Annotated in this window: 109 protein-coding genes, 2 tRNA genes and 1 pseudogene (2 of these 112 cut by a window edge); 57 read left to right on the top strand and 55 right to left on the bottom strand. The window is 60.6% G+C overall.

Annotation, left to right across the window (positions count from 1 at the left end):
* Positions 1 to 154, top strand: partial view of an MFS transporter gene (locus A6U86_RS33060; protein WP_083197067.1) — the final stretch only. Its footprint begins 1121 nt before the window's first position; 154 of the gene's 1275 nt are visible here — the last part of the coding sequence; its start codon lies off the left edge, out of view; the stop codon is at positions 152 to 154.
* 44 nt (positions 155 to 198) lie between these two features.
* Here A6U86_RS33060 and A6U86_RS33055 read toward each other — a convergent pair whose 3' ends face one another.
* Complete coding sequence (locus A6U86_RS33055; RefSeq protein WP_244510149.1) at positions 199 to 1077, bottom strand: LysR family transcriptional regulator; 879 nt, start codon at positions 1075 to 1077, stop codon at positions 199 to 201.
* 135 nt (positions 1078 to 1212) lie between these two features.
* On the opposite strand from A6U86_RS33055, the gene attM reads away from it, so the two are divergent.
* Positions 1213 to 2004, top strand: coding sequence for an N-acyl homoserine lactonase AttM (gene attM, locus A6U86_RS33050; protein ID WP_083197066.1), 792 nt, complete (start codon positions 1213 to 1215; stop codon positions 2002 to 2004).
* An 81-nt stretch (positions 2005 to 2085) separates the two neighbouring features.
* Here the strand turns inward: attM and A6U86_RS33045 are convergent, their stop codons facing one another.
* The 3 genes from A6U86_RS33045 to A6U86_RS33035 form a co-directional block, all read right to left on the bottom strand.
* Positions 2086 to 3006, bottom strand: coding sequence for an SDR family oxidoreductase (locus A6U86_RS33045; RefSeq protein ID WP_068400935.1), 921 nt, complete (start codon positions 3004 to 3006; stop codon positions 2086 to 2088).
* A 254-nt stretch (positions 3007 to 3260) separates the two neighbouring features.
* Complete coding sequence (locus tag A6U86_RS33040; protein WP_068400933.1) at positions 3261 to 3899, bottom strand: bifunctional 2-polyprenyl-6-hydroxyphenol methylase/3-demethylubiquinol 3-O-methyltransferase UbiG; 639 nt, start codon at positions 3897 to 3899, stop codon at positions 3261 to 3263.
* An 84-nt stretch (positions 3900 to 3983) separates the two neighbouring features.
* Positions 3984 to 4865: a helix-turn-helix transcriptional regulator gene (locus tag A6U86_RS33035; RefSeq protein ID WP_068400930.1), complete on the bottom strand. Its 882-nt coding sequence runs from the start codon at positions 4863 to 4865 to the stop codon at positions 3984 to 3986.
* 92 nt (positions 4866 to 4957) lie between these two features.
* On the opposite strand from A6U86_RS33035, the gene A6U86_RS33030 reads away from it, so the two are divergent.
* The gene (locus tag A6U86_RS33030) at positions 4958 to 5851 is read left to right on the top strand and encodes an SDR family oxidoreductase (RefSeq protein WP_068400927.1); all 894 of its coding nucleotides are present in this window, start codon (positions 4958 to 4960) and stop codon (positions 5849 to 5851) included.
* Positions 5852 to 6056: 205 nt separating this feature from the next.
* Here the strand turns inward: A6U86_RS33030 and A6U86_RS33025 are convergent, their stop codons facing one another.
* The gene (locus A6U86_RS33025) at positions 6057 to 6956 is read right to left on the bottom strand and encodes a LysR family transcriptional regulator (RefSeq protein WP_068400924.1); all 900 of its coding nucleotides are present in this window, start codon (positions 6954 to 6956) and stop codon (positions 6057 to 6059) included.
* Positions 6957 to 7071: 115 nt separating this feature from the next.
* On the opposite strand from A6U86_RS33025, the gene A6U86_RS33020 reads away from it, so the two are divergent.
* A complete protein-coding gene (locus A6U86_RS33020) occupies positions 7072 to 8109 on the top strand; it encodes a DUF1254 domain-containing protein (RefSeq protein WP_083197065.1) in 1038 nt (345 codons plus the stop codon).
* Between the two features lie 382 nt (positions 8110 to 8491).
* Here A6U86_RS33020 and A6U86_RS33015 read toward each other — a convergent pair.
* Positions 8492 to 8581, bottom strand: a tRNA-Ser gene (locus A6U86_RS33015).
* A 233-nt stretch (positions 8582 to 8814) separates the two neighbouring features.
* Between A6U86_RS33015 and A6U86_RS33010 the strand changes: the two genes are divergently transcribed.
* From A6U86_RS33010 to deoA, 9 genes are all read left to right on the top strand, one after another.
* Entirely contained in the window at positions 8815 to 9132 is a 318-nt protein-coding gene (locus A6U86_RS33010) for a hypothetical protein (protein WP_068400921.1), read from the top strand.
* Positions 9133 to 9482: 350 nt separating this feature from the next.
* Positions 9483 to 10478, top strand: coding sequence for a BMP family protein (locus tag A6U86_RS33005; RefSeq protein ID WP_068400919.1), 996 nt, complete (start codon positions 9483 to 9485; stop codon positions 10476 to 10478).
* Between the two features lie 80 nt (positions 10479 to 10558).
* The gene (locus A6U86_RS33000; RefSeq protein WP_068400916.1) at positions 10559 to 12070 is read left to right on the top strand and encodes an ABC transporter ATP-binding protein; all 1512 of its coding nucleotides are present in this window, start codon (positions 10559 to 10561) and stop codon (positions 12068 to 12070) included.
* A 7-nt stretch (positions 12071 to 12077) separates the two neighbouring features.
* Positions 12078 to 13181: an ABC transporter permease gene (locus A6U86_RS32995; RefSeq protein ID WP_068400913.1), complete on the top strand. Its 1104-nt coding sequence runs from the start codon at positions 12078 to 12080 to the stop codon at positions 13179 to 13181.
* Positions 13182 to 13188: 7 nt separating this feature from the next.
* Positions 13189 to 14163, top strand: a complete 975-nt coding sequence (locus A6U86_RS32990; RefSeq protein ID WP_068400910.1) for an ABC transporter permease — start codon at positions 13189 to 13191, stop codon at positions 14161 to 14163.
* Positions 14164 to 14166: 3 nt separating this feature from the next.
* Entirely contained in the window at positions 14167 to 14559 is a 393-nt protein-coding gene (locus tag A6U86_RS32985) for a cytidine deaminase (protein ID WP_068400908.1), read from the top strand.
* A complete protein-coding gene (locus A6U86_RS32980; RefSeq protein ID WP_068400905.1) occupies positions 14556 to 15362 on the top strand; it encodes a purine-nucleoside phosphorylase in 807 nt (268 codons plus the stop codon). The genes A6U86_RS32985 and A6U86_RS32980 overlap by 4 nt, the downstream gene beginning before the upstream one ends.
* Positions 15359 to 16132: a deoxyribose-phosphate aldolase gene (deoC, locus tag A6U86_RS32975; RefSeq protein WP_068400902.1), complete on the top strand. Its 774-nt coding sequence runs from the start codon at positions 15359 to 15361 to the stop codon at positions 16130 to 16132. The genes A6U86_RS32980 and deoC overlap by 4 nt, the downstream gene beginning before the upstream one ends.
* Before the next feature lie 4 nt (positions 16133 to 16136).
* On the top strand, positions 16137 to 17444 hold the full coding sequence (gene deoA / locus A6U86_RS32970; protein ID WP_068400899.1) for a thymidine phosphorylase: 1308 nt from the start codon (positions 16137 to 16139) through the stop codon (positions 17442 to 17444).
* 7 nt (positions 17445 to 17451) lie between these two features.
* On the opposite strand, the gene A6U86_RS32965 is transcribed toward deoA, so the two are convergent.
* The 8 genes from A6U86_RS32965 to A6U86_RS32930 all read right to left on the bottom strand — a co-directional run bounded on the left by A6U86_RS32965 (position 17452) and on the right by A6U86_RS32930 (position 23783).
* Positions 17452 to 17979 (bottom strand): TIGR02281 family clan AA aspartic protease, encoded by a 528-nt coding sequence (locus A6U86_RS32965; RefSeq protein WP_068401184.1) that lies wholly within the window; start codon positions 17977 to 17979, stop codon positions 17452 to 17454.
* 126 nt (positions 17980 to 18105) lie between these two features.
* The gene (gene upp, locus A6U86_RS32960; protein WP_068400897.1) at positions 18106 to 18735 is read right to left on the bottom strand and encodes a uracil phosphoribosyltransferase; all 630 of its coding nucleotides are present in this window, start codon (positions 18733 to 18735) and stop codon (positions 18106 to 18108) included.
* A gap of 120 nt (positions 18736 to 18855) precedes the next feature.
* On the bottom strand, positions 18856 to 19548 hold the full coding sequence (locus tag A6U86_RS32955) for a hypothetical protein (RefSeq protein ID WP_141683866.1): 693 nt from the start codon (positions 19546 to 19548) through the stop codon (positions 18856 to 18858).
* A 129-nt stretch (positions 19549 to 19677) separates the two neighbouring features.
* Positions 19678 to 20646, bottom strand: a complete 969-nt coding sequence (locus A6U86_RS32950) for an adenosine deaminase (protein WP_068400891.1) — start codon at positions 20644 to 20646, stop codon at positions 19678 to 19680.
* Entirely contained in the window at positions 20643 to 21863 is a 1221-nt protein-coding gene (locus A6U86_RS32945; protein ID WP_068400888.1) for a phosphopentomutase, read from the bottom strand. Before A6U86_RS32945 ends, A6U86_RS32950 begins: the two co-directional genes overlap by 4 nt.
* Positions 21864 to 21995: 132 nt before the next feature.
* Positions 21996 to 22583 carry a TadE/TadG family type IV pilus assembly protein gene (locus A6U86_RS32940; RefSeq protein WP_068400885.1) on the bottom strand — a complete coding sequence of 196 codons (588 nt, stop codon included), beginning with the start codon at positions 22581 to 22583 and terminating at the stop codon, positions 21996 to 21998.
* Positions 22580 to 23203 (bottom strand): TadE/TadG family type IV pilus assembly protein, encoded by a 624-nt coding sequence (locus A6U86_RS32935; RefSeq protein ID WP_068400882.1) that lies wholly within the window; start codon positions 23201 to 23203, stop codon positions 22580 to 22582. Before A6U86_RS32935 ends, A6U86_RS32940 begins: the two co-directional genes overlap by 4 nt.
* 154 nt (positions 23204 to 23357) lie before the next feature.
* Positions 23358 to 23783, bottom strand: a complete 426-nt coding sequence (locus tag A6U86_RS32930; protein WP_068400879.1) for a pilus assembly protein N-terminal domain-containing protein — start codon at positions 23781 to 23783, stop codon at positions 23358 to 23360.
* A gap of 403 nt (positions 23784 to 24186) precedes the next feature.
* Between A6U86_RS32930 and A6U86_RS32925 the strand changes: the two genes are divergently transcribed.
* The 10 genes from A6U86_RS32925 (at position 24187) to A6U86_RS32880 (ending at position 33959) form a co-directional block, all read left to right on the top strand.
* Positions 24187 to 24369 carry a Flp family type IVb pilin gene (locus A6U86_RS32925; protein ID WP_068400876.1) on the top strand — a complete coding sequence of 61 codons (183 nt, stop codon included), beginning with the start codon at positions 24187 to 24189 and terminating at the stop codon, positions 24367 to 24369.
* 97 nt (positions 24370 to 24466) lie between these two features.
* The gene (locus A6U86_RS32920) at positions 24467 to 24979 is read left to right on the top strand and encodes a prepilin peptidase (RefSeq protein ID WP_068400873.1); all 513 of its coding nucleotides are present in this window, start codon (positions 24467 to 24469) and stop codon (positions 24977 to 24979) included.
* A 163-nt stretch (positions 24980 to 25142) separates the two neighbouring features.
* Positions 25143 to 25958: a Flp pilus assembly protein CpaB gene (cpaB, locus tag A6U86_RS32915; RefSeq protein WP_068401182.1), complete on the top strand. Its 816-nt coding sequence runs from the start codon at positions 25143 to 25145 to the stop codon at positions 25956 to 25958.
* 14 nt (positions 25959 to 25972) lie between these two features.
* The gene (locus tag A6U86_RS32910; RefSeq protein ID WP_068400870.1) at positions 25973 to 27505 is read left to right on the top strand and encodes a type II and III secretion system protein family protein; all 1533 of its coding nucleotides are present in this window, start codon (positions 25973 to 25975) and stop codon (positions 27503 to 27505) included.
* Between the two features lie 13 nt (positions 27506 to 27518).
* On the top strand, positions 27519 to 28298 hold the full coding sequence (locus A6U86_RS32905) for a CpaD family pilus assembly protein (RefSeq protein ID WP_244510145.1): 780 nt from the start codon (positions 27519 to 27521) through the stop codon (positions 28296 to 28298).
* A 31-nt stretch (positions 28299 to 28329) separates the two neighbouring features.
* Positions 28330 to 29601 carry a CpaE family protein gene (locus A6U86_RS32900; protein ID WP_068400867.1) on the top strand — a complete coding sequence of 424 codons (1272 nt, stop codon included), beginning with the start codon at positions 28330 to 28332 and terminating at the stop codon, positions 29599 to 29601.
* Positions 29602 to 29680: 79 nt separating this feature from the next.
* On the top strand, positions 29681 to 31159 hold the full coding sequence (locus A6U86_RS32895) for a CpaF family protein (protein WP_068400864.1): 1479 nt from the start codon (positions 29681 to 29683) through the stop codon (positions 31157 to 31159).
* Positions 31160 to 31167: 8 nt separating this feature from the next.
* Complete coding sequence (locus A6U86_RS32890) at positions 31168 to 32175, top strand: type II secretion system F family protein (protein ID WP_068400861.1); 1008 nt, start codon at positions 31168 to 31170, stop codon at positions 32173 to 32175.
* 21 nt (positions 32176 to 32196) lie between these two features.
* Entirely contained in the window at positions 32197 to 33174 is a 978-nt protein-coding gene (locus tag A6U86_RS32885; protein WP_068400858.1) for a type II secretion system F family protein, read from the top strand.
* A gap of 140 nt (positions 33175 to 33314) precedes the next feature.
* Positions 33315 to 33959, top strand: coding sequence for a LysE family translocator (locus A6U86_RS32880; RefSeq protein ID WP_068400854.1), 645 nt, complete (start codon positions 33315 to 33317; stop codon positions 33957 to 33959).
* Positions 33960 to 34019: 60 nt separating this feature from the next.
* Here A6U86_RS32880 and A6U86_RS32875 read toward each other — a convergent pair whose 3' ends face one another.
* Positions 34020 to 34850: a tetratricopeptide repeat protein gene (locus tag A6U86_RS32875; protein WP_068400851.1), complete on the bottom strand. Its 831-nt coding sequence runs from the start codon at positions 34848 to 34850 to the stop codon at positions 34020 to 34022.
* A gap of 148 nt (positions 34851 to 34998) precedes the next feature.
* On the opposite strand from A6U86_RS32875, the gene A6U86_RS32870 reads away from it, so the two are divergent.
* The 4 genes from A6U86_RS32870 (at position 34999) to A6U86_RS32855 (ending at position 38265) form a co-directional block, all read left to right on the top strand.
* Positions 34999 to 36390 carry a M17 family metallopeptidase gene (locus A6U86_RS32870; RefSeq protein ID WP_068400848.1) on the top strand — a complete coding sequence of 464 codons (1392 nt, stop codon included), beginning with the start codon at positions 34999 to 35001 and terminating at the stop codon, positions 36388 to 36390.
* Positions 36391 to 36734: 344 nt separating this feature from the next.
* Positions 36735 to 37079 (top strand): helix-turn-helix domain-containing protein, encoded by a 345-nt coding sequence (locus A6U86_RS32865; RefSeq protein ID WP_047634989.1) that lies wholly within the window; start codon positions 36735 to 36737, stop codon positions 37077 to 37079.
* Between the two features lie 15 nt (positions 37080 to 37094).
* A complete protein-coding gene (locus A6U86_RS32860; RefSeq protein WP_068400845.1) occupies positions 37095 to 37949 on the top strand; it encodes an NlpC/P60 family protein in 855 nt (284 codons plus the stop codon).
* Positions 37950 to 38025: 76 nt separating this feature from the next.
* A complete protein-coding gene (locus A6U86_RS32855; protein WP_068400842.1) occupies positions 38026 to 38265 on the top strand; it encodes a hypothetical protein in 240 nt (79 codons plus the stop codon).
* 30 nt (positions 38266 to 38295) lie between these two features.
* On the opposite strand, the gene A6U86_RS32850 is transcribed toward A6U86_RS32855, so the two are convergent.
* Positions 38296 to 39261: a DMT family transporter gene (locus tag A6U86_RS32850; protein ID WP_068400840.1), complete on the bottom strand. Its 966-nt coding sequence runs from the start codon at positions 39259 to 39261 to the stop codon at positions 38296 to 38298.
* 124 nt (positions 39262 to 39385) lie between these two features.
* Between A6U86_RS32850 and A6U86_RS32845 the strand changes: the two genes are divergently transcribed.
* Complete coding sequence (locus tag A6U86_RS32845; protein ID WP_068400837.1) at positions 39386 to 39865, top strand: Lrp/AsnC family transcriptional regulator; 480 nt, start codon at positions 39386 to 39388, stop codon at positions 39863 to 39865.
* Between the two features lie 21 nt (positions 39866 to 39886).
* On the opposite strand, the gene A6U86_RS32840 is transcribed toward A6U86_RS32845, so the two are convergent.
* The 12 genes from A6U86_RS32840 to A6U86_RS32785 all read right to left on the bottom strand — a co-directional run bounded on the left by A6U86_RS32840 (position 39887) and on the right by A6U86_RS32785 (position 55174).
* Positions 39887 to 41278 (bottom strand): amidase, encoded by a 1392-nt coding sequence (locus A6U86_RS32840; protein ID WP_068400834.1) that lies wholly within the window; start codon positions 41276 to 41278, stop codon positions 39887 to 39889.
* Between the two features lie 23 nt (positions 41279 to 41301).
* Positions 41302 to 42165, bottom strand: coding sequence for an ABC transporter permease (locus A6U86_RS32835; RefSeq protein WP_068400833.1), 864 nt, complete (start codon positions 42163 to 42165; stop codon positions 41302 to 41304).
* Positions 42162 to 43115, bottom strand: coding sequence for an ABC transporter permease (locus A6U86_RS32830; protein WP_068400830.1), 954 nt, complete (start codon positions 43113 to 43115; stop codon positions 42162 to 42164). Before A6U86_RS32830 ends, A6U86_RS32835 begins: the two co-directional genes overlap by 4 nt.
* Positions 43116 to 43392: 277 nt before the next feature.
* Positions 43393 to 44922, bottom strand: a complete 1530-nt coding sequence (locus A6U86_RS32825; protein WP_068400828.1) for an ABC transporter substrate-binding protein — start codon at positions 44920 to 44922, stop codon at positions 43393 to 43395.
* A gap of 156 nt (positions 44923 to 45078) precedes the next feature.
* Positions 45079 to 45996 carry a LysR family transcriptional regulator gene (locus tag A6U86_RS32820; protein WP_068400826.1) on the bottom strand — a complete coding sequence of 306 codons (918 nt, stop codon included), beginning with the start codon at positions 45994 to 45996 and terminating at the stop codon, positions 45079 to 45081.
* A 15-nt stretch (positions 45997 to 46011) separates the two neighbouring features.
* Positions 46012 to 47010, bottom strand: coding sequence for a P1 family peptidase (locus tag A6U86_RS32815; RefSeq protein ID WP_068400824.1), 999 nt, complete (start codon positions 47008 to 47010; stop codon positions 46012 to 46014).
* Between the two features lie 315 nt (positions 47011 to 47325).
* Positions 47326 to 47520, bottom strand: coding sequence for a hypothetical protein (locus tag A6U86_RS32810; protein WP_034489296.1), 195 nt, complete (start codon positions 47518 to 47520; stop codon positions 47326 to 47328).
* Between the two features lie 508 nt (positions 47521 to 48028).
* Entirely contained in the window at positions 48029 to 50956 is a 2928-nt protein-coding gene (locus A6U86_RS32805) for an aminotransferase (protein WP_068401176.1), read from the bottom strand.
* Positions 50957 to 51090: 134 nt separating this feature from the next.
* Complete coding sequence (locus A6U86_RS32800) at positions 51091 to 51642, bottom strand: hypothetical protein (RefSeq protein WP_068400821.1); 552 nt, start codon at positions 51640 to 51642, stop codon at positions 51091 to 51093.
* 98 nt (positions 51643 to 51740) lie between these two features.
* Positions 51741 to 52625, bottom strand: coding sequence for a formyltetrahydrofolate deformylase (gene purU / locus A6U86_RS32795; protein WP_068400818.1), 885 nt, complete (start codon positions 52623 to 52625; stop codon positions 51741 to 51743).
* A gap of 153 nt (positions 52626 to 52778) precedes the next feature.
* Positions 52779 to 54014: a hypothetical protein gene (locus A6U86_RS32790; protein ID WP_068400815.1), complete on the bottom strand. Its 1236-nt coding sequence runs from the start codon at positions 54012 to 54014 to the stop codon at positions 52779 to 52781.
* Between the two features lie 83 nt (positions 54015 to 54097).
* Positions 54098 to 55174 carry a glycoside hydrolase family 5 protein gene (locus A6U86_RS32785; RefSeq protein WP_068400813.1) on the bottom strand — a complete coding sequence of 359 codons (1077 nt, stop codon included), beginning with the start codon at positions 55172 to 55174 and terminating at the stop codon, positions 54098 to 54100.
* A gap of 195 nt (positions 55175 to 55369) precedes the next feature.
* On the opposite strand from A6U86_RS32785, the gene A6U86_RS32780 reads away from it, so the two are divergent.
* Both A6U86_RS32780 and A6U86_RS32775 read left to right on the top strand, forming a co-directional pair.
* A complete protein-coding gene (locus tag A6U86_RS32780; RefSeq protein WP_068400810.1) occupies positions 55370 to 57058 on the top strand; it encodes a GumC family protein in 1689 nt (562 codons plus the stop codon).
* 213 nt (positions 57059 to 57271) lie between these two features.
* Positions 57272 to 59254 carry a nucleoside-diphosphate sugar epimerase/dehydratase gene (locus A6U86_RS32775; RefSeq protein WP_068400807.1) on the top strand — a complete coding sequence of 661 codons (1983 nt, stop codon included), beginning with the start codon at positions 57272 to 57274 and terminating at the stop codon, positions 59252 to 59254.
* 102 nt (positions 59255 to 59356) lie between these two features.
* Here A6U86_RS32775 and A6U86_RS32770 read toward each other — a convergent pair whose 3' ends face one another.
* Positions 59357 to 60100: a glycosyltransferase family 25 protein gene (locus A6U86_RS32770; RefSeq protein ID WP_244510148.1), complete on the bottom strand. Its 744-nt coding sequence runs from the start codon at positions 60098 to 60100 to the stop codon at positions 59357 to 59359.
* 380 nt (positions 60101 to 60480) lie between these two features.
* Here A6U86_RS32770 and A6U86_RS32760 point away from each other — a divergent pair, with 380 nt between their 5' ends.
* From A6U86_RS32760 to A6U86_RS32735, 6 genes are all read left to right on the top strand, one after another.
* On the top strand, positions 60481 to 60816 hold the full coding sequence (locus A6U86_RS32760; protein ID WP_068400798.1) for a hypothetical protein: 336 nt from the start codon (positions 60481 to 60483) through the stop codon (positions 60814 to 60816).
* A gap of 194 nt (positions 60817 to 61010) precedes the next feature.
* On the top strand, positions 61011 to 62168 hold the full coding sequence (locus A6U86_RS32755; protein ID WP_068400795.1) for a Gfo/Idh/MocA family protein: 1158 nt from the start codon (positions 61011 to 61013) through the stop codon (positions 62166 to 62168).
* A gap of 13 nt (positions 62169 to 62181) precedes the next feature.
* On the top strand, positions 62182 to 63069 hold the full coding sequence (locus A6U86_RS32750; protein ID WP_068400790.1) for a carbohydrate ABC transporter permease: 888 nt from the start codon (positions 62182 to 62184) through the stop codon (positions 63067 to 63069).
* A complete protein-coding gene (locus tag A6U86_RS32745) occupies positions 63066 to 63923 on the top strand; it encodes a carbohydrate ABC transporter permease (RefSeq protein ID WP_068400787.1) in 858 nt (285 codons plus the stop codon). The genes A6U86_RS32750 and A6U86_RS32745 overlap by 4 nt, the downstream gene beginning before the upstream one ends.
* Positions 63924 to 63959: 36 nt before the next feature.
* Entirely contained in the window at positions 63960 to 65189 is a 1230-nt protein-coding gene (locus A6U86_RS32740; protein WP_068400784.1) for an ABC transporter substrate-binding protein, read from the top strand.
* Positions 65190 to 65273: 84 nt separating this feature from the next.
* A complete protein-coding gene (locus tag A6U86_RS32735; RefSeq protein ID WP_068400781.1) occupies positions 65274 to 66407 on the top strand; it encodes an ABC transporter ATP-binding protein in 1134 nt (377 codons plus the stop codon).
* 380 nt (positions 66408 to 66787) lie between these two features.
* Here A6U86_RS32735 and A6U86_RS32730 read toward each other — a convergent pair whose 3' ends face one another.
* The 3 genes from A6U86_RS32730 to A6U86_RS32720 are packed head-to-tail and all read right to left on the bottom strand — an operon-like array spanning position 66788 to position 69865.
* Positions 66788 to 67891, bottom strand: coding sequence for a D-TA family PLP-dependent enzyme (locus A6U86_RS32730; RefSeq protein WP_068401170.1), 1104 nt, complete (start codon positions 67889 to 67891; stop codon positions 66788 to 66790).
* A 1-nt stretch (position 67892) separates the two neighbouring features.
* Positions 67893 to 69368, bottom strand: a complete 1476-nt coding sequence (locus A6U86_RS32725; RefSeq protein ID WP_068400777.1) for a M81 family metallopeptidase — start codon at positions 69366 to 69368, stop codon at positions 67893 to 67895.
* A gap of 11 nt (positions 69369 to 69379) precedes the next feature.
* A complete protein-coding gene (locus tag A6U86_RS32720; protein WP_068401173.1) occupies positions 69380 to 69865 on the bottom strand; it encodes a hypothetical protein in 486 nt (161 codons plus the stop codon).
* Positions 69866 to 70146: 281 nt separating this feature from the next.
* On the opposite strand from A6U86_RS32720, the gene A6U86_RS32715 reads away from it, so the two are divergent.
* Positions 70147 to 71010, top strand: coding sequence for a MurR/RpiR family transcriptional regulator (locus tag A6U86_RS32715; RefSeq protein WP_068400776.1), 864 nt, complete (start codon positions 70147 to 70149; stop codon positions 71008 to 71010).
* Between the two features lie 75 nt (positions 71011 to 71085).
* Entirely contained in the window at positions 71086 to 71862 is a 777-nt protein-coding gene (locus A6U86_RS32710) for an SDR family oxidoreductase (RefSeq protein WP_068400773.1), read from the top strand.
* 237 nt (positions 71863 to 72099) lie between these two features.
* On the opposite strand, the gene A6U86_RS32705 is transcribed toward A6U86_RS32710, so the two are convergent.
* On the bottom strand, positions 72100 to 72282 hold the full coding sequence (locus tag A6U86_RS32705; protein WP_068400770.1) for a hypothetical protein: 183 nt from the start codon (positions 72280 to 72282) through the stop codon (positions 72100 to 72102).
* Positions 72283 to 72652: 370 nt separating this feature from the next.
* Between A6U86_RS32705 and A6U86_RS32700 the strand changes: the two genes are divergently transcribed.
* Positions 72653 to 72919: a DUF982 domain-containing protein gene (locus A6U86_RS32700; protein WP_068400768.1), complete on the top strand. Its 267-nt coding sequence runs from the start codon at positions 72653 to 72655 to the stop codon at positions 72917 to 72919.
* A 29-nt stretch (positions 72920 to 72948) separates the two neighbouring features.
* Here the strand turns inward: A6U86_RS32700 and A6U86_RS35760 are convergent, their stop codons facing one another.
* The 3 genes from A6U86_RS35760 to A6U86_RS32690 all read right to left on the bottom strand — a co-directional run bounded on the left by A6U86_RS35760 (position 72949) and on the right by A6U86_RS32690 (position 75032).
* Complete coding sequence (locus A6U86_RS35760; protein ID WP_198929123.1) at positions 72949 to 73086, bottom strand: hypothetical protein; 138 nt, start codon at positions 73084 to 73086, stop codon at positions 72949 to 72951.
* A 345-nt stretch (positions 73087 to 73431) separates the two neighbouring features.
* Positions 73432 to 73518 (bottom strand) — tRNA-Leu (locus A6U86_RS32695).
* A gap of 92 nt (positions 73519 to 73610) precedes the next feature.
* A complete protein-coding gene (locus A6U86_RS32690; RefSeq protein WP_198929126.1) occupies positions 73611 to 75032 on the bottom strand; it encodes a phosphomannomutase in 1422 nt (473 codons plus the stop codon).
* Between the two features lie 190 nt (positions 75033 to 75222).
* On the opposite strand from A6U86_RS32690, the gene A6U86_RS32685 reads away from it, so the two are divergent.
* The gene (locus tag A6U86_RS32685; protein ID WP_068401167.1) at positions 75223 to 75654 is read left to right on the top strand and encodes a BA14K family protein; all 432 of its coding nucleotides are present in this window, start codon (positions 75223 to 75225) and stop codon (positions 75652 to 75654) included.
* A gap of 18 nt (positions 75655 to 75672) precedes the next feature.
* Here the strand turns inward: A6U86_RS32685 and A6U86_RS32680 are convergent, their stop codons facing one another.
* Complete coding sequence (locus A6U86_RS32680) at positions 75673 to 75966, bottom strand: SelT/SelW/SelH family protein (RefSeq protein ID WP_034514177.1); 294 nt, start codon at positions 75964 to 75966, stop codon at positions 75673 to 75675.
* A 173-nt stretch (positions 75967 to 76139) separates the two neighbouring features.
* Between A6U86_RS32680 and A6U86_RS32675 the strand changes: the two genes are divergently transcribed.
* Positions 76140 to 76874 (top strand): type 1 glutamine amidotransferase, encoded by a 735-nt coding sequence (locus A6U86_RS32675; protein WP_068400762.1) that lies wholly within the window; start codon positions 76140 to 76142, stop codon positions 76872 to 76874.
* Positions 76875 to 76945: 71 nt separating this feature from the next.
* Positions 76946 to 77401, top strand: coding sequence for a GFA family protein (locus tag A6U86_RS32670; protein WP_068400759.1), 456 nt, complete (start codon positions 76946 to 76948; stop codon positions 77399 to 77401).
* Positions 77402 to 77425: 24 nt separating this feature from the next.
* Here the strand turns inward: A6U86_RS32670 and A6U86_RS35070 are convergent.
* The 3 genes and pseudogenes from A6U86_RS35070 to A6U86_RS32660 all read right to left on the bottom strand — a co-directional run.
* Positions 77426 to 77584: pseudogene (locus A6U86_RS35070) on the bottom strand (type II toxin-antitoxin system CcdA family antitoxin); the annotation flags it as partial.
* 8 nt (positions 77585 to 77592) lie between these two features.
* Complete coding sequence (gene lepA, locus A6U86_RS32665; RefSeq protein ID WP_068400756.1) at positions 77593 to 79425, bottom strand: translation elongation factor 4; 1833 nt, start codon at positions 79423 to 79425, stop codon at positions 77593 to 77595.
* 107 nt (positions 79426 to 79532) lie between these two features.
* Entirely contained in the window at positions 79533 to 79823 is a 291-nt protein-coding gene (locus tag A6U86_RS32660) for a hypothetical protein (RefSeq protein WP_068400753.1), read from the bottom strand.
* A 234-nt stretch (positions 79824 to 80057) separates the two neighbouring features.
* On the opposite strand from A6U86_RS32660, the gene A6U86_RS32655 reads away from it, so the two are divergent.
* A complete protein-coding gene (locus A6U86_RS32655; protein ID WP_068400751.1) occupies positions 80058 to 80627 on the top strand; it encodes a helix-turn-helix transcriptional regulator in 570 nt (189 codons plus the stop codon).
* A gap of 21 nt (positions 80628 to 80648) precedes the next feature.
* A complete protein-coding gene (locus A6U86_RS32650; protein WP_068400748.1) occupies positions 80649 to 81224 on the top strand; it encodes a GNAT family N-acetyltransferase in 576 nt (191 codons plus the stop codon).
* On the opposite strand, the gene A6U86_RS32645 is transcribed toward A6U86_RS32650, so the two are convergent.
* Positions 81180 to 81785: an HAD-IA family hydrolase gene (locus A6U86_RS32645; protein ID WP_068400745.1), complete on the bottom strand. Its 606-nt coding sequence runs from the start codon at positions 81783 to 81785 to the stop codon at positions 81180 to 81182. The genes A6U86_RS32650 and A6U86_RS32645 overlap by 45 nt on opposite strands.
* 150 nt (positions 81786 to 81935) lie before the next feature.
* Between A6U86_RS32645 and A6U86_RS32640 the strand changes: the two genes are divergently transcribed.
* A complete protein-coding gene (locus A6U86_RS32640; protein WP_068401164.1) occupies positions 81936 to 82961 on the top strand; it encodes a histone deacetylase family protein in 1026 nt (341 codons plus the stop codon).
* Between the two features lie 97 nt (positions 82962 to 83058).
* A complete protein-coding gene (locus tag A6U86_RS32635; RefSeq protein ID WP_068401161.1) occupies positions 83059 to 83973 on the top strand; it encodes a DMT family transporter in 915 nt (304 codons plus the stop codon).
* 100 nt (positions 83974 to 84073) lie between these two features.
* Here A6U86_RS32635 and A6U86_RS32630 read toward each other — a convergent pair whose 3' ends face one another.
* Complete coding sequence (locus tag A6U86_RS32630) at positions 84074 to 84832, bottom strand: CDP-diacylglycerol diphosphatase (protein WP_068400743.1); 759 nt, start codon at positions 84830 to 84832, stop codon at positions 84074 to 84076.
* 224 nt (positions 84833 to 85056) lie between these two features.
* Positions 85057 to 85524, bottom strand: coding sequence for a group III truncated hemoglobin (locus A6U86_RS32625; protein WP_068400741.1), 468 nt, complete (start codon positions 85522 to 85524; stop codon positions 85057 to 85059).
* Between the two features lie 264 nt (positions 85525 to 85788).
* On the opposite strand from A6U86_RS32625, the gene mbfA reads away from it, so the two are divergent.
* Positions 85789 to 86772: an iron exporter MbfA gene (gene mbfA / locus A6U86_RS32620; RefSeq protein WP_068400740.1), complete on the top strand. Its 984-nt coding sequence runs from the start codon at positions 85789 to 85791 to the stop codon at positions 86770 to 86772.
* An 86-nt stretch (positions 86773 to 86858) separates the two neighbouring features.
* On the opposite strand, the gene A6U86_RS32615 is transcribed toward mbfA, so the two are convergent.
* Positions 86859 to 87458: a transglutaminase-like cysteine peptidase gene (locus A6U86_RS32615; protein ID WP_068401158.1), complete on the bottom strand. Its 600-nt coding sequence runs from the start codon at positions 87456 to 87458 to the stop codon at positions 86859 to 86861.
* A gap of 236 nt (positions 87459 to 87694) precedes the next feature.
* Positions 87695 to 88507: a carboxylesterase gene (locus A6U86_RS32610; protein WP_068400737.1), complete on the bottom strand. Its 813-nt coding sequence runs from the start codon at positions 88505 to 88507 to the stop codon at positions 87695 to 87697.
* 278 nt (positions 88508 to 88785) lie between these two features.
* On the opposite strand from A6U86_RS32610, the gene infC reads away from it, so the two are divergent.
* From infC to pheT, 6 genes are all read left to right on the top strand, one after another.
* Positions 88786 to 89322 (top strand): translation initiation factor IF-3, encoded by a 537-nt coding sequence (infC, locus tag A6U86_RS32605; RefSeq protein WP_174070236.1) that lies wholly within the window; start codon positions 88786 to 88788, stop codon positions 89320 to 89322.
* A gap of 321 nt (positions 89323 to 89643) precedes the next feature.
* Positions 89644 to 89847 carry a 50S ribosomal protein L35 gene (gene rpmI, locus A6U86_RS32600; RefSeq protein WP_003544621.1) on the top strand — a complete coding sequence of 68 codons (204 nt, stop codon included), beginning with the start codon at positions 89644 to 89646 and terminating at the stop codon, positions 89845 to 89847.
* A 37-nt stretch (positions 89848 to 89884) separates the two neighbouring features.
* Positions 89885 to 90289: a 50S ribosomal protein L20 gene (rplT, locus tag A6U86_RS32595; protein WP_068400732.1), complete on the top strand. Its 405-nt coding sequence runs from the start codon at positions 89885 to 89887 to the stop codon at positions 90287 to 90289.
* Positions 90290 to 90506: 217 nt separating this feature from the next.
* Positions 90507 to 91265, top strand: coding sequence for a serine/threonine protein phosphatase (locus tag A6U86_RS32590; RefSeq protein ID WP_141683865.1), 759 nt, complete (start codon positions 90507 to 90509; stop codon positions 91263 to 91265).
* Between the two features lie 37 nt (positions 91266 to 91302).
* On the top strand, positions 91303 to 92385 hold the full coding sequence (gene pheS / locus A6U86_RS32585; RefSeq protein WP_068400725.1) for a phenylalanine--tRNA ligase subunit alpha: 1083 nt from the start codon (positions 91303 to 91305) through the stop codon (positions 92383 to 92385).
* A 15-nt stretch (positions 92386 to 92400) separates the two neighbouring features.
* The gene (gene pheT, locus A6U86_RS32580; protein ID WP_068400723.1) at positions 92401 to 94824 is read left to right on the top strand and encodes a phenylalanine--tRNA ligase subunit beta; all 2424 of its coding nucleotides are present in this window, start codon (positions 92401 to 92403) and stop codon (positions 94822 to 94824) included.
* A gap of 255 nt (positions 94825 to 95079) precedes the next feature.
* Here pheT and A6U86_RS32575 read toward each other — a convergent pair whose 3' ends face one another.
* The 4 genes from A6U86_RS32575 to A6U86_RS32560 all read right to left on the bottom strand — a co-directional run bounded on the left by A6U86_RS32575 (position 95080) and on the right by A6U86_RS32560 (position 104397).
* Positions 95080 to 95439: a nuclear transport factor 2 family protein gene (locus tag A6U86_RS32575; protein ID WP_068401155.1), complete on the bottom strand. Its 360-nt coding sequence runs from the start codon at positions 95437 to 95439 to the stop codon at positions 95080 to 95082.
* Positions 95440 to 95531: 92 nt separating this feature from the next.
* On the bottom strand, positions 95532 to 97619 hold the full coding sequence (gene pbpC, locus A6U86_RS32570) for a penicillin-binding protein 1C (protein ID WP_068400721.1): 2088 nt from the start codon (positions 97617 to 97619) through the stop codon (positions 95532 to 95534).
* Between the two features lie 8 nt (positions 97620 to 97627).
* Positions 97628 to 103147 (bottom strand): alpha-2-macroglobulin family protein, encoded by a 5520-nt coding sequence (locus A6U86_RS32565; RefSeq protein WP_068400718.1) that lies wholly within the window; start codon positions 103145 to 103147, stop codon positions 97628 to 97630.
* A gap of 254 nt (positions 103148 to 103401) precedes the next feature.
* Positions 103402 to 104397 carry an aldo/keto reductase gene (locus tag A6U86_RS32560; protein WP_068400716.1) on the bottom strand — a complete coding sequence of 332 codons (996 nt, stop codon included), beginning with the start codon at positions 104395 to 104397 and terminating at the stop codon, positions 103402 to 103404.
* Positions 104398 to 104528: 131 nt separating this feature from the next.
* Between A6U86_RS32560 and A6U86_RS32555 the strand changes: the two genes are divergently transcribed.
* Positions 104529 to 105422 carry a LysR family transcriptional regulator gene (locus tag A6U86_RS32555; protein WP_068400714.1) on the top strand — a complete coding sequence of 298 codons (894 nt, stop codon included), beginning with the start codon at positions 104529 to 104531 and terminating at the stop codon, positions 105420 to 105422.
* Positions 105423 to 105537: 115 nt separating this feature from the next.
* Complete coding sequence (locus A6U86_RS32550; RefSeq protein WP_068401151.1) at positions 105538 to 106155, top strand: hypothetical protein; 618 nt, start codon at positions 105538 to 105540, stop codon at positions 106153 to 106155.
* On the opposite strand, the gene A6U86_RS32545 is transcribed toward A6U86_RS32550, so the two are convergent.
* The 4 genes from A6U86_RS32545 to A6U86_RS32530 all read right to left on the bottom strand — a co-directional run bounded on the left by A6U86_RS32545 (position 106145) and on the right by A6U86_RS32530 (position 109221).
* Entirely contained in the window at positions 106145 to 106588 is a 444-nt protein-coding gene (locus A6U86_RS32545; protein ID WP_068400712.1) for a GNAT family N-acetyltransferase, read from the bottom strand. The two genes, A6U86_RS32550 and A6U86_RS32545, sit on opposite strands and share 11 nt — an antisense overlap.
* Before the next feature lie 14 nt (positions 106589 to 106602).
* The gene (locus tag A6U86_RS32540) at positions 106603 to 107553 is read right to left on the bottom strand and encodes an aldo/keto reductase (RefSeq protein ID WP_068400709.1); all 951 of its coding nucleotides are present in this window, start codon (positions 107551 to 107553) and stop codon (positions 106603 to 106605) included.
* Between the two features lie 106 nt (positions 107554 to 107659).
* Positions 107660 to 108658, bottom strand: coding sequence for a GlxA family transcriptional regulator (locus A6U86_RS32535; protein WP_068400706.1), 999 nt, complete (start codon positions 108656 to 108658; stop codon positions 107660 to 107662).
* Positions 108655 to 109221, bottom strand: coding sequence for an isochorismatase family protein (locus A6U86_RS32530; protein ID WP_068400703.1), 567 nt, complete (start codon positions 109219 to 109221; stop codon positions 108655 to 108657). The genes A6U86_RS32535 and A6U86_RS32530 overlap by 4 nt, the downstream gene beginning before the upstream one ends.
* A gap of 317 nt (positions 109222 to 109538) precedes the next feature.
* Between A6U86_RS32530 and A6U86_RS32525 the strand changes: the two genes are divergently transcribed.
* Positions 109539 to 110525, top strand: coding sequence for a Gfo/Idh/MocA family protein (locus A6U86_RS32525; protein ID WP_068400700.1), 987 nt, complete (start codon positions 109539 to 109541; stop codon positions 110523 to 110525).
* Positions 110526 to 110534: 9 nt separating this feature from the next.
* Here the strand turns inward: A6U86_RS32525 and A6U86_RS32520 are convergent, their stop codons facing one another.
* Both A6U86_RS32520 and A6U86_RS32515 read right to left on the bottom strand, forming a co-directional pair.
* The gene (locus A6U86_RS32520) at positions 110535 to 110921 is read right to left on the bottom strand and encodes a GtrA family protein (protein ID WP_068400697.1); all 387 of its coding nucleotides are present in this window, start codon (positions 110919 to 110921) and stop codon (positions 110535 to 110537) included.
* A complete protein-coding gene (locus tag A6U86_RS32515) occupies positions 110918 to 111934 on the bottom strand; it encodes a glycosyltransferase (RefSeq protein WP_068400694.1) in 1017 nt (338 codons plus the stop codon). Before A6U86_RS32515 ends, A6U86_RS32520 begins: the two co-directional genes overlap by 4 nt.
* Positions 111935 to 112172: 238 nt before the next feature.
* Between A6U86_RS32515 and A6U86_RS32510 the strand changes: the two genes are divergently transcribed.
* Positions 112173 to 113020: the start of a hypothetical protein gene (locus tag A6U86_RS32510; RefSeq protein WP_068400693.1), read on the top strand. Its footprint extends 988 nt past the window's final position; the window shows 848 of its 1836 coding nt (coding positions 1-848); its start codon is at positions 112173 to 112175; the stop codon falls past the right edge of the window.

Below are 113020 nucleotides of genomic sequence, written 5' to 3'. Positions count from 1 at the left end.
CGCCATCGGCTCCTCGACATCGACGATCATCTATGCGCATGCGGGCTGGACCGGCGTCTGCATCTCCGGCGCCGGCATCAGCCTGGCAACGCTTCTCTTCTGGGCGCTGACCCTGCGGGCGACACCCCGCGAGGCGACGCAAAAGATCGGCTAGCGTGATGTCTGGCCGCCGTCGAACTCACACTCATCTTGGTGACTTCAGCCCGGCAGAATTGCAGGCAGCTGCTCTTCCAGCAGGGACAGCATCGCCCTGATCCGGGGTGGAACGGGCCTGATGGCGGGGTAGAGGGCGTGAAGATCGAAGCCCGGCACGGCAAAGCCGGGCAGCAAGCGTATCAGCCTGCCGCTGGCTAGATCATCGGCGCAGACCGGCTCCTGCAAGACGCCGATGCCCGCTCCATCCAACAGCATGGCATGCAAGGGCCGCCAGTGGCTGGTGCTCACGACGATGTCGATGGCGGCAAGTTCGGTTTGCTGATCGGGGCCGACCAATGGAAGCCGCGCATTGTTGAACAGGCCGCTGACCCGAAGAAAGGGATGGTCGGCGAGTTCGTCGGGGCTTGCCGGCGCTCCATGCCGCTCGATGTAGCCCGGTGCCGCCACCAGCACGCGGCTGACATGGCCGAGCCTTTTCGCAATGAAGCTGCCCTCGCCAAGATCGCCGAGGCGCAGCGAGATATCGACGCCTTCGGTCACCGGGTCGACGATCCGGTCGTTGAGGATCAGTTCGATTTTCAACAAGGGATGAAGCTCGCGCATCTGGCTCAGGATCGACGGCAGGATGACTTCGCCCACACCATGGGGCGCGGCGATCCGCAGCATGCCGCGCAATGATTGATCACCACTGGCCACGGTCAGGGCGTCGGCCGCATTTTCGAGAACCTGTTTGCTGCGCTCGTAGAAGGCCGCGCCGACATCGGTGACGGACAGTTTGCGGGTGTTTCGCAGGAGCAGCCGTGCGCCGATATATTGCTCCAGCCGATCAATACGCTCGCTGACGGCGGGTTGGCCCATGCCGAGATCGCGGGCGGCGGCCGACATGCTGCCCCGCTCCACCACCCTGACATAAACGCGCATCGCCACCAGCAGATCCATGCCGGCAATATATCGGCTCAGCCGATAAATGAAAGTGGGCGATGCCGCCTACCGGCCGGGCCGCCTATCGCCGAAACAAGGGATATGACATCAACGAAATACACCGGAGGCAAGGCGATGAGCGACATCAGGCTATACATGTTTCAATCGGGCACGCAGAGATGCAAGGTCCACAATATCAGGATGGGGGAGGGTAACGGTGCCGATTATGAGATACCCGTGCCGTGGTTTCTTCTCACCCATCCCAAGGGCCATGTGGTGATCGACGGCGGGCTCGCCGCCGAAGGCCTGGCCGATCCTCGGGACTATTGGGGCGATGTCGTCGACAGCTACCAGCCGGTTATGTCCGAGTCTCAGGGATGCCTCGCGCAATTGGCAAGGATTGGCGTTGCACCCGAAGACATTCGCTTCGTCGCGCTGTCCCATCTCCATTCCGATCATACGGGTGCCATCGGCCGCTTCCCCAACGCGACCCACATCGTCCAGCGTCGGGAGTATGAATATGCCTTTACGCCCGATTGGTTTGCCGCCGGCGCCTATGTCCGCCGCGATTTCGATCGTCCCGGGCTGAAATGGCAATTTCTGGAGGGCGCTGCGACGGATGGTTATGACCTTTACGGCGACGGCACGCTGCGCATGCTGTTCACGCCGGGTCATAGCGTCGGCCACCAGTCCTTTCTGGTAGGCCTGCCGAAATCAGGCGCAATCCTGCTGGCCACCGATGCCGCTTACACGCTGGATCACTGGAACGAAAAGGCTCTGCCCGGCTTCCTCGCTTCGGCCGTGGACACCGTGCGTTCGGTTCAAAAACTGCGCGCCGTGGCCGAACAGGTCGGAGCGATGATCGTTACCGGGCATGATCCGGAAGCCTGGCCATACTTCAGGCAGGCTCCCGGCTACTACGATTGAATATGCGTCACTCTGGATGGTGGCAAAGGCCCTTGGCCTCAAAAGATGCGAGGGACTTTGCTGCTATCGATGCGTCTTTATCTAGGCCTGGCCGTCACAAAACTCCGCCCTATGCTGGCGAACCCATTCCTCGATACCCGTTGGCTGGAAATCCTCCAGGCTGGGTTGCGGCTTGAACGCCCCTGACAATATCGCTTCCGCTTCCTCCCGATGCGCTGCGAAGAAGCGGAACTTGGATCCGACGCGGCGTCCCGTTCCCGACCCCATCGCGGCATCGACATCCCGCTCGAATTCATCGAGCTGCTGGTGACGATAAATGACATCGCGCCCGAGCCCCGCGCCGATCCGCAAGGCAAGTTCATCGCCACTGACGCTTTCCGGCCCGGCGATCCGATGATCGCCGGTATCGACGCCACGCTCCAGCAGGGTCACGGCCGCCCGGGCGCAATCATCCGTCGAGGTCCATGCGATCCGTTGGGACGCGGCAATGGGCGGCGCGAATATTCCATGCTCGACAATGTCAGCCCGCGCCGAGGGCTTCAGGAGATTGTCGAGATACATGGTCGGTCTCACGATGGCGAAGGGCAGGCCCGAGCGGCGGGCCACCTCCTCGATCATCGCATTAGCGACGAAACTTGGCTCCTCGCAGGGCGCGGGACGGCTGGCGCTGGCGAGCTTCAGGATGATGGAGGTGAGACCGCTGGCAAGCGACGCCGATACAGCATTCTCCGCCTGAATGCGCATGTCTTCCTGCGATCCGATCGGGATCTGCAGCACCGCGTGGGCAATGCCCGTGCTGGCGGCGCGAAGCGAGGCGGGATCGCGAAGATCGCCTTCAGCAAGCTCGACGCCGAGCGCCGCCAGTGCCGGAGCCCGCGTCCGGTCACGGACAAGCGCCCTGACCTTGAAGCCGCGTTGAAGTGCGGCGTGAACGACGGCACCACCCTGCACGCCGCTGGCGAGATAGATGAGGATGGGCTGGTATTTATCGACTGCGAACATAAAATGACTCCTTCGAATACGGTCTGCCGAAGGAGCATCGTCGGATGGCCACCGGGCAGACCCAGAACGCGCGCAAGGCGCCGGGACTGTCGGGGGATCTCACGCAGAGCGTGGGAAGAGAGCTTCTCCATTTGGGAGAAGGGCCTGGGCCTACCGAGACCAAGCCAGCCATTTTCGACGGGCAGAATTTAGAGCGGAGTCCGTGCCGGCGTCAACCGAAAGATGGGCCATGTGCCGGCATGGAAGTGCCTTCGTTACCTCTTGCGGGCCACGATGTAGGGCCGGTTGTCGTTGCCCTTCGTCGCGTGATTTTCCGTGGCGATGATATCGAAGCCAGCGGCAGATATTTGCTTGCCGAGTTCCGATGCCCGAAAGACGCCTGCGTAAGGCGCCTTTCCGATCGCCCGCATCGCGGGCAACAGGGCGAGCCGGATGAGCGGGTTCATCTCACCGACGCAGGGTGTCTTTGAGATGAACAGGCCACCTGCCGCGAGCAGGCCATGGATGTGGCGCAGCGTGCCCGGGAGATCGCGGACCAGATGCAGATAGTTGAACCCCAGGATAGCGTTGAATGGCATCGGGCCAGGCGCAAGGGCTTCCGCTGTCGTGGTGCGGAATCTGAGGTTCGCCAAGGGATTGGCGATCCGACGTTCCCTGGCAATGGCAATCATCGCTGGGGAAATATCCGTCGCAAGATAGTCTTCAACATCGCCCGCAAGCCTGAGCGCCGTCGTTCCGGTTCCGCTGCCCAGTTCCAATATCCTGTCACCTGAGTTCAACAGCGCGCGGGTGCTCTCCAGCGTGCGCTCATATCTTGCCTGATCGGCGATCGCGCCCTTGGCGTAGTTACGTGAAGCCCGGTCCCAGAAACGGGCGTCGCTTTCTATGCTCATGCAGGTCACTCTCCCCCGTTTATGCTTGCCGGCAGCCCTATATGCTCGCCGAGTTAATTGTTCCCCCAGCTGGGTCTGGGACTATCAGGATTTCAGGGCGTGCCAAACGCCCTCGGAGGCGACGGGAGCCGACGGCGAGATTGACAATAGCGAGCTGATCCGCTCGGCATCCTCAGGCGTTGCCGGATTATAGACGACCATGCTGAGGTCCGTTCGACCGTCGACGGAAAAGGCCGAATATTCGAAAGAGAGCGGGCCGAGAACCGGGTGGTGGATATGCTTGACGGCCTCGGTGTGGGTGCCGGGAACATCATTGTCCCGCCACATGGCCCGGAACTCCGGGCTGAGCCGGCACATTTCGGCAACGAAAGGTTCGATCTGGGTGACGGCGCCTGCGCGAGCGGCGTCGATGCGGAATGCACCCAGGGTGAAGCGGGCCACGCTTTCCCAATCATATTGCGCGGCACGGGCGCGCGGATCGAGAAAGATGAAGCGCAGGATATTGCGCTCGCCCGGTGGCAGAGATTCGTAATCCACCAGCATCACTCGCGACGCCTGATTCCAGGCAACGACGTCCCAGGTGGCGGTTCTGATGAGAGCGGGACATGGCTCGAGGGCATCGAGCACGCGCTGCAGCCGCGGTGTCACGCCATCATTCTTGCGGTAGTGAGCCTCGGGCGGCCGGCCAAGGCCGAGGAAGAACAGATGTTCCCGCTCGACCTCCGTCAGCATCAGCGCGCGGGCGATGCGGTCGAGCACGTCGGCAGACGGCGCACCGCCACGCCCCTGCTCAAGCCATGTGTACCATGTCGGACTGATATTGGCGCGCTGCGCCACTTCCTCGCGCCGCAGCCCCGGCGTCCGGCGCCGCTCTGAGGCGAAGCCGAGGGCAGAGGGGTCAAGCTTGCTGCGACGGTCCCTGAGATAGGTCCCGAGCGGGTTTTCCGTGTCGAGGAGATCGGCCATCCTGTTAGTTCTTTTACTATGATAAAGTCACTACTTTACCAGAATAAACGATTGGCAGAGATTTGTCTCCAGCAAATAAGGAGACTGTGTCTATGCGTGTGTTTGTTACTGGAGCCACCGGAAATATCGGCTCTTATGTTGTGAAGGAATTGATCGCGTCAGGCCATCAGGTGCTTGGCCTCAGCCGTTCGAAGGAGAAAGCGGTCGCGCTTGCTGCCGCCGGCGCGGAGGTTCTTCATGGAACGATCGAGGATGCCGAAATCCTGAAAAGCGGAGCGTCGCAAGCGGATGGTGTCATCCATCTTGCTTTCAACCACGACTTCTCGAATTTCGTCGCCAACTGCGAAGACGACCGCCGCGTCATCGCAACCTTGGCCTCAGCGCTTGCCGGTACGGCCAAGCCGCTTGTCATCACCTCGGGAACGCCCATCGCCAACACGGTGCCGGGCGAGCCCGCCCGGGAAGACAATGCCATCGCCGGCTCTGACCATCATCCCCGCGCGGCTTCGGAGGAAGCGGCAATCCTCGCCAGCGAAATCGGCGTCAACGTCTCCGTCGTGCGCCTTCCGCAAGTGCATGATCCGCTCTCGCAGGGGCTTATCACCCCCTTGATCGAGATCTTCAGGCAGAAGGGCGTCTGCGCCTATGTCGGAGAGGGGATCGAACGCTGGCCGGCCGCGCATTTCTCCGACGTCGCGCGCCTGTATCGCCTTGTCGTCGAGCGTGCCGAACCGAATGCCCGGTACCACGCGGTTGCCGAGGAAGGCGTGGCGATGCGCGATATCGCCGAGGCCATCGGCCGCCGCCTGAACCTGCCGGTCAAATCCATCAGCAGGGAAGAGACGCAGGACTATTTCGGCTGGCTCTCGCTCTTTGCCGGACGCGACATGCACGCCTCCAGCGCCAAGACGCGGCAAAAGCTCGGCTGGGAACCCACCGGCCCGAAACTGCTCGACGATCTCGCGCGGTTGCCGCTTGGGGCGTGAGGCTCGGCCTGATGATCTGATCCGCTGGCGGATTGGCGTTTAGAGAAGTGCTACATTCAGGGCCTGGCCGGCATTGTCGGCCGGGCCCTTTTGACTGCGGCATGCATCACGGTATCAATTGGAGGATTTGTAGGACGGCCAAGAACGATGATGGTGGGCACCACATCCACGCTCTGGCACCATAGCGCAGCCCAGCAGTCGGCGCTCATAGCGCGGCATCGATTTTGCAGGCTTGAACAATCTTCGGGAGATAGCTCTGGCAGAAGTCGAGATATGCCCTCACGATTGTGGATCGATGGCGCTGGGGCGGATAGATCAGATTGATCGACCACTCAGGCAACGGGTACTGCGGAAGCAATTGCACCAGGCGTTTCTCCCGAATGGGCGCGGCCGCCAGGAAGGCCGGTAACTCTGTCACGACATCGCCGCTGAGCGCGCGGCTGCACAAATGCTGATAGTCGTTCGTGGACAAAATCGCCGTGGGCTCGACTGCATGTCCGCCCAATTCCCAGCGGACGGGAACGTCGACGCGCGATGCCCACACGGCACATGGGAAACGATGAAGCGCGGCAGGCTCGTTCGGCATGCCAAAGCGCTCCACCAGCTTCGGGCTGGCGACCAGAATATTGCGGATGGACATTATCTGTCGCGCCACCATGCCTTCGTGAACGATCGTGCCAACGCGAAGGGCGATATCGATGCCGTCTTCGATCAGGTCCAGTCGACGATCGGTCGAATAGACATAAATCTGGATATCTGGATAGCGGCCCTGAAAGGCGGCCAGCAAATCCCACCAGGGCTGGACCGTCGGCGGAAAAGATAGCCGCAAGCGTCCCTTCAAGCGGCTCTGGTCGGTCATGACGGCCTGCTCAGCGTCTAACAGCGCCTCAATGCTGCGGGCGGCTTGTTCGTACAACCGAGTGCCGGCATCGGTCATCTTTGTGCCGCGCGCCGAGCGTCCCAGAAGCTGGACTCCGAGTTGTCGCTCCAGATCGCGGATTCTACGGCTTAGGGTCGGAAGCGGAATTCCGAGGCGGGTTGCCGCCGCTGAGAGGCTACCCGCCTGAACGACAGCGACAAACATGCGGGTCGCATTCAGATCCATGCGAACATGCCTACCATATTTGATAGGGTGACTGTCAATGATGTCCGTATGCTTCCGTATCTGGTTGATCTACTAGTTTCGTTGCGAGAAATCAGCGTTATTAGGACGAACCACGATGGGAAACGCCGGATTGAGGATTGTTGCGGTTATGGCGCTGGGGGTTATAGGTTCCGCTGCGTTCGCGCAGACAAGTGCTTCGCCAACAGAGCCTGTGACTTTCGAAAGCTACAACCGCGCTCAAACCGATGTTAATTTTGCCGGAGTGGTCAAGAGCGGCGGCTTCGGAAGATTTAAGCATGGCCGCGAGCTTGCCCCTCCCGCGCAGCAAGGCATTGTCCGTCCCAACCGTGACACGTTGTATTCCTTTGCGATTGTGGATCTCGATGCTGGGCCGGTGACGATTACGCTTCCAGACGCCGGCAAGCGCTTCATGGGGATGCAGATCGTCAATGAAGATCAATACACGGTGTCGACCTTTTACGGGGCGGGCACCCACACGCTGACGAAAGAGAAGATTCGCACACGCTACGCCATCGCTGTCGTTCGTTTCCTTGTCAATTTCTCGAATGAGGGAGATGTCGGGCAGGTTCATGCCTTACAGGATGCGGTGACACTGAGCCAGGAGCATCCCGGTACGTTCGAAATCCCCAATTGGGATGAGAAAAGCCTCAAAAAGGTGCAATCGGCGCTCCAACAGCTTGGGACGACGGTTTCAGACACGCGACACATGTTTGGCGGCAGCGAAAACGAGGTCGATCCAGTCAAGCATCTGATTGGAAGTGCCATGTTGTGGGGCGGGTTCCCTGAGAAGGATGCCCTCTATCTCCCAACGACACCGATCCAGAACAACGGCAACGTCATTCACAAACTGAAGGTCGCGGATGTGCCCGTGGACGGCTTCTGGTCACTGACCGTCTACAACGACAGGGGCTATCTCGTGCCAAACCCCTTTAGCGCCTATTCGGTGAACAGCGTCACCGCGAAGAGAGGGCCGGACGGTTCAGTCACCATTCAATTCGGCGGATGCGATGGCAAAATCCCGAACTGTCTGCCGATCACGGAAGGGTGGAATTATACGGTACGCCTCTTTCGCCCACGGGCGGAAATCCTTGATGGTACCTGGGTGTTTCCTTTGGCGCAGCCCGAGGGCTGAACTCAATATTTAGCGGCCCGGCATCTTTTAGATTTTAGCTGGACCGCGGCATTGACCGGAATATCGGGCGTCACCGCACTGCGGAGAGATGTCGAGGGATTGCAGTATCTGAAGGCTGCTTAGTTCACAGAGCCGTGGAGCCGGAAATCCGGCTCTGCGGCTTTCCATCGTTCAGCATTTCCACATCGCTGTTTGCGCCGATCCGGCTTTGCCGATTGCCGGCAGGCTCTGCTCAATGGTCAGCCGCGCCCGCAATCACGGCCTTACACAAATAGCGAACGACTGCGATCAGGCACATCCGTGCCGAGAGCAAACAATATAGAGAGAATACTTATTCTACGACCCAGCCACACTCTAGACGCTATGCTGCGCTGGAGCCTGATGGCGGACAAGGTGGGATTCGAACCCACGGTACGCTTTCACGCACACACGCGTTCCAGGCGTGCGCCTTAAACCACTCGGCCACCTGTCCATCTGCACCTTCGCATCCGATAAAGGAGCTATTGTGGGAACGGCGCGATATATACCGATGAATTTTCCAGGATCAACCCGAATCTGACAGTTTTTTGACTTCTGGACAAAAAACTACGCGCTTGCCCTCCATTGCGTTTGTTTCATTCTCAACTTATCTAAGTCAAAGGGCGGAAAAAGAATGCAACCGGCCAAGCGTGTACGGCCGGGATAATTGAGTATCCGGAGGGTTTTATGCGTTTCCTGTTGCGTTTTGGCAGTCTCGTCGCGCTGGTGGTTGCGGTCATCGCCGGAACCATCGATTCCATCCAGTCTGTCGCTGCCTCGGCGGTGGTCCTGACCCCGATGGGCGACGCCTGGAATGATGTCAGCCCGTCATCGCTGGCCACGGTTCGCTCGGCGATCGCCTATTACATTCATCCCCGCTTCTACGACATGGCGATGCAGTGGCTGTTGTTTCAGCCGGCTTTCGCCGTGTTCCTGGTGATCTCGCTGCTGCTGTGGATGGTCGCTTACAAGCGACCGCCGCTGATCGGTCGGTTCAGCGCCTGACGCGCCGTAAAGCGCTTCCGGGAGCTATGCTGTTCGGGGATTTCGGGCTTCCGGAAAAGGCGCTTGCGGACAGGTCTGGCCATGGACCGCAAGGAAGTAAAAACCGCCTTAATGACTATTAAAATCGCAGCTTGAAAGCAAAATTGTTTAAAAAACGGCTCCTTTGAGCGGGTTTTCAGCAATTCCCACAAAATTTTACCAACTGAAAAATTTCTCGTGAATTTTTCATGCAGCCATGCAAGGATGCTCGCTAGCTTGGCCTCGGGGGAGGCCGGCGTTTCCGCAGACATGCCCGGTCAACGGGCTTGCGGGAGGACCCAACAAAGATAGCAACAACAGGGCTGCGACTCATGAAAAAATCCCTTCTGACCCTTTTCGCCTTGGCCGCCATGTCGGCGACGGCGCTTGCGGCCGATATCAAGCCCGCGATCGTCTACGGAACCGGCGGCAAGTTCGACAAGTCGTTCAACGAATCTGCCTATAACGGCGCTGAAAAGTTCAAGAAGGAAACCGGCATCGCTTATCGCGATTTCGAGCCGACCGGCGACACTCAGGGCGAACAGGCGCTGCGCAACTTCGCCAGCAAGGGCTTCAACCCGGTCATCGCCGTCTCCTTTGCCTGGACCTCGGCTCTCCAGAAGGTTGCTGCCGAATATCCGAAGACCGAATTCGTGCTGATCGACGACAGCCTTGATCTGCCGAACGTCCGCTCCGTCAAGTTCAAGGAAAACGAAGGCTCCTACCTCGCAGGCGTCATGGCTGCTCTGTCCTCGAAGTCCGGCAAGGTCGGCTTCGTCGGCGGCATGGACATTCCGCTGATCCGCAAGTTCGAATGTGGCTACGAGCAGGGCGCCCGCGCCACCAATCCGAAGATCGAAGTCTTCCAGAACATGACCGGCACGACCGGCGCTGCCTGGAACGACCCGGTTCGCGGCGGCGAGCTCACCAAGAACCAGATCGACCAGGGCGCCGACGTTGTTTACGCGGCTGCCGGCGCGACCGGCCTCGGCGTGCTGCAGACGGCTGCCGACAACAAGAAGCTTTCGATCGGCGTCGACAGCAACCAGAACTACCTGCATCCGGGCTCGGTTCTGACCTCGGTCGTCAAGCGCGTCGACCTGGCCGTCTACAACGCCTTCTCCGATGCCAAGAACGGCAAGTTCACGCCCGGCACCCAGGAGCTCGGCCTGAAGGAAGACGGCGTCACCGTTGCTATCGACGACAATAACAAGCCACTCGTCACCGCGGCTATCCAGGCTGCTGTCGACAAGGCTCGTGCCGATATCGTCGCCGGTACCGTCAAGGTCCACGACTATACGGTCGACAACGCCTGCCCGAAGAGCTGATATGAAACAAGGGCGTATGACGGATCAAAACGTCATACGCCCTTTTCTTATCCTGAATCCGGTTTCGGGAGCCTATTATTGTGAGCCAGACCTCTGCCATTGAGCTCGTGGGCATCGACAAGAAGTTCGGTGCAGTCCACGCCAACAAAGATATCAACCTGACCGTCGCCAAAGGTTCGATCCACGGGATCATCGGTGAGAACGGTGCCGGGAAATCGACGCTGATGTCGATCATCTACGGATTCTATCAGGCCGACAGCGGCGAGATCCGCGTCAACGGCAATGCCATCACCATCCGTGACAGCCAGGCGGCGATATCAGCCGGCATCGGCATGGTGCACCAGCACTTCATGCTGGTCGAGAATTTTACCGTCCTTGAAAACGTGATGCTGGGCGCCGAAGGCGGCGCGCTGCTTGCCAAGGGCGTCGCCGCCGCGCGCGCCGAACTTGGCCGGCTGGAAAAGGATTACGGCCTGGACGTCGATCCGGATGCGGTGATCGAAGAGCTTCCCGTCGGCCAGCAGCAGCGCGTCGAAATCCTGAAGGCCATGTATCGCGGCGCCGAGATCCTCATCCTCGATGAGCCAACCGGCGTTCTGACACCGGCCGAGGCCGACAATCTGTTCCGCATTCTTCGGGTGCTGCGCGATCAGGGCAAGACGATCCTTCTCATCACCCACAAGCTGCGCGAAATCATGGCGATCACCGATACGGTGTCGGTCATGCGCCGCGGCGAGATGGTCGCCACCCGCAAGACGGCGGAAACCACGGTGGAAGAACTGGCCGAACTGATGGTCGGCCGTCGCGTGCTGTTGCGCGTCGAGAAGGGCGCCGCCAATCCCGGCGATGTCCTGCTTTCGGTGCGCAACCTCACCGTCAAGGATGGCCGTGGTGTTACCATGGTCGACAATGTCTCCTTCGATGTCCGCGCCGGCGAGATCGTTGGCATTGCCGGCGTTGCCGGAAACGGTCAGTCCGAGCTGTTGGAGGCGATTGCCGGTATCCGCAAGCCGGCCTCGGGCGAAATCCTCCTGCATGGCAAGCCGATAGGCAACGCCGATCCCGCGGTGCTTCGCGACCTTGGCCTTGCCCATATTCCGGAAGATCGCCACCACATGGGCCTCGTCCTCAAGTTCGAGGAATATGAAAATTCCATGCTCGGCTATCACCGTGACCGCAAATACGGGCGCGGCGGCATGCTCGATCTCGACGCCATGCGCAAGGACGCGATCGAGAAGATCGAGAAATACGATATTCGTCCGCCGAATGCGCGGCTGAAGACCGCCAACTTCTCCGGCGGCAACCAGCAGAAGATCGTCGTCGCCCGCGAAATCGAGCGCGATCCGAAGGCTCTCCTGATCGGCCAGCCGACACGCGGCGTCGATATCGGTGCGATCGAGTTTATCCATCGCCGCATCATCGAGATGCGCGATGCCGGCAAGGCGATCCTGCTGGTCTCGGTGGAACTGGATGAGATCCGCGCATTGTCGGACCGCATCCTTGTCATGTTCGCCGGCCATGTGGTCGGGGAAAAGTCGGCCGAGGCCGGTGAACAAACGCTCGGCCTGATGATGGCCGGCATTGCCGCGTGAGGCCTTGATGAGTACCGCTTCCGTTCCGCTTCCAAATTGGATCAATTACGGCCTGATCCCCATCCTCAACCTGATCGTTGCTTTCCTGATTTCGGGCCTCGTGGTCTGGTTCATCGGCGAGAGCCCGCTTGATGCGCTGGTCCTGCTCCTGCAGGGTGCTCTTGGCAGCGGAGAGGGCATCGGCTTTACCCTTTACTATGCCACCAGCTTCATCTTCACTGGCCTTTCGGTCGCCGTCGCCATCCATGCCGGCCTGTTCAACATCGGCTCGGAAGGCCAGGCCTATGTCGGCGGCCTTGGCTGTGCTCTGGTCGCTCTGGCCCTGGACAGATATGTGCCCTGGTATGTGACGATGCCCTTCGCGGTGATCGGCGCAGCAATCTTCGGTGCGCTCTGGGCGCTCATTCCCGCCTGGCTTCAGGCCAAGCGCGGCAGCCATGTCGTCATCACCACAATCATGTTCAACTTCATCGCCTCGGCGATGATGAACTTCATCCTGGTGCATGTGCTGATCGTGCAGGGCAAGATGGCGCCGGAAACCCGCACCTTCCTCGAGGGTGGTCAGCTTCCGAAGCTCGACTGGCTGATGGCCATATTCGGCTCCACCATCGGTGCCGCACCCTTGAACGTGTCGTTCCTGATCGCTCTGGTCATGTGCGTGCTGGTCTGGGTGCTCGTCTGGCGCACCAAGCTCGGCTACGAGATGCGCACGCTCGGCCTCAGCCCGACGGCCGCCGTCTATGCCGGTATTCCCTATGCCCGTACGGTTATCATCGCCATGCTGATCTCGGGCGGTCTCGCCGGCATGATGGCGCTTAATCCGGTCATGGGCTCGTCGGCCCGCCTGCAGGTCGAATTCGTGCTCGGTGCCGGGTTCGTCGGCATCGCCGTCTCGCTGATGGGCCGGAACCATCCTTTCGGCATTATTCTGGCGGCGATCCTGTTCGGCATCCTCTACCAGGGTGGCGACGCGCTATCCTTCGACATGCCGAACATCACGCGTGACATGATCGTGGTCATCCAGGGTCTCGTCATCCTGTTCGCGGGCGCCCTGGAATATATGTTCCGGCCGGCACTCGTGCGTATCTATCAAACATTCGCCAGGACGTGAGGATCACATGACTGACTATTATGATCTTCTCATCAGCATACTTGGCTCGACCATTCGCCTGTCGATTCCGCTGATCTTTACCGCACTGGCGGGCCTGTTTTCCGAGCGTGCCGGCATTTTCGACATCGGCCTCGAAGGCAAGATGCTGGCATCAGCCTTTGCGGCGGCCTGTGTCGCCTCGATCAGCGGCTCGCCATGGGCGGGGCTTGGCGCCGGCGTCTTCGTGTCGGTTTCCGTCGGCCTGCTGCACGGTTTTGCCTCGATCACCAATCGCGGCAATCAGATCGTCTCGGGCGTCGCCATCAACTTCCTGATGGCCGGCTTGACCATCGTTCTCGGCCAGGCCTGGTTCGGGCAGGGTGGTCGCACGCCGACGCTGCCGGCCACCTCGCGCTTTTCCGCCATCACCCTGCCGGGCGCCGATGCCATTCGCGACGTACCCTTCATCGGGCCGCTCTATGCCAATGTCATTTCCGGCAATAATATCCTGACCTATCTGGCCTTCCTCGCCGTGCCGATTTCCTGGTGGATCCTCTATCGCACCCGTTTCGGCCTGCGGTTGCGTGCCGTCGGTGAAAATCCCGGCGCGGTCGATACCGCCGGCATTTCGGTCGAGTGGCTGCGATACAGGTCGTTGATCGTCGCCGGCGTTCTCTGTGGCTTTTCCGGCACCTATCTCTCCATCGCCCAGTCGGCCGCCTTCATCAACAATATGTCGGCTGGCAAGGGCTATATCGCTCTCGCCGCGCTGATCTTCGCCAAATGGAAGCCGGTGCCGATCATGTTCACCTGCCTTCTGTTCGGCTTCCTCGATGCCTTCGCCAATTTCATGCAGGGCAAGACGATTCCGGGCATTGGCGAGGCGCCGGTACAGATTTTCCAGGCGCTGCCCTATATTCTGACCTGTATCCTGCTCGCAGGCTTCATCGGCGTCGCCAAGCCTCCGAAGGCCGGTGGCGTGCCCTATACCAAGGAGCGCTAGTCCATGTCGCACGATCTGTTCGAAGCCGCGCGCGGAGCGATGGCTTTCGCTCATGCGCCCTATTCGAAATTCCCCGTCGGCGCGGCGATCCGCGCCGAAGACGGCAAGATCTATGCCGGCGCCAATATCGAGAACCTGTCCTTCCCGCAGGGCTGGTGCGCCGAACCCACGGCGATCAGCCATATGATCATGGGCGGCGCCAAGAAGATCGTCGAAATGGCCGTCATCGCCGAAAAGCTGCCGCTGTGCCCGCCCTGCGGCGGCTGCCGGCAGAAGATCGCCGAATTTGCCAGCAAGGAAACGCGGATCTATCTTTGCGACGAAACCGGCGTGAGGAAGACCATGACCATGGACGAGCTACTGCCCTTCAGCTTTGAAACTGAGATACTCGGATGAGTGCCGCCATCGATATTCTCAGGGAGAAGCTCGGCGATCTGAAGCCGCGCTACGGCATCATCCTCGGCTCCGGCCTTGGCTCGCTTGTCGATCAGGTGAGTGACGCCCTGCGCATTCCCTATGCCGAACTGCCCGGCTTCCCCGTCAGCGCAGTCTCGGGCCATGCCGGCACGCTGGTCGCGGGCAAGCTCGGTGATGTCCCGGTCATCATGCTGTCGGGCCGCGTGCATTACTATGAAAAGGGCGACGCCAACGCCATGCGCGTGCCGATCGAGACCTTGAAGGCGCTCGGTGTCGATACGCTGATCCTGACGAACTCGGCCGGGTCGCTGCGCGAGGAGATGCCGCCCGGATCGGTGATGCAGATCACCGACCACATCAACTATTCCGGCATGAACCCGCTGATCGGCGAGGAAAGCGACAAGCGCTTCGTCGGCATGACCAGCGCCTATGACAGCGATCTGATCATGCGCATGCGCAAGGCGGCGGAAAAGGCCGAAATCAAGCTGTCACACGGCGTCTATATGTGGTTCTCCGGACCGAGCTTCGAAACGCCGGCGGAAATCCGCATGGCGCGTATTCTGGGTGCCGATGCCGTGGGCATGTCGACCGTGCCGGAAGTCATTCTGGCGCGTCTTTTCGGGCTTAGGGTTGCCGCAGCCTCCGTCGTCACTAACTATGGTGCTGGCATGACCGGTGGTGAACTCTCGCATGACGAGACCAAGGACATGGCTCCGGTCGGTGGCGCGCGTCTTGCCGCCATCCTGAAAGAAATGATTGCGGACGGAGGAGATTCCCAATGACGAGCCATTCCCTCAGAGAAACGGCGGCCGTTGCGCTTTCCCTGCTCGACCTCACCAATCTCAAGGATGATTGCACGCCCGCGCAGATCGAGACGCTTTGCGCCCGCGCCCAGTCGCCCTATGGCAATACCGCCGCCATCTGCATCTGGCCGCGTTTCGTCGCCCAGGCGCGCGGCATTCTCGGGACCGGCCATGCGGTCAAGATCGCGACCGTGGTGAATTTTCCCGCTGGCGACATGGAAGTTGCCGATGTTGCTGCCGAAGCCCGCGAGGCCATTGCCGATGGCGCCGACGAGATCGACCTCGTCATTCCCTATCGCGCGTTTCTGGCCGGCAATGAACAGGCCGTTACCGATATGGTCACTGCTGTTAAGGCCGAGTGCAAGGGACCGGTCATCCTGAAGACGATCCTTGAAACCGGCGAGCTGAAAGATGTCGCGCTGATCCAGCGCGCCTCCGAGCTTGCTATCGACGCAGGCTCGGATTTCATCAAGACCTCCACGGGCAAGGTTGCCGTCAACGCGACGCTCGAAACGGCTGACATCATGCTGCGGGCAATCCGCGCCAGCGGCCGCAAGGTCGGTTTCAAGCCAGCCGGCGGTATCGGTTCGGTGGCCGATGCGGCACTGTATCTCAGCCTCGCCGAGACCATCATGACGCCGGATTGGGCCATGCCCTCGACCTTCCGTTTCGGCGCATCGAGCCTGCTCGACGATATCCTCAGCGTATTGGCCGGCGGAGAGTCAAAGACAGCTTCGTCAGGCTATTGATCCGATGATCCCGCAGGAAATCATCCGGTTGAAGCGGAACGGCGACACTTTGTCGGCCGCCGACATCGAAGGCTTCGTCGGTGCATTGGCGCGCGGCGAATTGGCGGAAAGCCAGATCGGCGCATTTGCCATGGCCGTATGGTTTCGCGGCATGACGCGGGAAGAGACGGTGGCCCTGACGCTCGCCATGGCGCGCTCGGGCGATACGCTCTCCTGGGAAGGCATCGGTAGGCCGATCGCCGACAAGCATTCGACGGGCGGCGTCGGCGACAATGTCTCGCTGATGCTCGCCCCTATCGCTGCGGCCTGTGGTCTCGCAGTTCCCATGATCTCCGGCCGGGGCCTCGGCCACACCGGCGGCACGCTCGACAAGCTGGAATCCATTCCCGGCTATGGAATTACCCCGGATGCCGCCCGTTTCCGCAAGGTGGTTGGCGAGGTGGGCTGCGCCATCATCGGCCAGACCAGTGCGCTCGCGCCCGCCGACGGCAAGCTTTATGCGGTGCGGGATGTTACCGCGACCGTCGATTCCGCGCCCCTGATCACCGCTTCGATCCTGTCGAAGAAACTGGCGGCTGGGCTGGAAACCCTGGTACTCGACGTTAAGATCGGCAGCGGCGCCTTCATGACGTCGCAGGAAGAGGCGGAGACGCTGGCGCGCTCGCTGGTGGAAGTCGCCAACGATGCCGGCGTGAAAACCTCGGCCTTGATTACAGACATGAACCAGCCTTTGGCTGATGCGGCCGGCAATGTCGTTGAGCTAAGCAATTGCCTGGGTTTCCTGAAGGGCAAGAAGGCGGGCACACGGCTGGAAACGGTGGTGCTGGCCTTTGCCGTCGAGATGCTTGTTCAGGCCGGCATCGCTGCGAGCAATGCCGAGGCGGAGAGCAGGGCGCGCGACGCCATTTCCTCCGGCAAGGCAGCCGAGGTGTTTGGCCGCATGGTGCATGGTCTCGGCGGTCCGGCTGACCTCCTCGAAAACTCTGATCGATATCTGGCGGCTGCACCCGTGCAAAAGCCGGTTCTGGCCTCTTCCGACGGCTGGCTCGGTGCCTGCGACGCGCGTGCGATCGGCGTTGGTGTCATCGATCTGGGCGGCGGGCGCCGTCGACCTCAGGACAAGATCGACCATCGTGTCGGTTTCAGCGATATCCTGCCGCTCGGCACGAAGGTCAGCAGGGGCGATCGTATCGCGACTGTTCATGCGACGGACGAGGCGAGCGCGGAAAAGGCCGCAGCCGACCTGGCGGCTAACTATAGCCTCGTCGAAGCAGCGCCCGATCTGCCGCCCGTCATCGTCACGCGGATCTGACGCGCAGCTATTGCGTCAGGCGCATCGTGTCGTTCTGGACGCTGTAGGACTTCAATCTCTTCAGGAAGCTCATGCCGATCAAGGTCGACGTCACCAGGGCATTGTCTTTCGCCACCACAGCCTCGACATCGCGGACCCGTATATTGCCGATCTCCAGGCGTTCGAGCTTGACGAGGGCGACCTTGGAAGCGCCATTCGCGGTTTGGATCGTGTAGCGATAGTCGAGATCGACACTGCTGAAGCCAAGGCCGCGCGCTGTGCTTTCGTTGATGGCGACATAGGTCGCGCCCGTATCGATCATTCCATGCACTGACCGGCCATTGATCGTGAAGTCACCCTGATAGTGGCCGCCCGCATTGGCGCGCAGCAAAACGCTGCCATAGGAAACAGGAGCTTCGATCTTTTCCGGTGCAAGTGAAACCGCCTCTACCGGTGCCGGCTTCTGAGTGGCTTTGTCGTATTCGTTCACGAGCATCGGCACCTGGGTAGCCCCAGCGGCAATAACACCGGCAACGACAAGAAGACGAACGAGCATCGGCAAGGCCCCTCCTGCGGGCATCACCATGTGTAAGCCAGATTTGCTGAAATGCCGCTAAGGCAATCAATAAAAAGCCCGACAGTTGAAGACTGCCGGGCCCTGAAGAAAAGTATAGTGCCGAATTTACTTCGTGCCGTACATGCGGTCGCCAGCATCGCCGAGGCCGGGCACGATATAGCCCAACTCGTTCAGATGGCTGTCGATGGCCGCAGTGAAGACCGGCACATCCGGATGCGCCGCCCGGAAATTGGCAAGGCCTTCCGGAGCAGCCAGCAGGCACAGGAAGCGGATATTGTGAGCGCCGCGCTCCTTCAGCTTGTCGATGGCGGCGATCGAGGAATTGCCGGTTGCCAGCATCGGATCGACGACGATGATCAGGCGTTCGGAAACATCCTCCGGCGCCTTGAAGTAATATTCGACCGGCTGCAGCGTCTCGTGATCGCGGTAGACGCCGATATGCGAGACGCGCGCCGAAGGCACGAGATCGAGCATGCCCTCAAGCAGACCGTTGCCGGCGCGCAGGATCGACGCGAAGACCAGCTTCTTGCCTTCGAGGATCGGCGCATCCATCGGCTGAAGCGGCGTTTCGATCGTCTCGATCGTCAGTTCCAGATCGCGCGTCACTTCGTAACAGAGCAGCGTCGAAATCTCGCGCAGCAGGCGGCGGAAGCTCCCTGTCGACGTCTCCTTCTTGCGCATGATTGTGAGCTTGTGTTGCACAAGCGGGTGATCGATGACAGTGACGCCGTCCATGGGTTCAGCCTTCCAATAATTCCGTGATATGAGATGTTTCTTTCACGGAAATCGCCTCTGGTGCAAGAAAATAGGGAAAAGAGGGTGATGTCATCCCCAAGCGCATCCGATGATTGCTGATTATTTTTTGATTAGTGCGTTGGGATAAATTGTCCCATCGGGGCCAAATTTGGCAATCTGCGCGAGACAAAAGGCGGCCCAAGCGCTGTCGTTGACCTTTGCCTCCTCAACAGAGGAAGGGTTTCGGTCGAACCATTCCAGGAAGCGTAGCTGTTCGGCGGCGTATAAAAACTGCAATCGGCCGCCTTCTCCGAAATCGCTGGCATCTATTCCATATTTCGCCAGATATATGTGTATTGCGGCGGCGGTTTTAAATCCCTGACATCTGTTTGCCTGAGCCACACTAACGTAGTTGCTGACTACTTGACGTTCTGTGCTGTTGGGAAGGCCGTTGTCGCCAGCTGCGACAATCTCTTCAAAGGAAACGCCAACAATACCCTTTTTAATCAACCAGTTAGTGTCTCTTGAGCCATTTTTCCCATAGAGGTCCATTGCCTCGCCGCACAGATCGTTCAACGTTCTATTTTTGAGGGTGGAAATTTTATCCCAGCGCTCTTTGACGAGACCAGCTTCTAGAGATTTGCTGACAACTCGTGCGGTTGCGGCAGCAAACTCCGGTCCCGGCGTAAGAAGTGGGCAAACAGATAGGTAAGCTGCTGCGGTTGTTACACGATTGCGCTCACTGTCGTCCGCGCACGCCGTTCCTGATATGCTTGCAAATGTCGCAAACAGGGCAATTATCAATCTTAGCATGTATAAAAGCCTCAAATTCATCTATAAATTGAATTGAAACTAAATATACGATCTAGACAAGAGAAAAATACCAAATCAGTCAATGCCCAGAAGGTAGAGAAAAAGACCATTCACAACGACGTTGTAAAATTAAATCTTGGCCAGCAGCGTTGCCCGTGTCGCCTCGTCCACAAAGGCCGCCTCGATCGCCGTGCGCGTCATCACGTTGATATCGTCGTCGCTAAAGCCGAAGGCCGATGATGCCAGCTCGTATTCCCGCTTCAGCGAGGTGTGGAAGAAGGGCGGGTCGTCGGAATTGATCGTCACTTTCACGCCGGCGTCACGCAGCTTGCGCAGGGGATGTGACTGGAAATCCGGGAAGACGTTGAGCGCGATGTTGGAGCCGGGGCAAACTTCCAGCACGGTACCGAGATCGGCAAGGCGCTTGACCAGATCCGCATCCTCGATGGCGCGCACGCCATGGCCGATACGCGCCGGGCGCACCAGCTCAACGGCATCGGCAACCGAAAAGGCGCCGCAGACTTCGCCGGCATGGATTGTTATGCCGAGACCGGCCTCGCGGGCGATATCGAAGGCGCGGGCATAATCGGCAACGCGGCCCATGCGCTCCTCGCCGGCCATGTTGAAGCCTGTTATCAGCGGATTGTCGCTTTTGGCCGCATATTCGGCAGCCTTCACCACACGATCCGGACCGAAATGGCGTTCGCCGGTAACGATGAGCCGCGCTTCGATACCGGTCTTTGCTTTGGCGGCACGGATGCCGGCCGAAACGCCAGCCATATAGGCGTCGGCGCCGAGGCCGATGCGGTCGCCATGGTCGGGCGAAACGATCAGCTCGCTATAGATCGTGCCGATGGCGGAAAGCTCTTCGAGATAGGTTTCCGTCAGCAGCGCATAGTCTTCCTCGGTGCGGTAGACCTCGGAAACCTTGTCGTAGCAGACGAGGAATTCGGCAAAATCCTTCCAGAGATAGACGCCGTCCTTAAGGAATGCGCTGGTATTGACGTTATACTTCTGCGCCTGTGCAAGCGTCAGCGCCGGCGGAGCCGCGCCTTCCAGATGGCAATGCAGCTCCACCTTCTTCAAATGCGATGTCAAAGGAAACTCCTCCCATGCGGCCCTGCCGCAATTCCCAGATGTTGTGCGACAGTCTCACCGATATCGGCGTAGGTCTGGCGGACGCCGATTGAGCGCGGGCGGATGCCCGGTCCATAAGCCATGATCGGCACGCGCTCGCGCGTGTGATCCGTGCCGCGCCATGTCGGGTCACAGCCGTGATCGGCGGTGAGGATGACGAGATCGCCAGCCTTCAGCTTTTTGTACATCTCGGGCAGCCGGGCATCGAAAGCTTCGAGCGCCGCCGCATAGCCCGGCACATCGCGGCGATGGCCGTAGAGCATGTCGAAATCGACGAAATTGGTGAAGACGAGATCGCCGTCCTCGGCCTCGTCCATGGCCTTCAGTGTGGCATCCATCAATGCCATGTTGCCATTGGCCTTGATGACCCTCGAAACACCCTGATGGGCGAAGATATCGCCGATCTTGCCCACGGCGTGGACCTTACGCTCAGCCTTGACCAGCCGGTCGAGCAGGGTGGGTTCCGGCGGCAGCACCGAGAAATCACGGCGGTTGCCGGTCCGCTCGAAGGTCGCCACAGTCTCGCCGATGAAGGGGCGGGCGATGACGCGGCCGATATTGTAGGGATCGAGCAGGGTACGCACGATCTTGCTGAGCTCGATCAGCCGACCGAGCCCGAAATGCTGCTCATGGGCGGCGATCTGGAAGACGGAATCCGACGAGGTGTAGCAGATCGGCTTGCCGCTGCGGATATGCTCCTCGCCGAGCCTGGTTATGATATCCGTGCCGGAAGCATGACAATTGCCGAGAATGCCGGGCAGGTTGGCTGCCTCGCAGATGGCCTTCACCAGCTCCGGCGCGAAGGCGTCGCCCTCCGTCGGAAAGTAACCCCAATCGAACGTAACCGGCGTTCCGGCAATCTCCCAATGGCCTGATGGCGTGTCCTTGCCGCGTGAAATCTCGCTGGCGCAGCCATAGAGGCCGTATAGCCTTTCCGGCTGCGGCATCCCGACCGGATAGTTGCCGGTGGCCGCCTTGGCGATCTCCAGCAACCCGAAGGCGGACATGTTCGGCAAAGCTAGCGGCCCCTGGCGCAGACCTTCGCGGTCGGCGGCATCTGCGGCGCAGAATTCGGCGATATGGCCGAGCGTATCGGCGCCCTCATCGCCATAGCTTGCCGCATCCGGGCCGCCACCGACGCCAAAAGAGTCCAGAACGAAAAGAAAGGCGCGCGCCATAGATCACCCGATAAAGATCATAGCACCCTGCAGCTTCTGCCCGGTGCTTTGGACGTCACCCATATAACGGAGGCATCGACTTGGCAATTTTCCGTTTGGAGCCGCCGCGGACCGTTCGGCGCGGCGCGGGGGTCAGCAATCGCTGCAGCTGATCGAGCTGCCGACGCGCTGGCGATAGTAATATTGCCGGCTGATCGTGATCTGGTTTGTGCCGCTTGGCAGGAAATTGGTTCCGAAACTGAGGAGCTGATACGGGAGGGCAAGCTCGCTGCGTATCAGGAAGGTGCTTGCCTGGTTCATATTGTTCGGGACAGTGAGAGCGGTGCCGGGAGAATAGGGCCTTGTCCCATCCTGCGCCCAGGACCATGCAACGGTAGCATTGCCGCTGGCATCGACAGCGATGCCGGTGATCTTCAACGTCAGGCCGGTGGTGGCGTAGGGCGCAAAGATGGCGCTCGCTACGGAGGGCATTGTCGCCAGGTCCGATTTTACAACGCTTGACCGCTGCGACAGGATATCCGCAACCGATCCGGCCGCGCGGCTGGCGCGCTTGGAAACGTTGAGGCCAACGGTAAGCTCGAAAGCGCCGAGGTAAAGCATCAGCAGCACGGGGAAGAGAATGGCGAATTCGATCGCGCCGACGCCCCGCTGATCCCGGGCAAAGCGCCGCAGGATGCCGAAGGACACGCCTTCCTTCTCAATCCTAGATTGCTCGCTCATGGATAGTTCTCATTCTGGAAAGCCGCTGTGGCAACGATGAGATAGGTCGTCGGCATCGAGCCATCCGAAGGCTTGATGTTGCTGAGATAGGGACGCAGCAAATCGATGATGATCTGCCAGCGATAATAGGCACGCACCATGTTCAGGGTCTTCGCGCCGCCGGGTGCGAATGCAAAGCCGGTTGTGTTGAGATCGGAGTAGGGGTCCGTCGACGATTGCCGCGGAATGGTGGTCGGCATGGCGGCGAAGGTCGAATAGCTTTCGACATCCAGATAGAGGCTGGCAGGTGTCGCTACTTCCGTCGTTGAACAGGTGATCAACACCGAGATCTCGTTGCAGAATGCCTGGCGAAACTGCTGCTGAGTGGTGTTGGCCGCTGTCATTTGCCCGGTTCTGATCTGGCGCGACAGGGTATCGACCGCATTGGAAACGACTTGCTCGGCCGTAAAGGCGACAAAGGTTTCGATGATTGCAAAGACGATCAGGAAATAGGGAATGGCAAGCAGGGCGAATTCGATGGCGGCAGCCCCATCGCGCGACCGGACGAGTTTGCGCAAGCCTCCGCGGGCGCGTCGCCGCGCTGAATTATTGCTCCCGGAAATATTTTCGTCTGATATCATCGAACATCCGCGGCGATTTACACGCGGACGAAACTAGAGATGCTTTCTTGATAATCCGTTTCGCTTCTCTCTTTATATTTAAAGGAAGTCGGTATTATTAATAAGAAGGCAATACTTATATAGTACTTTATAATATTTGAAATAATAAATAAGGCTATTGCCCGGTTGGCGCGGCCCCTGGAGTATTGTTCTGTTGCTGCGCATGCTGCTCGCAATTGGGCGCGCATGACAATACGGCGCGATCGGTCTGGCGGAAGACACGGACCGTATTGCCTTCATCGATCGACACCAGGATTTGCTCGTCAACGATGGCATTGCCGTCCGCATCTAGCAGGATGATGTTCGTTGTTCCGAAGTTACGGCCGGTCAAGACGATGGTCTTCGGGTCCGCCACGGTTGCGTCGGCGACCTGGGAGTTTCCAACGATGACTTTGGCGACCGGGCGATCGAGCTTCAATACGCGCGCGTGATCCATATAGACGCGCAGCATGCTTTCTCCGGCAGCGTGCGAGAGCTGCGGCGTCATGCCGGCCAGGGCGACGATACCGATAAGAAATGCGGTTTTGCCGCCGATTGGCATGGTTGAGCCTCTTGAAGCATATGACGAAAGGATTTGCCGGACAGAATGAGAAAGAATGGTGAATGAACGATTAAGACAAGCTCTGGCCGTTCGAATATGATGCAAATGTGCCATCCTTGGCTTCGACTTCGGATTTTCTACGCCCAGCATGCATTACTTTGGGGCAAATCGCATATCGTCCTAATATTCATACATCTAATAGTTTCTTTTTAGCTGAAGATTTTCTTTAAAAATGGATAGGAAGACATAAGCTCGCCATTAACTATTCTTTTTGAGCTTCGAGATTTACAGCCTATTAACCCACTTCCTTAAAGCGATGGAAACGGCACGAGGCTACCGTGCAACTCATCCGATCAACGGCAACAGTTGACGGACGTGCTGTCAACAAAGTGGAGTTAAATTTATGTCCAAGCTTTTTTCGCGCTTCCTGAAGGACGAATCCGGCGCGACTGCAATCGAATACGGTCTGATCGCAGCTCTCATCTCGGTCGCCATCATCACCGGCGCAACCACCCTGGGCTCTACGCTCAGCACTACCTTCCAGAACATCTCGAACAAGATGAACAACGCCGCTACCAAGTACTAAGCGTAGTCAATATACGCTCAGCGGCTTTTGATATTAATAAGCCGCCCAAGGCATTTGGGCGGCTTTAAGGTTTGATAAAACGGTATGGGCGGGTGAAATGCTGGAAGTCGCGGCTTTACTTATCTTTCCGCTCTGCATGTCGATTGCAGCGATCTCCGATCTGCTGACGATGACGATCCCAAATCGCGTTTCCTTGGCGCTTGCGGTGTCATTTCTGGTGTTGGCGCCCGTTTTCGGATTGTCACTTCCGGAAATCGGTATGCATTTTGCCGGTGCCGGCCTTGTCTTTCTTGCCTGCTTCGCATTCTTCGCGCTGAACGTCATGGGCGGCGGCGATGCCAAGCTTCTGGCAGCCGCCACGCTCTGGTTCGGCTTCGACACCTCTCTTCTGGAATTCCTCGTCTATGTCGCGTTTATCGGCGGCGTGCTGACGGTGCTGATCGTTCTGCTTCGATCGCAATCCAACATCATCATGGCCATGGGTCTTCCCCTGCCGAATTCGCTGGTGGTCGCCAAGAAAATTCCATACGGCATCGCCATCGCCATTGGAGGCGTGCTCGCCTTTCCCTCGTCGCCGCTCCTGATCGCCGCGACCCGAGGAGTGCTTTGAGCCGAAAGCCGCCAGTTTAACTCAAATCATCGTATATGTTTTTTCTAATATATATCAAGTATTGATGGTTAAGTAATAATAAATGTAACCTACCGTTAACCATAATTACACCAATTGCGGAGCATTCTACGGGGCGAAGAATCCTATTCCCCAAGGAATGACCATGAAACCCGCTCGCATAATGATACTCGCAGTGGCGGCCGTCGCGGCAGGTCTGGCCGGCATGCTGGCGATGCGTCTGGCTGGCAAGCGCGATATCGTACCGCAGCAGATTGCGGCGGTTGTGGAAAAGGAAGCGACTGTCAATGTTCTCGTCGCAAGCGCCAATCTGCCCGTCGGCTCGCGGTTGAACGAGCAGATGGTCCATTGGATGGCATGGCCGGAAGGTGGTGTCGTCAAGGGTCTCATCACCGAAAATCAAAGACCCGACGCCCTGAAGGATCTGAACGGCGCGGTCGTCCGCCTGCCGATCTTCGAAGGCGAACCGATTCGTGAGGAAAAGGTCGCTGATTCCAGCAGCGGCATCCTGTCTTCGCTCCTGCCGTCGGGCAAGCGTGCCGTTGCCACCGAGATTTCCGTCTCCACCGGCGCCGGCGGCTTCATCCTCCCGAACGACCGTGTCGATGTCATCATGGTTCGCAAGGGCTCGCAGCAGCAGCTCGTCACCGAGACCGTGCTCAGCAATGTGCGGGTGCTGGCTGTCGATCAGCAGATCGAGGAAAAGCAGGATGGCGGCAAGGCTGTGGTCGGCGCCACCGCAACGCTTGAATTGACACCGGACCAGACGAAAGTCCTGGCCGTCGCGCATCAGATGGCGGACCGGCTGACATTGGCATTGCGCTCCGTCGCCGACGCGCAGCAGCCCGATACGACCGCGGCCGACTATTTGCTGGCCGGCGATAATGGCGGCGGGCTCGTACAGGTCATCAAGTCGGGAACAATCGTGACCGATGGCCCCAGCGGGCCGAAAGCACAATGAGAAGGGGCGGGATCATGTTCAAGATAAGCAGGAAAGCCAGCCTCCCCCTTGCTGCGGCTCTATCCTTCTCTGTTGCATTTGCGGGGCTGCCGCTGGCAAACATTCCGGCGTTCCTGCGCACGCAGGCAGCGCTTGCTGGCGGTTCCGACAGCATCGTCACCATTGCCGGTCTCGGCACGAAGCGCACTTTGAAACTCGGCCTCAACAAGGCGCTTGTGGTCGATCTGCCGGCTGACGCTCATGATATCCTTGTGTCCGACCCGAAGATGGCGGATGCCGTAACGCGCACATCGCGCCGCATCTATCTGTTCGGCAAGACGGTGGGCCAGACGAACATCTTCGTCTTTGGCGCGGACGGCAAGGAGATCGTCAGCCTCGATCTTCAGATCGAACGCGACATTGCCGGCCTGCAGGACAATATCAAGCGTTTCATTCCGGACTCCGATATCAACGTCGAGATCATCTCCGACAATATCGTCCTGACGGGCATGGTGCGCACGCCGCAGGATTCGATCCGCGCGCAACAGCTCGCCCAGGCCTTTCTGAAGGGTGGTGAAGCGACGACCCGCACGGAGACGGCCTCCGGCACCGGCGGCGACAGCTCGGTTGCGCTCTTCGCCGAGGGACGCCAGTCCTCGCAGATCGTCAATATGCTGCAGATCGAAGGCGAAGATCAGGTGACGCTCAAGGTCACGGTCGCCGAGATCAAGCGCAGCGTGCTGAAGCAGATCGGTTTTGACAATCTGGTCAGCAACTCCTCCGGCCTGGGCGTGGCGCAGCTCGGCAATATAGGAAATACCGGAACCACGAATTTCGTGGGAGTGAACGGTGATCCGACCAACGCGACCGGCGCCGGCGGTCTCTCGACGCTCTTCAAATATGCCCTCGGCAAATACAATATCAGCAGCTATCTGAACGCTCTCGAACAGGCAGGCGCAGTGCGTACCCTGGCGGAGCCGACGCTGACAGCGATTTCGGGACAGGCCGCAACATTCAATTCCGGCGGCCAGACGCTCTATTCCACGACCGACAAGGACGGCAACACGACCATCACGCCGTATACCTACGGTATTACACTGGCGTTCACGCCCGTTGTTCTTGCCGGCGGCCGTATCAGCCTGCATGTGCAGACCCAGGTCTCCGAACCGGTCGCATCGTCGGCAACCCCGACCTATAACCAGCGTGCCGCCAATACCTCGGTCGAGCTGCCGTCCGGAGGCTCGATCGCCCTTGCCGGCCTCCTGAGCGACAATGTGCAGCAGACCACTTCGGGAACGCCTGGAGCATCAAAAATCCCGCTCCTGGGTGCCTTGTTCCGCCAGAAGAGCTTTCAGCGTGACGAAAGTGAGCTTGTCATCATCGCCACTCCATATCTCGTGCGCCCGGTGGCGCGCGACAAGCTCGCCCGTCCGGATGACAATTTCTCGCCGTCGAACGATGCCGGCGTCTTCTTCATGAACCGTGTCAACAAGATCTACGGCCGCAAGGATGCGCCGCCGGTTGCCGATGCCGATTTCCACGGCACCGTCGGCTTCATCTACAAATGAGGGGATACGGATCATGATGCGCATCTTTCAAACCGGATCAACCAGAGATCACAAGATGGCCAGCCTCGACCGCAATACGCCTCGTACCGTCCGGCCCCGGCTTCCGGCATTGGCCCTTGTTGCTCCGATGTTCATCCTGACGGCGGTGCTCGGCGGTTGCGCCGGCTCCCCGGACGGCATGACCACTAGCGCCATCAAGGATGATTATCGTCAGCGCCACCCGATCGTGCTGACGGAGAAGGAACATAATATCGACATACCGGTGTCCGCCAGCGACCGACATCTGACCACCGGCATGCGCGATACCATCCGCGGCTTCGTGCAGGACTATCGGGCGCATGCAAGCGGAACCGTCGAAATCCTCTCGCCGCGAGAGTCGGTCAATGCCGTGGCCGCATCTGCGCTACGCCAGCAGATTCGCAGGGAACTCGTGACAAACGGCATACCCTCGGGCCGCGTCGTCGACAGCTACTATGTCGCCGGTGGCCCCGAGGATGCTGCGCCGATACGACTGCGCTTCACAGCGACGACAGCAGCCACCAATTCATGTGGTCAGTGGCCGGATGATCTCGCCGACAATGCTTTCGACAATCAGAATTACTATAATTTCGGCTGCGCAACGCAGCATAATCTCGCCGCGCAGGTCGCCAATCCCACCGATCTGGTTTCACCTCGCGCAATGACGCCGATCGACGCCGATCAGCGCAGCAAGGTGATCAGCGATTATCGCACTGGCGCGACCCCAACCAGTACGTCGACACTCACCGGGTTAGGTTCCGGAGGCGGAAATTGAGAGCAGAGGGCCGGCGAAACAGGATGAGACCATGAACGCCATCGATTACGACATCGAATCGACTGAAGCGGACGCCGAGGAAGCCCCGCGCTCGGGCAATCTCGATAATCTGCGGCCGTTGCCGCGCATTTCGGTGCACGCTTTCTGCGAAAGCGAACAGCTGCAGCGGGTGATGGACCAGTGCGCCAATGACAGGCGCATGTCCAAGGTCAGCCTGCGGATCACCAGCGGCAGCACGGCAGCCGCCGCGAACATGTTCGCATCGACGCCGACGCCGAACCTGATCATTCTCGAAACGCGCGCCAACCCGCGCAATCTGCTGGCGGAACTCGCACCGCTCGCCGCGGTCTGCGATCCCAGTACCAAGGTCGTCATCGTGGGCTATCACAACGACATCAGCCTCTACCGCGAGCTCATCCGCAACGGCATTTCCGAATACATCGTGCAGCCGATGGACATGGCTGATCTCATGACGGCAATGGCGGGGATTTTCATCGATCCCGACGCCGAGCCGCTTGGCCGCAGCATCGCTTTCATCGGCGCCAAGGGCGGCGTGGGCGCATCCACCATCGCCCATAATTGTGCCTTCGGGATATCGAGCCTGTTCTCGACCGAGACCATTCTTGCCGATCTCGACTTGCCCTATGGCACGGCAAACATCGATTTCGATCAGGACCCCGCCCAGGGCATCGCCGAAGCCGTGTTTTCGCCGGAACGTCTGGACGAGGTTTTCCTCGATCGACTGCTGACCAAATGCTCGCAGCATCTATCGTTGCTGGCGGCGCCTTCCATGCTGGATCGCGCCTATGATTTCGATGGGCCGGCATTCCTGCCGGTGCTCGATGTTCTTCAGCGCAGCGCGCCTGTGGCGGTTCTCGATGTCCCCCATGTCTGGACGGAATGGACGCGTTCGGTGCTTGGGGCGGTCGATGAGGTCGTCATCTGCGCCGCACCCGATCTTGCCAATCTGCGCAACGCCAAGAACCTGATCGATGCATTGCGCAAGCTGCGCCCCAACGACAAGGCGCCACACCTCATTCTCAACCAGGTGGGCATGCCGAAGCGCCCGGAGATCAATCCGTCGGAATTCTGTGCTCCGCTGGAGGTCGATCCGATTGCCATCATCCCCTTCGACATCAATCTGTTCGGCAATGCCGCCAATAGCGGCCAGATGATCTCGGAGACGGATCCGAAGTCGCCGGTCACCGAGATCTTTTCGCAGATATCGCACATCGTTACGGGGCGCGTCGCTTTGAAGAAGGCGAGAAAGGGCGGTCTGCTTGGCCTGCTGAAGCGGAAGTAGTCGTTTGATTTGGCATGGATTTTTGAAAGGTATCCCCTTCCTGAAAATCATGCTGCAGCATTAGAATTGGATTGAAGGCATGTTTGGCAAGCGCGGAAATGAAGGTCCAGCAAAGAGCGGTGGCGTTGTGCCGCAGCCGGCGCGCGCGCCCGCCGCAGCCGGCACGCCCGCCGCACCCGCCGTGCTGATAGAGCCGTCTCGCGATCAGTCGCAGCAGCGTCAACAGGTGGTTCCGCCGCCGATGCAGACGCCCAGCCGTCGCCGGTCGGCGCGCACCGAAGAATATTACGACACCAAATCGCAGGTCTTTGCCGCGCTGATCGACACGATCGACCTGTCGCAGCTTTCCAAGCTCGGCAACGAAGCCGCACGTGAGGAAATCCGCGATATCGTCAACGATATCATCACGATCAAAAGTTTTGCGATGTCGATTTCCGAGCAGGAGGAACTGCTCGAGGATATCTGCAACGACGTGCTTGGCTATGGTCCGCTGGAGCCGCTTTTGGCCCGCGACGACATTTCCGACATCATGGTCAACGGAGCCGGACAGACCTTCATCGAAGTCGCCGGCAAGACGGTCGAATCGGAAATCCGCTTCCGCGACAATGCACAGCTTCTCTCCATCTGCCAGCGCATCGTCAGCCAGGTCGGCCGCCGCGTCGATGAATCGAGCCCGATCTGCGACGCCCGCCTGCCGGATGGTTCGCGCGTCAACGTCATCGCGCCGCCGCTGTCGCTCGACGGTCCGGCGCTGACCATTCGTAAGTTCAAGAAGGACAAGCTGACGCTCGACCAGATCGTCCGCTTCGGTGCCATCACACCCGAGGGCGCAACGCTTCTCCAGATCATCGGGCGCGTGCGCTGCAATGTCGTCATTTCCGGCGGCACGGGCTCGGGCAAGACCACGCTTCTGAATTGCCTTACCAACTATATCGACCGCGACGAACGCGTCATCACCTGTGAAGACACCGCCGAACTGCAGTTGCAGCAGCCGCATGTGGTCCGCCTCGAAACGCGTCCGCCGAATATCGAGGGCGAGGGCGAAATCACCATGCGCGATCTCGTCAAGAACTGCCTGCGTATGCGCCCCGAACGCATCATCGTCGGCGAAGTGCGCGGCCCGGAGGTTTTCGACCTGCTGCAGGCAATGAACACGGGCCACGATGGTTCCATGGGGACGATCCACGCCAACACGCCGCGCGAATGCCTGAGCCGTATCGAATCGATGATTGCCATGGGCGGTTTCAGCCTGCCGGCCAAGACCGTGCGCGAGATCATTTCCACCTCCGTCGACGTAATCGTTCAGGCTGCGCGTCTGCGTGACGGTTCGCGCCGCATTACGCAGATCACCGAGGTGATCGGCATGGAAGGCGATGTGATCATCACGCAGGACCTGATGCGCTACGAAATGGAGGGTGAAGACGCGAACGGCCGCATCATCGGCCGGCACGTGTCCACCGGCATCGGCAAGCCGCATTTCTGGGACCGCGCCCGTTATTATAACGAGGAGAGACGCCTCGCCGCCGCCCTCGACGAGATGGAACAGAAAGCCAAATAGGATTTCCGATGTTCGGCGTTGACCCCGCAGTGCTACTGATCGTCCTGCTTTCAGCCGTTTCGGCGGGTGCGATCTGCTATGGCGTCCTATATTCGCGCATTGAGACGCAGAAGAAGACCGAGAGCCGCGTCAATCGGGTCAAGCAGGCCGAGACCGATCGCGTAAAGGTCAAGGCGACGCGTGACCGTGTTCAGGAAATGTCCAAGCGGCGGAAGTCGGTTCAGGACACGCTGAAGGATCTGGAAAAGCGCCAGTCGGAAAACACGAAGAAGAAGCAGTCGCTGAAAACACGCCTGCCTCAGACAGGCCTGTCGTTGACGCCGTCCCGCTTCTATCTTTTCAGCGTGCTGTTCGGCCTGTTCGTCATGTTCGTTCTTTTCATTCTCGGCGCGCCGCTCCTCGTCATTCTGGGATTGCCATTTGCTGCGATTTTCGGGCTGCCGCGCTGGATCGTGAGTATCCTCATCAAGCGCCGGCAGAACAAGTTTCTCGAAGAGCTCCCCAATGCGCTGGATCTTATCACGCGCTCCATTCGCTCCGGTCTACCGCTCAACGACGCCGTCCGGCTGGTCGCGGCTGAGGCGCGGGAGCCGGTCAAGACCGAGTTCCGCCGCGTGGTCGAAGCGCAACAGGTCGGTCTCAGCATGACGGATGCCTGCGGGCGCATGGGTACTCACATGCCGTTGCAGGAAGTAAACTTCTTCGCAATCGTCATCACCATTCAGGCCCAGGCGGGCGGCAACCTGTCGGAAGCTTTGGGCAACCTTTCGCGCGTCCTGCGCGAGCGCAAGAAGATGAAGGCGAAGGTCAAGGCGCTGTCGATGGAAGCAAAGGCGTCCGCCGTGATCATCGGCACTCTGCCCTTCATTGTCATGATACTCGTCTATCTGACGTCGCCGCAATACATGCTGGTCCTGTTCACGGATCCGCGCGGTCACCTGATCATGATCGGCGCCGGCATCTGGATGTCGCTTGGCGTCTACATCATGCGCAACATGGTCAATTTCGAGATCTGAGCGGAGGGAGCCGCATCGCCCATGTCTGATCTGGCTGCCAGTTTGACCGATCCGGGAACCATCCTCGCCGTTGTCGTGGCGATCGCGGTTTTCGCCACCTTCTATACGATTGCCATGCCGATGCTGGAGCGCGGCGATCTCAGCAAGCGGCTGAAGGCCGTGTCGACCGAGCGCGAGCAGATCCGCGCGCGCGAGCGGGCGCGGCTGACCGCCGAGGGCGGCAAGGCGACGCTGCGCAACCAGAACAACCGCAACGTCCGTCAGATCGTCGAGCGCTTCAATCTGCGCAACGCGCTGGTTGACGCCAATACCGTCAATCGTCTGCGCGCTGCCGGCTTGCGTTCGGAAAACGCGCTGAACATGTTTCTGCTGGCGCGGTTCCTTTTGCCGTTCCTATTCTTTGCCGCGGCCATTTTCGTCGTTTTCGGTCTGGGCTATTTCGCCTCGAGGCCACTGCCGATCCGAATTCTCGGCGTCATCGTCATGGCCTATCTCGGCTTTTACGCGCCGAATATCTATATTTCCAATCTGGTGACCAAGCGCCAGAAGTCGATCAAGCGCGCCTGGCCGGATGCTCTCGACCTGATGCTGATCTGCGTGGAATCGGGCATATCGATCGAAGCCGGCATGCGCCGCGTCGCGGACGAGATGGCGGAAGAATCCCCCGCACTCGCCGAGGAAATGGTGCTGACGACGGCCGAGCTTTCCTTTCTGCAGGATCGCCGTACCGCATTCGACAATCTTGCCACGCGCACGCAGATCGAGCTCGTCAAATCGGTCACGCAGGCTCTCATTCAGGCCGAGCGCTACGGCACGCCGCTGTCGCAGGCTCTGCGCGTCATGGCGCAGGAAGGCCGCGACGAGCGCATGAACGAGGCTGAAAAGAAGGCGGCCGCCCTGCCGCCGAAACTGACGGTGCCGATGATCATCTTCTTCCTGCCGGTCCTGATGGCGGTCATTCTCGGCCCGGCTATCCTCAAGGCCATGGACAAGTTCTGACCAGCAAGCTTGCCGCCAAGGCGGGAGCGTGATTAACCTTCGATCCGAAGGCCCTGCAGCCTAAGCGGATGGCGCTCCCGAAAGTGTTCGGAGGCTAGCGTCTGCGCCGGGCGGATTTGCAGACCCGTTGGAGGTGCCGCATGTCATCCATAGCCATATTTTTCAGTGTTATCGCCGCTGTTTTCATCGGGGCCGTCAGCCCCGGGCCGAGTTTCGTGCTCGTGTCCCGCATTGCCGTCTCCCGCTCACGCAAGGCCGGTCTTGCCGCCGCCTTCGGCATGGGAACCGGCAGCGTCATCTTCGCGACCCTGGCCCTGTTCGGTCTGAGCGCGCTTTTGATGAAGGTCGAGTGGCTGTATCTTGCCCTGAAAGTGGCTGGCGGGCTCTATCTGATCTATGTCGGCATCCGCATCTGGCGTCACGCGGCCGATGCTCTTCCGATCGACGCCCCTGCCACACCGGCAGCAGGTGGCATCATGCGCAATTTCCTGTTTGCGCTTGGAACACAGCTCAGCAATCCTAAGACCGCCATATTCTATGGCAGTATCTTCGCGGCGCTTCTTCCAGCCGCTCCTGCGCCCTGGCTGCTGCTGACGGTTCCGCCGGCGGTCTTCCTGGTGGAGGTGGGCTGGTACACGGTCGTGACCTTGGCCTTTTCGTCCAACCGCCCGCGTGCGTTCTATGTCGGATCGAAGCTATGGATCGATAGAGTATCCGGCGCCATCATCGGGGCGCTTGGAGCGCGGCTGGTGATGGATGGTCTGCCGCGGCACATCTGGCGCTGAGTGCGCGAGGAGCGGTCGCATGGTTTCAGAAACGAGCGCCGCTTACCTTGCCAAAGAGTTCTACTGAACGGCTTTTCTGGTATCGTTGCCGGCGGCGAGCTTCTGCCATGAGTTCTGTTGCGCCAGCATGGAGCGCAGATAGGCGACGTTGGCGTTTGCCTGCTGTGGCGTCAACTCCTGCCGGGCGATCTGCTCGGCTTCGGCGAAGCGGCCCTGCAGACCGACGACCAGCGCCAGGTTCTGCCGCACGCGGCTATCGGCGCCGGGTTGGCCGACGGCTGAGCGGAGGTAGCTTTCGGCATTCTTGAGATCACCCGTCAGCACATAGGACATGCCGAGGTTGGAAAGGATCGTCGGCTCGTTGGGCGCCAGCACCAGCGCGTCGCGGTATTTGCCACGTGCATCGGCGGAGCGGCCGAGCTGATCGAGGATCGCGCCCTGCGCGGAAACGAGGCGCCAATCGGGGCGATCTGGTGTCTGTGCGCGGTCGATGGTTGACAGCGCCTCTTCCAATTGGCCTGCCGCTGCCTGCGCCTTGCCGTAGGCTGCCAGCACTTCACGATCGGTCGGATTGCTGATCGCGACCTGTTGCATCACCGCGAGCGCCTGGTCGTTGCGGCCGCTCATGCGCAGGGCGTTTGCATAGTTGACGCCGGCGTTGCGATCTTTCGGATTGGCATCATAGGCCTTGCCGAGGCTCGCGGTTGCCTGTGCCAGGTCGCTGCTGTTCATGCTATCGATGGCAGCCTTCGGTGCCGTCGGGATCGAGCCCGTCGTCATCCTGTCTTTTCCGGTTGTCGAGCAGCCTGCGAGTGCGAGCGCCAGAAGTGCCGCCGAAGCGCCCCGGAAAAGGAAGGTTCTAAGCAAAGACGTGGTTGAACCGGCGGACATGACGCTTATCCCTGAATCCCTAAATCTTGCGTCCGGCCTAGAATCGGAACAGGGAAAGGTTCGACGCAATGTTCGCTCCAGCAATAATCTGTTAACCCTAACAGATGGTTAACTCTCGATTCCCTGAAGTCATCGTCAAAGGATAGTCATGGCCCCCTATCAGTTCATCGAGCGCGCGACGCCCTTCAATTCGAAGGGTGGCGCAACGCTGCCGATCTTTGCCGTCACGCCGGCACACATAGAAACCGGCACCATCGATCCCATCGCGCTCGATTGGGCTCGCAAGGCCGGCTACAAGGCGGATAGCGGCTCCCTGCTCCTGATACCGACAGCCGAAGGTCATCTCGGCGGCGCACTGTTTGGCCTCGGCTCTAACCCATCAGAGCAACCCTTCCTGACGGGCAGGCTGGCGCGCAGCCTGCCGGCGGGCGACTGGCATATCGAGACGGCGCCGCTGACGGCGAACCGGCTTTCGCTTGGCTTTGGTCTCGGTAGCTACCGCTTCGATCGCTACAAATCGGAAAAGGCGGCGGCACCGACGCTGATGATCCCGCGTGACGCCGATGCCGCCGATATCAAGCGCCAGCTTGCCGGCGTCTTCCTCGCCCGCGATCTCATCAACACGCCGACCAACGACATGGGGCCGGAACAGCTCGAGGCCGCCTTCCGGGCGCTTGCCGAGCACTACAAGGCCGAGATGTCGGTCATCATCGGCGACGATCTGCTGAAGGAGAATTTCCCGCTCGTGCACACTGTCGGTCGTGCCAGCGCCGATGCGCCGCGCCTGCTGGAAATGCGCTGGGGCAAGAAGGGCCATCGCCGCATCACGCTGGTCGGCAAGGGCGTGTGCTTCGACACAGGCGGCCTCGACATCAAGCCGGCATCCTCGATGCTCCTGATGAAGAAGGACATGGGCGGCGCGGCCAACGTCATGGGCCTGGCGCTGATGATCATGGATGCCAAGCTCAAGGTCGACCTGCGCGTCATCATTCCCGTCGTCGAGAACTCGATTTCGGCCAACGCATTCCGCCCCGGCGATATCTACAAAAGCCGCAAGGGCCTGACGGTGCAGATCGACAATACGGATGCCGAGGGCCGGCTGATTCTGGCCGATGCGCTCGCCTATGCCGATGAGGACGCGCCCGACCTGATGATCGACATGGCAACGCTGACCGGCGCTGCCCGTGTTGCGCTCGGCCCGGACCTGCCGCCCTTCTTTACCGACGACAACGATCTCGCCCGCGATCTCACAGAAGCGAGCCTGGAGACGGACGATCCGCTGTGGCGCATGCCGCTCTACATGGGCTACGACAAGGATATCCGCACCAAATTCGCCGATATCACCAACGCGCCCTCAGGCGGCATGGCTGGCTCGATCACCGCCGCCCTGTTCCTCAAGCGTTTCGTGACGAAAACCCCGAGCTGGGCGCATTTCGACATTTACGGCTGGGCGCAGAGCGAACGGCCTCATTCGCCCGGCGGCGGCGAGGCACAGGCGATCCGGGCGTTGTATCAGCATATCAGGCAGAGTGTGCGGTAGGGTCGATCAGGTTCTGAGCTTGCCGAGACTCTGATACCCCCCTCTGTCACTGTCGTGACATCTCCCTCACAAGGGGGGAGATCGTTGGGAGCATGCGGGTCGTCACTCGCAAGACAATAAACTGCAATCCCAACGGATTCGATGTTCGCTTGAGGTAAGGCGTTTCCGCGAGTTACCAATCTCCCCCCTTGTGGGGGAGATGTCACGACAGTGACAGAGGGGGGTGCGCTCACCACGCACTGCGCAGTCACGTCTATCTAGGGATAATGTGGAAATTCACCCCTTGAAACCGCCACGATCTTGGCCGAGACTGGAACGGTAGCGTAACGATTTCGGGGTTGCCCTTGCCGCTTGATCTCTCCGCCTCGCAGGCTCTCGGCCTCTGGCATGGCGTGACGCTCGCTCAGGTGCGCCGCGAGGATCATGATCTGACGCTGCGGCAGACGGCGATCCTGCTGCAGATCTACCTTGTGCCGCCGCCGCACACCGTGCGCGGGCTAGCCGCGACGCTCGGCGTCACCAAGCCGGTCATCACGCGCGCGCTTGACACGATGGGCGAGATGGGGCTGGTCGACCGCGTGCGCGACGATCGCGATCGCCGCAATGTCATCATCAAGCGCACCGTCACCGGCGCGCTCTATCTGGAAAAACTCGGCGATCTCGTTATCGAGCACGGCCGCAAACTATGAATTCGGGAACTCGTCATGACGCTCGACCGCCGCCTCAACGCTTTCAGACCTGACCTCGCCGAGGCCTCCCTTAGAGGCAAGGTCGAAGCCGAACGCTTCGTCGAAGGCAGCAAGGCGCAGATCGCAATACCCGTTATTGCGCTGCGCCCGAAGCCTGATCTTGCTTCCGGGATCGATACCGAACTGCTGATGGGCGAGGAGGTGACGGTTTTCGAGCGCAGCAACGGCTGGTGCTGGGTAAAGTCCCTGGCGGATGACTATGTCGGCTATCTTCCCGAGAGTGCGATCAAGGAAGGGGCAGCGGCGGCAACGCACATCGTCATCCCGCAGCGCACCTTCCTCTATCCCGAGCCGGAGCTGCGCAAGCCGCATGCTGCGATCCTCTCGATGGGCAGCCGCATCCGTGTCACCGGCACTGCCGAGGCGCGCGGCAACCACTACGTCGTCCTGGAGGACGGCACCGCCATCTTCGCCAAGCATGTGCAGCCGATCGGTCATGATGACGGCGGCGATTATGTCGACGTCGCCCTGCGCTTTCTCGAGACGCCCTATCTCTGGGGCGGCCGCTCCGGTCTCGGCATCGATTGCTCGGGGCTGGTGCAGCTGGCACTGGCGATGACGGGCCGTGCAGCACCGCGCGATACCGACATGCAGGCCGCTGGTCTTGGCGAACCGATCGCTCGAGAGGAGCTGAAGCGCGGCGATTTCGTCTTCTGGAAAGGCCATGTCGCCGTGATGGAAGATTCGGAAACGATCATCCATGCCAATGGTCATACGATGACCGTCGCGCGCGAGAATTTCGCTGCCGCCGTCGAGCGCATCGGCTGGCTCTACGAACAGCCGAACGGCTATCGCCGCTTCGTCGGCTGATCCCTGCTCGGAACAGTCTTTTCGCTCGTTCGTTATTCCTTTTGATCGATATGTCCTATCGAGAGGAGGAAGACACATGCCCGTTACGGCCATGGAAAAGACAGTCAGGGATATTCTGCTGGACAGCCATATTCGCAAGAGCCGCAAGATCGACAGGCTGCGCGAATTGCAAAGTGAAGCGCGTGGCGTCCAGCGCGCCGGCAGCGAAAGCTCGATGAGCGCCGATGACGGCCTTCAGGACGATTTGCGCGTCATCGAAAAGGCGCTGCACGATCTCAATGCCGACACCGAGCAAAAGGGCGCCGCAACGCTGTAATGTCGCGGCACCCATTCATCGGGTGAAGCTCTACGGCGTGCGCGGCCGGGCAATCCAGATGCCTGCGACGATGATGATCCCGCCCAGGGCCTGTATCAGCGTGACGTTTTCACCGAACAGGATCCAGGCGAAAAGTGCTGCGGCGATCGTTTCCAGGAAAATGACCAGCGACGAGAAAACCGTCGGCAGACGGCCGAGAGCTATCGAGAGCATGCCTTGACCGCCGGCATGGCTGATAAGGCCAAGCGCCAGTAGAACACACCATCCGGATACCGACTGCGGCAAGATCCGCGGCTCGAAAACGATGGCGACAAGAAACAGGATCGCCGAGGTGATGATGCTGAGCTCGAAGGTTACGCGGGCGGCATTCGTCTTGCCTCGCGCCGCGCCAACCGCCAGGAAATAGAGGCCAAAGAAGGCACCGGTAACGATCGCTAACCCATCGCCGACGGCGCGGCTCGGATTGAAAGCGAGGCTCTGCACGACAAGCGCCGTGCCGCCAGCCAGGCAGACGAGAAGCCCGACGAGTGTGGCTTTGCTGACCCTTTGCCGCAGCAGCAGCCAGCCGAAGATCACGACCCATAGCGGCGCCATGGTTGCGAAGAAGGTCGCATTGGCGATCGTTGTCTTTAGGATGGCAAGGTGCCAGAAGAGCAGATCTCCCGTAAACGCAATGCCGGCAAGGATGGTGGCCATTGTGAAGCTGGCGCGGGGCGCACCAACCTCCGAGGTCTCGGCATAGCGCATCCAGACCCAGAGGATCGGCAAGGCCAGGAAGACGCGCCAGAATGCGCTGGCGAAAGGCCCGACATCGGCAAGGCGCACGAGGCTGGGCGAAATGCTCATCGCCAGCGCCGCAAGCAACATCGCCACCAGCCCGAGCGTAAAGCCTTTCGAGTCGTGAGGTGCCATCTTGCCGCCGGCAGAGAATTTGATATCCGTCCCTTCGCCAAGATCTGGAGTGCGCGTATCGTAATTGGCGTCTGGCCGTGACATTCTTTTGCCTTTGCAAGTCAGGTGATTTGTGGCGCAAACCTAGTACATGCGGGAAGAGGATTTGGCTCCATTTTGCCAGCTTTCTTGCAATTTTGTTTCCTCTTTGCGGTAAGGATGTTTTGAAATGCGCAAATCCGCCGATCTTGATGATTTCGATCTGGCGATTCTCGATATTCTTCAAAGGGACAATACCGTTCCGCAGCGCATGATTGGTGAGCAGATCAACCTATCGGCGCCGGCCGTGCAGCGCCGCATCAAGCGCATGCAGGCCGATGGCGTCATCCAGGCGAATATCGCGGTGGTTGATCCGGCGGCCGTCGCTTTGCCGATCACCATCATCGTCGAAGTGCAGATTGCCGACGAGCGCTATGATCTTATAAACGCGATAAAGCGCAGCTTCCTCGATGCATCGGAAGTGCAGCAATGCTATCAGGTGACCGGCGAAGCGGATTTCGTTCTCATCGTGGTGGTGGCGAGCATGTCAGACTATCAGGCGCTCTGCCGCCGTCTTTTCCACGACAATCCGAATGTCACGAAGTTCAAATCGCTGGTCGCGATGGATCGTGTGAAGATCGGCCTTTCCCTGCCGCTCATGCAGGATTAGCCGGCTTTCCGTCTGTCGCGCCTATCCCGGCTTCTTCGGCCAGTTGGTAACGCCGCCGGTCCAGTCCTCATAGGCCTTGGACAGACGAAGCACGAGCATGTCGCCGAAGCGCGGGCCGACGATCTGCAGGCCGATCGGCATGCCGGAACGAGAGAAGCCGCAATTGATCGAAGAGGCCGGCTGCTCCGACATGTTCCAGGGAACGGTGAAGGCGATGTGCTCGAAGGGCAAGGCGGGGTCGTTGGTGGGCGAGGCCCATTCGGCCGGATAGGAAACGATCGGGTTGGTCGGCGACAGCACGGCGTCCACCTGGGTGAAGAGCCTGCCGCAGCTCTTGCGCATCTCTATGGTCTGGTTGAAACCGCGCACTGCCTCGACGCCACTGACATCGGCGCCGCTCTTCGCCCATGTATGGATGTAGGGGAGGATCGCATTGCGGCGCTCCTCGCTGAGACTGACGATGTCGCCCCAGAAGCGCGCGCGCCAGAAGACATCGAGGCCATCAAGCATCTGCCGCGTCAGCACCGGTGCGACATCGATGATGATGGCGCCTGCTTCCTCGAAGCGTCTGGCGGCAGCAACCACCGCATCGCGCACCTCGTCGTCGACGGGCAGGCCGCAGCCGGCATCCAGCATCAGGCCGATTTTCATGCCACGCACGTCGATGTGGAGATCCATCCAGTCGATGTTATCGGGCGGCAGGCTGGTGCCATCGCGCCAGTCCAGCCGCGACAGTGTCGCCATCGAGAAGGCGGCATCCTCGACCGTGCGGGTCATCGGCCCGGCGCAGCGCCCGACATAATAGGGGTCGACCGGAATGCGGCCATGGCTCGGCTTGAAGCCGAAAATACCGGTCCACCCGGCCGGCAGCCGCACCGAGCCGCCGATATCCGTGCCGATATGCAGCGGTCCATAGCCGGCAGCGGCGGCCGCCGACGCGCCGGCGCTGGAGCCGCCCGGATTTTGGCTGGGATCCCAAGGATTGCGGCTGAGCTTGTGGAAGCTGGAAAGGCCTGACGATAGCATGCCGTAATCGGGGCAGGTGGTCTTGGCGAAGATTATCGCGCCGTCCTCGCGCATGCGGGCGGCGATCGGCGCATCCTCGGTTGCGGGAACGAGCTCGACTGCGGCCGTGCCGAGCGGCACCGGCTGGCCCTTGGTGGCGATCAGCTCCTTGAGCGTGACCGGAATGCCGTCGAGCGGCCCCAGCGGCGCACCCTTAGCCCAACGCTCCGTCGAGGCGGCCGCCTGCTTGCGCGCATCCTCGGGATCATAGGCATAGAGCGCCGATATGGTCGGCTCCCATGCTTCGATATGCTGTTCAAGCGCCAGCCAGTATTCGCTGGGAGACAGGCTCTTGTCGGAGAATTTGCGCTTGAGTTCACGGATGGAAAGATCGGTCGGTTCGGTCATGGTTCATACTCTTCATATCTTGATCAGCGCGCCGTCTCGCGGGGGTCGAGAAGGTCACGCAGGCCGCCGCCGAGCAAGTTGAAGCCGAGGACGGAGAGCGCAATGGCAAGGCCCGGGAGGAGGGCGAGCCACGGCGCGGCATGGAAATAGGTCTGGGCATCGGCGAGCATCCGCCCCCAGGTCGGCTCCGGCGGCGGCACGCTGAGGCCCAGAAAGGCGAGCCCGGCCTCTGTCAGGATCGCCAGCCCGAGCTGGATCGTCGCCTGCACGATAATGCCGCTGATGATGTTCGGCAGCACATGGCGCATTGTGATGGAAAATTGGGTGTTGCCGATGGCGCGCGCGGCCAGCACATAGTCACGGCTCCAGGCCTGTAGCGCCGAGCCGAGGGAGACGCGGGCGAACACGGGCACCATGAAAACGGCGATCGCCAGAATTGCGGTTGTCCGCCCCGTCCCGAGAAACGCGCCGAGAATCATCGCCGAGAGGATGGGCGGCAGTGCGAAGACCACATCGCAGGCACGCATAACAAGTGCTTCGAAAATGCCGCGTTGCGCCGCCGCGGTAACGCCGACGATCGTCCCGAGCGTACCGCCGATGGCGACCGCCAGGACCGAGATCGACAGCGAATTCCAGCAGCCGACCATCAGCATCGACAGCACGTCATGGCCAAGCTGATCCGTGCCGAGAAGCCCGAAGCCGAAGGGCGGCTGCAGTTTGTGGAGGATCTGCATCTTCGCCGGCGGCACCGGCGTCCAGAACAGCGAGAGAATGGCGACGCCGACAAGGGCGAGGATGATGATTGCCCCGACGATCAGGTTGGCACGGCGAAGCCCACGAAAACGAGAGCGGGAGGGGCGGGCGGCGGCGCTTTCGGTGATGCTCATCGCGCGCCTCCAGCCCGAAGCCGGGGATCGATCACGAGATAGGACAGATCCACCAGAAAGTTCACGACGATGACAAGGCCGGCAAAGAACAGCACGACATCCTGCAGCACGATGATGTCGCGCTGGCTGAGCGCCTGATAGGCGAGACGGCCGAGGCCGGGCAGGGTGAAGACGTTTTCGATCAGCACCGCGCCGGCGACCAGAAAGGTGAATTGCAGCCCGAGAATGGTCAGCACCGGCACCAAAGCATTCGGCACCACATGCCCCCAGAGCACTTGGCTTCGAGAGAGACCCTTGGCAAGCGCCGTGCGAGCAAAATCCTCATGCAGCGTGTCGAGCACGGCCGAGCGCGTGACCCTTGTCAGCACCGCCGCCTGTGGTAGCGCAAGGGCGACGGCTGGCAATACCAGCGATTTCATCGCCGGCCAGAGCCCATTGCCCCAGCCGGGAAAGCCGCCGGCCGGCATCCAGCCGAGCGAGGTTGCAAACAGCAGCACCAGCAGCAACCCGACCCAGAAGCCGGGCACGGCAATGCCCATCTGCGAAAACAGCGTGGCGAGGATATCGAAGACGCCGCCGCGTCTTGCGGCAGCCGCAACGCCAAGGGGAACGGCGATAAGGACAGAAAGTATGACTGCGAGGGCTGCGAGCGGCAAGGTGACGGCAAGCCGCTCGGCAATCAGGCCAGCGACGGGGACACCATAGGTATAGGACTTGCCGAGATCGCCGGTCAGAGCACCGGCAAGCCACTGCCCGTAGCGCACGATCAGCGGCTGGTCGAGGCCCATATCGTGCCTTAGCACGGCAAGCGTTTCCGGCGTTGCCGATGTGCCGAGCGTGATGGCGGCGGGATCGCCTGGCAGCAGCGCCATGACCACGAAGACCAGCAGCGACACCGCGATCAGCGTCAGGACAAGCCCGAAAATACGACGGATGAGGAGTGCGATCATAGCATGTCCATGGCCAGGTCGATCCGGCTAAGGGTGTGGAGCCGGCGCGCGCTTTGAACTCCCCTTCTCCCCAACGGGGAGAAGGTGGCCCAAAGGGTCGGATGAGGGGGCTGCCACGCCGAAGATTGCCTCTTGCTTGCGCTCAAGGCGCTCGGGATTTTATCCCTCGCCCCCCTCAACCGCCCTATCGGGCACCTTCTCCCCAGTGGGGAGAAGGGGTTAGTCGCCGTGCGCGAAAGAAATACCAAGATCATGCCCAATCAAACAGTTGGAGCGGTCAGTCTTCCCAGGATACGTTGGTCAGCACGTTCGAGGGGATGGGCTCGTTTTCCCAGAGACCTTTCAGCTTCTTGTCCCAGATGCCGAGCTTCGGCATGACGAAGAGGAAGAGCGCAGGCACATCCTCCGCAAGAATGGTCTGTGCCTCACCGTAAAGCTTGTTCTGCTCGGCCGGATCGGCGGTGAGCTGGATCTTCTTCATCAACTCGTTGAAGGCCGGGTTCTTGTAGTTGAAGTAATAGGGATCGCGCGAATAGATATCGATATCCAGCGGTTCGGCATGGGCAACGATGGTCATGTCGTAGTTGCGGCCGCTGAAGACATCCTGCACCCATTTGGCCGGAAATTCCGTCGGCTCGATATTCATCGTCACGCCGATATCGGCAAACATCGCCTGCATCACCTGGGCGCTGCGCGGAGCATAGGCCATCTGCGGCGTCTTGATGGTGAAGGTAAAGCCATTTGGATAGCCGGCTTCGGCAAGCAGCGCCTTGGCCTTGGCGGCATCATAGGGCAGCGTGCCGGTCAGGTCCTTGTAGCCGGGGTCGTTCGGCGTGTAGTGGCTGCCGATCGCCGTGCCGAAGCCCGACCAGGCGCCTTCGATGATGGTCTTGCGATCGAGCGCCATCATCAACGCCTGGCGAACGCGCTTGTCGTCGAAGGGCTTGCGCGTGTTGTTCATGCCGGCCACGACCTTGAGCTCGGTATTGCCGACCTTGGTCATCAGCCTGGCATCGCCGTCGAAGGAGCTCATCAGCTCGGGCGCGGCGAACTCCGGAAACGCATCGAGATCGCCGGCCTTCAGCGCCGCCGCCTCCGCCTGTGGGTCGGAAATGAAGCGGAAGGTGACCTTCTCGAGCTTCACGTCGACGGACTTGTTCCAGTAGTCCGGGTTCTTGACGAGGTCGACATGATCACCCTTCGCCCAGGCTGAGAACTTGAACGGGCCGGTGCCGATGGGTGTCGTCTTGTCGTTGGCGGAGGATTTCGGCCCGACCATCACCGAAGAAGGCCAACCGAGCCAGTAGAGCAGGCTGCCGGTCGGCGAGGAAAGATGCAGCACCAGCGTTTCGGAATCCGGCGTATCGATCGAGGCGATGGTCGCGAAGAAGCGCTTCTGCGGGTTGACGGAATCCTTGCCGCGGGCGCGATCGAGCGCGAATTTCGCCGCCGCCGAATCGAAGGCCTCGCCATCATGGAATTTGACGCCGCTCTGCAGCTTGAACGTATAGGTCAGTCCATCGGGCGAGATCTCCCAGCTCTTTGCGAGTTGCGGCACGATCTTGCCGCTTTCGTCGATGGCAACCAGCCCCTCGAAGATATTCTGCCAGGTGACCTGACCGATGGCGACGGGCGCGGCGATCGTCGGATCAAGCCCGGTCGGCTCGACGCTCATGCCGAGATTGAGCGTGGTCTTGGCAGCTTCGGCAGGTGTCAGGCCAAGCATCAGCAGCCCGACGGAAAATGCGGTGCCATAGGCGAGGCGGCGCGCGAAATCGCCGAGGCTCGGGCGTAAAAACGTGGTCATTTCAGTTCCCTTGCTTTTGCCCGCTAGTCCGGCTTCCCCCGGCCCGCGGTCTTTTCCAGGATAGTGTCATCTCGCAAGCGCACACACAATTCCGAAAATGTGTGCTCGGTGTAGCCGATATCGCTATACCGGATTTCCTTAATTATGAGGGTTCGATCAACCTTGCTTCCCCTTGGCGGTGAGTTGCCGGCGCATGAAGCGCTCGATGAAATCAAGTAGCTTGCCCGCCGCAAAGGATAGCTGGCGGTCGGGCGCGACGCAGAGGTCGATCGGCGTTTTCACCCCCTTGCCATCAGCGACCGGCAGGGCGACAAGCTGGCCCGCCGCGATCTCTCTTTGAACAGTCAGCGCCGGCAGCATGGTGATCGCCGCGCCGCGCAGCACCAGCTCCTTCTGCATTTCCAGCGAGCCTGTCTCGAATACCGGATCGAGCGTCAATCCCTCACGCGCAAACAGCGCGTCGAAGGCCTGCCTCGCACCGAAGGAGCGGTCGGGAACGGCAAGCGCGTGCATGGCGATTTCGGCGAGCGCGACCTCCTTGCCGTCCGCGAGCGGATGGGAGGCCGCAACGATCACGTCGTAGATCAGTTCGGCGCGCAGCCGCACCTTGGTTCCAGAAAGCGGCGGCGCAAACAACGTCACCGCCATATCTGCGGCGGCACTGTTGACCGCTTCGATGGCGCCGCGGGCGCTGGTGATGGTGACCTCGAAGCGAAGCCTTGGATAACGCAGGCTGAATTCGGCAAGCGCCGGCGCCAGGATATTGGCGACGGCAGCACCATTGGTATAGATGCTGACGCGGCCACGCTGCAGGCCCTTCAGGTCCTCGATCAGCTGATGCACATGCTCAAGTTCGCGCAGCGTCCGGCCGGCGCGGGCGGCCAGAAGTTCGCCGGCCGCCGTCAGCTTGACGCCGCGGGCGCTGCGCTCGACGAGCTGCGTACCGAAGTGGTGTTCGAGATTCTCGATCTGCCTGCTGATGGCCGTTGGCGCCACATTCAGGTTTTCGGCGGCCTGGCGCATCGAATTGGTGCGCACCAGCTCATCGAAATAGATCAGCGCCCGGAGCTGCATGCGCAAAATCTCCGGCTAGGCGGCAGGCTTGGCGAAGCGATCCCGCCATGCCGGCTGCGTGCCCTCGATCGGCAGCGCCGTTGCCTCATAGACACCGCGGGCAATCGCGCGCGCCATGACGATGGTGGCGAGGTGGCAAAGCTCCATGAAGCCGGGCATGTCGTCGCGGGCGTGCTTGCCGGTAGATGCGGCAAAGATCGTATCGCCGTCGAGCGGCAGATGCGTCGGCAAAAGCGCTCGGGCAAAGCCATCATGGGCTGAGATGGAGAGGCGGTGCGCCTCCGCCTTGGTCAGCTGCGCATCGGTGACGACAGCGCCGATGGTAGTGGCGGTGATATTGGTGCCCTTCAGCCGCAACCGCGTATCGATGGCTTTTGGCATGCCGAGCCCACCGAATTCGCCGCTCTCCTCGAAGGGTGCCGCCCAGAAATGCTGGCTGTCGCCGACGGTCGCCGAGCCGAGCGCATTGACGGCGACGATGGCGGCGACCTTGTATCCCTTGCTGCTGACGGCGCTGGCAGAACCGAGCCCACCCTTCACCGTTGCAGTCGTGGCTCCCGTGCCGGCGCCGACGGTGCCGAGCGCAAACGGCCCTTTGGCGGCTGCCTTGAAGGCGGCATAGCCCATGTCGCGATAGGGCGAATGCAGGCCCCAGTCCTTGTTGCCGCCATTGATGAGATCGAAGAGGATCGCCTGCGGTACGATCGGCACCAGCGCGTTACCGACCTGCAGTCCTCTACCGATGTCCCTTAGGCCCGCCTGCACACCGCCGGCCGCATCGAGCCCGAAGGCCGAGCCGCCGGAGAGAACAAGGCCGTCAACCGTGCCGACGGTCATTGCCGGATCGAGCAGTGCCGTGTCGCGCCCACCCGGCGCGCCGCCGAGTACGGTGCAGGAGGCGACCGCCGGTTCGTCAAAGATGACGGCGGTGACGCCCGAGCCGAGCCCAAGATCGGTGGAATGACCGACGGCGACGCCTTCGATATCGGTCAGGAGATTGAGAAGGTCAGCCAATGAAAAATCCTATCGCCGTGGCAGCGCCGGGTTGCCATGGCGATAGGACCGCAAAGAGGGGGAAAAGACAAGGTGGGTATGGGGCTGGTTGGGGCCGACCCTCGTGGTTCGAGGCCCCTTCGGGCCACGTCACCATGAGGGCGGAGCGACCATTAGGTCGAGCTACAACCAAAATCCGATCTTGGAAACGCCGGCAGGATAAGCCCGGCGGATTGAAGCGGAAAGATCAGCCCGCACCCTGAGGTGGGAGCATAGCGACCCTCGAAGGGCGAGGGCGGATGATTGGAATGCAAAAGTGGCGGCTAAGCCGATCCATCAAACGTGGATCGGCTTAGCCTGTTGGCGAGAGAGGAGATCTCGGATTGCGAGTCTCACTTCGTCTGCGTTTCTGAAATGCTGCTCGTCCAGATCGTGGACGTGATATTTTACAGCGATGAACTTGAGCCGATCCTGGTCGGGAACGACGATGCCGACGGGAACGCCGGCGTATTCGATAACTTGCTTCTTCATAAATAGACTCCCTCCGCACCGCTATCGGTGCAGATATGGCGAATTGACTGTTTGAATCCGATTAGGGGACGAACGTCACATTCGACAGCGCGGGCTGGAGAGCGCGCCCGAGCGGTCATGGCCAAGCATGGACCAGCCAAGGGTCGAAGCGATGATCTTAAAATTCTGCATGTCACGTCCCTGGTTGGTGTTGTACTTGTTAAGCTCCGAAAAGGAGCCGGTGAACGAGTGCGTCATTGTCTATTATATTAGTAGACAATAACAATTTTATCTCCGGAAACATATTCCTAAAGATGTCAAAATGTCGACGATCGGTAAAATAAAATTCCGTATCTGGCTAATTGCAAGGAAGGAGGCACTTATATCCGTACCATCTTCCTCTGCCGGAACGGCTTACCGATCACCGACAAGCAAATAGGAATTGCCGGGAGATTCGACAATCCCCCGGCGGCATTAAAATTCACTCGCCGCTAAATTACCCCAATGGTTAACGGCCTCGCCCGGCCGATCAAAATCCGTCTTCGAGCACCTTTTCCAGGGCTTTCACGAAGAAGTCCGCACTATCGGCCGAAAGGCAGAGCGGGGGCTTGATCTTCAACACATTCAGGTGATCGCCTGTGGGCTGCATGATGACCCCGAGATCGAGCAGGCGCTCGCAGATCGCAGCCGTTTCTTCGGTGGCAGGCGTCAGCGTTTCACGGTCGCGAACGAACTCCACGCCGAGGTAAAGACCGGTGCCGTGCACGGCGCCGATCAGCGGGAAGTGATCCATCAGCGCGATCAGCCCGGCTTTCAGCCGGTCGCCGACGACGCGGGCGTTTTCCTGCAGATTTTCACCCTTTAGAATGTCGAGAACGGTAAGGCCGACAGCGCAGCTCACCGGGCTGCCGCCGGCCGAGGAGAAGAAATAACCTTCCTTCTCCAATGATTCGGCGATTTCGCGGCGAGTGATGACGGCGCCGAGCGGATGGCCGTTGCCCATGCCCTTGGCGATGGTGATGATATCAGGCACGACACCCTGCGTCTCGAAGCCCCAGAAGTGCTCGCCGAGCCGGCCATAGCCCACCTGCACCTCGTCGGCGATGCAGAGGCCGCCGCGCTTCCTGGTGGCTTCGTAAGCGCCAGCCAGATAGCCATGGGGCAGGGCAATGCCGCCGGCATTGCCATAGACCGACTCCGCAATAAAGCCGGCAAGGCCTTCGCCCTTTTCGTCGATGGCCTGCAGTTTCTCGGCGACGTCGACGAGATAATCTGCGCCTGAGTCAGGGCCGCGAAACGCGCCACGATAGGTGTTGGGCGAAATGACCGGGTGCACCCAGTCGGGCCGGGTCGTCAGTGCCTGCGGGTTATCGGCAATCGAGGTCGAGACGGCGTCGCTCGCGATGGTCCAGCCGTGATAGGCCTCCAGCAGGCAAAGCATGTTCTTCTTGCCCGTATGCGCCCAGGCAAGACGGATGGCGAGATCATTGGCCTCAGAGCCGCTGTTGACGAGGAAGACGCTGTCGAGCCCTTCCGGCGCCAGCATCGCCAGCCGTTCGGAAAACTCGGCGACAGCGGCGTAATGAAAGCGGGAGTTGGTATTCAGCAACGACCATTGCTGGGCGACGGCGGCCGTCAGCCGAGGATGGGCATGGCCGAGCGTCGTAACGTTGTTGACCATGTCGAGATAGCAACGGCCCTGCGTGTCGAACAGGAACTCGCGCCAACCGCGTTCGATCTGCGGCGGGAATTCGTAATAATGCTTCTGCGGCTTGGCGAAACGGGCGTTGCGCAGGGACAGCAGTGAAGCGGCATCCGGCCTCGGCGCTTCGCAGGCTGCATTGAGGAGGGCGGCAGGTGAGGGGCAAATGGCCGACCAGCCATCCGCCTGGTCCGCTGTCGCAAAGAGCGGTGGCTCCAATGCCGGCACACGGCACAGCTGCACGCGCAATCCGCCGATGGCCGATCCTTCGCTGCCGATCGTCCCAAGCGCCGCGCCCTGCTCGATGGTCATGCCGTCCTCGAGGTCGGTTTCAATGCCGTCGAGGTGCAGGCTCACCTCTTCGCCGATCAGGACGAGATGTTGCCCTTGACGTTGGAAAAGGCCTGGGAAGGGGGCCGCGACGGTCGCGCCGGCTGGCAGGCAAACGTCGCTGTGCAAGGCGAAACTCTGTGGTTGCGCCATGCTGAGTGGCGTGGCCAGCGACAGGCGGAATTCGCCATAGCGGGTTGCCGCCGCGCCAGAGGCAATGGCTGCCTGCGCCAGCAGCCGCCAGTCCATGTCCGGCTTCTGCCAGTTGCCATCGACAAAGTCATGACTGGTGACGGAAAGGTCGACCGCGACGATCTCCTGTGCATCGATATCAGGCAGCAGAGCCGACCAGCCGTCCGTCGCGATCGGGGCGACGTCGAAGCCGATTGCTCGCAGGATCGCGGCTTCCATCACGTCCGGCTGCGCGTTGGTCGCGACATCGAAGATCTCGCGCTCGAAATCGAGATTGCCGCGTACATACTCGTTGTCGGGATCGATGGCGAGCTGCTGTTCGGTGCTGGCGGCCAGGATAACGGCGCGCGCGACGATCAGTGGCCACAGCGCCTTCGCCTCCGCCTCCTCCAGCGGATAGATCGCGTGATATGCTTTGATCGCCGGAAGGATATGGAACGGATTGCCGTCGGCGTGATGCAGCAGCGAGGCGCAGGTGACGGCGAGATCGCCCACCAGCCAGCCCTGGATGATGTCGCCGAAATCGATCACCCCATCCGGCACCGGCTGCCCGTGGGCGTCAGGGTGGCTGACGACGTTGTCGTCGGTAACGTCGTGATGCACGGGCTGCACGCGCAGCGCTGTTGCCAGCGGCTGGATGCGCTTGACCGCGGCCACCATCGCCTTGGCGATGCGGTCGCGCGCTTCATGATCCGTAATCGCCGACAGAAGCTGGACTGCGACCGGTCCGGCGCGGCGCAGGTCCCATTGCAAGTTTCGGTGCAGGCCCGGATGGTCGAAATCGGCGAGGTCACGCGCAAGCCGGGCGGAAAGCGCACCGAGCCCGGCCGTCGAAGCGGCCGGCAGGTGTTTGCGCTGCGTCAGCGTCTGGCCGGGGAGGAAACCGAGCAACCGGATAAGGTAATCCTGTTCGCGTACGGTAATGGCGAGGATGTCGCGGCCATCTTGCGACGGCACGACATCGGGCACGCGTGGCGCATCCGGCTTGGCATGGAGATGGCGGATGGCGGCATTCTGCGCCTCCAGCTCGACCTCTTCGTATTCAGCCCGGCATATCTTCAGCACATAGGCCTTGTCGCCGGCGTTGATGCGGTAGTTGCGATCCTGCTGGCTGCCGAGTTCGCTCAATGCCCCGCTCAGGCCGTAATGCGTCTGCAAGATTTCGGCTGCCTCTTCCGGCGTGATGTCCGGTCTTGGCAGTTGCATACGATTTGCGAGCGTGGCGTCGGCCATGGCATCCCCCGGATGGTTGATTTGCGTCGACACTAAACCATTCCATCCTAAAGAAAATCACCCAAAACAGATAGGGTGGTCGAGTATTTAGAAGGAAGATAGTCCGCAGATCATGTCCGGCCACGCGTGGTCGCCTATTGAACCTCGATGGAATAGCTGCAACCGGCCAGCGTCTTGCCGGGATGGCTGTCATCCGTCGAGACGTTGAGGGTGATGAGCGTGTGGAGCACGGTATCCGAATTTTCGAGCTGCTCCTTGTTCGACAGGATTTCCTTCGCCCCGAGGAACTTGTTCGGTTGGTCGACCGCTGCCGTCACGCCGAGCGCCTTGGCAAGCGGATGCGGATCGGGCTCGTCGAGCACGGCCAAGGGTCCGGAGGAGGCAAAGGCGATCCTGCTCGTCTGCCGCCCAAAGGCGCTCACCGGCGCCGCGAGTTGGAATTCGCGCAGGAAGGGGTTTTCCGACGGCAGTTCGGTCATGCCGAACTGTTTCATGGCCGTCGCACTTTCAGGCCCGGTCAGCCACATGCCGAAATTATTGTAGCTCGGCACATCGTAGGTCGTGCATTCGATCAGCTTGGCAAGATCGATCTTCGATGGGTCCTGTTCCGCAGTGGCGGCGTGCGCGGCCGCCGTGCTCATGAGAAACGCCGCCAGCAGCAGCGTTCCCTTGCGATGGAATGACATGTCTTTTCCTTATTCCCGACAGATTCGATACCGGCGGTATCAAATCGTGCTTCGGCGCAAAAGAAAAAGGGAATTGGCGGCAATAGTTAGGCCGCGCCTCAGCCCATCCGCTCGGAAGCGTAGGAGCCGGGGCTTGCCGGGAAGACGACGGTGCGGTTGCCGTTGATGAAATTGCGGTGATGGATATGCGCATGGATGGCGCGCGCCAGCACCTGGCTCTCGACGTCACGGCCGATCGAGACGTAATCGTCGGCCGACTGCGCATGCGTGATGCGCGCCGTGTCCTGCTCGATGATCGGACCCTCGTCGAGATCGGCGGTGACATAATGCGCCGTCGCCCCGATCAGCTTCACGCCGCGCTCATAGGCCTGCTTGTAAGGATTGGCGCCCTTGAAGGACGGCAGGAAGGAATGGTGGATGTTGATGATGCGGCCCGACATCTTCTGGCACATGGAGTCCGACAGGATCTGCATGTAGCGGGCAAGCACGATCAGCTCGGTACCGGTCTGCTCGACAACATCCATGATCCGCGCTTCCGCCTCCGGCTTGTTGGCCTTGGTTACCGGAATATGGTGGAACGGGATGTCGTGATTGACGACGACCTTCTGATAGTCGAAATGATTGGAGATGACGCCGACGATGTCTATCGGCAGCGCGCCGATCTTCCAGCGGTAGAGAAGGTCGTTCAGGCAATGGCCGAAGCGCGAGACCATCAGCAGCACCTTCATGCGCTTCTTGGCATCGTGGAACTCTGAAGCCATGTCGAACTTGGTGGCGATCGGCTTGAAGCCTTCGACCAGCGCTGGTTCACCGATGCCCTCCTCGGAGATGAAGGAGACGCGCATGAAGAACATGCCGGTATCGAGATCGTCGAACTGGCTGGAGTCGACGATATTGCAGCCCTGGTCGGCCAGATAGTTCGATATCGCCGCCACGATCCCGCGTGTCGACTTGCACGCAACTGTCAGTACATAGCTCTTCATGTCTCTTCTCTCTTACGCCGAGGATGCCGCCCACTTAAAGGAAATCGCAAGGGTGGGAAATAGCTTCCGCCCCGTCAGCTTTCGACGCTAATTTAGGCAGGGTGACGGGAAAAAAGCCGTTCCCATTGCGCCTTCGGGCGGCGCATCCCCGCCTCAGCTGCTGGTGGCAAACGAGAGCTTTTGCGGCTGTTTTGCCTGGATGCCCTCGTTGAATTTCAGGAAGCCGACGAGAAGCCAGACCAGGCCTGCCGTCTTGATCGAGAAGATGGCGGTGGAGCCGATCATGAGATTCAGGAACAGGAAAAGGGAAAGCGCGTGGCCGAGGCGCCGCTGATTGACGGTCTCGCCCCCCGGATAGAGCGAGGCGTAAAGCCAGAACAGGATGAGGCCGAAGATGGTGGCGCCATATATGATGTACACATAGCCGCTGTCGAAGAATATGCCGACCTGATCGAGCTGCAGGCCGATGGTGCTCTGCAGGTCCATGCCAAGGAAGGCCTTTACCGTTCCGTTGATCCGCCCGACGAAATTATCGCCGGTAACCGTCGGCTTCAGCGAATGGATGACAAAGCCGGCGACGATGATCACCGGCATCGTCAGGAGGTCGAGTACCTTCGGGAGCCAGGGATAGATGAAATAACCGGCGACGCAGATGAGGCTGAAGATCAGCATCGTGCGCGTGTCGTTCGTCAGCAGGATCAGCACGACGGTCGAGAGGAACAGCAACCTGTCGAGCAGCCGAAGCCGGCCGGAAAAGCTGATGAGATAGAGGATCATCACACCGCAGAAATTGGCAAGCGAGACCTGCTCCAGGAAGACGGAGGATGAGCGGTGGTCTATCAGGCCGAAGGAAAATCGGCCCTCGAAGCCCAAGGCGCCACGGAACAGGCCGATATCGCTGTAGGTGGCCGGCGGCACGCCGCGCGTATTCTGAAAATATTCGGCCGGATGAAACAGCGCGACATATTCCTTCACCGACACGATCTCGCAGATGAGCACCGCGAGCACGGCAATGCAGGCAATCTTGAAAGCCAGCTTGAGCGTGCGCTCGTTGCAGAGCCTGCCCATGATGGAAAACGAGAAGATGATCATCACGTTGCGAAGGTGATCGATATAGGCCTGCTTGTTGATGGCGATAACGAAGACCGTGAGTATGATCGTCAGCACGAGATAGAGGAGCGGCGCCATATCCTCCTCGTAGATCCCCTTCGTCAGAATATAGGTGAAACTGACCGCCTGGAGCACGATTTCGCTCATCACGACGGCGTTTGGAGTCAATGGCGTGATGTTGTGATTGATGAAGGCGAGGATGCTATTATAGAGGACCGCGAGCAGCGAAACCGCAAGAATGACGAAATTGATGGGCTGCTTTTCGTCTGAACTTTGCATGAACTATCCGAGGTCGCGGGATCTCTGGCCGTGACCACCATATCAGGCCGATGATTCGCGGCAAAGACTCGAGCCAGCGTCCCTTACTTCGGCTTGACCAGAGCGCATGACGGCGCAAGCGTCGCCTTCTTGCTCAATCCCTCCACCAGCACTTTCAGCTGCGGCTTGTCGCGGCCATTGTGTGGCTGGATGTTGAGCGGTTCTTCCGGTGGCCACCAGTCGCCGGCCGCCCAGTAGCTCCAGCCGAGCCAGACATCGCTATTGGTGTTCATGACGTCGAGCACCTGTTTGAGGCCGTCGAGGCAGCCATCATTGGCGGCGACCCCGAATTCGCCGAGGAAGCCGCGCTTTCCATTCTTGCGCAGCCAGTCCGTGACATCGTTCAAGCCTCTTTTGGCATTGTCGGTGCCATCGCAGACCGGATGCGTGCCGGAGCTGTCCGAATCCAGATATTGATGGAATTCGAAGGCGTAGAAGTCGAGCGGATCCGTGACGCCGAGCATGACCGTCGCATTCGCGCCGCCGCCGAGCACATCAGCGGACCAGCTATGCGCGCCGGTCCAGTTCGTGCCGGGCACGAGGACGAGGTTGCGGGCGCCGACGGTGCGGATGCTGCGGATGGCGGTATTGGCGAGTTCCAGCCAGTCCGGCGACTTGATGTCGTGCGGCTCGTTCATGAGGCCGAAGGCGACGCCCTTCTGGTTGGAGAATTCGACGGCAAGCCGCGCCCAGAAGTCGCCGAAGGCGAGCTCGGTTGCGGGCGGTTGCTTGAGCTGGACCTTGTCGTAATAGCCGTAATTGTGAGGGTCGAGGACGACCACCATGCCGTGCTTCTGAATGAGGGCGACGGCGTCCTTGAGCCTCTGGAGTTCGTCACCGTTGAAGGGTTGGCTGAGCACCGGCTGTAGCCGCTCCCAGCGGAAGGGTAGCCGCACGACATTCATGCCCTTGCCCGCGAAATAGCGCACGGTTTCTTCCGAGGGGTAGGTGTAGTTGACGTTGGCCACGCCGTCGCGCTCGCCATATTCCGCGCCGGAGAGATTGACGCCACGATAGCAAAGCTGCGCCGCCGCAAAGCTGCTATCTGCCATTGTGGTTGAGGCAAGCAAGACTGCCGCGGCCGTCAGGCGCAGCAGAGCCTTCGTCATCGATGCGGTCATGGCACGCTCCTGCCTCCCATGCGGATGTGTCCCTTTCATACGGGTGATGATGTTGAACAATGGTGAAGGCAGGGGAGTTGGCGGCCTCGGCACTGCGATTTCCTTGGAGCGTCCTTAATGGTCCGTTAGCCAAACATTTCTAAACTCGGGGCATCTGCGAGGCGGAGACCGCCTGCGGAGCACTGAAAGCCTGACATGAGCTCAATGGAACGAAGCAGAAGATCGGACCAGCTTCCGAGTTGGCGCGATACCGAGCCGTCAGATACGCGGCGCGATGGCCTGCGCCTGCGCAGTCCGATCTTGCGTCCGCGGGATTTTGTCGTGGCGCCGGAGCCGGCTGCAGCCGTCGAACGGCCCGAAGCGCCAGTGCCTGCTGATTTCGCGCCTGAAAAGCGTGCAGGCATAGCCGATTTTGAAGATGAGGTGACCTCGCACGCCGTCGTCGAGCCTGTTGCGGTCGCCGCTACCTCCACTGCCCCTGTCGAGCCCACCGTTGTTGCCCCGCCGCAGATCGCTGCCCAATCGGTCGTCCTGCCGCCAGCCGACACGCCGCTGCTCGATCTGCGCTCCGCGATCCATTCTATTTGGGCGAAGAAATTTGTCGTTCTCGCCCTGGCGGCAATCTGTGGCGTGGCTGGCGCCGCCATTATTCCGCTCATCCCGCAGAAGTTCACGGCCGAGACGAGCCTTTACTTCGATCCCAGACCGAACGGCGGCGAATCCTCCCAGCAGGCTCCGACGCCGCCGGAGCTGATCACGACGATGATCGACAGCCAGACCCAGATCCTGTCTTCGGGCAAGGTGCTTGGCCGTGTCGTCGATACCCTTAAGCTCGACCAGGATCCGCATTTTTCTGGCGGCGCCACCGGCGAGGCAGCGAAATACATAGCGACGGCGGCTCTTGCGAAGGCCGTGCAGATCGCTCGCGAGTCGAGCACCTATGTGGTGACCGCGAAGGTGACGACCGGCGATCCGCAGAAATCAGCTGCGATCGCCAACCAGCTGTTTTCCTCCTTCATCGAGGAAGAAAGCGGGGCCGTTGCCAAGAGCTTCAAGTCAAGCAACAGCGCACTGGACAGCAGGCTCGACGACCTGCGCCAGCAGGTGCTTTCGGCCGAGAAAGCGGTAGAAGCCTATCGCGCCGACAATGACATGGTGGCCGTCGAAGGCAATCTGATCTCCGACAAGCGTCTGACGGCGCTGAACGACATGCTGGTGACCGCCCAGCAACGCACGATCGAGGCCAAGGCTCGGGCTGACGCCGCCGGCAAGCTGAGCTTTGAGGATGTGGTTGCCAACAACCCCAATAATCCCAACGCCAGCAGCGGATCGACGGCGTTGAGCAGCCTGCGTCAGCAATATGCAACACTTGCCGCCAATGTCGGCAGCCTGCAGAGCCAGCTCGGTGCCCGTCATCCACGCCTGCTCGCAGCCAAATCCTCGTTGGACAGTCTTGCCGCTGAAATCCGCAGCGAATTGCAGCGCCAGATGACATCGGCGCGCGCCGATTATGCGCAGGCGCAGGGCGCCGAGCAGGATATCGCCAAGGAACTGGCGGTGCAGAAGGCCTCGCAGGTCAACACGTCAAGCAAGCTCGTTGGTCTGAACGAACTTCAGCGCAAGGCCACCGCAGCCCGTGATATCTACGAGTCGCTGCTGAAGCGTTCCGGCCAGACAAGCGATGCGCAGGATTTGTCGCAGAGCAATATCCGCGTGATTTCGGAAGCCGAGCCGCCGTTGAAAGCCGACGGCCCCGGCCGAAAGGTGATGATGGTAGCGGGCCTGATCGCAGGTGCGCTTTTCGGGGCTGGCCTCGGAATGGCCTTTGCCATTCTCCTCGGCCTGTTCCGCCATCCGGTCCTGCGCAGCTATCTTGGCAAGTGATCCCTTCCCATCTTTCTGCGTGAGCCGCCTCCCCAACATCGAGGATGCAATTGTGTGCCGGCTGTTCTACATGTAAATCGGCGCTGGAATGAATTGGAATCCGCTGATGAAAGTACGATGCAATTATCATGCGTCATGCGGTGCATTGTGAGACGATCTATGCGAGAGACGCGGCGTATCGCTTTGATGACCGGCGCCAGGGGGAGCTGACCGATGGTGCCCGCCGATAAGCTCGTTCTGCCCTTTCTGGCGCTGCCTCGCTCGACCAAGCGAGCGCTCGCCCTGCTAGTCGACGCCAGCCTCTGTGTATTGACGGTGTGGTTCGCCTATTGCCTGCGCCTCGACGACTGGGTGATCCTGGAAGGCGTCGAATGGCTGCCGGCCGTGGTCTCGCTTCTGGTTGGCATACCCATCTTCATCGTGCTGGGTCTCTACCGCGCGATTTTCCGCTATGCGGGTCTGTCGGCTTTTGTGACCGTGCTCAAGGCGGTGGCGATCTACGGGCTCGCCTTCATGACGATTTTTACCGCGATCAGCGTGCCCGGCGTGCCGCGCACTGTCGGTATTCTGCAGCCCCTGCTGCTGCTGATCTGTATCGGCTTGTCGCGCATGTGGACCCGCTATTGGTTCGGCAATGCCTATCAACGGCTGCTCAACCGCAGTCAGCTCGCCAAGGTGCTGATTTACGGCGCGGGTGCATCGGGCCGCCAGCTTGCAGGTGCGCTAGCCAATAGCGCCGAGCTTAATGTCGTCGGCTATCTCGACGACGACCGCAACCTGCATGGCAGCATCATGGGCGGCTTGCCGATCTATGACCCTGCCGATCTTCCCGCGCTCACTATATCCGGCGATATCAAGGGCGTGCTGCTTGCCCTGCCGAACGCGACGCGGCAGCGGCGCAATGAAATCCTTGAAGACATGCGCAAGGCGCGCGTCACGGTGCGCACCATGCCGGACCTGACGGCGCTCGCCCAGGGGCGCGTTGCAGTGTCCGATCTGCGCGAGCTTGATATCGAGGATCTGCTCGGCCGCAACGTCATCGCGCCCGACCGTGCATTGATCGAGAAGAACATCCGCGGCAAGGTGGTCATGGTGACTGGTGCCGGCGGTTCGATCGGCAGCGAACTTTGCCGGCAGATCATGAAAAACGGCCCATCCGCCCTGCTCTTGGTGGAGCAGAATGAATTCGGGCTTTACGCCATTCACGGCGAACTCGAAAAACTGGCTGCCTCCGCGGGATATGCCGATATCCGCATCATACCCTTTCTCGCCTCCGTACGGGATGCGCGACGGATCGGCCAGATCATGGCGGCATGGCATCCGAAGACCGTCTATCACGCGGCCGCTTACAAGCATGTGCCGCTTGTCGAGTACAATCCCGTCGAAGGTGTGCGCAACAATGTCCTTGGCACCCAGATAACGGCCGAGGCGGCACGCGACCATGGCGTCGAGGATTTCGTGCTGATCAGCACCGACAAGGCTGTGCGTCCGACCAATATCATGGGCGCCAGCAAGCGGCTGGCGGAAATGGTGCTGCAGGCCATGAACGCTGACCGCAAGCCCGGGGTCGCCAGCACCAATTTTGCGATGGTCCGTTTCGGCAACGTTCTTGGTTCCTCCGGCTCCGTCGTGCCTCTCTTCCGCCAGCAGATCCGCGATGGCGGCCCGATCACGCTGACGCATCCGGATATCACCCGCTATTTCATGACCATTCCCGAGGCATCGCAGCTCGTGATCCAGGCCGGCGCCATGTCGGCCGGCGGCGACGTGTTCCTGCTCGACATGGGTGAGCCGGTGCGCATTGCCGATCTCGCCCGGCGAATGGTCGAGCTTTCCGGCCTGACGGTGCGCGACGAGGACGAGCCGGATGGCGATATAGAGCTTGAGATCACCGGGCTGAGGCCGGGCGAGAAGCTCTATGAGGAGCTGCTGATCGGCGACAACCCACAGCAGACAAGCCATCCCCGCATCATGCATGCCAAGGAAGACTTCCTGCTTTGGCCGGAGCTTTCGCAGCGGCTCGTCGCGCTCGAGGCGGCGCTGGACGAAAACGACATACCTCTGGCGCGAACTCTGCTGGAGAAACTCGTATCCGGCTATTCGCCAAGTAGCGAAGTGGTCGATCTGGTCTATCGCGAACGCGAGGCCGATATGACCGTTGTCCAGCCAAATCTCGACAATGTCGCCCCGTTATAGGGCACTTGCAAAAAGCACCCTTCGTTTTCCGCTCATAGCGTCGGTAACAGCCACATAGGCTGATGAGGGTTTTCGCCAGCCGACCGCCCGCTCGGGGCTGCGTCAGGTGGCTGCTGGCCGTGACCTATTGATACGCAGGGCATACCGCCAGCGGCGCAGCTGATCGCATGTGCGGAACCAGTGCGCCGTCAACCGCAACAGGGAGTGCCGCTTTACGGCGCGGTAATCCATGCGCTTGCCGATCGTCGTGTCGGCTCGATGCGGGCTGAAATCGGCAAGATTTTCAAGCGTCGCGAATGTCTCGACACCGGTTGACCAGCCGCGTTCGAGGGCGACGTCATAAGGAAGAAGCATCGGCTTCAGCGTTACCAGCAACTTCTGGGCAGCCTTGCGGTTGACGATATAGCAGGCGGCCGATCCCTGTGGGCCGTGCATACAGCGGCCGACAACATCGTTTTCGGCAGTCTCGCAGATCTGTTTGAAACCCACCAGGCGGTGATTGACCAGCTTGACGAGGCGAGCGCCATCGACACTATCCATCGCTGCAATCGCGCGCGGGATCAGCCTCTCGTTCAACTCGATATCGTCTTCCATGATGATGGCCATCTTGTCGCCGCTGGCAACGAATTGCTCAAGCGCGAGCAGATGGCTGCGATAACAGCCATATTCGCCGGCCAGAAGCTTGCGGCCATTGTGATAGATGAACGACTTGGGATGAAAGTCTATGCGGTCCTCTTCGGCGACCGCACGGCCGTCAACGGCCGGTATGCGCGTGATATCCAGGTCGTATTCCACGGCCTGGCCACACAAACGCTCCCAGCGATCGCGCGAATGATCAAGATTGATGACATAGATGCGCAGCTGCTGAGCGGCATCATCAGCAGCCAGTGGATCGGCGATAGGGGCGGTACGATCAATCTGTTCGAGAATGACTGTTACTCCTGCAAACAGAAATCGTGGCGACAGCAGTTAAGGCAATGGTTCTGCCATTATATAACATGCTTACGAATTGTCGCAAATTCGGATTGCGCGTTAATGTTGTATTTCCGGATAAAAGCATTTTATTTGGTGTAACGTTGCGTGAATGCACACCTCTCGGCAGGGAGCCGCGCCTCGTGCCGTGATTTTGATGGAGGCCTTGTTGGCGGCGGACCCGGGCTTTACTATATCTGCAACATGCGGCGCGCGGTCGTTGCGCTCGCATGGTTGAAGGAGCGTAGCAATTCATGTGGACCAAATCGAAAATCGCCATTGCCGCGCTGTTCCTTGGCTGCCTCATGCCAGTTGCCGCCATGGCCGATAACCCGCTCATACCCAAGCCATATGTCGCGCCGGTCTATCCCTACAAGAACCTGCCGGGGGTAACTGCGCCAAAAATGGCGGCTGACGAGAAATTTCAGTGCAGTACGACCACATTGTATCCCTACGATGAGTACTATCGCGGCTACTTCCATCGGGGCTTGCCCACGCTGGGCTATGTCTGCGACCAGAACGGCGTCATTTCCAGCAGCAACCGAAAGCCGAACTATCAATATTGGCAATACAACGGCCCTGGCAGATAGTGCCGGCCAGCCTGCCGAAATAAATGGCAACGCGATCAAAACGGGCGCAGCTTCAGACTTGAAGGCTGCGCATTTTTAAGCGATGATCTGAAAATAAATTTCATGTTTTCGAGTAAATGCGCGAACGTCGTTGACGAATGCGAAAATTTGTCCCAAGCTTACGAAAATAAATTACGTAATGGGAACTGAAAAGTATGCGAGTTGGAATCATTGGGCTGGGATTCCGCCTGGGATATCTGGGCTATGTGTTCAAGGCGATCGATGAAAGCTTCGAGATCGCCGGCTATGTGGATCCGGCGCCGGCAGGCCTGCCTGGTTTGCTCGAACAGGGCATTTCCGCTGGAAAGGCCTATGCCACGCCTCAAGAGCTGATCGCCAACGAAAAGATCGACCTCTTGATGATCGGTTCGCCGAACCACATGCATCTCGATCATATCCGCATCGGCCTTGAGGCCGGCCTCAAGATTTTCTGTGAAAAGCCGATCGTCACCACGATCAGGGACAGCATCGAGCTCGCAAAGCTGATGGCAAAATACGGCCATGAGCGCCTGAATGTCGGCCTGGTCCTGCGCTACTCGCCCATGTATCGCGATCTTTTGACAGCGCAAGCCGAAGGAAAGCTCGGCAAGGTCGTTTCCATCGAAGCATCCGAGCATATCGAGCCCTATCACGGCGCCTTCTTCATGCGCGACTGGCGCCGCTACGAACATTATTCCGGCAGCTTCATGCTGGAGAAATGCTGCCACGACCTCGACCTTTATAACGGCGTGGTCGGCGCGCGTCCGGAGCGGGTGGCGAGCTTTGGCGGTCGCAAGACCTTCATCCCGGAAAATGACCCGGCGCGGGAAGGCATCAACGATCTCGAACTTTTCCATCGCAAGCCGAGCGGCTGGATGGGATCGGACAAGGTCTTCGACAGCGATGGCGACATCATCGATTATCAGGTCGCGATCATCGAATATGCCAACGGCGTGGGCATGAACTTCCACACCAATCTGAACGTGCCGGACCAGTTCCGCCGCTTTGCCATCATGGGCTCGCGCGGCATGGCCGAAGGCGATTTCATTCGCGGTTATTTCAACGTTCACGAGGTGCTGACCGGCAAGAAGGTGATCGACAACACCTACGCGGCTACCACGCTTTCACAGCATTATGGTGCCGATGAGCAGATGGCTGCCGACATCATCGCGCATGTCAAAACGGGCCTGCATCTGCCGGTTTCGACCCAGAATGCGCTGGAAGCGGGCATTCTGGCGCTCTCGATGGACGAGGCACGCATGAAGAGGACTGTCGTCGACCTCCGACCGATCTGGGACGAGTTCGACGAAGCGCTTCATTCAAGAGCCGCCTAGGGAGGGGCGCAGGATGGGTGTTCAACGCGGCACGGTCATCTTCGCCTGGGTCCTGCTTTTTCCGGCTCTCCTCTACGTCACCGTTATCGTCGCCTATCCGCTGGTCGACACGATAATCCTGTCCTTCACCGATGCGTCGTTGAAGAAGGTGACGAATTGGGTTGGCGTCGAGAATTACGCCAAGATCTTCAACGATACGTTCGCGGGCGTCATCGTCCGCACCTTCATCTGGACCTTCTTCTCCGTGTCGTTGAAGATGATAATCGGCACGCTCGGAGCGGCGCTGCTGAATTCAGCTGTTCCCGGCCGCTCGCTTTTCCGCGTACTCACCATGCCTCCCTGGATCGTGCCGATGGCGATCGGCATATTCATGTGGGGCTGGATGTACAACGGCCAGTTCGGCATGATTTCGGGCCTGCTGCAACGCTTCGGCATCGTCGACAGCCCGGTGGCGTTCCTAGCCTATGGCAGCTCGGCCTTCTGGGCGACGATCGTCACCGACGTCTGGATCGGTGTCCCGATGGTCACCCTCTACATGCTGGCGGCGATGCAGGCGGTGCCCCACGATCTCTATGAAGCCGCCTGGACTGATGGTGCCGGCCGCTTCTATCGCTTCCGCCGCATCACCCTGCCGCTGCTGGTGCCCTCGCTCGTCACCATGTCGATGCTGTCGCTGATCGCCACCTTCAACTCCTTCGATATTATCTGGATCCTGACGCGCGGCGGCCCGAACGGCGAGACGACGACGATGATCATCGACACGTATCGAACGGCGATCGGATCCTATAAATATGGCGAGGGTGCCGCCCGCGCAGTGTTGATCTGCATCTTCCTGTCGCTGTTCTGCCTTGCCTATTTCCGCGTGACCAGCCGCTTTTCCACGGGAGCCAAGCAGCGATGAGCCAGCCTTCGATGATCCATCGCTACAAGTGGTACGAGCTCATCGGCATCTATGCCGGAATATTGCTGTTCCTGACCTTCGTGCTGGCGCCCTTTGTCGAAGGGTTCCTGGTCTCGCTGAAGCCGCTCAGCCAGCTTTTCTCGTCGCCCTACCGGTTCATCCCCGAGAACGGCTCCTTTGCAGCCTATCGCACGATGTGGACCAGCGTGCCGGGCTTTGGCTGGTATATCTTCAATTCGTTCCTGATCTCAGGCGTGAGTACTATTATCGTGCTGATCCTCGTCGTGCCGGCGGCCTATGCCTTCGCGCGTTTCGAGTTCAGGGGCGCCGGCCTGCTGCTCGGCGCCTTCCTGGCGGTCAACATGTTTTCGGGCGCCGTGCTGCTGATCCCGCTGTTCCGGCTCATGCGCTCCTTCGGCGTGCTGAACACCTATTTTGCCATGATCATACCGGGTGTGGCTTTCCTAATTCCTTCCGGAATCTGGCTGCTGCGCACTTATATGATGCGCATTCCGAAGGAACTCGACGAGGCCGCCTTTGTCGATGGTGCCAGCCATTTCTATACGCTGCGTCGCGTCATCCTGCCGATCGCCATGCCGGGCATCACCGTCGTCGCCATTACCACTTTCATCGGTTCCTACGCGCAGCAGTTCATCTACGCTCTTACCTTCAATTCGAAGACTGAATACATGCCGCTGCCGGTTGGGCTCTTTGCCTATTTCGGCCGGCAGGAGGTCGTCTGGAACGAACTCATGGCCGCAAGTTTCGTCGGCATCGCGCCGGCCCTGGTCGTGATCTTCTTCCTGCAACGGTATCTCGTCAGCGGCCTGACCGCTGGCGCGGTGAAGCAATAAAACCAATCAACAACCAGAGAGAACGGGAGCTTAAACGTGACATTCCATTTCAAGACGGGGCTTCTTGCCCTTGCTTTGCTCGGCTCCACCGCGCTTGGCGCCGTGAACGCCCAGGCCGCCGACAAGGAGATCAGTTGGATCTATTGCGGCGACAGCATCGACCCGATCCATGTGAAGTACATCAAGCAGTGGGAAGACAAGAATCCGGGCTGGGCCGTCAAGCCTGAAGTCGTCGGCTGGGAACAATGCCAGGACAAGGCAACCACGCTTGCTGCTGCCGGCACGCCGGTCGCCATGGCCTATGTCGGTTCGCGCACGCTCAAGCAGTTCGCTGATAACGATCTGATCGTTCCGATCCCGATGACGGATGACGAGAAGAAGGCCTATTATCCAGGCATCGTCGGTACGGTAACCTTCGATGGGAAGCAGTGGGGCACGCCGATCGCCTTCTCGACCAAGGCGCTCTATTGGAACAAGGATCTCTTCAAGCAGGCCGGCCTCGATCCCGAGAAGCCACCGACCACCTGGGCCGAAGAAATCGCCGACGCCAAGACGATCAAGGAAAAGACGGGCATCCCCGGCTACGGCCTCTCGGCCAAGACCTTCGACAACACCATGCACCAGTTCCTGCATTGGGTTTACACCAATAACGGCAAGGTCATCGATGGCGACAAGATCGTCCTCGACAGCCCCGAAGTTCTGGCGGCTCTCCAGGCCTACAAGGACATCACGCCTTACTCGGTCGAAGGACCGACGGCCTATGAGCAGAACGAAATGCGTGCCATCTTCCTTGATGGCAAGGTCGGCATGATCCAGGCCGGCTCCGGTGCCGCCGCTCGCTTGAAGGAAACGAAGATCAGCTGGGGCGTCGCGCCACTGCCGCTCGGTCCTTCTGCCAAGGGTCAGGGCACGCTGCTCATCACCGACAGCCTTGCTGTCTTCAAGGGCAGCGGCGTCGAGGACAAGGCAGCCGAGTTCGCCAAGTTCATCACGTCTCCGGGTCCGCAGGCGGAATACGAGCTCCAGGGCGGCGCCGGTCTCACGCCGCTGCGTCCGTCGCCGCTGGTTGACGAGTTCGTCAAGAAGGACGCTTCCTGGAAGCCGTTCATCGATGGCATCGCCTATGGTGGTCCCGAGCCGCTCTTCAAGGACTATAAGGGCTTCCAGAACGTGATGATCGAGATGGTCCAGTCGGTCGTAACCGGCAAGGCCCAGCCGGCGGATGCCTTGAAAAAGGCAGCTGCCGATCTCGAGCAGTACAAGTAAGATCGCAGATCGCCGGGCCGCGCGCATTGCGCGCGGCCTTTCGAGCCCTGCCCGCCTAGTAGCGGCGCCGCGCGGAGACAGAGTTTGGGAAAGCTTCACCTTAATCAGGTCAAGAAATTTTATGGTCATTTCGAAGTCATCAAGGGCGTCGAGCTTGACGTTGACGACGGCGAATTCATCGTCTTCGTCGGCCCATCCGGCTGCGGCAAGTCGACCCTGCTACGGATGATTGCCGGCCTTGACGAGGTGACCAGCGGCGACATCATGATCGATGGCGGTCGTGTGAACGATCTGGCGCCCGTCAAGCGCGGCATTGCCATGGTCTTCCAGTCCTATGCCCTCTATCCGCATATGTCCGTCTTCGAGAACATCGCTTTTCCGCTGCGGGTGGAAAAGATGCCGGAGGACAAGCTGAAGGCCAAGGTCGAGAACGCCGCGCGCATCCTGCATCTGGAGCAGCGGCTGCATCAGAAGCCGGGCAATTTGTCCGGTGGTCAGCGCCAGCGCGTCGCCATCGGCCGCGCCATCGTGCGCGAACCGAAGATATTCCTCTTCGACGAACCATTGTCGAACCTTGATGCCGCTCTGCGCGCCGATATGCGCATCGAGCTGGCAAGACTGCATCGCCAACTGCAGGCAACCATGATCTATGTGACGCACGACCAGGTGGAGGCCATGACCATGGCCGACCGGATCGTCGTTCTCAATGCCGGCGAGATATCGCAGGTCGGCCCGCCGCTGGAACTTTATCACAAGCCGGCGAATACGTTCGTCGCCCGCTTCATCGGCAATCCCAAGATGAACTTCCTGCCCGTGACCTGCACTGCTGTCAGCGATGCGGGCGTGGAAATTGAGTACAAGGGCCAGAAGGCGCTCCTGCCGGTGATGCCGCGCCAGGATGCGGTCGGCAAGGCCCTGACGCTGGGCATCCGGCCGGAGCATGTGCTGCTCGGTGGTGGCGATCTGACATTGACCATCATACCCACCGTCGTCGAGCATTTGGGCGCACAGACGGTTGCCTACGCTTCCGCCGAGGGGGTCGACGAGAATTTCTGCGCAACACTGCCCGGCAGCGTAGCGATCCGCCTGGAGGCGCCGCTGAAGACCGGCATGCGTATCGCCGATTGCCACCTGTTCGATGAAAGCGGCATCGCTTTCGAGCGCAGGGTGGAACTCACGGACATCGACATGGAATTGCTGAGCTCGGTCGCCTCCTGAGGAGGCGGCCATCATCGCGGACCGCCTCGTCCTTCGAGGCTCCGCGTCTTCGACAAGCTCAGGACGCTGCGCACCTCAGGATGAGGCGGAGCGAGCCCACGCCAAGACAAAATTGCAATCAAGCGATTGGCTTTCCCGCTGCCGGGTGCAGGGCAATTGCATGTGGAGCACGCCTGCGCTGGGAGCTCCTTCTCCCCAAGGGGAGAAGGGTTGCATGGTAACGATCTCAGTTCATATGCGAGCGCCCTACTACGGGACGGGAGACGATCGGCTCACATCGCGACGGGGCAGCTGGGCCGTAAGGCGCCGGGAGCGGCCCTCAAGGTGAGGAGGCCCACAGGGCCGTATCGAACCACGAGGGCGGCTTGTCGCCGAAGCCGCTACCAGACGAGCCCGCGAGCGGCCACATCCTCGACGCGGGTCACCACGCCGTCTCGGTGGAAGACCATCTGGTCGAACAGGTTGGATACGACGCAGGTGTGATTGGGGATGATGCGGATCTTGTCGCCGATCTGCGGGCGCGGACCGGTGCAGTTCGACAGGTCGATCACCCCATGCTCTTCCGAAAGACCCTTGATGATGGCTTCCGGATAATCGACCACATGGCCGAAATCGGCAAAGCCGAGGAGATCGGAGGTGAGCGCCTTCGAGCCGGCGTCGATGACGGCGCGGTCTTCGGTTGGCCTGGAGACGACGGTGGCGAGGATATGCATCGCGCAATCCTCCTCGCGGCAATGACCGGCGCGCACCATTGATCTGTCGTTATAAATATAGGTGCCGGCACGATGCTCGGTAGCCGCCGTCACGAGGTGCGCCTCGAACAGGCTTGGTGTGCCGCCATTGCTGACAACAGGGCATGCGATGCCCTCATTCTTCAGCAGCGCAACGGAGTCGGCCAGGAACGCCTGCGTCCCCTCGGCATTATTGGGCTTCGGATAGCTCATCAAGCCCCCGAAGGTGAGGCCGGGCTTGCCGGAGATATGCTTGCCGAGAGCGGCGGCTTGCTCGGGCGATTGCACGCCGCAGCGCGCACCGCCGGTGTCGCATTCCACCAGCACGGTCAGCGGCTTGCGTTCGGCGAACCAGGCAGAGAGACCGTCGACGGTAACGGTGCTGTCGGCCACGACCTTCAGGCCGGAAATGCGATCGTTCAGCGCCGAGAGGCGAACAAGCTTTTCAGGGCCGAGAATGTTGAAGGTGATCAGGATATCTTCGAAGCCGGCATCGGCAAATGCTTCCGCCTCGGTGATCTTCTGGCAGTTGATACCCTTGGCGCCGGCGGCTACCTGGGCGCGCGCCACGGCTGGGATCTTGTGCGTCTTGATATGCGGACGGAAGTTCAGGCCGTGCGCGTCCATGTAAGACTGCACGCGAGCGATATTCGCAGCCAGCCGTTCCTCGTCGATGATCGGGCGCGGGGTCGAGAGCCCCTCGATCCGATCACCGGATTTGGGGCTGATTTCCGAGGCGATGTCGTGTGTCATATCAGGCGCCTTTGCGTTCTGTCGCATGCGGATCGGCCACCATGGGCCAGATGTCTTTCGGTGCGCGGCGATAGGGGGTGCGGGCTGGATTGTTCGGATAGGGCGTCCCGGCCGAGCAATAAAGGATTTCCGAGGCGATCTTGGAGAAGGATGCGTAGAAGTGATTGGTCGATTTGATGACCAGGATCTTCTTCTGTGTCGGATCGATGCCCATGACGGAGAATAGGCTCGGGTCGAAGCTCTGCGCGCGCGTCGAATTCAGGATGATGTCGATACCCTTGTACCGGATATAGGCGGCATCGCCGAAGGGGGCGTAGCTCTCGCCGAAACGCATCTCGGCATTGGCGACCAGACGGATGATCTTGACGTGGCCGTCGATGGGATTGCCGGTACCCGGCGCCGATTTGGCACCGAAGCGCAGCGGGATTTCAGCGCCTTCGCCGGCGGCCATGCATATCTGCACCGCCATCGGATCCCAGATCGTGCCGATCGCCGTATCTGTGGCGCCACGGTCGAGCAGTTCCTGCAGGATAACGGTGGCGTCTCCCGAAGTGCCGCCGCCCGGATTGTCCCAGAGATCGGCGATGACGATCGGACCCGATGTGGCAGCCATGGCCTGGCTGACAGCCTCTTTCTCGTCGATCTGCGGCATGATGAACGTGCCGCGCTTGGAGAAGAGTTCCAGGCCGAGATCGCGGGCGATTGCAGAACCCTTATCCGGCTTATTATCGGTTACCACAAGCAGCTTGGTGCCCATCTCGGGAACGTCGCCGGCCATGAAGCCATGGATGACGGAGATCGACAGGATATCCGGGTCGGCCTGTTCCATCGCCATGATCTTGTCGACGAAGGAGCGCATCGGGTCGCGCGAGGTCGGGAAAACGTCGATCATGCGGCAATCGAATACCGACATGACAGGCTTTACGCGGCCTTCCAGCGTATCGACGGCGATGCGCCAGAGATCCTCGGCGCGGTCAACGAAATCCGTGTGCGGGAATTCCTTGAAGTAGACGAAGAATTCAGCCGCCGAGAGGCGCTTCTTCGTCAGATGGCTGTGCGGGTCAAGCTCGGCGCAGACCAGAATGTCCGGCCCGACGATCTCGCGTACGCGCGTGAGGAAATCGCCCTCGGTATCTTCATAACCGTCCGCAACCATGGCCCCATGCAGGCCGAGCACCACGGCATCGACCGGCATGGCCGCGCGCAGCTGGTCGAGGATTTCGTCGCGCAGGTCCTCATAGGTCCGGCGATTGACCAGACCGGCCGGATCGGCCCAGGTGGCCGTGCCTTCGATCAGCTCCCAGCCCTTTTGCGCCGCGACGCGCCGGCCGACGGTGATCGGAGCGGAGCAGAGTGTCGGCGTTTCCGGATGCGTGCCCGGAGGCGCATAGAGAGACGCTTCGAAAGCGCGCCGGTCGATGCAGATGGGGGAGAAGGTGTTCGTCTCGGTCGCGAAAGCCGCGGTGAATATGCGCAATGCTGTCGCCTCTATTCCATAGGGTTCGGCAGGTAACCGGTGAAGCCGCTGATCTTCCAGCGCCCCTCATGCAGGCGGCAATAATAAAGTGTCTGCCATTTCATCACGTCGATACTGCCATCTGACTTCGTCAGGCTGCCATCGAATTTCTTGCGCACCAGCGCCATGTCATCCTCGATCTCGATATCCTCGAGTGTCGTGGTGGTGAAAATCGCGGTGCGCGTGTCCTCGGCAAAGGACTGTGTGGCGAAATCGCGCGCCTGGCGCAGCCATTCGTCGCGGTAGGCGGCAAGACTCGGAAAGGCGAGGCGCCATTTGTCGGGGCTGACCTCACGACGGCCGTCAATGCCGATAAAGCCCTCTTCGACGAAATCGCCTGCTACCATGGACCAGTCGGCCGCCAGAAATGCGTCGATGTCGCGAGGGACGAGCATTTCCCAAATCGCGTGTCTGGGAGCGTCGCTGGCAGGAAAGGGATTCTTGAATGGATCACGCATTGTATCCGCCGTCATTTAAATTCTTTTCATAATTCTCGATTTTCACTGGCTAAATTCTGCTTTCTATGGTCATTTGTCAACGCATCAAGAAAATAATTTGCAGGAATCATATGATGTTCGTCACTCATTATGGTTCCCGTCAGATGGACGCGAACGGCGAGCCGCGCTCCCTCGCACACTCGTAGGTAGGCATCGATAGCGAGTTGCGGGATTGCGATGGCTTGTGTCGCTTGCCAGGTGTCGGACGTTTAGAACCCAGCGACAAATCAAAGGGGGAGCTGATGGATATCTTCACGACCATGCAGGACGAAAGAGGGCGGCTTTCACAATCGGAAGTCCGCATTGCCGACATCGTCCTCAACGATTTCGAATTCGCCGTCAACGCTTCCATCATCGAGCTGGCCGGCAAGGCGGATGTCTCGCCGCCGACCGTTACGCGCTTCTGCCGCCGCCTCGGCTGCGAAAGCTTCTCGGATTTCAAGGTGCAGCTGGCACGCACCGCCTATGTCGGCATGCGCTACCTCAAGCCCGAGCCGAAGAGCATAGCGCCGGCCGATGTCGCCCAGGACATTATTACCAAGGCGCAGAATGCGCTATTCCTGCTGCATCGCGGTCTGGACGTTGGAGCCATCGAACGGGCGGCTGATCGGCTGGCCGGCGCCGAGATGATCTACGCCTTCGGCTCCGGTGGCAATTCCTCGATGATTGCCAGCGAAATCCAGAATCGCCTGTTCCGGTTCGGCCTGCGCATCACCGCGAGCTCCGATCACAGCATGCAGTTGATGATGGCCGCAGCCGCCAAGCCCGGGGATGTGCTGATCGGTTCATCCTTTTCCGGCCGTAACGCCGAGCTGGTGCGCGCCTTCACGCTGGCGCGCGAAGCCAAGGTGCCGACCATCGCCCTCACGCAGAGCGACAGTCCGGTGGCTCATGTCGCCGATACCACCGTGCCGATCGATCTGCCGGAAGGCGACAATATCTATAGGCCGACGTCGACGCGCATCGCATATCTTGCCGTGGTCGACATTCTCGCCAGCCTCGTCGCCTACCGCTTGCGCCCGCAGGCCACGGTGATCTTGCGCCGTATCAAACAGCAACTCGTCACCCATCGCGACGGCGACGACCGCCAGCTTCTCGGGGACTAGAGCAATTTCAGCAAAAATGCGCAGCGGTTTTCGTCCGGAATTGCGCAGGGAACAACGATAGCTAGAGGAAAACATATGAGTAAATCGGTTGCCATCGTCACCGGGGCCGCAGGCGATATCGGCCGCGCCATCGCAAAGCGTCTGGCGGATGACCATGATGTCATCCTGCTCGTCGATATCGACGAGGCGGCCGCGCAAAAGGCGGCGCAGGATCTGGGGCCTGCAGACCGCTTCGTCGCGATCAAGGCTGACATAACCAACGAAGCCGATACCGCCGAAATGGCAAAGGCCGCGTCGAGCCTGGGCACGGTCCGGACGCTGGTCAACAATGCGGGCGCCGCCCGTGCGGTCAGCCTTCATGATACGACGCCGGAAATCTGGCGCGCCGACAATGCGCTTAATCTGGAGGCGGCGTTCCTGTGCTTCCGCGCGGTCGAGGACATGCTGAAGGCGTCGAAGGGGTCGCTGATCAATATCGCCTCCGTCAACGGTCTGGCCGTCTTCGGTCATCCGGCCTATAGCGCCGCCAAGGCCGGGCTCCTGCATTTCACCCGGCTGGTGGCCGTCGAATATGGCAAGTTCGGCATTCGCGCCAACGCGGTCGCGCCGGGCACGGTGCGCACGCAAGCCTGGGAAGTGCGCGCCGCCGCGAACCCGAATGTCTTCGAGGAAGCAAAGCGCTGGTATGCGCTGCGCCGTGTCGTCGATCCCGTCGATGTCGCCAACGCCGTGTCTTTCCTTGCAAGCCCGCTTGCCGGCGCCATCACCGGTGTCTGCCTGCCGGTCGATTGCGGCCTGACGGCGGGGCAGGCCGAACTTGCCCATACCTTCTCGCAGTCCGATCATTACTAGAGCGCGCCGCCAGGAGGGAGCATGGATGCATCCGGCTTCCGCTCATCCTGAGAGCAGCTGGTCTCCGGAGGGAGGAAAGCATGGTCGCCTTCCCCTGATGCCGAAGCTCCAGCTCACGCTATTACGGTCTCATACCAGAGACTGCCGAAGGGATATTCGGCGGTCTTTTCTATGCCTGGATTGAAGGCTGGAAGCGAAAATGGGCAAGGCCAAACTGCATCGGTTCTGACGCGGAACCTATCCGGCTCGCGCGGCGCTCAGATCGGTTGGGAATACCCCAACCCAGGCCAGAACAGCCATGGCGGTGATGACCAGCAGATACCACATGCTCAGATAATCTCCGACCAATCTCCTGTTCAGCGCGGCAAAGAGCAGGGCGACGCTGAAGGCAAGCCAGAGGAGGTTGCAGATATGGTCCATCTTATCGTTCCCTTGTTTTATGTGCCTCCTCCCTGCGTCAAACGTTAACCAGATGACAGGACGAGAGGTAGCGCCCTAGCGGGATGGAGGGTTGCGCAAAATGGGAAACGAACAACGGACAACCAGGAAAGTGCGAGCATATGGCGATCGCGCTTGAGCGCGCCATATTCGGCCAACCCCGCGAAGATCCTAAGAAAATCTTAACGAGACGCTCTCGACCCAGGAACCTCCGTGGCCTCGCCACGTTATCCAGCTATCTGAGGTGAGGAGTTGGACCCATGGACTATTATACGACGATGGCGGCATTTGCCGGGACTGGATCTTTTCTCATCGCGGCGCTGATGGCGCTATACGGTTAGGGAGGATAGCTATGGAATATGGTGATTGGAACAATCCCGTCATAGTCGACCTCAACGGGATCGGCCATTACGCGATCATCACGAACGCGCTCGATGCCGCCAACTGCATGAGCGAGGAGTGGCCGGTGGAAGGCGGGTCGGCTGTCAATGAAGCCGTGCTGGTGTGCCTCGATGCTCTTCTGGGCAAGGTTTCCGCCGAGGAGTCGCGGGACGCATTCCTTGAAGCGGCGCGAGAGGCCGGGCTTTACGTCAAGCCGGACTCCGAGCGCTTTCATTAGGCGCATTCTGCCCCGGGCAGGCAAAACACTCAGTTTGGATAGATCATCCAGAAAATCACACCCACGATGACGATGAACGCAAGGATGGAACCCACCATCCTGCCCAGTCCCTCGTTGACGTTGCCGTTGCCAACGATCAGATCGTACCAGTCGCGCTTGTGACTCATCAAAAATCCCCCAAAGGTTTCCTCTATTAGGTCGCCGTCTTTTCGACAGTCAACGATTTAAAGATGGCCTTGGGATTTCGTCCGTCAACCTGGCGGACGTGGGAGGCTGGCAACCACCAAAGAGTCGCGGCGCAAGCGCATCGGGTGTCAGGAAACGGGCATCAGAACAGAGGATTTTGCCGGGTGTCGCGAAGGATCCGCTTGCTGCTTCGCCGAATGGGAATTCTCGCCGTTTCCGCCAATTCCAAGACAAGTCCCATCGTACACATCCGGTGAACCGAATGTGTTCCAAAGGAACTCGTTAGTCTTGAAATTATTGAGAAATCTGAGTTTCTCAAAATGGAATGGTGCCCAGAAGAGGACTCGAACCTCCACACCCTTTCGGGTACCAGCACCTGAAGCTGGCGCGTCTACCAATTCCGCCATCTGGGCGACGGTCAGGCATGTAAGGGGGTGGCCGTCCGGTGTCAACAGGGTTTTTGAAGTTTTCGTGTCAATCGTGAAAAAAGCCGTTAAAGCCCGGGTCAGATCCGGGCGTTGGCCCATGCACGCATCAGGCCAAGCCCCTGTTCCAGCAAGGCCTTTGCCTCGCTTTCGCTGCCTGCTTCCACATAGCAGCGCATTTCCGGCGCATTGCCGGAAGGACGGAAATGAATGATTCGGCCATCCGCAAGCGTAACCCGCAGCCCGTCTATGTCGCTCTTGGATGCCACACCGGCGATGGGGGCAAGGAAACCCGCAAGATTGGCGTCAGAGGCACGCAAAGAGGCCATCAGTGCTGCGCTCGTTTCAACTGGAAAGTTCTCCAGGCGGTCGGCGGCGGCAAACGGCAGGCGATAGCTGCCGGCAACGGCCGACAGCGGCTTTTTCGCCTGCGCGGCCGCATAGAGCGTCGCAAGGATCGGCAGGAAGCTGTCGCGGGTCGGCAGCGCATCGAAGGGCCTGCCCTCGACGGTGAAACGGCTGGCCGTAAGCGTGCCGCCATTGGCCTCGAAGCCCATGACGTTGGCCTTGCCGGCGGCAATCGCTTCATCCATGCCGGCGATCACATAGGGCGAGCCGACGCGGGTGCGGGTGACGGCGTAGGAGCCGGCTGCTTCGATGCCCGAATTGGAAGTCACCGGGGTCACCACCACGTCCGCGCCGAGGAAGTTCGCAGCGATGAGGCCGAGCAGATCGCCACGCAGCGGCTCGCCTGTCTCGTCTGCAACGAGCGGCCGGTCGCCATCGCCGTCAGCCGAGACGATGGCATCCAGCCCGTGCTCCGGTGCCCAGGCTTTCATGAGGCTGATGGTTTCTGTGGAGACCGCTTCGGTGTCGACCGGAATGAAGCTCTCGGAACGGCCGAGCGGCACCACACGGGCGCCGTAATGGGCGAGCACCTGGTCGAAGAGGTCGCGCGCGACGGTGCTGTGCTGGTAGACGCCGATGGTCAGTCCGGCGAGGCTGCCGGCGGGGAGCAGGGCCTTGTTGCGCTCCAGAAACAGCGCTTCGGTCTGCGCCGTGCGATTTTCGGCGTTTCCAGGTGTTTCGTCGAGAAGCGTGTCGATGATCGCGGTTGCCTCCGCGCTGATCGCCATTTCGTCCTGCTTGTCGATCTCGCCATCCGGCCGGTAGAATTTGATGCCGTTGCGATCGGCCGGAATATGCGAGCCGGTGATCATCAGCGAGGCGGTTTTCAGCTGCAGCCCGTAAAGCGCCAGCGCCGGCGTCGGCAGCGTGCCGCAATCGATCGGGGTCAGGCCAGCCCGCTTCAGCGCGCCGATGCAGGTGGCCGAGATGGCGGGGCTGGATTCGCGGAAATCCCGGCCGACGAGAATGAGATCGCCGCGCTTGGCGTGGCCGCTCTTCAGCAGATGGTTGGCGAAGGCTGTGGCATAGAGGGCAGATGCTCGTCCCACGAGGTCTACGGACAGGCCGCGAAGGCCGCTGGTACCAAATTTCAAGCTGCTCACAGACAATCTCCTTGGAACGATAGCGCTTTTATGGAGCAAGCGGTCCGAGGGATCAACTCATCGTGGGTCTAGGCTTTCCCGTCGCGGTAGCACTGGTTTTACCACCGCCAGCGCCCCAAATAGAGTGGTGAAGCGCTGCGGCGGCGATATCGGTTTGCCGCGCTCGGTACAGGAGTTTGTCATGGCTGTTTTGGACAGAATCGCGCTTGGCTGCGCTTTGGGCTTTGCCCTGCTGGCGCAGACGGGGCTGGCCGTCGCGGCATCGAACCCTCCGAGGATGGGCATTCCGCCGAGTACCACGAATTCCGTCATCTGTGATTCCCGTGGCTGCTTCGGCTTCGGACAGAGACAGTTTTACACCCGGCCCGGCCAGCCGCTTCCAATCACGCCGCCCTATACGGGAGGGGTGAAACGCTATGACGCCCCGCGCGTCCAGATGCCTCCGCGCGAAACCTTTACGCCGCCGCCGCGGGCCATCTACCCGTCGCCGGCGCAACGGCTCAGGCAGCATCAGACATGGTGCGCCGAGCGCTACCGCACCTATAATCCCGGCACCAACAGCTACACGACGATCAACCGTGGCAATCAGGCTTGCCGTTCGCCCTTCGATTGATCTTTAGGCGGTAGGAGCTTAGCTTTCCAGCGACGCCCGGTCCGTATGGCCGAGGTCGCGCTCGGGATCGATGACATCGCGCACCCGCTGCTTCAGCTCCTTGGGGCCGGGGAAGCCGCCATCGCGCTTGCGCTCCCATAGAAGCTCGCCATCGATGCGGATTTCGAAGACGCCGCCGGTGCCGGGGATCAGCGCCACTTCGCCCAAGCTGTCGGTAAAGGTCTGCAACAGTTCCTGCGCCATCCAGCCGGAGCGCAGCAGCCAGTTGCATTGCGTGCAATAGAGAATGGTGATCCGCGGCTTGTCGCTCATCGTCCTGATCCTTCGCTGTTTGCTGACATCTAGGCATAGCTTTTGGCTGCTGCAAGCCAAAGCAATTCCAGGAAAAGCGCAAACTGGTTTGGAAAGCTTGACCGCTCTGGCTCTTGCCTGACTGGCTGCCTCGTGTTCATCTCAGCCGATAACACGGTTTGGGAATCACCGGCATGCGCGTCGCTATCATCGAGAACATGAAGAACACCCCGCTCGGCGCCCTCGGCATCGCGCTGGAAGAAGCCGGAGCAAGGATCGAATGGTTCCGTGCCTGGGATGGCGAGGCGCTTCCCAAGGACACGTCAGCCTATGATGCGCTTGTCGTGCTCGGCGGCGAACAGAATGCCCGCGCCGATGAAACCCATCCCTACCTGCCGGAACTGGCGGGCTTGATGCGCCGTTTCGAGGGCGAGGACAAGTCCGTGCTCGGCATCTGCCTCGGCAGCCAGATCCTTGCGCGAGCCTACGAGGCGGACAATCTGATCGGAACCGCCCATGAATTCGGCTGGAAGACGGTCGGTCTCACCGAAGAGGGCAAGGCGGACCCGCTGCTGACCGGCGTCGGCGACCAGTTCACCATCTTCGAATGGCATGGCGACACGTTCACGCTGCCGGCCGGTGCCGTGCGCCTGGCCACCAACGGCGTCACGCCGAACCAGGCTTTCCGTATCGGCCGCGCCACCTACGGCACGCAGTTCCATTTCGAGGCCAATGCCGCCGTGGTCGAGCGCTGGCGCGGCGAATTCAAGGAAACCATCGAGCGCAAGGAGCCGGGCTGGCTGGAGAACTATCCGGAGCTTGTCGCCAAGCACGCGGCAGCGGCGGAGACTGCGGGGCTCGCCATAGCGCGCGCTTGGGTTCAGACCATCGGTGCGCGGCGGGCGCTTCCTCAGGCTGCAGAAGCTTGAGAAGCTGATTTGGCGGAAAGTGAGCGCGGGCATCGGCGCCAATATCATCGAAGACGGGAGGAGACAAAATCATGACGACGCTGGAATTACCTTGCGAAGGCGGCTGCCGTTGCGGGCAGGTGCGGCTGAAGATCAGCGCCAAGCCCTTGCTGACCATGGCCTGCCATTGCACCGGCTGTCAGAACATGACGGGCAGCGCCTATTCGCTGAGCGTGGCGATCCCCTCGGACGGTTTCGAGGTAACGCAGGGCGAGCCTGTGATCGGCGGCCTGCATGGCGACACCATCCATCACTATTTCTGCCCGCATTGCATGAGCTGGATGTTCACAAAGCTCGACGGCGTCGACTGGTTCGTCAACATGCGCGCCACCATGCTCGACGACGCCAGATGGTTCACGCCCTTCATCGAGACCTGGACGAGCGAAAAGCTGCCCTGGGTGACGACGCCGGCCAAGCACAGCTATGCCGCGCTGCCGCCGATGGAAGAATATGAGGGTTTGATCGGGGAGTATATGGTTCAGGCCTAAATCTGCGGCGGGAAAACCCAGCTGTCAGAATTGCCGGTATTGCGCAAAAGGCAGCCCGTACTTTTCGATATAGGCATTTGCTTCGGCAAGGGCAGCCGCATTTTCAATTAGCCACAGGCGCTCGCGCTCAATCTTGCTCGCGCGAGCTGCCTTGTCTTCTATAGGGCGTGAGGTATCGCTCTTCGAGCCGCTCACTCATCCCCCATCTTCAGCGCAGCGATAAACGCTTCCTGCGGGATTTCGACCTTGCCGAACTGCCGCATGCGCTTCTTGCCTTCCTTCTGCTTGTCGAGCAGCTTGCGCTTGCGGGTGGCGTCGCCGCCGTAGCACTTGGCGGTCACGTCCTTGCGCAGCGCCTTCACCGTTTCGCGGGCGATGATGCGCCCGCCGATGGCGGCCTGGATCGGGATCTGGAACATGTGCTGCGGGATCAGGTCCTTCAGCTTTTCGCACATGACGCGGCCGCGCTTTTCAGCGGCGGAGCGGTGCACGAGCATCGAGAGCGCATCCACCGGCTCGGCATTGACGAGGATCGACATCTTGACGAGATCGCTCTCGCGATAGTCGGTCAGGCTGTAGTCGAAGGAAGCATAGCCCTTGGAAATCGACTTCAGGCGGTCATAGAAATCGAAGACGACTTCGTTGAGCGGCAGGTCGTAGGTGATCATGGCGCGGTTGCCGACATAGGTCAGCTCGGTCTGGATGCCGCGGCGGTCCTGACAGAGCTTCAGGATCGAGCCGAGATAATCGTCAGGCGTCAGGATCGTCGCCTTGATCCATGGTTCGCGGAATTCGGAAATCTTGACGACGTCGGGCATGTCGGCCGGGTTGTGCAGCTCGATCTCGGTGCCGTCGGTCATGGTCAGCTGATAGACGACGGATGGAGCCGTCGCGATCAGGTCGAGATTGAATTCGCGTTCCAGGCGCTCCTGGATGATTTCCAGATGCAGCAGGCCGAGGAAGCCGCAGCGGAAGCCGAAGCCGAGGGCGGCAGACGATTCCATCTCGAAGGAGAAGCTGGCGTCGTTGAGGCGCAGCTTGCCCATGGCCGAGCGCAGGTCTTCGAATTCGGCCGCGTCGACCGGGAACAGGCCGCAGAACACCACAGGCTGGGCCGGCTTAAAGCCGGGCAGGGCGGAGGCCGTCGGGCGCTTGTCTTCGGTAATGGTATCGCCGACGCGCGTGTCGGCCACTTCCTTGATCGAGGCGGTGATGAAGCCGATCTCGCCGGGGCCGAGGCTTTCGACGGTCAGCATCTTCGGCGTGAGCACGCCGACGCGCTCGACCTGGTATTTTACGTCGGTGCCCATCATGCGGATGGTCTGGCCCTTGGTCATGACACCGTCGATGATGCGCACGAGAACCATGACGCCGAGATAGGTATCGTACCAGCTGTCGACCAGCAGCGCCTTCAAGGGCGCCTTTTCGCCACCCGGGCTCTTCGGCGCGGGCAGCTTGTTGACGATGGCCTCCAGAACGTCCGGGATGCCGAGACCGGTCTTGGCGGAGATCAGCACTGCCTCGGAGGCATCGATGCCGATGACTTCTTCGATCTGGGCCTTGATGCGGTCCGGTTCGGCCGCCGGCAGGTCGATCTTGTTGAGGACGGTGACGAGCTCGTGATTGTTGTCGATCGCCTGATAGACGTTGGCGAGCGTCTGCGCTTCCACGCCCTGGGAGGCGTCGACAACAAGCAGCGATCCCTCGCAGGCCGACAGCGAGCGCGAGACTTCATAGGCGAAGTCGACGTGGCCGGGCGTGTCGATCAGGTTGAGGATATAGGTCTCGCCATTGTTGGCCTTGTAGTGCAGGCGCACCGTCTGGGCCTTGATGGTGATGCCGCGCTCGCGCTCGATCTCCATATTGTCGAGCACCTGCTCCGACATCTCGCGTTCGGCAAGACCGCCCGTCGTCTGGATCAGACGATCGGCCAGTGTCGATTTGCCGTGGTCGATGTGGGCCACGATCGAGAAGTTGCGGATATGCGAAAGCGGAGTGGTGGAATTAGTGCTCATGCGCGCCATATAGCAGCGCCGCCCCGCGCCGCAAAGCGGAAAAGCGGGGTTTTGCTGAGGTTATCTATAGGTCGGCTCGTACCTGCCGAACCTCTGTTGACTATAGGTGTTATCCGTCAGCGGCCCTTTAGGAATCTAAACTTCGCCGTGAGATCGCCTGTCGCTATCAATCCGTTAATATCGCTCTGATTAATGCGGCCGCTGGCAACGCCATCCGCCAGCCGGTCGCAGAGCACGCTCGGAAGACGTTCCTTCGTCACGCCGATATATGCGGTGGCTTGCTCTTTGAACCTGGCATTCGACATTTCGACCCGCTTCACGCAGCCCGCAATTGTGGCTTGGCGGTTGTTGTTGACGTCGTCCTGAATAGTTGTGCAGCCGGCCAACCCGATCAGGATTGCAAGCAAAGTTCCGTGCGATAGTTTCATTTAGGCCCCCAAGTTGGTTGGACCGTAAATGGGGCAGAAGCCTTGCGTCAAGCTTGAGTTGTGCGGGGAGTGTCACCTAGTGACAAAGTAGCAATATCTTGCAGGGGTGTGACGGCGCTCAGGAAATTCGTCTGTACATGCCTCCGATCTTGATTCCATCATCTGATCGTGTAATTCTCTTATAGTAGAATTTGCGATGGATGGTGGTATCAAATGTCGGACGATGATCTGGAACTGGCGATTGGGGTGCGCATCAAGCAGCTGCGCATCGATCGCGGCCTGACGCTGGATGAGCTGGCGAATGCCTCCGCCGTCAGCCGCGCCATGATCTCGCGCATCGAGCGGGCCGAGGCGAGCCCGACGGCCTCCCTGCTGTCGCGCCTCTGCGCCGCGCTCGGCCTGTCGCTCTCCGCCTTCTTTGCCGAGGAAGACAGGGACGTATCGCCCTTGGCCCGGCGCGATCAGCAAGCGATCTGGCGCGATCCGGAGACCGGTTATGTCAGACGCGCTGTTTCCCCGCCGGGAACGGGCTCGAAGGTCGATCTCGTCGAAGTCGTCTTTCCGGCCGGCGCGCGCGTCATCTTCCCGCCGAACACCGCAAGTCTCGGCATGACCCAGCATGTCTGGCTGTTCGAGGGCGAGATGGAGGTGACACACCGCGATGTCACCCACCGCCTGATTTCAGGCGATTGCCTTTTCATGGGCGTTGGCGACGGCCATGCCTTCCACAATCCCGGCGAGGGATCGGCGCGCTATTGCGTCATCCTCGATCGCGGCCGCTGATAATCATCAAGGACCTTTTCCATGCCTGACATTCGCCTCTTATCCGCCGCTGACGCCCGTGCCGTCCTTACTGATCTCTGCGAAGTGCTCGCCGATTGTGTCAATGGCGGCGCCTCGATCGGCTTCATGCAGCCCTATGGATTGGCTGACGCTTTGCCTTATTGGCAGGCTGTCGCCGATAGCGTCGAGAGCGGGGCGACCTTGCTGCTCGTTGCTGAGATCGAAGGCAAGGTGGTCGGCACCGTGCAGGTCGGCGCCGCGCAGATGCCGAACCAGCCGCATCGCGGCGATCTGAAAAAACTGCTGGTGCATCGCTCCGCCCGCGGCAAGGGTCTCGCCCGCCTGCTGATGGAGGCGGCGGAGCGAGAAGCATCCCGCATCGGCAAGAGCTTGCTGGTGCTCGATACGGCGACCGGCAGCGAAGCCGAGGCAATCTATCCGCGTCTCGGCTGGCAACGCGCCGGCGTCATCCCGGATTATGCGATGTGGCCGGAGGGTGGGCTCTGCGACACGACCTTGTTTTATAAGCGCATCGCTGCGTTAGAGGGTGGCTCAAACGGAAAAGGCGGCGATGGCGTCTCTAAGCTTGGTGCCTGACGTCCATTGTATCGCCTTCCAGCCGAATTGCCGCGCCGCTTCGATATTGGCTTCGACATCGTCGATGAAGCCGATCTCGGTAGCGGCGATGCCGACGCGCTCGGTCGCTAACTGGAAGAATTCCACGGCTGGCTTCTGGTGGCCGAGAGCGGCGGAATAGAAAATGCCGTCGAAACGCGCGGAAAGCCCGAGCTCATCCATCAGATAGGCGGCGCGCAGATGCTCCTGGTTGGTGGCGAGGAACAGTTGCGTCCCCTTTGCCCGCAGTTCGGCAAGGTCGTCCAGCAGCGCATGGTCGAGGCGGGAATCGTTTTCAAACCAGTAGTCGATCAGCGTTCTGGCGCTAAGGTGGGGAGCGATTGTGCCGAGAACCTCCGTTAGCTTCGGCTCCAGCGCCTCGCGGCCGGTGACGATATCGCGCCAGCAGGTTTTGAAGAATGCCTCCTGGAGCAGGTCCAGCCGCAGCCCGAGATCGCGCTCCAGATAGGTGAACAGCGGCAAGCCGTCACTCGGCCGGCCATGGACCAACACGCCGTCGACATCGACCATCAGGATTTTCATGCTGGCTGCCCTCGGTTCGTTAAATACGCCGGGAAGGTGCAGTCGTTTGCGGTTGTATTCAAGGCCGCATCTCACCCTTTTTTCTTGGTCTGGATGCATGTAAGCCTTTGCGTCGATAACCTGATTTAGCCTGTCATGGAGGAGACGACGATGCGGGTCATTTACTCGGAGGACCATAAGCTCAGGGACGCCAAGACCGAGCTGCATGACGGCCAGCTCGTCACGCCCTTCGAAGCACCTTTCCGCGCCGAATGGATCCTCGCCGCCGTCAAAGAGGCAGGCTTTTCCGATGTCGTTGCCCCTGAAGCCCATGGGCTGGAGACGGCGCGCAAGGTGCATGATCCGGCCTATCTCGATTTTCTGGGCGTGGTCTGGGAGCGCTGGGTCGCGGCCGGCTATACAGGCGAGGCGATCTCCAATTCCTTTCCGGTGCGCCGCACCAGCCAGCGCGTGCCGGAAAATATCGTCGGCATGATCGGCCATTATGCCAATGCCGCGGATACCTCGATCACCAAGGGGTCGTATGAGGCAGCAATCGCCTCGATGCGCTGCGCTTTGACGGGTGCCGATTGGCTCCAGGCCGGCAATCGTTTCGCCTTCGCGCTCTGCCGCCCGCCCGGCCATCACGCCGGCATCGATCTCTTCGGCGGCTATTGCTTCATCAACAATGCCGGCGTCGCAGCGCAGCGTCTGCGCGATCATGGCGCGGCAAAGGTGGCGGTGCTCGATGTCGATTTCCATCACGGCAATGGCACGCAGGACATATTCTACAAGCGCGGCGACGTCTTCACCGCCTCGCTGCATGGCGACCCGATCCACGCCTTTCCCTATTTCCTCGGACACGCCGACGAAGAGGGCGAGGGCGACGGGCTCGGCACGAACCGCAATTATCCGATGTCGCGCGGCACGCCCTGGGAGGTCTGGTCGGCGGCGCTGGACGACGCGCTTTCCCGCATCAGGGCCTTCGGAGCAGAGGCGATCGTGCTCTCGCTCGGCGTCGATACGTTCGAGCGCGATCCGATCTCCTTCTTCAAACTGGCGTCGGAGGATTTCATCCGCATGGGCGAGCGCGTGGCAGCTGCCGGCCTGCCGGTTCTCGTCTGCATGGAGGGCGGCTATGGCGTGCCGGAGATCGGCTTGAATGTTGCCAATGTGCTGAAGGGCCTCGAAGCCTGAGAGGCTCTTGCATCAAAGCGTCTGATCGCAGGATGAAAAGTTTGAATTTGCCAGTGCCGGGCATGGTCTTTAAAAACCACGCCCTATGGGAGAGCTCATGAATCAGAAGATCATCGAGAGTGGCACGGATGGCGGCGCGGCGCTGATGCCGCATCCGGAGGTGGCGCCGTCTTCCGGCGGCATCGCCGCCGGCGTGTTCATGTGCGTCCTGTCGATGTCGTCAATCCAGTTCGGCTCGGCATTGTCGTCTCCGATCATCAATGCCTATGGGCCGGCCGGCGCCACATGGCTGCGGCTGGTCTTTGCCTCGGCAGCGCTGGCGATCATCGTTCGGCCGAAGATCCTGAGCTACAGCCGCTCGCAATGGCTCGGCGTGCTGGCGCTCGGCACCGTATCGGCGCTGATGACGACGTCCTTCTTTTCGGCGATTGCCCGCATTCCCCTGGGGCTCGCCGTCGCCATCGAATTTCTAGGGCCTCTGCTGGTCGCAACCCTCGGTTTTGGGCTGAGCCGCCAGCTTCTTTGGCCGATCTTTGCTGCCATCGGTGTCCTGCTCTTGGCCTATGACGGCGAGGAATGGGTGGGCAATCTGCCGGGTATCCTCTTTGCCATCGGTGCTGGCGCGGGTTGGGCCTGCTATATCCTACTGACGAAGAGGGTCGGCAACGCCTTTCAGGGTCTCGAAGGGCTTTCCATGTCGTTGCTGGTTGCGGCCGCCGTCTCGACACCCTTCGGCTTTGTCTCCGCCGCCCCGCATCTGACGGGTTTTGGCCTTCTCGAAATAGCCGGCCTGGCGCTGCTCGTTCCGCTGCTTCCTTACGTGCTGGAAATGGTGGCGCTGCGGCGTATGCCGACCTCATCCTTCGGCATTCTCATGAGCCTGGAGCCCGCCATCGGCGCTTTTGCCGGCTTTATCATCCTGTCACAGCCGATGACGCCGTCGCAGATGTTCGGCACCGCACTTGTGGTGGCTGCGAGTATCGGGGCAACCATTTTCGCCACGAAAGGCTGATTGGCGGCGGGTTGGTCTGCCGTCGCGTCAGTGGGTTTTGCGCTTATGGGGTGTGCGCGCATCCCCCTCCACGAATTCACGCCCAACTGATCACCCGCCCTTAGCGCGCCGCATTTTCCAATGCACACTTGGGGTCGATCATATCTTCCGCGGAGCCGCGGACTTTGTTTGCGCCCATTATTCTCGCCAGAATATAGAAACCGTGCTGCCCGTCCGGCGTTGTGGTGCCGAAGACGCCAACAACAACGTTTTCCATGTTCGAGCGGGCTCCCTCGACACCATCCGCGACAAGCTTCAGCGGGTTCAAATTCGAGAGGTCATCGGTCGTCTCGATTGTTGCCCACCAACCGGCCTTGGTCCTCAATTTTGTGAACCGACCGTTTCTGATATCCGCCGCATGGGTCTTCAAGAGGGTGCGAAAGCGCGGTGTCTCGCATCCCATGTGGATGTGAAGCCGATCTTGCGTGCGCCAGTTGGCGGCGTTTATCGCCAGTGCGAAATTCCGCGAGGGGTCCTTCCAGGCGTCCAATCCCAGCCCGTCGGATCGCTCTTTCCATGCGTCATCGAAATAGTTCGGTGCGTCCGCGGCCAGAAGACGAGGATCTTCGATGCCGGGCACATCGGCGAGCGGAGCAAGAATGGTCCGCTCCTTGTCGGTCGGCTCGCGAAGAACGACGTAGGAAGACAATCGGTCCTTTGCCCGGACTATTTTAAGGCACGGATACGGCGATCCCGTGAGGGTAGAGTTGACCTCGCAGGCCTTGACGACCAGCCCCAGTGCTGAGCGGCTGGCAAAGGAGCTCATGATGACGACGGCGATACCAAGGGAAATGGAGAGAACGATAAGCCGATGCTTCATGCGCGATTTCGATTTCCTGCTGAAGAGCCAATCATTCCCGAAGACCTGTCTCTGATGAACACCTTACCTATCGGCACACTGATATTTCCAGAAATCCTGTCTGGCAAAACAGAAAATGTTGAAGCTGCAACGCCGTCAATGGACCGCTTATAGCGCAAAGTTGCCCTAAAGATGTCACCTTGACCAGCGGCACCATCGAGCCGTCTGTTTGCTTATGCCAGGCTTTAGGCGGTCTTGCCCGCCGGGTCATCCAGCGCAGGACTATAGAAGAGCGAGAGCGTCAGGCTCCTGGCGATGCGCTCTGCCGTTGCCATGAACCAGTCCTTCGCCTGCTGCGAGGGCGCGATATCATCAAGCGTCTGCGAAAATAGCGCCAGCCACTCAGGAAAGAGATCGGCGGCAATACCCTCGACGCCGAGATGTGCCTGCACGGGCTTGCCACCATAGGCGCCGTTCTTAAAGGCAACCGACGACCAGAAGCGTTTCATCTTTTCCATATGATCGGGCCAGCGCCCGGCAAGGCGGCCATCGAATACCGGTCCGAGACGCGGATGCGCCTGGATGCGCCCATAAAACGTGTCGACCAGCCTGTCGATGAAAGCGGCATCGATCCCCATGCGTGCCATCTCAGCCTCGGCCTTTTCACGAATGCCGGCGAGATGGGCGGCCCGGCCCTGGATGTCGTTTTCCATATCAAGCTCCCGCCGGCGGCGTCCGGCACGCTATCATGACCGGTCTTCGTTCCCGCCTATCTATGCAATTTCACGGCATATCCAAGACGTCATGCAGGCGTTGCGGCAATCTGTCAAAGTCGCATCGCGAACTTTCCGTTCCCTTGCTCTCCGTCATGTACGTTCCGAGGCTCGATTTCCAGTCGCGATATCGTCTAGGTGCTTGACCAGGATGATGACTCACTTTAGAATTAGAATAATTCTAAAGATAAGAGGCTATCCCCCATGCTGCTGGGTTTCTTCCGTTCGCCGAAACGCTCCTTCACCTCCTTGTCCGAGCAGGAGATTCTTGCCGTCGCCATCGCCGCGGAAGAAGACGATTCGCGTATCTATCTCGCCTATGCCGATAGTCTACGCGCCAATTATCCCGAGTCCGCCAAAGTCTTCGAAGATATGGCCGAGGTCGAGGATACCCATCGCAAGACGCTGATCGACATGCATCGCCGACGGTTCGGCGAACGCATTCCGCTGATCCGGCGCGAACATGTCAGCGGCTTCTATGAGCGCAAGCCAGACTGGCTGCGCAAGAACCTGTCTCTCGAAGCTATGCGCGATGAAGCCGAGGCGATGGAGCAGCAGGCCTATAATTTCTATGTCGAGGCAGCCAAGCAGGTTTCCGATGCCTCGACGCGGCAGCTTCTCGGCGACCTGGCGCTGGCCGAGCAGGGGCATGAAGATGTCGCCCGGATGCTTGGAGACAAACACACGCCGGAGACAGTCAAGCACGAGGAGGACGCAAAGGCGCATCGCCAGTTCGTGTTGACCTACGTGCAGCCGGGTCTAGCCGGCCTGATGGATGGCTCGGTCTCGACGCTTGCACCGATCTTCGCGGCTGCCTTTGCCACGCAGCAAACCTGGCAGACCTTCCTCGTCGGCCTCTCGGCTTCGGTCGGTGCTGGTATATCGATGGGTTTCACCGAAGCAGCGCATGACGATGGCAAGATTTCCGGACGCGGCTCGCCGATCAAGCGTGGTCTTGCCTGCGGGATCATGACCGCGCTTGGCGGCCTCGGCCACGCGCTGCCCTATCTCATTCCGCAGTTCTGGACCGCAACGATCATCGCCGCCATCGTCGTCTTCTTCGAGCTCTGGGCCATCGCCTTCATCCAGAACAAATATATGGAAACGCCGTTCCTGCGCGCGGCCTTCCAGGTCGTGGTCGGCGGCTCCCTGGTGCTGGCGGCGGGTATATTGATTGGCAATGCCTGAGGCGGCACGCCGCTCTCACCTGAACCAGTATAACAAAAAGGCCGGCTCCTTCGCCGGCCTTTTGCATCCATTCAAGTGTCCAGTGCCTATTTCACCGAGCCGACCAGAACGTCGTTGCCGTTCTCGATGGTCACCCAGCGGCCGGCGTTAAAGCTCGCCTGGCGCTTCAGGTAGGAGTAGGGGGTCTTGGACCAGAGCTTGATCTCGTCCTCGAGGTTGTCGAGAACATAGTCGCCCTGCTTGGTGCGCAGCGTCAGCACGGCATGGCCCTCGCCATCGGGCTTGCGCACGACCGTCATCAGCAGATTGGAAGCGGAAATGCCGCTCTGCATCAGCATCCTGCGCTTCAGCAGCGCAAAATCCTCGCAGTCGCCGGCGGTTTTTGGATATTCCCAGTATTCTTCCTGGCCGTAGACTTCCATGTCCGTTGCCGGCCGGATCGTCTTGTTGACGCGCAGGTTGATCTGGTTGACCAGCGCCCAGGCGGCGGCATTCATGTCGACGGGACCGATATTGCGGGTCGGGCCGCATTCGTCGGTGTGTCGCTGGCAGAAATCATAGTGCCCGATGGGCTGGGAAGTAACGCTCCCGACCGTCATCGACGCTGTCTGTTGGGACGCCGGCATTGCCGACGACGACATCGCAATTATAGCAGCGAAAGCAACCAAAAGGCCCTTAATACGCACGCCCACTATTCCTTGTATCGTCCCTACATTTATTAACAAATTGTTAATGTAGGGGGGCGTGCGAAGTCAATCGTTACTTAAGTGTTAACGGCGGAACCGCCCCCTATGGTTAATTTCGGCACAATCAAAGGGCTAGTTGCCATAGTCTTGTGCCTCCTGCGGTAAGGGAAACGCAGGCGGACGCTGCGCGGCCAAGAGGCCGCTCGGCGAGCGCTTTCCGTTGTATCTGTTTGTTTTTACGCGAGATTATGCAGCGCCAGCGTTTCTGCGACACTCAGCATGCGCTCAAGATCCTGCGGTCGCGACAGGCGATGATCGCCATCGCGCACAAGTGTTAACACCACGTCGTCGGCGGGCAGGTGCTCGACCAGCTTTAACGAATGGGCAAAGGGCACGTCGGCATCTTCCATGCCCTGCAGGATGTGCACCGGGCAACCGGTTTCGATGATGCCGGTGAGCACGCGATTGGCGCGGCCATCCTCGATGAGGGCGCGGGTGAAGATGTTTGGCTCGGCACTGTATTCCGAAGGCTCTTCGAAATAGCCCCGCTCCTGCAGCGACCGCTGCTCCGCATCCGAAAGATTGGGCTCGATGAGATCGACGGTGAAATCTGGCGCCGGCGCGATGAGCACGAGACCCGCAATGGCGGGCGCCTTCTTGCGCTTGCGCAATTCCTGGATGGTCCTGAGCGCGATCCAGCCGCCCATCGATGAGCCGACGAGAACGATCCGTTTGGGTTTGGTGTGGTCGATGACGGCAAGCGCCTCTTCCAGCCAGCGCGAGATCGTGCCCTCGGTAAACTCGCCGCCGGATTGGCCGTGGCCGGAATAGTCGAAGCGGATGCAGCCAAGGCCAAGCCGTTCGGCAAGCGCGTCGAGCTCCACCGCCTTGGTGCCGCTCATGTCGGATCGATAGCCGGATAGCCATACGAAGCTGACATTCTTTGCGCCCTTGCCGGCGGCACGTTCGCTGATGGCAATCTGGCGCTGGCTTTCGCCTTTGCCGACGGACAGGAAGGTCGGCGGGGTGGCCGTGGCTGCTTCGGACATCGAGAAACTCCGGGATTTTTTGCCTTATAGAACAGATTCGCGCGCGCATGACCCGAAAAATCCGCGGCCGCTGCCAGGGGTTTTGGCGTTATTTGGCAGCGATACTGTGTCCTTCGCGCATCTCGCGCGGCCGCGACACTATATTGACACGCGGGAGGTGATTTTTTCCTGATGTCATGCTATTGACTTCAACACAGCTTTTACGACATTTCCGTCAGTTGCGCCGACGGGAGCGATAGGCTGCATCTAATCCGAAACAATTCGTGGAGAATACGACCATTCGCAGACCCTTTAAAACCGATGCGCCCGTAAAGGACGGGCCACGTTCCAACAGGGAAATCCGCATTCCCAAAGTACAGCTTATCGGAGCTGACGGCGCGAATCTGGGCATCGTCGCGACGGACCAGGCCTTGAGAATGGCAGAGGAGGCCGGTCTCGATCTGGTTGAGATTTCCCCCAATGCTGAACCGCCTGTATGCAAGATTCTCGATCTCGGCAAGCTGAAGTATTCCAACCAGAAGAAAGCGGCCGAAGCGCGCAAGAAGCAGAAGATCGTCGAAGTCAAAGAAATCAAGATGCGTCCGAATATCGACACCCATGACTATGAGGTGAAGATGAAGGCGATCGGTCGTTTCTTCGAGGAAGGCGACAAGGTGAAGGTCACCTTGAAGTTCCGTGGTCGCGAAATGGCCCACCAGGAACTCGGCATGAAGCTTCTTCAGCAGGTCAAGGAAGACACGCTCGAGATCGCCAAGGTGGAAGCCGAGCCCAAGCTCGAAGGCCGCCAGATGATGATGGTGCTTGCGCCGAAGTGAGGCGCAGGTTGCAGCAATAGAGGCCGGAGCCGTCCCTTGGGCGGCTTTTTCCTTTTAAGCCGCCGGGTTGACGCTGTCATCGATCTGCAAAGATTCACGCGTCCGGCCCGTTGCACTCTGAGGCAACTGCGGTTATAAGCGCGCGTCCGAACTGACCGGCAGGGCATGCCGTGGCGGTTCAGAATGCTGGCGGGACGGTTCGTCGCCGTATCCGCCGTTCAACAACAAACGCTCCGGCACCTTGTCGCAGCCCGGCCCAGCCGGATCTGTGGGAAGGGCTTTTTAGCAAAGCGCGCCAGGAAGCATCGAAGGAGTAGCAAAATGCCCAAGATGAAGACGAAGTCCTCAGCCAAGAAGCGGTTCAAGATCACCGCGACCGGCAAGGTCAAGGCCGCCGCTGCTGGCAAGCGCCACGGCATGATCAAGCGTAGCAACAAGTTCATTCGCGACGCCCGCGGCACCATGGTTCTCGCAGAACCGGATGGCCGTAAGGTAATCAAGAACTACTTGCCGAACGGTCTCTAAGACTATTCGTAACGCTATAGACTAAGGAGATCATGAAATGGCACGCGTAAAAAGAGGCGTTACCGCCCACGCCAAGCATAAGAAGGTTCTGAAGCAGGCTCGTGGCTTCTACGGCCGCCGCAAGAACACCATCCGGACCGCCAAGGCTGCTGTCGATCGTTCCAAGCAGTACGCTTATCGCGACCGCAAGGTTAACAAGCGCAATTTCCGCGCTCTCTGGATCCAGCGTATCAACGCTGCTGTCCGCGAACACGGCCTGACCTACGGCCGCTTCATCGACGGCCTGACCAAGGCTGGCATCGAAGTCGACCGCAAGGTTCTCTCCGACATGGCAATCCATGAGACGGAAGCTTTCGGTGCGCTCGTTGCAGCATCGAAGAAGGCTCTCGAGTACCTCAAGGAAGCCGGCACGACGAACGAGTTCGAAGCTGCCGTCGGCTAAAAGCCGCCTTTAAGACAAATTTTTGTCATATTTGTGAAGCCCGCGCTTGTGTAACCAGCGCGGGTTTTGTATTTTCTGGCATGCAAGCAGTCGTGACGATCACCTTGGGGACTTTCGGCACCGAGGGTGGGTGAAATTGTTGAATGGCCAGACTAAAGAATTAAACTCGATACCAGATCTTACCAGCAAGGATATCGAGGCTTTACTGACAGTGCTGGTGAGCGGGGCCAGACGCGTCGAGTGCGTCACACTGTCCTCACGCCTTGTGTGGATCAAGCGATACGGTACGGAGAAGCCGCGGGTCTGGCGCCACCTGCAGGCCATGCTGTCGCGCATCATCCCAATCGATTTTCTTCGCCCCTGTGCCTATCTGACGCCACAGGAGATGGCGGAGCGCGAGATCAGCCGCATAGGCATCTTCGCAGAACAGGGCATCGCCGTTCCGAAAGTTCTCTATGCCTCGAATGGCGCCCTCATGCTGGAGGATGCCGGCATCACGGTGCAGCGGCGTCTCGGCCAGCTGAAGGAGAGCGACCCCGTTGCCCATGACGATCTCATGGTTGCCTGCGCCGCCGAACTTGGCCGGCTTCACGCCGGAGGCCTTTGCCACGGCCGTCCCTATCCGCGTGACATGTTCTTTGCCGGCAAGCGGCTCGGTTTCATGGATTTCGAGGAAGATCCGCAAACCGTAATGCCGCTTGAGGTTGCTCAGGCGCGTGACATCTGGCTTCTGTTCCTCCAGATCGCCACCGGTGCCCGTCTCGGCGTGGAGACGCAGAACAGGGCCTATGAGGCCTGGTCCAGGGAGGCGCCGGCTGCCGCTCGTGCCGAGCTTCAGCGCATGATTCGCTTTCTTGGTGGTTTTTTGTTCCTTGCCCGGTTGATTGGCCGCGTGCACATGGGTAGTGATCTGCAACGCTTCATCGTTGCCACAAGCTTTCTGATGCATGCGTTCACCACTTATTCCGTGGACTGAGCGGCGCAATAGCCTACGGTCCGCAAGGCAGGACCAGATGACGGAACTCGTAACACTTGAAACCCAACTCATGGCCGACGTGGCCGCGGCAACCGACGAGCAATCGATCGAGGCCGTGAGGGTCGCCGCGCTCGGCAAGAAGGGCTCGGTTTCGGAACTGTTGAAGACACTGGGCTCGATGTCGCCGGAAGAGCGGCAGACACGCGGTGCCGCGATCAACGCGCTGAAGAATTCCATCACCGACGCGATCAACGAGCGCAAGGGCGCGCTGCGCGACGCGGCGATCGATGCGAAGCTGAAGGCGGAGACGGTCGACGTCAGCCTACCGGTCCGCTCCTCGCCTGCCGAGCGTGGCCGCATTCATCCGATCAGCCAGATCGTCGATGAGATCACCGCCATCTTCGGCGACATGGGCTTCTCGATCGCCGAGGGTCCTGACGTCGAGACCGACTATTATAACTTCACGGCGCTGAACTTCCCCGAGGGGCACCCGGCCCGCGAGATGCACGACACCTTCTTCTTCCAGCCGGACGAGAAGGGTGAGCGCAAGGTGCTGCGCACGCACACCTCGCCGGTGCAGATCCGCACCATGGAAGCGCAGAAGCCGCCGATCCGCATCATCATCCCCGGCAAGACCTACCGCCAGGATAGCGACGCCACGCATTCGCCGATGTTCCATCAGGTCGAAGGCCTCGTCATCGACAAGACGGCGAACGTCGCCAATATCCGCTGGGTGCTGGAAGAGTTCTGCAAGACCTTCTTCGAGGTCGACAATGTGACGATGCGCTTCCGCCCGTCGTTCTTCCCGTTCACGGAGCCCTCTTTCGAGGTCGATATCCAGTGCGACCGTTCCGGCCCGATCGTCAAGTTCGGCGAGGGCACCGACTGGATGGAGATCCTCGGCTGCGGCATGGTGCATCCCAACGTGCTGCGCCATGGCGGGCTCGATCCGGATGAATATCAGGGCTTTGCCTGGGGCATGGGCCTCGACCGCATCGCCATGCTGAAATACGGCATGCCCGACCTGCGTGACTTCTTCAACGCCGACGTCCGCTGGATGAACCATTACGGCTTCCGCCCGCTCGACATGCCGACTTTGTTCGGTGGCCTGAGCGCGTAAGCAAGGATTGATCAGATGAAATTCACACTCTCCTGGCTGAAAGAGCATCTTGATACCGATGCCAAGCTCGACGAGATCTGCACACGCCTGACCCAGATCGGTCTGGAAGTGGAGGATGTCGACGACAAGGCGGCGTTCAAGCCCTTCGTCATCGCCAAGGTTCTGTCCGCCGAAAAGCATCCGCAGGCCGATCGCCTGAAGGTGTTGATGGTCGATATCGGCAGCGGTGCGCCCGTTCAGGTCGTCTGCGGTGCGCCGAATGCGCGCGCAGGCCTCGTCGGTGCCTTTGCGGCACCCGGCACCTATGTTCCCGGCATCGAGGTGACGCTGGCCGTCGGCAACATCCGTGGCGTCGAAAGCCGCGGCATGATGTGCTCGGAAAAGGAACTGGAAATTTCCGACAGCCACGACGGCATCATCGACTTGCCCGAAGATGCGCCTGTTGGTACCAGCTTTGCCGCCTATGCCGGCCTTGACGATGCGGTCATCGAGATCAACCTGACGCCGAACCGTCCAGATTGCACCAGCGTCTTTGGCATCGCCCGCGATCTCGCCGCCTCCGGCCTCGGCACGCTGAAATCGCCAGCGGCACCGTCCTTCGCCGTCGAAGGCGAGACGACGACCGAACTCAAGATCGATCTGGATGACACGCGTCTTTGCCCCGGCTTCGCGCTCCGCCTCGTGCGCGGCGTCAAGAACGGCCCGAGCCCGAAGTGGATGCAGCAGCGTCTGCTCGCCATCGGCCTTCGTCCGATCAGCGCGCTTGTCGACATCACCAATTACATGACCTTCGACCAGGGTCGGCCGATGCACGTCTTCGACGCTGCCAAGGTCAAGGGCAATCTGGTCGTGCGCCGCGCCGGGGACGGCGAGACCGTGCTGGCGCTGGACGAGCGCGAATACAAGCTCAACCCCAGCAATGTCGTCATCTCAGATGATAATGGCGTCGAGTCGATCGGCGGCATCATGGGCGGTGAACATTCCGGCTGCGACGAGAATACCAGGGATGTGCTGATCGAGTCGGCGCTGTGGGACCCGATGAACATCGCGAAAAGCGGCCGCGGCCTCGGTATCATCACCGATGCGCGCTACCGCTTCGAGCGCGGCGTCGATCCGGAATATATGGTTCCGGGCCTTGAGCGCACGACTGAGCTGGTGCTCGCCTGCTGCGGCGGCACCGCCGCCAAGGCCAAGGTCGAAGGCTACAAAGGCTACGAAGCCAAGGTCGTCGATTTCCCGCTGTCGGAAGTCAAGCGCCTGACCGGCCTTGAGGTTTCTGCCGATGAAAGCAAGGCCATCCTGACGAAGCTCGGCTTCTCGGTTTCCGGTTCAGGCGAGCGCATTTCGGTTGCCGTTCCCTCCTGGCGTCCGGATGTTGACGGCAAGGCCGATCTTGTCGAAGAAATCATGCGCATCCACGGCGTCGACAATATCAAGCCGCAGCCGCTGGCCAGCCACGCTGCCGTCAACGGCAAGATCCTGACGACGCTGCAGATCCGCACCCGCACCGCCAAGCGCGCGCTCGCATCGCGCGGCATGCTGGAAGCCGTCACCTGGTCCTTCATCGCCGAAGATCAGGCTAAGCTCTTCGGCGGCGGCTCCAACGCCTTGAAGCTTGCCAACCCGATCGCGGCCGATATGTCCGACATGCGTCCGTCGCTGCTGCCGGGCCTGCTTTCGGCTGTGCAACGCAATGCCGACAAGGGCTATGGCGACGTCGCGATCTTCGAAGTGTCCGGCACCTATGAGAACGACACGCCCGAAGGCCAGCGTCGCGTCGCAGGCGGTATCCGCCGTGGTACGGCAACGCTTGCCGGCGCCGGCCGCATGTGGTCGAACGCCGCCAAGGGCGGTGGCAAGCCGGTCGATGTCTTCGATGCCAAGGCCGATGCGCTGGCTGTTATCGAAGCCTGCGGTCTGCCGATGACCAATATCCAGATCGAGCAGGGTGGCCCCGCCTGGTATCACCCCGGCCGCTCCGGCACCATCAAGATGGGTCCGAAGGTCGTGCTCGGCTATTTCGGCGAATTCCATCCGAAGACGCTGGAAGCGCTCGACGTATCGGGCGCTCTCGCCGGCTTCGAAGTCTATGTCGACGCCATGCCAGAGCCGAAGAAGAAGGCGACCCGCACCAAGCCGGCGCTGGAGCTTTCCCCCTTCCAGGCCGTCAAGCGTGACTTCGCCTTCGTGGTCGACAAGTCGGTGGAAGCCGGTGCAGTCATCCGCGCTGCCGTCGGTGCCGACCGCAAGCTGGTAACCGGCGTCAACGTCTTCGACATCTTCGAGGGCGCATCGCTCGGCGAGGGCAAGAAGTCGATCGCCATCGAAGTGCAGATCCAGCCGGCCGAGCGCACGTTGACGGACGAGGATTTCGAGGCACTGACGCAGAAGATCGTCGCCAATGTGACGAAGACGACGGGTGGGGTGCTGCGCGGTTAATCTGCCGGCTGTTGAGTTTGCAGAGGGTGGGTTACCCCCTCTGTCACTGTCGTGACATCTCCCCCACAAGGGGGGAGATTGGTAACTCGCTGAACTCGCTTGCCTCTAGCAAATATCGAGTCCGCGGAAACTGCAGCTCGTTGTTTTATGGATAGGAAGCGGCAAACTCCCAATGATCTCCCCCCATGTGGGGGAGATGTCCCGGAAGGGACAGAGGGGGGTATCAGAGGTGCGGCATATCGAAAGCAACCGGTTCTACCGATGCAGATGATAGACCTTGTTCACCACACTCCACCGCCCGTCGATCTTCACCAGCGATAGATAGTCCGAAAAGCGCATCCCTGCGAATTCGTCGACGACCTTGACGCTGGCCGCATCGCCTTCGATGTCGATCAGCTCGATGTCCATCAGCGGTATGGTGCCGGGTGGAGCGCTGCCTTCCTCGACGATTGCCGAGATGAATTCATCCCGTGTCATCCATTCGACTGCGCCTTGATAATTGCCGATGATTTGGGCTCGTGGATGGAAAGCCTTTCGCAGCGCGGGCTCATTCGCGAATGCCATGCCATCGACATAGAGGTGAACAACCGCGCGGATTGCCTGCTCTTCCGACATCTCGCCATTCCTCATTTGAGTTGTGCCTAAGATAGCATGGACGCTGCCGGCTGACAAAAAGTCGGTCGTATACTCGCGATGATTTGACGCTTCTACTCGACGAAAACCCGCACGCTCGCAGCGCGTCCGGCCGCATCGATGACGGTGAGCGTCGAATATCCCGCACCGTCAGGCGTCCATTGATTGGTGCGGCGGCGAGACAGATCCGGCAGCGGCTTGCCATTGGCGAGCCAGCGGAACGGTGCACGCCCTCCCTGCAGTTTTAGCGCCAACGGTGTGATCTGGCTTGCACCGCCGCTGGCGCCGAGATCGACGCGCGCTCCTTCCGGTGGATAGACGATCTGCGGTGCAGGCTCGCGGTTCGAAGCCGCCAGCAACCCGGCGGCGGTCACGGAGAAGCGCCGCTGGCTGATCGGCAGCTCGGTCGCGGAAATGCGCACCGCACCCATGGGAGGCGGCGGGAAGGGTGTGATGGCCACGCCCGACTTGGCAAAGGCTTCGAACAGGATGGGAGCCGCCGAAACATAGCCCGCCAATCCGGGCACCGCGCCATTGTCAGGACGACCGACCCAGACGCCGAGCACATGCGCGCCGTCATAGCCGATCGACCATGCATCGCGATTGCCGTAGCTCGTGCCGGTCTTGTAGGCGATGCCGAGCTGCTTGCTGCCGCGCGGCGCGATAATATCGGAGAGAATGTCGGTGATGTTCCAGGCCGCGACCGGCTCCATCAGCGGTTCGCTGTCGATCGGACCCGGCTGGTCTTGAACGCCGTCGCCGATCCGCATCGGCTTGCCGCGATTGGCAAGCCCGGCATAGAGCTGCACGAGGTCTTTCAGCGTAATGCCGACACCGCCGAGGCCGATCGCCAGACCCGGGGCTTCGTTCGGCGGCAGCATCGGCTTCACCTCGGCGCGGCGGAAGCGCACCAGCAGCCGCGTCGGACCCACGGCGTCGAGCAGGCGCACGGCCGGGACGTTGAGCGACAGCTGCAGCGCCTGGCGCACGCTGACATCGCCCTGATAGCTCATGTCGAAATTGCGCGGACGGTAGCCATAGAAATCGGCCGGGCGATCCTCGATGATCGTCTCCTGCGCCACGTAGCCCTGCTCGAAAGCGAGACCATAGATGAAGGGTTTCAGCGTCGAGCCGGGAGAGCGCAATATGCGGGTCATGTCGATCCAGCCCGAGCGGCCGGAATCGAAGTAGTTGGCCGAGCCGACTTCGCCGATGATCTCACCGGTCTTGGCATCGGCCATCACCATGGCGACGGATACCTTCGGCCCAAGCCGCTTTGCGGCCGCATCGGCAACGGCTTCCAGCCCCTGCTGGACACTGCGCCGTAGCGTTGTTCGATGCTGGATGACGCCCGGTTGTTTCTTCAGCGCCAGTTCGGCCAGATGGGCCGCATAGGCAGGCAGCTGCCGGCGTCCGGCCGGTATGGGTGTGAGCGCGGCGCGTTCGGCTTCCCCCTCGCCGATGATGGCGGCGACGGCGGCGCGTTCCAGCACGCGGTGGCGGGCTGCTTGCGCGGTTGCGAAGTTGCGGTCGGGCCGCCGTTTCTCCGGTAGCTGGGGGAGCGCTACAAGCAAGGCTGACTGCGCCACGGAGAGGTGTCGCGGCTCCTTGCCGAAATAGGCAAGGCTTGCGGCCCGAACGCCCTCCAGATTGCCGCCATAGGGCGCGTGCGTCAGGTAGAGGTCGAGGATCTGCTCCTTGCTCAATCGCCGTTCGATCTGGATGGCGCGGACGACCTGCAGAAGCTTCGCCGTCATCGAACGCTGGCTGCGCGGCTCGATCAGGCGCGCCACCTGCATGGAAAGCGTGGAACCGCCGGAGACGATGCGGCCATGGGTGACGAGCTGGAGGAAGGCGCGGCCGATCGCCATCGGATCGACGCCGTGGTGGTCGTAGAAGCGGCGGTCCTCATAGGCGACCAGCATACGCAGATATTGCGGGTCGACGTCGGAAACCTCGGTCTTCAGCCGCCAGCGTCCCTCGGGCGTGGCGAACGCGCGCAGCAGGTCGCCATTGGCATCAAGTACTTCGGCGGAGACGACGCGGGCATTGTCCAGCGGCGGTGGATAGGCGCGGTCCGCGGCCTCAAGGCCGAAGACCAGCGCCACCGCCGTCAAGGCCGTGGCTCCAAAGCCAATCCCAATCTTCCATCGCGTCTTCATGACGGCTCTTACTTCTGTGCAGCCAGCACCTCCATGCGGCCCATCGCCGTGCGGGCGGAGAACTGCGGACGATACATGTCCTCGACGGTTGCAGCCGGATGATCATAGACGCCGGGGGTCACGGCGCGCACGACATAGGCGAAGGTCAGGTCACGGTCGGCACCGGCCGCCTGATCGAAGGCCGAGACGAAGCGGTCGCTGCGGAACTCGACATGAGCCGGCTGAATGTCGCTGAGAAAGTCGAAGTTCGACAGTTGAGCGCTGTTGACGATGCTCGGATTGTCGATCTCGAAGCCGGCTGGCAGCAGGTCGGTCACAAGCAGGCGTTGCGGCCAGTCATTGTCTTCGGTCACATGCAGCACGACGACGTAACGTTCGTTCTGCTGCGCCTGGGTGACATTCGCCTCCTCGCCGTCGAGCGTGTAGTACTTGCGCTCGATCTTGAAGCCGTTGCCGCCGGCCGGCAGCGGAGCAACCGGAGCCGCGACCGTGGTCACGGCCGCAGACAGCGGCTGGCGCGTCGTGTTGGTGACGGTCAGCGGATGGCCTGTCAGGGCGTCACCGGTCATCTGCGCCATATAGGTGCCGGTGTGGGCGGCGCCGTTGACGTCGAGCGTCAGCCCGTCATCGCCGTTCTGCAGCGCGCGGGCTGCCAGCAGCATCCAGGTCTGCTCCTGGGTGCTGGTATATTTCTTCGTCTGCCAATCCTTGGCGACGACGCTTGCCAGATCCGGAATGATCGGCGGGACCGGACGGCTTTCGGCGGCAAGCGCCAGCACCGCGGCACCATCTCGAAGCGACGAACCATAGTCGGAGCGGACGAAACTGACCTTCGTGGCCACCGCCTTCTGCGACATCTGCAGAGCATCGATGAAGATGTTGCGCGAGCGCTGCGCGTCCCCGTAGAGCGCCAGAGCCGCAGCCAGATGTGCCTTGGAGAGCGGCGTCTGGAAGTCGTTCAGCATCGTGTCGGCATAGTAGCGCAGGTCGCTGATCGACGCCTTCTTGTTGCGCGCCAGCACGTAGAGCGCATAGGCGATCTCGTTGCCATTGTCCTTGACATTGGTATTGGCGCTCAGCGAGTTCTGGAGGTTTTCCAGCGCCTGCACCATCGCCTGGTCCGGCACGGTATACTTCTGCTCGCGGGCGCGGGTCAGGAAATCGGTCACGTAGGAGTCCAGCCAGAGATCGCCGGAGCCGGGAGCCCAGAGGCCAAAGCTGCCCGTCGAAGATTGGTAGGACAGTTCGCGATAGATGGCGTCCTGTACGCGCTTGCGGATTTCGTCATCGTCGGCAAGGCCGTTCTTGACCGCCATGTCGCTGAAATAGAGGAGCGGCAAGGCGCCGCTCGCGGTCTGTTCGGCGCAGCCATAGGGATAGCGGCTGAGGCTCATCAGCAGGCCCGGCACGTCGAAGGCACTGGAGCGGCTGACATTGACGCTGACCGAGGCACCGGGCAGCACGCTGTCGGCGAGAAGATCGGCATTGACGGTCAGGCTCTTGCCGGGGGCAAGCGCGATGACCCGCTGTTCGGTGACCGGCAGCTGCGCCGGGCGAACGGGGATATCGACCGATTGATCGAGCGATAGTCCCGAAGCATTCGAGAGCTTGATCGCGACCGTGCCGGCACCGGGTTGTCCGCCCGTCAGCGGCAGGGTGATGTTGTATTTGCCGCCGGCCTCCAGCTTGATCGTCTGCTGCGTGGCGCTCGCGTCCACAGTCACGGCGCTGTTGCCGGTGACGGCAAGCGTATAGTCGCCGGCAGGGGCATCGGTGTTGGCGACGTCGAGCCGCAGATTGGCCTTGTCTCCGGGGGCGAGGAACTTCGGCAGGCTGGCGGTGACGACGACCGGGTCGCGGATGATCACGTCCTGGGTCGCATGCCCGACGCCAGCCTTCGACCAGGCAACGGCCATAAGGCGTGCCGTGCCGTTGAACTGCGGAATGTCGAAGCTGACATTCGCCTTGCCGCTGGCATCCAGCTTGACCGGGCCGGAGAAGAAGGCGACCAGCTTTTCCGTCGGCGGGCTTGCCTGCAAGGCTGCCTGTCCGCCGTCGCCGCCGGTGCGCAGCTTGCCCGTCGCGCCGAGCGAGCCGTCGATCAGGCGACCGTAGATGTCGCGGATTTCGAGGCCGAGCTGGCGTTGGCCATAGTACCAGTCATCCGGTGCCGGCGGCTGGTAGCGCGTCAGGTTGAGGATGCCGACATCGACGGCGGCAACCGTGACATAGGCGTCTTCATTGGCGCCCGCGCCGGAAACCTGCACGCCGATGCTCAAAGGCTGGCGGGGCAAGGTCTTCTGTGGTGCATCGAGCGCGATCTGCAGCTTGCGCTCACCGGGATCGACCGGCGCCCATTTGATGCCGATGGCGCGCATCGGCATGCGGCTTTCCTGGGCATCGCCGGGCCGGAACAGGGTGGCGGTCAGATAGGTGCCGGCTCCCCAATCGGCTGTCACTGGAATATCGACCTCGCCGCCGGTGGCACCGATATCGGCATTGTTGACCGAGATCAGCGTCTCGGCGCCGGCCGCCACCATCAACTGGCCGGCATAGCGCGAGGTCACCTTCAGCTTGGCGGTATCGCCGATCTTGTAGCTCTGCTTGTCGAGTGCGATTTCAAGCGCATCAGGCGTTTCCGTGGAGGTGGAGGCGACATACCAGCCGGCGTTGAATTCGACGCTCGATTCCGGGCCGCTCGCATCGGCGCTCGAAACTTCCAGCCGGTAGCGGCCCCAGGTGATGGGCACGGAAATCGTTCCGCCATCGGTCGTGGCGTTGACTGTGCCGACAGCCACCTGCTTGGTGGACATGATCGGTTCGTATTTCCAGCCATTGCCGGAGCGATACCATTGATAGTCGCGCTGGACGCTGAGCAGCTTCCACGTCAGGCCTTGCATGGCCTGCTTCTGGCCATTCGCGTCGACGCCGATAACATGGAAGTTGCCGACGGAGTTTTCGCCGAGATCACCGTCGAATTGCGGCTTGATGCCGATGCGCGGGCCATCTGATTTGACCGGCAGCGTCAGCGAGCGCTCGACGGCGCGGCCGCCGGCTTCCTGCATGCGCACGGTGATGTTGGCGTTCAGAAGCTGCGTGGTCGAAGGAATATCGTTGATGGTGACGTCGAAGGTGGTCTTGCCGTTTTCGTCGAGCGCCTGCAGGTCTTCGAGCGGCACTTGGGTGCTCTCGGCCTTGCTGTCACCGCTGCTGCTGTCGTTGTCGCCGTCACTATTGTCCTTGCCGGCGCCTTCGTCGGCCAGACCGAACTGATAGCCCTTGTAAGCATCGCTCTGCCGGGTTGGCTTCAGCGTCACTTCGCCCGCAAGGCTAAGGCCGGCTGCCGGCGCGCCATAGAGGTAGCGCCCGTCGACATTGACAGGTGTCGGCTGGCCGACTTCGATCTGCTTGGCGTCGCTCTTCATGTCGAATTCGATGCGGTCGGGCACGAAGTCGTCGACGAGGAAGGTCTGCGAGCCGATCGAGGCGCCCTTCGGGTCGGTGTAGATATTCATCGTCCAGGTGCCGCGCATCGAGGTCTGCTGCAGCGGCATGTCGACAGTGTAGCCGCCGAGCTTGCCGCCATCGGTGACGATGCGGCGGTCCTCGACGCCATCCGGGCGCAGGAAGACGAAGGTGAGTGGCAGGCTTTCGACCGCCGTCGAGCTGACGTCGCGGGCAAGGGCCGAGGCATGCACCGTCTCGCCGGCGCGGTAGATGCCCCGCTCGGTCCAGGTCAGCAGGTCGATCGCGCCGGGCGCGGTCCGGCCGGCAACGCCGCGGTCGGATAGATCGAAGCCGGCGCGCGTCATGTCGAGGAAGACATAATCCTGGTCGCCGTTCTGAGCGGTGATGACCGCCGGCGTCATGCCCGCCGTACCGCGCATCAGGCCGGCGCTGAACACGGCGCGGCCATTGTCGTCGGTCTTGGCGGTGCCGAGGACTTCATTGTTCTTCGCAAGCAGCTGCAGCTGCACGCCGGCGAGCGGCTTGGCACTGGCGAGCGAGCGGGCAAAGACATTGAGCCCGTCCGTGCCGGCATAGGTGGTGACGCCGATATCCGACACCACGAACCATTGCGTTGCCTGCGGATCCCATTCCTGGCCGCCACTATTGGGGGCAACGGCCGTCAGCACATAGACGCCGGGCTTGCGCTTCGGCAGCGCTTCATCGACCGGGAAGCTGGTCGCGACGTCCTTGTTGAGCTCCTGCTGGATGTCGATCGAGCCCTGCCAGACCAGTTCACCATTGGTGTCCTGGATGGTCTGGGCGCTGTAGCTGTCCATCTGCGTCAGGAACTGTGAGTTGTTGAGGAGCTGCGCAATATTGCGATCGCCGATGCGATAGAGCTTGAGATTGGCCGTGGTCGCATTGACCGAGACGATCGGAATGCCGCGCCGCGCCGTGGAGGGCAGCACGAAATTGTCGCCGGTGAAGCGCAGCGAAGCCGTGCGGTCCTTGACGTAGACATCGACATTGACCTGCGCCGGAAGGTTTTCACCGACCGAGGAGGGGAGACCGGCGCGGAGCGAAACGCGGTAGTGCTGGCCGAATTCCAGGCCTTCGACGCAGATCTGGTTGTCCTTGGCATCGATGCCCTTCGGTGCTGCGCCATTGACGGTGACGAAAGGCGTATAGTCGACGCCGCTCTTCACCAGCTTTTCGGAGAACTGCACGCAGGCGCGCGGTGAGGCATTGTCGTTGTCCAGCGTGTTGCCGGAAACGCGGAAGCCCTGGCGGGCACGCAGATCGTCATAGGCGGCCTGGACTGCGGCTGAACTGACGAGATTGAGGCTTGCCTTGTAGGCGTTGAGCGCCGGGCGATAGTTCTGCGCGTTCTTCAGCGATTCAGCGAGAACGGCAAGCGCGTCGGCGCGGCTGTTCGTCGTGCGGGTCAGCTGGTAGCCGTTGAGCGCCGCATAGGCGGCTTTGGTGCCAACGGCGGTATCGTTGGTAACCGTGTTGGCGGCTCGCGCCATCTCGATCCACAGATCGCCATTGTCGGGGCTGAGCGACAGGGCGCCCTGGAATGCGTTCAAGGCATTCTCGACATTGCCGGACGTCAGTTCGATGCGGCCGAGTGCGATCAGGCTTTCGACGCCTTGGCCCTTCAACTCGTCGCCGAGCGTCAGCGTGCTTTTCGCATCGCGCGCGCTTTGAACGAAGTCATCGGACAGGAAGGGGAGAGCTGGTGCCGCGCCGATATCGGGCTCGTTGGCCGCCGCAGTCTCGACAATCTTGCCGGCGACGGCGCCAGGGAAACTGTTGAGCTGGTTGAAGTCGGACTTCATGAAGCACCACTTCACCTTGGGATTGTAGGTGAAGGCCTTGCAGGACTTGTCGCCGATACAGGACGCGGAGCACTGGTCCAGCGTCACGTTCTGCTCCGTGCGCAGATCGAAGCCGAAGTAATCGCCGTCCTTGGTGGTGACCACCTGGCGCTTGACATCTGCTGCTGCCAAGGGGCTCAGGGATGCGAAAGTGGCGAGAAGAAAAGCGGAGAAGCCGATAAACGCGCGCTTAGACATAAGTCCTCCCAACGCTGCCCGTTTTGATTGGCGGCAATCTTCAAATTTCGGACCCGTTTGTCAACCGAGCGTCGAGCTCTGGCATGCGCTTTGCGCCCATGACGATTTGTCTAGGAAGTTGAAAGAGGCTGTAAATCAGGCGATTCGCATGTTCTTGCGGTCGCTGGTGAGGCTTCACTTTTATTTTCAGCCCCAAAATGACACCGGCCGTGATGGCCGGTGTCTCTGTCTGGGCAGGAGAGGCGGTCAATTCGTCATATATTCGTCATGGCGAGAGACGCATCGCTGTAGCGCTTGCCGGCGACGCTTTCGAGCGGGATGATTGCGCCAAGCTCTTCCACCTCGCGCGGCGAAAGCACGATATCGGCGGCGGCGGCGTTCTGCTCGATATGGTGCAGTTTGCGGGCGCCGGGGATCGGGACGATGTCGTCGCCCTGGTGGAGTACCCATGCGAGCGCCAGTTGTGCCGCCGTGACGCCCTTTTCTTTGGCAAGCGTTTCGAGCCTGGCGACCAGCGCCGCATTGGCGTCGAAATTATCGCCCTGGAAGCGTGGCAGGTTGCGGCGGAAATCGTCGTCGGCCAAGTCGTCCACCTTGCGGATCGCGCCCGTCAGGAAGCCGCGGCCGAGCGGGCTGTAGGGCACGAAACCGATGCCGAGTTCGCGGCAAGTGGCGAGCACCTCTTCCTCCGGATCGCGGCTCCAGAGTGAATATTCGCTCTGCACGGCAGCGATCGGATGCACCGCATGGGCGCGGCGGATGGTGGCGGCACTGGCTTCCGAGAGACCCAGCGCCCGCACCTTGCCCTCTTTCACCAGCTCCGCCATGGCACCGACCGTATCTTCGATCGGCACGTTCGGATCGACGCGATGCTGGTAGAAGAGGTCGATGACATCGGTGTTAAGCCGCTTCAGGGAGGCCTCGGCGACGTCCCTGACATGCTCCGGACGGCTGTCGACGCCGATCATGGCGGCAAGACCGGTTTTTGTGTGGTCGAGCTTGAAACCGAACTTCGTGGCGATGACCACGCGGTCGCGAACAGGCTTCAATGCCTGACCAAGCAGCTCCTCATTGGTGAAGGGGCCGTAGGTTTCGGCGGTGTCGAAAAAAGTGACACCGAGCTCGACGGCACGATGAAGCGCTTTGACGGATTCGTTGTCGTCAGTCGCTCCATAGGCGAAGCTCATGCCCATGCAGCCGAGCCCGACGGCGGAAACGGTGAGATCCTTGCCAAGCTTGCGGGTTTTCATAATCGCGTTCCTTTTGAACCTTGTTGGATCGGTGGCGGGCCTCAAGGCCGGCCGACGGGTTCAAACTAAGTCTCGGCATAATGAATGAAAATCCATGCAAATTCTCACGGCCTGTTCTATAATTTAGATCAATGAACAGGACCCAGCTCTCTCAATTGGCGGTGTTTGCCGCCGTGGCCGCCCATCGCAGCTTCCGTGCTGCCGGCAAGGAATTGTCGATCGCGCCGTCGGCGGTCAGCCATGCCGTCTCCAGCCTCGAGGCAAGCCTCGGCGTGCGGCTGCTGGCGCGCACCACCCGCAGCGTGCTGCCGACGGAGGAGGGCGAGGCGCTGCTGCAGCGGCTGGCGCCGGCGCTGGAAGAGATCGATATCGCGCTGGAGGATACGCTTGCCACCCGCGGCCGCCCGGCCGGCACTCTGCGCATCACCGCCCCGCGCTTTGCCTCGGACTTGCTGATGGCGCCACGGCTCGGCGATTTCCTCAACACCTATCCGGACATTACCTTGGAGATCGCCAACGAGGATGGCTTCAGCGATATCGTCAAGGAGGGCTTCGATGCTGGCATCCGGCTTGAGGAGAGCATCGAGGGCGACATGATCGCGGTAAAGGTCTCGCCTGATATCCGCACCGTGATCGCCGGTTCTCCCGCCTACTTCGCGAAAAATCCGAAGCCGCTCCATCCGCGCGATCTCGTGCATCACCGCTGCATCAAGCGGCGCTTCACCGATGGTTCGATCTATCGCTGGGAGTTCGAGAAGGACGGCCGTGAGCTGATCGTCGCCATCGACGGTCCCTTGATCGTCATCGAGGACCGGCTTGCGGTCCTGGCGGCGCTGAATGGTGCGGGCCTGTCCTATCTGTTCGACATACGCGTGAAGCAGGAACTGGAGGACGGCAGCCTGATCCGCGTGCTGGAGGATTGGTGCCCGCCCTATCCCGGCTTCTGCATCTATTATCCGAGCCGCCGCCAGATGCGCCCGGCACTTAGAGCCTTCATCGATTTCTTCAAATATACCGGCCCCTAGCGGGAGGCGTCGCCACCGATCCGCCCAATGACCGACACTGCTGACAGAAATCGGGTGGCTTCCATGCGATATCTGGTCTGCATTGGTCGGATGGACGGAAGAAGGAGTTGAGACGATGAGAAAACCGGGGTCGATGAAGGGCTTGGAGGAGCTCGGCCGCGTCAGGCTGTCGAAGAATTTCTTCTTCCGCGATTTCCTGCATTCGGAAATTGCTGATTTCTATCGCATTCCCAATATTCCCGAAGACCCCGATCTGGCGATCGAGTCGGGCCGAAGACTGTGCGAGGAATTGCTGGAACCATTGGAGGCGACATTTAGCCGGCTACATATCCGTTCAGGCTACCGCTCGCCCGAGGTGAATGCCTTCGGCAACAAGAACGGGCTGAATTGCTCGACCAATCCTCATACCGCCGCCCATCACATCTGGGACATGCGCGATCTCGATGGCTGCATGGGCGCCGCCGTCTGCATCGTCGTGCCCTGGCTGATCGACCATCAGAGCCAGGAGGGCGATTGGCAGAAACTCGCCTGGTGGATCCATGATCACCTGCCTTACGCTTCGCTGTGCTTCTTTCCGAAACTATGGGCCTTCAACATCCAGTGGCACGAGCGGCCGATGCGGAGCATCCAGAGCTTTGTCAGCCCGCGCGGCATGCTGACCAAGCGGGGCATGGCGAACTGGGAGGGCGATCATTCCGCTCTCTATGAGGGCTTTCCGAAGCTCAGATATTAACGCGGTAGCGGATATGGCCGTCGCTCTTGACGTAGGTGTCGTAGAGCTTGCGGGCGGTCGCGTTGGTCTCGTCCGTATGCCAATAGAGGCGCGCCCAGCCGTTTTTCTTACAAAGGTCGACGAGATCGTCCAGCAGTGCCCGGCCGACGCCGTGGCCCCTGGCGCTTTCGTCGACGAACAGGTCTTCCAGATAGCAGTCCGGCGCGCGTGTCCATGTGCCTTCATGTGTCAGGCAGAGCGTGAAGCCTTTCACCTCGCTGTCGACTTCGGCGACCCGCATGAAGATGGTCGACGCCGGATCGAAGACCCGGCGCCAGGTCGCATCGGTGATGTCAGGCGCGATGGTGACGCCGTAAAAGGCCAGATATCCGTCCCAGAGCTTGCGCCAGCGCGCTTCGTCTTCGGGTCTGGCATCTCGGATCGTCACGGTCATCGGTCTGCCTCGGTTTATTCGCCGGCTTTGTCGAGCAGGCGCATGGCTTCATCGGAAAGCGAAAGCTTCGCCGAGTTGATTATCGCGTCGAGTTGGCCAAGGCTAGTGGCGCTGGCGATCGGTGCGGTGACGCCGCGCTTGCGCAGCAGCCAGGCGAGCGCGACCTCGGCTGGCTTCGAGCCGGTTTCGGCGGAAACCGTGTCGAGCGCCGCGAGAATGCGCAGACCCTTGTCGTCGAGATAGGCCGAGACGCGGTTTTCGCGAGCGCGGCCTTCCGTATCTGCCTTGGTGCGATATTTGCCGGTCAGGAAGCCGGCCGCAAGGCTGAAATAGGTGATTACACCGATATCTTCCTTGACGCAGAGATCCGCCAGCGGGCCTTCGAAGCTGGCGCGCGCATAGAGATTATATTCCGGCTGCAGCACGTCGTAGCGCGGCAGGCCGGCCTTGGCGGCGGCATCGAGCGATGCCTGCAACTGCGTCGCATCAAGGTTCGAGCAGCCGACATGGCGGATCTTGCCCTGTTCCTTCAGCTTGGCATAGGCGGCGAGCGATTCCTCATGCGGTGTCTCGGAATCCGGCCAGTGCGACAGATAGAGATCGATATGATCGGTCTGCAGCCGCCTGAGCGAGGCTTCGACGGCTTCGAGGATGTAGTTTGCCTTCAGCCCCTTCTTGCCAGGGCCCATCTCCGAACCGACCTTGGTGATGATGATGGCCTTGTCGCGGGCGATGCGGCCCTGCTTCAGCCATTTGCCGATGATCTCTTCGGAATCGCCGCCCTTGTTGCCGGGAACCCAGCTCGAATAGACATCGGCCGTGTCTATCGTATTGAAACCGGCGTCAAAGAAGGCGTCGAGCAATGCGTAGGAAGTCTTCTCATCGGCAGTCCAGCCGAAGACATTGCCGCCGAAAACGATGGGGGCGACCAAAAGATCGGTTCGTCCAAGCTTGCGCAGGTCCATGATATCTCTCCAAATCACGTGAGCAGGAAGCCGGCGTCAGAGGCGCCGGACGGAAGGGACAAGGCAGGCTATCGGCCTTTGCCGGTAAAGGCCACTAACGATTTCTTTATTCCGGCGTCGCGCGCCGATAGTGGCTTGGCGGCAGCGTATTGTATTTCGACCAGACGCGGCGCATGTGCCTTGGAGAAGCGAAGCCGGATTTTTCCGCCACGCGCTCCATGTCGAGCCGCGAATTGGCGAGCACATCCCGCGCCAGCGTCACGCGCATAAGATTGACATAGGCGGTCACCGACAGGCCGGCATGCTCCTGGAACAGGCGTGAAATATGCCGTGCGCTCATGGCTCCGATACCGGCAAGCTCGGCGAGCGACCAGCTGTGAGCGGGATCGGCCATGATCGCATCCTGAACGCGGTGGATGGCGGGATGCACATGGTTTCTGCCGCTGAGCCAGGGCGAAAGCTGCGGCTCGGCACCGGTGCGCCTGATGTAGACGACCATATGGCGGGCGATCGTCAAGGCGGTCATCGGCGAGGTCAGCTTGGAGGCGAGGTGCAGCATCAGGTCGGTGCCCGTCGTGATGCCGGCGCTGGAATAGCGTTCCCGATCTTCCACATAGAGCCGGTTGTCGAGCACGCGCGCAGTCGGGGCATGGTGCCGGACCTCGTCGAGGCAGGCGGAGTGAGTAGTGCAGGCATAGCCGTCCATCAGACCGGCACGGGCCGCGATCACCGCGCCGGAGCAGATGGTGACGAGGGTGATGCCGGGACGGATGACGCCCGCCAGCCAGCGCGCCAGCGTATCGGTTTCGGGCTCGACGTCCTCGGCATCGTCAGGCGGCGTGACGCTGCCGGATATGATGACATAGGCACCATCCGGAATGTGATCCGGCAGGGGCTCGAGATTGGCGAGCGTCAACCCGACCGAGGTCGTTTGCGACGGCTGGGCAGCGATGAAACGATAATCGAACAGGACATCGTCCTGTTCAATATTGGCGCGGCGCAGCACCTCCACCGGCCCGGCGACATCCATCAGCAGCGTATAGGGCGGCAAAAGGACGTAGACGGGAATGATCCGGCGTTGGAAGTGCTTGTCGCTATGGCTCATGCGGCACTCCGGATCGGGGCACCGGCAAGCGCTTCCTCGACCGTCGCGATGCGGGCGAAACGGCCTGACAGCACCAGCTCGCTGCGCTTCTTGATATCGTCGACGCTGAAGACCGTGCCCGAAGCATGCGTCATCGGGAAGGTCAGCGTCGCCTCGGTCACGTAGTCGACATCGTAGCCGAGATCGGATGCATGCCGCGTCGTCGTCTCGCAGCATTGCTCCGTGCGAATGCCCGAGACGATTACTTTGCGGATGCCGTTCGCCACCAGCCAGACATCCAGCCCGGAGCCGACGAGGGCCGAATGGCGAGCTTTGTGGAATACCGCATCGGCCTCCAGCGAGATTTCATCGAGCTTGCGCACATAGCCGCTCTCCAGGCTGAAATGCGGATCGTCGTCGACATGGAATATCTGCACAACGGGGATGCCCTTGGCCTTGGCACCATCGATCAGCGCCTGCAGGCGGTTGGTGAAGGTGGGCAGGTCGTCTGCCCGCCAGTAGGGACGCTGGCGAAACGATTCCTGCGCATCGATGACGAGCAATGCGGTGTCGGAATGGGACATTTTCGTATCTCCTGTGATTGAAGGATAGCCGAAATTAATCGCCAGTCAAAAGGTACGAAAGCCACCTATCAGACAGAAAGGGGACAGATCCGGACACGCCTTGATGCCATTCGGGGGGATGTCTTTGAGCAATCGCTTCCCCAAGCCGTTGCGCCGTCTGCACCGGCCGAATAAGGTTGCAGTCGATTTCGTCTGGAGCGGAATGGCCTCGTTTCGCTCTCCATCCACCGTATTGACAAGGGATCCCGCTGGAAGGCCGTGTCGCGACCATCGCTGTGCGGCCGTTCGCCTCGGGACAATGCTTCGGGAGAAAGATCATGCTGCGTTTCGGAATTCTATCGACGGCAAAAATCGGTCGCGACCTGGTGGTGCCGGCCATTCAGGACGCGGAAAATTGCGTCGTCACGGCAATCGCCAGCCGTGATCTCGATCGTGCCCGGCAGATGGCCGACCGCTTCTCCGTGCCACACGCCTTCGGTTCCTACGAGGAAATGCTCGCCTCCGATACCATCGATGCCGTCTACATTCCGCTGCCCACTTCACAGCATGTCGAGTGGACGATCAAGGCCGCCGACGCCGGCAAGCATGTGCTCTGCGAAAAGCCGATCGCGCTCAAGGCGGATGAAATCGACAGCCTGATTGCTGCCCGCGACCGCAACAAGGTGCTGGTGACCGAGGCTTACATGGTCACCTATGCGCCGGTGTGGCGGAAGGTCCGTTCGCTGCTGGCCGATGGCGCCATCGGTCGCCTGCGCCATATCCAGGGAGCCTTCACCTATTTCAACCGCGATGCCGGCAACATGCGCAATATCCCGTCGCTTGGCGGCGGTGGTCTGCCTGATATCGGCGTCTACCCGACGATCAGCGCCCGTTTCGTCACCGGTCGCGAGCCGCTGCGCATCCAGGCGGTGACCGAGCGTGACCCGGAATTCGGCACCGACATCTATTCCAGCGTCAAGGCCGATTTCGGCGATTTTGAAATGACCTTCTACATCTCGACGCAGATGGCCAATCGCCAGGTCATGGTCTTCCACGGCACGGAAGGCTTCATCGAGGTGAAGTCGCCCTTCAACGCCGATCGCTATGGCGCAGAGGAGCTGGAACTGACCAATCGCGGCCATTCGGAATCGACGATTTTCCGGTTCCCCGACAGCCGCCAGTACAAGCGCGAGGCGGAAGCCTTTGCGTCGGCGGCGCTGGGTGAAGGTGCGGAGATCGTGTCTCTTGAAAGCTCGAAGCTCAATCAGAAGGTCATCGACGCCATCTATCGCGCCAGTGAGAAGGATGGCTGGGAAACCGTCTGAGCTGGCGTCTCAGGGATTTTGCCGGTGGCGGAAGACGAAGCGTGAATAGCCGAAAAAGCTGAACGCCGTCGCCGCCGCCGAGCCGAGCGTCAGTGCAATGATCGGCCGCAGCGATGGCTCGGTCATTAAGAGCGAGCTGAACAGGGCATAGTTCAGTACCGCTGACGTCAGACCGACCGAACCATAACGGAAGCCTTCGGCCGCCAGCGAGCGGTCGGAGCGACCGAAGGTGAATTTGCGGTTGAGGATCCATGTGGCGAGCAGCGCGCTCGGTATCGAGAGTGCCCGTCCGACAAAAGGACCGACGGGCGTATACCAAAGCAGCAGGTGCAATACGCCGGCATCGACCACGAAGCCGACACTACCAGCGAGCAGGAAGCGAAAGAGCTTCTTCATGCGGCCTTGGGCCTTTTCTTGCGGCCGCTTGCCGGCTTTTCGATTTCCACCATGGAGATTGTCCGTCTGTCGCCGATTTCGCCGGATGCCGGCCTGGCCAGACTCATATAGTGAATGCGCAGCTGCTCCGCACGGGCGCGGGCGACGGAATCCAGGATCAGGCCTGCCGTGAACAGCATGAAGGAAATCATCATCAGTGCCATGGAGAGCACCCAGGTCGGCATGCGCAATACGAGACCGGTCTCGAAATATTCGATGAGAACCGGGATAGAGAAGCCGATGCTCAGCTCCATGGAAATGGCGCCCAGAATGCCGAAGAAGGCGAAGGGTCTGGTTTCCTTCATCAGCATCGCGAACATCCAGAGGATCTTCCAGCCGTCACGGAAGGTGGAGAGCTTCGAATGCGAGCCTTCCGGCCGCCGGCCGTAGTCGAGTTCCAGCTCGCTGACGGGCAGCTTCAGCCGCGAGGCATGCACGGACATTTCCGTCTCGATCTCAAACCCACCGGACACCGCCGGGAAGCTTTTGACGAAGCGGCGCGAGAAGGCGCGATAGCCGGAAAAGATGTCGGTGAAATCCGCACCGAATATGGTGCGGTAGAGCCAGTTGAAGATGCGGTTGCCGAAGGCATGGCCCTGGCGTCCGGCGTCGTTGTGGACATTGCGCCGTGTGCCGACCACCATGTCGGAGCCTTCGGTCAGCAGCGTGCGGATCAGCTCTTCGGCATCTTCGGGCGCATAGGTGCCATCGCCATCGGCCATGAGGTAGATGTCGGCATCGATGTCCGCAAACATGCGCCGCACCACATGGCCCTTGCCCTGGCGGCGTTCACGCACCACGGTTGCGCCGGCAAGCATGGCGTGCAGCGCCGTGCCGTCGGTGGAATTATTGTCGTAGACATAGATGCTGGCCTGCGGGAGCGCCTGACGAAAGCCGCGAACGACATCGCCGATCGTGGCGGCTTCATTATAGCAGGGCAGAAGAACAGCGATGTTCAGCTTCTCATTCCACATGGTCTTGGCCGGTTCCTACGCGTGATATCAAGTCGAGGCCTGATGGACGATCCGGACGAGAGCTTATCCCGTTGGCTGTTAATAAGACGCTATGCTTGCGAAGAAAAAATGGCGTGAAATCGCCCCGGCGAAAAACATTGTCGTGAAGAATAGCGCCATCGCCATCAGCTTTACTTTTTTTTGATGGGCAGGCGTTAGCGTGCTCTCCAAACATCCTTCGAATACAGGATTTATCTACATGGTGGAGACGTTGGCGATGTCGTCTGAAGCAGTTCCGGCGGCAAGGAAAGCCTCGTCGCGCTGGTCGCATCCCATCCTTGTGCCGCTGATCTACGGCATTCTCCTCATCGTCGCGCAGCTCGTCATTCATCGTCATCTCGCCGACTATGTCGGTCCCGATAATGATGACGCCATGCGTCTGGTCGAAGTCCGGGATTTCCTCGCCGGTCAGGGCTGGTTCGACATGATGCAATACCGTCTTGGCCTTGATGGCGGAACGCTGATGCATTGGTCGCGCTTTATCGATCTGCCGATCGCGGGCCTCATTGTCTTCTTTCGGATGTTCTTCTCGCCGGAAGGCGCCGAGGCCGCAGCGCTGACTGTCTGGCCATTGATACTTATCCTGCCGCTGATGTTCTTCATGAGCCTGACGGGCCGCCGCATCGCAGGCGTCGAAGGCATGCATTTTTCGCTCATCCTGACGACGTTTTTCATCTTGCTCTCGCCGCGTTTCGTGCCGGGCTCCATCGATCACGACAATGTCCAGCTCGGCCTTGTCGCCCTTACCGTCGCCATGCTGGCCGATGAAAACTACAGGCCCCGCAGCTTCGCCATCGCGGCCGTCGCCCTCGCGATCCAGCTCGGCATTGGTGCGGAGACCACACCCTTCGTGGCTGTCGCTTGCATGGCAGTCGCCTGTTTATGGGCTTGGGATGGTGAAGCATTTGCGCCGGCCGCCAAGGCCTTCGCGCTGACGATGACGCTTGCCGTCGGCGGCGCATTCTTCTCGCTGGTCCCACCACGCCTTTATTCGATGGTCACCTGCGACAATCTCTCGCTTGGCTTCTATAGCATTGTCAGCGTCGG

Source organism: Rhizobium sp. AC27/96, from assembly GCF_001692325.1.
In the GTDB taxonomy this organism is placed as follows: Bacteria; Pseudomonadota; Alphaproteobacteria; order Rhizobiales; family Rhizobiaceae; genus Rhizobium.
The sequence above is the reverse complement of the archived record's forward strand: the minus strand, read 5'-3'. Positions and strand labels throughout refer to the sequence as shown.

Excerpts from the sequence above, each read along its gene's own strand:
- A6U86_RS32760 (WP_068400798.1), top strand. The coding sequence starts at position 60,481 with ATGTGGACCAAATCGAAAATCGCCATTGCCGCGCTGTTCCTTGGCTGC.
- lepA (WP_068400756.1), bottom strand. The coding sequence starts at position 79,425 with ATGGCGCGCATGAGCACTAATTCCACCACTCCGCTTTCGCATATCCGC.
- A6U86_RS32755 (WP_068400795.1), top strand. The coding sequence starts at position 61,011 with ATGCGAGTTGGAATCATTGGGCTGGGATTCCGCCTGGGATATCTGGGC.
- A6U86_RS32910 (WP_068400870.1), top strand. The coding sequence starts at position 25,973 with ATGTTCAAGATAAGCAGGAAAGCCAGCCTCCCCCTTGCTGCGGCTCTA.
- A6U86_RS32540 (WP_068400709.1), bottom strand. The coding sequence starts at position 107,553 with ATGGACCTGCGCAAGCTTGGACGAACCGATCTTTTGGTCGCCCCCATC.
- A6U86_RS32625 (WP_068400741.1), bottom strand. The coding sequence starts at position 85,524 with ATGGAAAACGACATCCAGGGCCGGGCCGCCCATCTCGCCGGCATTCGT.
- upp (WP_068400897.1), bottom strand. The coding sequence starts at position 18,735 with ATGGACGGCGTCACTGTCATCGATCACCCGCTTGTGCAACACAAGCTC.
- A6U86_RS32775 (WP_068400807.1), top strand. The coding sequence starts at position 57,272 with ATGGTGCCCGCCGATAAGCTCGTTCTGCCCTTTCTGGCGCTGCCTCGC.
- A6U86_RS32830 (WP_068400830.1), bottom strand. The coding sequence starts at position 43,115 with ATGATCGCACTCCTCATCCGTCGTATTTTCGGGCTTGTCCTGACGCTG.
- A6U86_RS32535 (WP_068400706.1), bottom strand. The coding sequence starts at position 108,658 with ATGAGCCATAGCGACAAGCACTTCCAACGCCGGATCATTCCCGTCTAC.
- A6U86_RS32545 (WP_068400712.1), bottom strand. The coding sequence starts at position 106,588 with ATGACCGTGACGATCCGAGATGCCAGACCCGAAGACGAAGCGCGCTGG.
- A6U86_RS32825 (WP_068400828.1), bottom strand. The coding sequence starts at position 44,922 with ATGACCACGTTTTTACGCCCGAGCCTCGGCGATTTCGCGCGCCGCCTC.
- A6U86_RS32650 (WP_068400748.1), top strand. The coding sequence starts at position 80,649 with ATGCCTGACATTCGCCTCTTATCCGCCGCTGACGCCCGTGCCGTCCTT.
- A6U86_RS32645 (WP_068400745.1), bottom strand. The coding sequence starts at position 81,785 with ATGAAAATCCTGATGGTCGATGTCGACGGCGTGTTGGTCCATGGCCGG.
- cpaB (WP_068401182.1), top strand. The coding sequence starts at position 25,143 with ATGAAACCCGCTCGCATAATGATACTCGCAGTGGCGGCCGTCGCGGCA.
- A6U86_RS32680 (WP_034514177.1), bottom strand. The coding sequence starts at position 75,966 with ATGAGCGACAAGCCGCGGATCACCATTCTCTATTGCACGCAATGCAAC.
- A6U86_RS32965 (WP_068401184.1), bottom strand. The coding sequence starts at position 17,979 with ATGCTCGTTCGTCTTCTTGTCGTTGCCGGTGTTATTGCCGCTGGGGCT.
- A6U86_RS32575 (WP_068401155.1), bottom strand. The coding sequence starts at position 95,439 with ATGTCGGAAGAGCAGGCAATCCGCGCGGTTGTTCACCTCTATGTCGAT.
- A6U86_RS32515 (WP_068400694.1), bottom strand. The coding sequence starts at position 111,934 with ATGTGGAATGAGAAGCTGAACATCGCTGTTCTTCTGCCCTGCTATAAT.
- A6U86_RS32990 (WP_068400910.1), top strand. The coding sequence starts at position 13,189 with ATGACTGACTATTATGATCTTCTCATCAGCATACTTGGCTCGACCATT.
- A6U86_RS32710 (WP_068400773.1), top strand. The coding sequence starts at position 71,086 with ATGAGTAAATCGGTTGCCATCGTCACCGGGGCCGCAGGCGATATCGGC.
- rpmI (WP_003544621.1), top strand. The coding sequence starts at position 89,644 with ATGCCCAAGATGAAGACGAAGTCCTCAGCCAAGAAGCGGTTCAAGATC.
- A6U86_RS32715 (WP_068400776.1), top strand. The coding sequence starts at position 70,147 with ATGGATATCTTCACGACCATGCAGGACGAAAGAGGGCGGCTTTCACAA.
- A6U86_RS35760 (WP_198929123.1), bottom strand. The coding sequence starts at position 73,086 with ATGAGTCACAAGCGCGACTGGTACGATCTGATCGTTGGCAACGGCAAC.
- A6U86_RS32555 (WP_068400714.1), top strand. The coding sequence starts at position 104,529 with ATGAACAGGACCCAGCTCTCTCAATTGGCGGTGTTTGCCGCCGTGGCC.
- A6U86_RS32730 (WP_068401170.1), bottom strand. The coding sequence starts at position 67,891 with ATGACACACGACATCGCCTCGGAAATCAGCCCCAAATCCGGTGATCGG.
- A6U86_RS32895 (WP_068400864.1), top strand. The coding sequence starts at position 29,681 with ATGTTTGGCAAGCGCGGAAATGAAGGTCCAGCAAAGAGCGGTGGCGTT.
- A6U86_RS32955 (WP_141683866.1), bottom strand. The coding sequence starts at position 19,548 with ATGCTAAGATTGATAATTGCCCTGTTTGCGACATTTGCAAGCATATCA.
- A6U86_RS32800 (WP_068400821.1), bottom strand. The coding sequence starts at position 51,642 with ATGTCATTCCATCGCAAGGGAACGCTGCTGCTGGCGGCGTTTCTCATG.
- A6U86_RS32840 (WP_068400834.1), bottom strand. The coding sequence starts at position 41,278 with ATGACCGAACCGACCGATCTTTCCATCCGTGAACTCAAGCGCAAATTC.
- A6U86_RS32900 (WP_068400867.1), top strand. The coding sequence starts at position 28,330 with ATGAACGCCATCGATTACGACATCGAATCGACTGAAGCGGACGCCGAG.
- A6U86_RS32875 (WP_068400851.1), bottom strand. The coding sequence starts at position 34,850 with ATGTCCGCCGGTTCAACCACGTCTTTGCTTAGAACCTTCCTTTTCCGG.
- A6U86_RS32550 (WP_068401151.1), top strand. The coding sequence starts at position 105,538 with ATGAGAAAACCGGGGTCGATGAAGGGCTTGGAGGAGCTCGGCCGCGTC.
- rplT (WP_068400732.1), top strand. The coding sequence starts at position 89,885 with ATGGCACGCGTAAAAAGAGGCGTTACCGCCCACGCCAAGCATAAGAAG.
- A6U86_RS32805 (WP_068401176.1), bottom strand. The coding sequence starts at position 50,956 with ATGGCCGACGCCACGCTCGCAAATCGTATGCAACTGCCAAGACCGGAC.
- A6U86_RS32525 (WP_068400700.1), top strand. The coding sequence starts at position 109,539 with ATGCTGCGTTTCGGAATTCTATCGACGGCAAAAATCGGTCGCGACCTG.
- A6U86_RS32820 (WP_068400826.1), bottom strand. The coding sequence starts at position 45,996 with ATGCAGCTCCGGGCGCTGATCTATTTCGATGAGCTGGTGCGCACCAAT.
- A6U86_RS32635 (WP_068401161.1), top strand. The coding sequence starts at position 83,059 with ATGAATCAGAAGATCATCGAGAGTGGCACGGATGGCGGCGCGGCGCTG.
- A6U86_RS32860 (WP_068400845.1), top strand. The coding sequence starts at position 37,095 with ATGACGCTCGACCGCCGCCTCAACGCTTTCAGACCTGACCTCGCCGAG.
- A6U86_RS33040 (WP_068400933.1), bottom strand. The coding sequence starts at position 3,899 with ATGAGCATAGAAAGCGACGCCCGTTTCTGGGACCGGGCTTCACGTAAC.
- A6U86_RS32925 (WP_068400876.1), top strand. The coding sequence starts at position 24,187 with ATGTCCAAGCTTTTTTCGCGCTTCCTGAAGGACGAATCCGGCGCGACT.
- A6U86_RS32945 (WP_068400888.1), bottom strand. The coding sequence starts at position 21,863 with ATGGCGCGCGCCTTTCTTTTCGTTCTGGACTCTTTTGGCGTCGGTGGC.
- A6U86_RS32655 (WP_068400751.1), top strand. The coding sequence starts at position 80,058 with ATGTCGGACGATGATCTGGAACTGGCGATTGGGGTGCGCATCAAGCAG.
- A6U86_RS32675 (WP_068400762.1), top strand. The coding sequence starts at position 76,140 with ATGCGCGTCGCTATCATCGAGAACATGAAGAACACCCCGCTCGGCGCC.
- A6U86_RS32905 (WP_244510145.1), top strand. The coding sequence starts at position 27,519 with ATGATGCGCATCTTTCAAACCGGATCAACCAGAGATCACAAGATGGCC.
- A6U86_RS33010 (WP_068400921.1), top strand. The coding sequence starts at position 8,815 with ATGCGTTTCCTGTTGCGTTTTGGCAGTCTCGTCGCGCTGGTGGTTGCG.
- A6U86_RS32700 (WP_068400768.1), top strand. The coding sequence starts at position 72,653 with ATGGAATATGGTGATTGGAACAATCCCGTCATAGTCGACCTCAACGGG.
- A6U86_RS32745 (WP_068400787.1), top strand. The coding sequence starts at position 63,066 with ATGAGCCAGCCTTCGATGATCCATCGCTACAAGTGGTACGAGCTCATC.
- A6U86_RS32940 (WP_068400885.1), bottom strand. The coding sequence starts at position 22,583 with ATGAGCGAGCAATCTAGGATTGAGAAGGAAGGCGTGTCCTTCGGCATC.
- pbpC (WP_068400721.1), bottom strand. The coding sequence starts at position 97,619 with ATGAAGACGCGATGGAAGATTGGGATTGGCTTTGGAGCCACGGCCTTG.
- A6U86_RS33025 (WP_068400924.1), bottom strand. The coding sequence starts at position 6,956 with ATGGATCTGAATGCGACCCGCATGTTTGTCGCTGTCGTTCAGGCGGGT.
- A6U86_RS32880 (WP_068400854.1), top strand. The coding sequence starts at position 33,315 with ATGTCATCCATAGCCATATTTTTCAGTGTTATCGCCGCTGTTTTCATC.
- pheT (WP_068400723.1), top strand. The coding sequence starts at position 92,401 with ATGAAATTCACACTCTCCTGGCTGAAAGAGCATCTTGATACCGATGCC.
- pheS (WP_068400725.1), top strand. The coding sequence starts at position 91,303 with ATGACGGAACTCGTAACACTTGAAACCCAACTCATGGCCGACGTGGCC.
- A6U86_RS32850 (WP_068400840.1), bottom strand. The coding sequence starts at position 39,261 with ATGTCACGGCCAGACGCCAATTACGATACGCGCACTCCAGATCTTGGC.
- A6U86_RS32705 (WP_068400770.1), bottom strand. The coding sequence starts at position 72,282 with ATGGACCATATCTGCAACCTCCTCTGGCTTGCCTTCAGCGTCGCCCTG.
- A6U86_RS32630 (WP_068400743.1), bottom strand. The coding sequence starts at position 84,832 with ATGAAGCATCGGCTTATCGTTCTCTCCATTTCCCTTGGTATCGCCGTC.
- A6U86_RS32780 (WP_068400810.1), top strand. The coding sequence starts at position 55,370 with ATGAGCTCAATGGAACGAAGCAGAAGATCGGACCAGCTTCCGAGTTGG.
- deoA (WP_068400899.1), top strand. The coding sequence starts at position 16,137 with ATGATCCCGCAGGAAATCATCCGGTTGAAGCGGAACGGCGACACTTTG.
- mbfA (WP_068400740.1), top strand. The coding sequence starts at position 85,789 with ATGCTGCTGGGTTTCTTCCGTTCGCCGAAACGCTCCTTCACCTCCTTG.
- A6U86_RS32785 (WP_068400813.1), bottom strand. The coding sequence starts at position 55,174 with ATGACCGCATCGATGACGAAGGCTCTGCTGCGCCTGACGGCCGCGGCA.
- A6U86_RS32610 (WP_068400737.1), bottom strand. The coding sequence starts at position 88,507 with ATGTCCGAAGCAGCCACGGCCACCCCGCCGACCTTCCTGTCCGTCGGC.
- A6U86_RS32870 (WP_068400848.1), top strand. The coding sequence starts at position 34,999 with ATGGCCCCCTATCAGTTCATCGAGCGCGCGACGCCCTTCAATTCGAAG.
- A6U86_RS32980 (WP_068400905.1), top strand. The coding sequence starts at position 14,556 with ATGAGTGCCGCCATCGATATTCTCAGGGAGAAGCTCGGCGATCTGAAG.
- A6U86_RS32520 (WP_068400697.1), bottom strand. The coding sequence starts at position 110,921 with ATGAAGAAGCTCTTTCGCTTCCTGCTCGCTGGTAGTGTCGGCTTCGTG.
- A6U86_RS32855 (WP_068400842.1), top strand. The coding sequence starts at position 38,026 with ATGCCCGTTACGGCCATGGAAAAGACAGTCAGGGATATTCTGCTGGAC.
- attM (WP_083197066.1), top strand. The coding sequence starts at position 1,213 with ATGAGCGACATCAGGCTATACATGTTTCAATCGGGCACGCAGAGATGC.
- A6U86_RS32890 (WP_068400861.1), top strand. The coding sequence starts at position 31,168 with ATGTTCGGCGTTGACCCCGCAGTGCTACTGATCGTCCTGCTTTCAGCC.
- purU (WP_068400818.1), bottom strand. The coding sequence starts at position 52,625 with ATGAAGAGCTATGTACTGACAGTTGCGTGCAAGTCGACACGCGGGATC.
- A6U86_RS32920 (WP_068400873.1), top strand. The coding sequence starts at position 24,467 with ATGCTGGAAGTCGCGGCTTTACTTATCTTTCCGCTCTGCATGTCGATT.
- A6U86_RS33045 (WP_068400935.1), bottom strand. The coding sequence starts at position 3,006 with ATGTTCGCAGTCGATAAATACCAGCCCATCCTCATCTATCTCGCCAGC.
- A6U86_RS32560 (WP_068400716.1), bottom strand. The coding sequence starts at position 104,397 with ATGAAAACCCGCAAGCTTGGCAAGGATCTCACCGTTTCCGCCGTCGGG.
- A6U86_RS32530 (WP_068400703.1), bottom strand. The coding sequence starts at position 109,221 with ATGTCCCATTCCGACACCGCATTGCTCGTCATCGATGCGCAGGAATCG.
- A6U86_RS32750 (WP_068400790.1), top strand. The coding sequence starts at position 62,182 with ATGGGTGTTCAACGCGGCACGGTCATCTTCGCCTGGGTCCTGCTTTTT.
- A6U86_RS32885 (WP_068400858.1), top strand. The coding sequence starts at position 32,197 with ATGTCTGATCTGGCTGCCAGTTTGACCGATCCGGGAACCATCCTCGCC.
- A6U86_RS33020 (WP_083197065.1), top strand. The coding sequence starts at position 7,072 with ATGGGAAACGCCGGATTGAGGATTGTTGCGGTTATGGCGCTGGGGGTT.
- A6U86_RS32995 (WP_068400913.1), top strand. The coding sequence starts at position 12,078 with ATGAGTACCGCTTCCGTTCCGCTTCCAAATTGGATCAATTACGGCCTG.
- A6U86_RS33035 (WP_068400930.1), bottom strand. The coding sequence starts at position 4,865 with ATGGCCGATCTCCTCGACACGGAAAACCCGCTCGGGACCTATCTCAGG.
- A6U86_RS33055 (WP_244510149.1), bottom strand. The coding sequence starts at position 1,077 with ATGCGCGTTTATGTCAGGGTGGTGGAGCGGGGCAGCATGTCGGCCGCC.
- A6U86_RS32685 (WP_068401167.1), top strand. The coding sequence starts at position 75,223 with ATGGCTGTTTTGGACAGAATCGCGCTTGGCTGCGCTTTGGGCTTTGCC.
- A6U86_RS32985 (WP_068400908.1), top strand. The coding sequence starts at position 14,167 with ATGTCGCACGATCTGTTCGAAGCCGCGCGCGGAGCGATGGCTTTCGCT.
- A6U86_RS32930 (WP_068400879.1), bottom strand. The coding sequence starts at position 23,783 with ATGCCAATCGGCGGCAAAACCGCATTTCTTATCGGTATCGTCGCCCTG.
- A6U86_RS32720 (WP_068401173.1), bottom strand. The coding sequence starts at position 69,865 with ATGCGTGATCCATTCAAGAATCCCTTTCCTGCCAGCGACGCTCCCAGA.
- A6U86_RS32670 (WP_068400759.1), top strand. The coding sequence starts at position 76,946 with ATGACGACGCTGGAATTACCTTGCGAAGGCGGCTGCCGTTGCGGGCAG.
- A6U86_RS33030 (WP_068400927.1), top strand. The coding sequence starts at position 4,958 with ATGCGTGTGTTTGTTACTGGAGCCACCGGAAATATCGGCTCTTATGTT.
- A6U86_RS32565 (WP_068400718.1), bottom strand. The coding sequence starts at position 103,147 with ATGTCTAAGCGCGCGTTTATCGGCTTCTCCGCTTTTCTTCTCGCCACT.
- A6U86_RS32810 (WP_034489296.1), bottom strand. The coding sequence starts at position 47,520 with ATGAAGAAGCAAGTTATCGAATACGCCGGCGTTCCCGTCGGCATCGTC.
- A6U86_RS32640 (WP_068401164.1), top strand. The coding sequence starts at position 81,936 with ATGCGGGTCATTTACTCGGAGGACCATAAGCTCAGGGACGCCAAGACC.
- A6U86_RS32845 (WP_068400837.1), top strand. The coding sequence starts at position 39,386 with ATGCGCAAATCCGCCGATCTTGATGATTTCGATCTGGCGATTCTCGAT.
- deoC (WP_068400902.1), top strand. The coding sequence starts at position 15,359 with ATGACGAGCCATTCCCTCAGAGAAACGGCGGCCGTTGCGCTTTCCCTG.
- A6U86_RS32935 (WP_068400882.1), bottom strand. The coding sequence starts at position 23,203 with ATGATATCAGACGAAAATATTTCCGGGAGCAATAATTCAGCGCGGCGA.
- A6U86_RS32790 (WP_068400815.1), bottom strand. The coding sequence starts at position 54,014 with ATGCAAAGTTCAGACGAAAAGCAGCCCATCAATTTCGTCATTCTTGCG.
- A6U86_RS32835 (WP_068400833.1), bottom strand. The coding sequence starts at position 42,165 with ATGAGCATCACCGAAAGCGCCGCCGCCCGCCCCTCCCGCTCTCGTTTT.
- A6U86_RS33005 (WP_068400919.1), top strand. The coding sequence starts at position 9,483 with ATGAAAAAATCCCTTCTGACCCTTTTCGCCTTGGCCGCCATGTCGGCG.